The sequence below is a fragment of the Nocardia vinacea genome (genome assembly GCF_035920345.1).
GTDB classification, from domain to species: domain Bacteria; phylum Actinomycetota; class Actinomycetes; order Mycobacteriales; family Mycobacteriaceae; genus Nocardia; species Nocardia vinacea_A.
In genome coordinates, this window is record NZ_CP109149.1 from 7,574,190 (window position 1) to 7,687,822 (window position 113,633).

Sequence of the window (113,633 nt, forward strand, 5' to 3'; positions counted from 1 at the left end):
TGATGTGGGAGTCCTCCGGCGGAAACGCCCTGTTTCTGCGGCATTTGGTGGAGGGTGCGCTGGAGGCGGGCTCGCTGCGGCAGGTGAACGGCGTCTGGCAGCTGCGCGGCCGGGCCGCGGTGACCTCGGAATTGGCTGCGCTACTGGAGGATCGGGTCGAGCAGCTGCCCGAACCGGTGCTGCGGGTGCTCGAACTGCTCACCTTCTGCGAGCCCATCGATCTCGACGTGCTCTCCGAACTGGCGGGCGAGGAGGCCGTGGAGGCCGCCGAGACCCGCGGTCTCATCAGGGTTGTCGAGAACACCCACCAGTTGATCGTGCGCTACAACCATCCGCTGTTCGGTGAGGTCATCCGGCGCAGGCTCGGCATTGCCTCGGCCCGGCGACTGCGCGGTCGGCTGTACTCCTCGCTCAAGGAACGCGCGATCAAATCCGCGCCGGACCGCATCCGGCTGGCCGAATTGGCGTTGGACAGTGATAAATCCGCCGATCTCGAACTCTTCGAGGCGGCTGCCGCCGATGCGATCGGGCTGGCCAATTTGCCGCTCGGTGAGCGTTTCGCCAGGGCCGCGGTGGAACGTCGTGGCGGGGTGGAGGCCGCGGATCTGCTGGCTCGGGCGCTGCTGTGGCAGGGCCATCGCATCGAGGCCGAACGCACCCTCGCCAGCTTCGATCCGGATCAGATGAGCGAGGTGCAACTGGGCCGCTGGGGCAGCACCCGGGTCTCGAATCTGTTCTGGGCCATGGGCGATGCCGAGCGTGCCGACGAGGTGCTCGCGATGCTGCGCGGCAAAGTGCAGCATCCGAAGATCATGGCCACCTTCGACGGTCTGGCCGCGGCGTGCGCGGTTCACGAAAATCTGCTCGAGGAAGCGTTTTCCGGGGCCGAGTCGGTGATGGAGACCGAAGGTGCACCGCCGTGGGCGGTTTGGTGGGCGGCCTTCGGCGGCGGCCTGGCGCTGGCGCTGATGGGTAAGGGTGAGGCGGCGCGGCAGTACGCGGCCCGCGGGCACCAGGTGGAGTCGCATATCGACGGACTCAACCGGTTCATCTCGACCCATGCCGAGGTGCTCGCGCTGATCTGCATCGGTGATCTCGAGGCCGCCCGCCGTCGCGCCTCGGGGTATTTCGGCTACTCGGCACCGGGCCAGTACCTGGCGTGGGGCATGTCGAAGATCTTGCAGGGCACCGTCGACGTGGCGCAGGGCCGCTTCCTGGACGGGATCGAACATCTCGAACAGGCGCTGGCCGCGCTCACCGCCGAGGGTGCCGCCGCTTGGCACATTCCGGCGAGAATCCGTCTGGCCGAGGCATATTCGGCACTCGGGCGGGCTCCGGAGGCAGCCGAATCCATTGCCGAGGCGGCCGCTCGCGGTGGCAGGCACAGCGCGGTCTACGACCCGCAATTGGAGATCGCGCGCGCCTGCGCGGCCGCCGCGGAAGGCACCGTCACCCCCGCCATCCGACTGGCCATGGGCGCCGCCGATTCGGCGGCGCGCGCACATCAGCACGCCATCGAGGCCATGGCACTGCACACGGCCGCCCGCTTCGGCGACCATTCGGTGGCAGGCCGACTCGCCGACCTGGCCGCCCGGGTCGACGGCGCACTGGTGCAGGTCCAGGCCCGCCATGCGGTGGCACTCGCGGCGCACGACGGACCAGGACTCGACGCGGCCGCGGCCGAATTCGAGCGTATCGGCGCCATGCTTTCCGCCGCCGATGCCGCCGCCCAAGCCGCATCCGCCCATGAACGCGCAGGTGACCGCCGCCGCCTCCTCGAATCCGCGGCCACCGCGAACCGTCTCGCCGCGGCCTGCGGTGGTGCCAGCACGCCCGCTTTGCGCCAGGCAGCCCAGCCTTTGCCACTGACCTCCCGGGAACGTGAAATCGCGAATCTCGTCGCGGCAGGCCTGTCCAACCGTCAGATCGCCGATCGCCTCACGGTTTCCGTCCGCACGGTCGAGGGCCACCTCTACCGAGCCTGCATCAAGATGGACGTGACCGACCGCGAGTCGCTCGGGGCGCTGATGCGCGGTGAGTCCTCCGGTGGGGCCAGCTGAGCGCGGCGTTATTCGGTGATGCGCCAGGTGATATCGAAGCGAGCGAGGGCATCGAGGAGTTCTGCGGCGTCGAAGGCTTCGGCTACGGACAATGTGCCGGGCTTGGTTGTTCCTTTCGCCAGGCGGACTGCGATTTCTACTGCTTCCAAAGCTGAATCACGGTAGGAGTCGCCGCCGCTCACCACGCCGCGGGCCGAATGTCCGCTGGTGTCAAAGGCATCCACGACCACGTCGTAGCGGAGGTCGGAGCTCGGCTCGTCGGGGAGCGAGTCGATGATCTCCTCGGTGAAAGAACCGAGTAGGTCGAGGATGGCGGTGTCCAGGACCCCTTCCACATACGACACATCGGTGTGCCTGGGGATCGTGATCACCGGTGGCTGTGGGAATTTCGCAACCGAGGTGGTCGCGGTGTGGCCCGGAAATGTCATCTCGGCGTGACGTGCGCTGGTGCCGGTGCTCAGTTCGCCGTCCTGGAAGTGCCAGCCGCCGCTGCGGAACCAGTCGAGGCTGGCGAAGACCGTCTTCGCGCTGCCTTTGGAACCGTTGCCACCGCTCTTGCTCAGATGGCTGAGCACGATCTCGACCGGTCCGGTCAGTCGGCGCGCGGTCAGGTGGGCGAGCAGATCGCCCGCCACATTGTTGTCGGTGACGCCAGGGACCACCGTCACGCCCGCGGCCTCGGCTTTCGGGCCGTACTCGTCGAAAACCCGCTTTAAGAAAAGCTGTTCGCCGGACAGATCCGTGTAGTGCGCCCCGGCCGCGATGGCCGCCGCCAGCACCGGCTCGCCATTGTGTACATACGCGGACAGGCTGCTGATGACGACGTCCGCGTCGGTGAAGGCGGCGACCAGTGCGTCGTGATCGGTGAGTGCCGCGACCCGGATCTCGGCATCCGGCACCCGGGCTGCCACTGCTGCCGCCTGCATCCGAGATGCACTGCGGCCCACCAGGATCGGGGTGATTCCGCGTCGATGCAATTCGGTGAGTAGGTAGCCGCCGGTGTGGCCGGTGGCGCCGTAGACGGCAATCTTCGTCGTTGTCATGAGTAAGACGTTATAGACAGCTTGTGAGTATATGAATGGCCAATATGCGCAGTCTGATGTCTGAAACGCTCATTAGGAGAGTATGGTGAACAAGTGGACATCCTCAGCGAAACCATCGCCGCCATCCGCACCGGCAATCCGACCTCCGGCCTGTTCATCCGGCACGCACCGTGGGGCCGTGCCTATCCGGTCGTCCCCGGCGCGGGTTTCCATGTGGTGCTGCAGGGTTCGTGCTGGGCGGTGCCGACCGGCGGCGAACCGATAGCTCTCGGTGTCGGCGATGTCCTGTTCATGCCGCGCGGCGCCGACCACGATCTGCTCGACCGGCTCGACAGCCCGGTCACCGAGAAGGCGCAGCCGGGGGAGCCGCGCGAGATCACCGGACCGGGTGCGCGCACCGCCCTGCTGTGCGGCGCATACGAACTCGGCAGGCAGCGCAGCCACCCGCTGCTCGACGAACTCCCCGAATTCATCCATCTCCCAGCACGTCCCGGCCGCCACCCGTCCCTGCGCGCCGCCGTCGATCTGCTCGCCGCCGAGGTCGCCGAACCGAAACAAGGCAGCGATGCCGCCGTCCCCGCCATCCTGGAAACCCTGCTCCTATTCATGCTGCGCGCCTGGTTCGACGAACAGGCCGTCGACGAACCCGCCACCGGTTGGGCGGGAGCCTTCGCCGATCCGGCGGTCGCCGCCGCACTGCGCGCCGTACACGAAGCACCCGCCCGCACCTGGACGGTCCCCGACCTCAGCGATATTGCGGGCGTCTCCCGAGCGACCCTGGCCCGCCGCTTCACCGCCACCGTCGGTGAACCACCCCTGGCCTACGTCACCCGCTGGCGCATGCTCACCGCTGCCCGCCTGCTCCGCGACACCGACAGCCCCCTCGGCGCCATCGCCCGAAAGGTCGGCTACACCTCCGAATTCGCCTTCGCCAAGGCCTTCAAACGCGAATACGGCGAGGCCCCAGGCCAATACCGCCGCGCCGACGACCAGCCACCCCTGATCGCGGTCTGATCAGCCGAGCTTCGGCAATCGGTCAGCTGAACGGCGTCTTCGGGCGGTCCTGGAGTTCGCCGTCGAGGTAGATATCGACCTTCTCGTTGTAGAAGCAGGCCAAGCCCGCGACCTTCTGGCTTTCCGGGAGTGGGGTGCGGTAGCCCCAGACGATGTCCGGGTATTCCTTGCCGTCGATGTGGACGGTCCAGTAGTCGGCGGTGCCCTTGTAGGGGCAGCTGGTGTGGGTCGTCGAGGGCTTCAGTAGGTCTTGGCGGACATCGGTCAGGGGGAGGTAATACCTTGCGGGGAGGCCGGTTTCGAAGAGGATGCGGGGGGAGTGCGAGTCGGCGACGGTGGTGCCGTCGATTTCGACGCGGATATGCCGGGAGCTGGCGAGGATATCGACGCGGGTGTACGGATCGCGCGGGTGGACGTAGACCGGCTCGTCCTCTTCGAACCATTCGTCCATGGCGTTCCAGTCCAGGCGCACCAGCTCGTTCAGTTCGGTGAACGGGGAGTCGTGATAGCGCACCGCGGCTCCGGACGCAGTGGTGCCGTCGACGACCACGTCGTATCCGGTCGCGGTGCCGCGGCTCGGGGATTTCGCGCTGGTGCCGTTCGGCTCGAGTTTCGCATGCAGATCCGCGACGGGCAGATAGTAGGTCGGGTAGTGCGGACTCTCCCAGACCAGGACCGGTCGGGAGGTGTCGGCGACCAACTGGCCGCCGAGGTAGACCCGGACTCGCTTCTGGCTGGTCGCTACCTTGACTCGGCCACGCTTCTCATCGGTCATACTCTCCGACCGTACTCCGGCGGGCGATCCGACCAGTCGAATCGGCTATCGCGACCTGGACAGATGCTGCGGCATCGACTTCTTCAGTGCGTCCAGCAGTTCCTTCATGTCGCTTTCCATGCGGGCCAAACGTTCGATATCGAAACCGGTGAGCCCCGCCGTCATCGCCGCGCCGAAGGCGCCGCGGGCACGCGTCAGGCGAGTGCGTCCGGCCGGGGTGAGTTCGACGACGACGGCCCGGGAATCATCCGGATCCTTGCGTCGGGAGGCGTATCCGTCCGCGACGAGCTTGCCGATCAGCGCCGTTGCCGCCGGCTGTGAACATCGATCGATACGAGCGAATTCGCTGACGCGCACCGCGCCGTGTTCGTCGAGCACCGCTAGTGCGCGCATCACTGCTCGCGGTAGATCGTCGCCGCTGATCACCCCGGCCAGCCGGGTCAGCCGGCCCGCGGTGACGAGGAGGTTGACCACGATGTCATCTGCTGTTGCCGCTCGAGCCTGCTGCACACAATATTATTACATACGCTAACTATGTATGGCCATGGTGTGTACCGGACTTGCACAAACGATAGCGTCCCCTGGGCTGTCAGGTGGGTTGCGTGAGCGGCCTGCGCGGCTGCCCGAACAACTGCGCATCACCATGTGCGCGCTTGAAGAACAAATGCGCGTCATGTTCCCAGGTGATGGCGATGCCACCGTGCAACTGCACCATCTCGGCCACGATGGTCGTGAACGTCTCCGAACAGTGCGTCCGCGCCACCCAGACATCCTCCGCAGCGGAGGGGCTCTGCTCCGCCACCGCGACCGTCGCCGCATAGGACGCGGATTTGGCCGACTCCACCAGCACATACATATCCGCCATGCGGTGCTTGAGCGCCTGGAAGCTGCCGATCGCCCGCCCGAACTGCACCCGGGACTTGGCGTATTCGACCGTCATCTCGAGGCACCGCTCCGCGGCACCGACCTGCTCGGCAGCCACTGCGGCCCAAGCGATTTCGTGTAGCCGGGCGGTGAGCGCCGGATCCGCCGAAGCGAGCCGCCGCGCCGGAACCGCCGCAAATGTGATTTCGGCGAGCTTGCGAGTCGGATCCATGGTCGGGACAGCGCGCCGGGTGACGCCCGCGGCACCCGACTCGACCTCGAACAGTCCGTCAGAAGTCACCACGACAAGAGTGTCGGCATGCAACCCATCGAGCACGTAATGCGCTGTGCCGGAAAGTGTTCCGGCTTCGGAATGCACACCCGGCTCATCCCAGCCGCCGGTGCCCGCCCAGCACACCGCGATCGTGCGGGCGCCTTCGGCGACCTCGGGCAGCAGCCGCTCACACGCCTCGTTGTCACCGGACAACAGCACCGCCTGCGCCCCGAGCACGGCCGAACCCAGCATCGGCACCCCGGCAAGCGTGCGCCCCAATTCGGTTACCACCAACAGGGATTCGACCAAGCTGGCGCCGAAGCCGCCGTATTCCTCCGGAATCGCCAGCGCCGCAACACCGACCTGCTCGCACAGCAGTCGCCACAGCGTCTCGTCATAGCCGAGTTCGGTATCCATTGCCGCCCGCACGGCGGCGGATCCGGCGTGCTTGGTGAGCACCGCCCGGACCGAGGCGATGAATTCCTGATGTTCGGTGCTCGGCCCACCCGTCGCCCGACCACCACCGCCCATCGAATCGCTATGCGATGCAGTCATTTCGCACCTCGCAAGGCTCGTTCCCGAACAGCCTCGTCGCGCAGTGCGCGGGAAATCCGGGAACGATGCAGATCCGGTGTACCCCAGGCGGACCGCAGCGCGGTCACCCTGGTCAACCACAGCGACAGGTCGTACTCGGCGGTGTATCCGATCGCGCCGTGCACCTGCAGCGCCGCGCGGGCCGCCCGATAGGCCGCATCACCGCAGGCGATCACCGCAGCCGAAACGTCCCGCCCGCGTGTGGTTTCACCCATCGTCAATGCCGCCCGATAGAGCAGCGGCTCCGCCAGGTCGAGCCCGATCAGCACATCGGCCAACTTCTGCTTGACGGCCTGGAATTCGCCGATCGGCTTACCGAACTGCTTGCGCTGCTTGGCATATTCGGTGGCCGCGGCCAGCAATGCCCGTCCCGCACCGAGCAATTGCGCCGCATTGGCCAGCGCACCGGAATCGAAGGCGGCCGCAACCGCCTCGAGAACCTGCTCACCTTCGGCGACAACGGCATCGGATTCGACGACGAACAGTCGCCGCGCCGGATCGACCGATCGCACCAGACCCGCGCGATGTCCGGTGCGGAGCTGATTACCGTCGGCGATAAGCACCACATCGGCGGTATCCGCATCCAACGCGACCGTGCCGTGCTCGGCCGACGTGAATGCCAGCGTGCCGAGCGCCGCACCCTCCGCGAACTCGGGCAGCCAGCGTGCGGCCGATGCGGTATCCGGAAGGGCTTGCAGCAGTGCGGGTATCGCGGCCGCCGTCTCGACCAGCGGTCCGGGCACGGCAGCCCGGCCCATCTCCTGGAATGCGACGACAAGATCGATCGGCTCCGCGCCGACACCGCCGTGCTGCTCTTCGACGGCAAGACCGAGCGCACCCGCACCGGCCAGCTGTCGAATAAGCCCGCGCCCGGGCCGGGGATCGCCCGCGGCCCAGTTGCGCACGGCGGCTGGTGTCCGTCCGGCGTCGAGTAGCTTGCGCAGGCTGGTGCCGAAGTCGAGTTGTTCCGGGCTGAGCGCGAATCTCATCGGCTGCTCCCTCTCGGTAGTCCGAGCAGCCGCTCGGCGATGATATTGCGCTGAATCTCATTGGTGCCGGCGTAGATCGGGCCGGACAGCGAGAACAGATAGCCGTCGGTCCACGGCCCGGATCGCTCGGCCGCACCGCCGAGGACCTCCAGCGCGGTCTCGTGCATGGCGATATCCAATTCGGACCAGAACACCTTGGTTATCGAGGATTCCGCGCCCAGCTTGCCGCCCTCGTTCAACCGGGTGACCGTGCCGAAGGTGTGCAGCCGATAGGCCTCGCTGCCGATCCAGGCGTCCACCACCGCATCGCGCTGCGCGGTATTGGTGCGGTCGCCGGTGTCGAGCCAGAGATCGATGAGCCGCTGCGCGGTGGCGCTGAAGCGGCCGGGGGACCGCAGCGACAGTCCGCGCTCATTGCTCGACGTGCTCATCGCGACCCGCCAGCCGTCGCCGGGCTCGCCGATCACATCGCGATCCGGCACAAAGACATCGTCGAGGAAGATCTCCGCGAATCCGGGCTCCCCGTCCAACTGCGGAATCGGCCGCACCGAAACACCATCCGCGGACAGCGGGAACATCACATAGGTGAGTCCCCTGTGCCGCCCCCGGCGGCTGCGGTCAGGCCCGGAGGCGGCAGCCTGCGTAACCACGGAGGGCCCCGCATCCGCCGCATCGGGCACAGCTTCGGGATCGCTGCGGAACAGCCCGAATGCCCAGTCCGCGAACGTTGCTCGCGAACTCCAGGTTTTCTGACCGCTCAATAGCCAGCCGCCGGTGGTGCGTCGCGCGGTCGAGCGGATACCGGCCAGATCGCTGCCCGCCTCCGGCTCGGACCAGGCCTGCGCCCAGATATCGTCACCGCGCGCCATCCGCGGCATGATCCGTTCCAGCTGCTCCGGCGTGCCGTGCTCGAAAAGTGTTGGCGCCAGCAGGAATATGCCGTTCTGACTGACCCGTCCCGGCGCACCCGCGGCGTAGTACTCCTGCTCGAACAGCACCCACTCCAGCAGCGAGGCATCGCGTCCGCCGTACTCCTGCGGCCAGGCGACAACCGACAGCCGCGCCTCGGCGAGTGTGCGCTCCCATTCGCGATGTGCTTCGAACCCGGCCTTGGTATCCATCGAAGGCAGCGGTTTCGCTGGTTTTTTGGCGGCGAGGAATTCGCGGACGTCCCGCTGGAATTCCTGCGTCGCCTGATCGAGATCCAGATCCACTACGTTGTCCCGTTCTGCTCGGACGTCGAGGCCGTCGTCGCGTTGGCCTTCATCGACTTGGCGTTCATACCGCCGAGCGAGTCCGCGCCGACCTCGGCATTGTGCGCATGCGCGAAGTGATGCAGGCCGAATACCGAATCCATGCCCGCCCGCATGCCCATTAGATCCTCGGCCTGGTTGACCGCCTTCTTGGTCAGCGCGAGCCCGAATTGCGGCATGGTGGCGATCTTTTCGGCCAGTTCGAGGGTTTCGGTCTCGAGCTGGTCGCGCGGCACGACGCGATTGACCATGCCCCATTCCTTCGCCTGCGCCGCATCGAAGCGGTCACCGGTGAACAGGAACTCCTTGGCCGCGCGCGGACCCATCACCCACGGATGTGCAAAATACTCCACACCCGGAATGCCCATGCGCACAACGGGATCGGAGAAGAAGGCGTCATCGGAAGCGATGATCAGATCGCAGACCCAGGCCAGCATGAGCCCGCCCGCGATGCAGGCGCCCTGCACCATGGCAATGGTCGGCTTCGGAATTTCCCGCCAGCGTCGGCACATACCGAGGTACACCTCGAGTTCGCGCGCGAAACGCTGGTCACCGCCGACCTTGTCGACGTGATCCCACCAGAGCGCGGCCTTGTTCTGATAGCGCACATGGTGATCACGGCCTGGAGTGCCGATATCGTGCCCGGCGCTGAAGTGTTTTCCATTGCCTGCCAGGACGATTACGCCGACCTCGGGATCCTCGACCGCGCGCTCGAAGGCGGCATCGAGGGCGTAGGTCATCACCGAATTCTGCGCATTGCGGTAGTCGGGCCGGTTGAGCGTCACGATGGCTACCCGCCCGCGTCGTTCATACGTGACGACGTCCGGCTCATAGGGGATCTCGGACATTACGACTTCTCCTCACGTAGTTCACGTTTCAGCACTTTCCCGGCCGCGCTATAGGGCAATTGGTCCCGGAATTCGATGAACCGCGGCACCTTGAAATTCGCCAGCACCGTGCTCGCATGTGCGCGCACCTGCTCCTCGGTCAGCTCCGCGCCGGGCTTGCGCACCACAAATGCCTTGCCCACCTCGCCCATCCGGGTATCCGGCACCCCGATGACCGCGGATTCGGCCACCCCGTCGAGCCGGGCCAGCGCCTGTTCCACCTCCGCCGGATACACATTGAATCCGCCGGAGATGTACATGTCCTTGAGTCGATCGGTGATCTTCAGATAGCCGCGCTCGTCGATCGTGCCGATATCGCCGGTGTGCAGCCAGCCCTCGGTATCGATGGTTTCGGCGGTGCTTTCCGGATCGTTGAGGTAGCCGAGCATGACGTTGGGGCCGCGCAGCAGCACCTCGCCCTGCGGACTCAGCCGCAGTTCGAAATCGGCGATCGGCCGGCCGCAGGTGCCCGCGATGGTCGCGGCATCGTCGTCCGCGCCGCACATGGTGCCGAATCCCGCGGCCTCGGAGAGTCCGTAGCCGGTGATGACGACATCGAAGTCGAGTTCCGAACGCATGCGCTCGACCAGCACCACCGGTACGGTCGCGGCGCCGGTGACGGCGACCCGCAGGGTGCTCAGGTCGAAGTTGTCCCGGTCCGGGAAGTCCAGGATCGTCTGGTAGATGGTCGGCGGTCCAGGCAAAACCGTGACCTTCTCTTCGCCGACCAATCGCATGGTCACCGGCACATCGAAGGTCGCCTGCGGAATGATCGTCGCGCCGGTCACCAGGCACGCGAGAATGCCTGCCTTGTAACCGAAGTTGTGGAAGAACGGACTGACCACCAGGTAGCGATCGGAGCTGTCGAGGGTGGTGCATTCGGCCCAGGCCCGCACCACCGACAGCGCCTGCCGATGCGCGACCAACGTGCCCTTGCTGCGTCCGGTGGTGCCGGAGGTGAACAGGATGTCGGAAATATCCTCGGGGTCGACATCCTCGGCGCGTTCGACGGCGTCGGCCAACGGGACGGATTCGGCTATTTCCGCCAGCTGCGACCAGTTCAGCGCGGTGGGATCGTCGGTATCCGACTCGACCGGAATGACCACCACCGTATCGATATGCAATTCCGTTGCTGCGGCACGCAATTCGGCCAACCGATCACGGCCGAGGAAGGTTCCGGCAATGAACAGCGCCTTGGCTTCGACTCGCTGCAACACATCGGCGGCCTCGTCCGCGACGTAGCGGGTATTCAACGGCACCAAGGCCGCGCCCGCGTAGTGCGCGGCCAGGGCGGCGATCACCCAGTGATAGGTATTCGGCGCCCACATGGCGACCCGATCGCCCGACTGCACGCCACGGGCGATGAGGGCCCGCGCCACCTCCTGCACCGCCGATAGCAACTGCGCCCAGTCCAGCCGCATCTCGCCGTCGCCGAGGGCGGGCGCGGTGCCGAAGGTGCGCGCGGCATCGTGCAGTGCCATGGGTGTCGTTTGTGCAGGGGTTGTCACGGGTGTCCTCACCGTCGGCGGGGTCTTTTGCTGCCTTTGCTCGATAAAAGCGGTCCGCCTCTAACAAAGCAAGTGCTTGGTAGGTTATCCTACCGACGTGGTTGCGATCCAGGCATCAGATTCCGACAAGGGGGGCGGGCCCACGGGGGGCGGGAAAAGCACAACGCAGGGGGGTGGGAACAATACTGCCGCACAGGACGCGCGGTTTTCCGCAGAAGTGCGCGAGTGGTTGGCCGAGAACCTCGATGGCGAGTTCCGCGAGTTGCGTGGACTCGGCGGGCCCGGCCGTGAACACGAGGCCTTCGAGGAACGCCTCGCCTGGGACCGGCATCTGGCCGCCGCCGGATGGACCTGCTTGGGTTGGCCCAAGGAGTGGGGCGGGCGCGAGGCCTCGGTGCGCCAGCAGGTGATCTTCCATGAGGAATACGCCAAAGCTAATGCGCCTGCACGGGTTTCCCACGTCGGTGAGGAACTGCTCGGTCCGACGGTATTGGCCTTCGGCACCCAGGCTCAGAAGGAGCGGTTCCTGCCGGGCGTCCGGAATGTGACCGAGCTGTGGTGCCAGGGCTACTCCGAACCCGGCGCGGGCTCGGATTTGGCGGCCATCACCACCAGCGCCCAGCTCGACGGCGACGAATGGTCGATCAACGGCCAGAAGATCTGGACTTCGCTGGCCCATGTGGCCGACTGGTGCTTCGTCGTCGCGCGCACCGAAAAGGGTTCGACCCGGCACAAGGGCCTTTCCTACCTGCTGGTTCCGATGCATCAGCCCGGTATCGAGGTCCGCCCGATCATCCAGCTGACCGGCACCTCGGAATTCAACGAGGTCTTCTTCGACGATGCCCGCACCGCCGCGGACCTGGTCGTCGGCGAACCCGGTGACGGTTGGCGCATCGCCATGGGCACGCTCACCTTCGAGCGCGGCATCTCCACCCTCGGCCAGCAGATCCGCTTCGCCCGCGAACTGGCCGATATCGAGGCATTGGCCCGCCGCACCGGCGCGGCCGACGACCCGTTGATCGCCGACCGCTTCGATCGGGCATGGGTCGGCCTGCGCGTGCTGCGCGCCCACGCCCTGCGCACCATGCAGGACAGCACCGCAGACGACGGCGGCCAAGCCTCGGTTTCGAAGCTGCTGTGGGCGAACTGGCATCGCGGCCTCGGCGAATTGGCCATGGCCGTGCTCGGCCCCGCCGGTCTGGTGGCCGATGAGCACGATCTCAACGAATGGCAGCGGCTGTATCTGTTCACCCGCGCCGACACGATCTACGGAGGTTCGAACGAAGTGCAGCGCAATATCATCTCCGAGCGCGTGCTCGGCCTGCCGCGGGAGGCTCGCTCATGAGTGGACCGCTTTCTATTGCGCCGCAGCCTATTCCGGGGCACGGCCTGCTGACCGGACGCAATGCCGTCGTCACCGCCGCGGCGGGCACCGGCATCGGCTCCGCCACCGCGCGCAGGCTGCTTGCCGAGGGTGCCGATGTAGTCGTATCCGACTGGCACGAGCGACGTCTCGCCGAAACCGAGGTCGAGCTGAAGGCCGAATTCCCGGAGCGCCGGGTCGCCTCGATCGTGTGCGATGTACAGAGCACCGAACAGGTCAACGAGTTGATCCGCGGCGCCGCAACCGCATTGGGTCGCATCGACATCATGGTCAACAATGCCGGACTCGGCGGCGAGACCCCGGTCGTCGATATGACCGACGAGCAGTGGGATCGAGTCCTGGACATCACCCTCAACGGCACCTTCCGCTGTACCCGTGCCGCCCTCGGCTACTTCCGCGATGCGGGCCACGGCGGCGTCATCGTCAATAACGCCAGCGTGCTCGGCTGGCGCGCGCAATACGGCCAGGCCCACTACGCCGCCGCCAAGGCCGGCGTCATGGCCCTGACCCGCTGCAGTGCCGTTGAAGCCGCCGAACTCGGCGTTCGCATCAATGCCGTCGCCCCGAGCATCGCCAGGCACGCCTTCCTGGACAAGGTCAGTTCGACCGAACTGCTCGACCGCCTCTCCGAGCGCGAAGCCTTCGGCCGCGCCGCCGAACCATGGGAAGTCGCCGCCACGATCGCCATGCTGGCCAGTGACTACACCACCTACCTCACCGGCGAAGTCGTATCGATCAGCAGTCAGCGCGCCTGACCAACGCAACAACGTTCGCGGCCCGTCTCGCGTCCGAGAGGCCGAAGCGCATGTGCCGCAGTCGCGGGACTTGACCATCCGTTGCGTGTGCATAGGTGGCCGAGCGATCCGCTATCGGTGACCGCAACGGCGACTCTTACGAGCGACCCGTTCGCTCGCGTCCGAGTCGTCGAAGCGCGTGTGCCGCACGCGCGCGGCTTGACCATCCGTTGCGTGTGCATTGGGTGCTGAACGATCCGCTATCAGTGACCGCAACCGAGCGAGTCTTACGAGAGACACCAGGGGCCGCGAACACGCAGCGCCGAAGGCGCTGCCATCAGACACCTTCTGATCAGGTAAAAAAGGCCGGGACGCAGGGTGTCCACGTGTGCAATGCTGGGAGTGGTCGAATCCCGCACTCCCCTAAGGGGCGATGGCTATGGGGCAGGATCGCCCACAGGCCCGCGAACAACTGGAACTCGAATTGGTGCGCGAAGTCGTGCTGGCCAGGCGACGGCTGGACAGCATGGTGCTCGCGGCACTCACCCTCGGTGCCGAACTCATGGACCACACGTCCGAGCGCGCGACCGCGGCCCGGGCCGCCCAGATTCTCGAGGAGTATGCGATCGACGAGTCCGAGGTCGCCCGCGATCCGCGCGGTGCGCTGCGCGCTGATATGGCACGCGACTACGAACGTGCCTGCCGCAGCGGGCGCAGTGCCGCATCGCTCGGATCCGAACAGGACCGCAGGCGGCGACGGCAAATGGCACTGTTGTGCGAGGTGCGAGCGGATCTGCTCGACGTCATTCGCAAATGCCGCAAATTCCGCTTCGATCGCGTGGAATTCGCCGACGAGATCGCCCAAGGCCTGTGCGCCGCTACGGACAAGCTGGTGGTCGGCGCGGATATGGATACCTATCGAGCCTGGCAGCGCGGCATGATCCTCAAACTCATCGAGGAGCCGGTTCCATTCGGCCCACCGCGCGTCATGGCCACCGTGGACGCGGGCCCGGATCGCAGTCCGCTGACCGTCGAATGGGACAGCTGTGAGCGCAGACTCGCGCTGGTCGCCCGGATGGCGCGCGCAGGCGTCTCACCGGTCGTGATCTGCGACCGGCTCCTTGCCGACTTGTCGGTGTCGTCACCACTGCGCTATTCGATGCGCTGACCAATCGAGGTACGCCGCTAGCCCAAGCAAATGCTTGGTTGTATTATGGGCCGTGTGACCGCACCAGACGCCTCGAAATCAGCTCGGCGCAATGAATTGCTCGCACTCGCGGCCCAACTGTTCGCCGAGCGTGGACTGCGTGCGACCACCGTGCGGGATATCGCCGATGCGGCCGGGATTCTATCGGGGAGCCTCTATCACCACTTCGATTCCAAGGAGTCGATGGTCGACGAGATTCTGCGCGGCTTTCTCGACGATCTGTTCGGCCGGTATCGGGAGATCGTGGCCTCCGGGCTCAGTTCGCGAGATACCTTGGAAGCCTTGGTGATCGCGTCCTACGAATCCTTCGACCGCTCACACGCCGCGGTGGCGATCTACCAGGCCGAGGCCAAGCGCCTGCGCGATTCGGAGCGGTTCACCTATATCGCGGACTACAACCGCGAATTCCGCGAGCTGTGGCACCGGGTGTTGATCAATGGCGTCGAGGACGGCAGCTTCCGCCCGGAACTCGACGTCGAATTGGCCTACCGGTTCCTCCGGGACACGGTTTGGGTTGCGGTGCGGTGGTACGAGCCCGGCGGCTCGATCACCGTCGAGAACCTCGCCAAGCAGTACCTGACCATCGTGCTCGACGGCCTCACCGTGCCGTAGTTGATCTTGGCGGTCGCGGGGCCCTCCATGGTTACGCAAGCTACCGCCTCCGGGCCCGTCGCTCCCGCCGGGCAACACCAAGTAGGAGTTCCAGATGTCAGCACCATCCGCTCGCCGCCCGTACGCCCCGCTGCGGGATGCCTATGTGATCGACGCGGTGCGCACCCCGGTCGGCAAGCGCAATGGCGCGCTGGCCGCGGTGCATCCGGCCGATCTCGGCGCGGCCGCACTGCGCGGGCTGCTGGACCGCAACCCGATCGATCCGGCGGTGGTCGACGATGTGATCGTCGGCTGCGTCGACAATATCGGCCCGCAGGCGGGCAACATCGGCCGCACCATGTGGCTGGCCGCCGGTTATCCGGAGGAAGTTCCCGGGGTCACCGTCGACCGGCAATGCGGATCTTCCCAGCAGGCCATCAATTTCGGCGCGCAGGCCATCATGAGCGGCACCGCCGAGGTGATCGTCGCGGGCGGCGTGCAGAACATGAGCGCGATCCCGATCTCGGCGGCCATGTTGGCGGGCAAGGAATATGGTTTCGACGCACCGTTCGTCGGTGCGCAGGGCTGGGACCATCGCTATGGCACCGCCGAGGTTTCGCAGTTCAACGGTGCGCAGATGATCGCCGACAAGTGGGATATCAGCCGAGAAGAGATGGAGCGCTGGGCATTGCGCAGCCATGAGCGCGCCCGCGATGCCATCAAGAACGGCCGCTTCGACGGTGAGATCGTGCCCGTCGGTGATTTCTGGATCGACCAGGGACCGCGCGAGACCTCGCTCGAGAAGATGGCGTCGCTGCCCGTGCTCGCCGAGGGCAGCACGCTGACCGCCGCGGTCGCCAGCCAGATCTCCGACGGCGCGAGCGCGACCCTGCTCGCCTCCGAATGGGCTGTCGCGGAATACGGATTGCGCCCGCGCGCCCGCATCCACCATGTGAGCGCCCGTGGCGCCGACCCGATCATGATGCTCTCCGGCCCGATTCCGGCCACCAAGTGGGCGCTGGAGAAGACCGGTCTGACCATCGAGGATATCGATGTCGTCGAGATCAACGAGGCCTTCGCGCCGGTCGTGCTCGCCTGGCTGCGGGAGACCGGCGCCGATCCGGAGAAGGTGAACGTCAACGGCGGCGCGATCGCCCTCGGCCACCCGCTCGGCGCCACCGGCGCAAAGCTTTTCGCCACCCTGCTCAATGAGCTGGAACGCCGCAACGGCCGCTACGGCCTGCTCACCATCTGCGAAGGCGGCGGCACCGCCAACGCAACGATTATCGAGCGCTTGTCCGCCTCCCCGAATATTTAGGCCATACAAGTAAGAGCCGCACGGCTTTTCGACAGGTCCTGCGTCGGATGCCGGGTCGACTGTTGGGCGTGCCCGACGAGTTACCCATGTACCCACGAGACCAGTTGTCGCCGAGAAGTTGAAAGGCCGCTCCGGTCGGCAGGACCGGGGCGGCCTTTCGGTATTTCCGACTTGTACGCCGGTTCGATCAGATCGCGTTGGGCGTTGCCTTGTGGTCCGCGGTAAGCGCGGCGATGGTGTCGATCCGCGCGACGGCATCGGCGACGATGCGGTCGATGAGTTCCTTACAGGTGGGCAGGTCATCGATGATGCCGGTGACCTGTCCAGCGGCGAGCACGCCCGCATGGGTATTGCCCTCGACGAGTCCGGCGCGCAGCAGCATCGGGGTATTGGCAGCCATGACGACCTGAGACCAGCTGAGGTCCTTGGCCTTTCGCATGGCCAGACCGTCGCGGACCATGGTCGACCACTTCATGCCGGTCATACCCTTGAACTTCGCCGCATTGGCGACGGCGGCGGTTAGCCCCCGCCAGCGCCCCGAATGTTCCAGGCGATCAACGAGTTCGGTATTCAGCACACGGTGCGGCATACCGTCGACCTTGAGCGAGACCACGGTGTCCTGCAGTTGCCGCTTCAGGTACTCCTGCTTGACCGCGTCGGGCACGGTGCTCTCCTTGGTCAGCAGGAAACGCGTACCCATCGCGACACCCGCGGCGCCGTAGGCCAATGCGGCCGCCAGACCACGTCCGTCGAAGAATCCGCCCGCCGCGACAACCGGAATATCGACCGCATCCAGCACTGACGGCAGCAGCAGCGTGGTCGCCACCGGACCGGTATGCCCACCGCCCTCGCCGCCCTGCACGATCACCGCATCGGCACCCCAGGACGCGACCTTCACCGCATGCTTGGCCGCGCCGATCGACGGAATCACCACCACACCGGCATCTTTCAGCTTGGCGATGAGTTCCTGCTTCGGTGCCAACGCGAATGACGCGACGGCCACCTGCTCCCGGATCAACAGATCGATCCGTTCGGGCGCATCCGTGGCGTCGGCGCGGATATTCACCCCGAACGGCTTCTTGGTATGTGACTTGGTCTTCGCGATCGCGGCTTCCAATTCGGCGAATGTCATGGTGGCCGAGGCCAGAATCCCGAGTCCACCGGCTTCGGCCGTCGCTGACACCAGGCTCGGCCCGGCCACCCAACCCATGCCGGTCTGCACGATCGGATGTTCGATGCCGACCAACTCGGTCAGCGGTGTCCGCAGCGAGCTCATGACGGCACCTCTGATTCCCGAACCTTCTTGGGATCGAGCACATCCCGGATCAACCGCAGCTCTTCCGAGGTCGGCAGTCGAGTCTGGCCCGCTTCGGCCAGTCCGGCGATCTCGAACGAGGTGTTCTCGGCGACCTCGTCGGCGGTGACGCCCGGATGCAGACTGCGCGCCCGCATCGTGTGGTCGGGTCCCTCGAAATCGAAGACGCCGAGATTGGTGACCACCCGGTGCAGGTGATGGAACCGGTACGCCGGATTGGCCGGATCGACTTTGTCATAGCCGACGCCGGAGACGATATCGACCTGATCGACGAACACCCGACGCGTATGCCGCGAAACCCAGTAGCTGGTCGGATGATTGATGGTGTTGCCCGGCGCACCACGCGAACCGAACATCTGCCGAGTCGGCTGCTGCAACGGACCGAATGCCGACAGATTCTGATTGCCGAACCGATCGAGCTGATTGGCCCCCATCACCACATGGCGCCGACCGGAGGCGACCACATCGAACACCTTGCGGAACGGAATCCATCCCTCGATCGGTGCTTTACCGCCCAGCGGGGGAGTGTCGGCGAAGAAAAGCGCCTCGCCATCGGAGAGCAGCAGATCCGGTTCGGTGGTCAACTTGGCCAGCCGCGCGCCGATGATCGTCATGGGCGACATCGGTGAGGCCATGATTTCCCCTGCGCCGCTGAAGATCTCGGCGCAGGCGATGGCGCAGATCTCGGCCCGCGTAACGGTTTCGGTGGAAGGCCCGCCCGTCACCCGACCATCACCGCTCACGGAATCGCTTCGCGATGCTGTCATTTCTGCGCCTCCTGTGCGAACTCGCGGACGGCGGCCTGATATTCGTCCTCGGAGACCGCCAGATACTTGTCGACGAACTGCTGCCAGGACTCGGGCGTCTTGGCCGACTCCACATAGTGCTTCTGGAACTTCTCGTCGCGGCCGTAGCTGTCGGCGGCCAGGGTGAAGTGCGCGCCGCCGGGTGCCTCGACCACACCGTCGACCATCATCCGGTTGAGCAATAGCGACTGCAGCGGAACGGCTTTCACCAGTTCCTCGGTCTCCACCACCTGCTCCACCGATACGTAGCGACGCTCGGCGGCCAGGCAGTACAGGTCGTCGAAGTACGGATCGACACCGGTGTAGGCGGCATTGCCGTGTTTATCGCCGATATTCAAATGCACGAGCGCCGCATCGAGATTCAGCGCGGGCATCGCGATCAGCGTCTCGGTTCGTCCGTCGCCGTCCGGATACGGCGACGCGACGGTCTTCAGCTCGCCATCCCAGAAATTCACGACATCGGATCCGAGACCGGCGCGGATCGGCAAGAACGGCAGTCGCGCGGCCGCCGCCTCCAGCCCGCATTTCAACATGCCCTCGTCCATCTCCCGTGCCACCAGTGCGCCGGACGTCCGCGCTTTGGCGAACCACGGATCATAGAACGGCGGCGAATCCAGCGAGACGAAGCCGTAGTACGCCTTGCGTACCTTGCCCGCCGAACACAGCAGACCGAGGTCGGGTCCGCCGTAACCGACCACGGTCAGATCGGTGATATCCGAGCGCAGGATGGCCCGCACCAGCGCCATCGGCTTGCGCCGCGAGCCCCAGCCGCCGATGCCGATGGTCATACCGCTGCGCAGCTCGCCGACGACCTCGTCGAGCGACATTCGCTTGTCCCGCATCAGTTTTCCTTGCTCTCTTCCTTACGCGCGGCCAGATCGTCGTCGAACCGTGCACGGATCTCATCCGCGACACCGGCCAGATTCAGTTCGAAGGTGAAGCCCTGTTCGTAGCGGTAGCTGCGGTGCACGTCCTGCACATCGATGCCATTGAGCGCCCGCTTCGCCGCCCGGATCACCCGGCCGTCCTTGGCCGCGATGTTCTTGGCGACCTCCAGTGCGGCGGCATCGAGTTCGGCGCGCGGCACCACCTGGTACACCGAGCCGAAGTGCTGCAACTGCTGTGCGGTGATGGTGCTCGCGGTATAGAAGAGCGCGCGCATCAGATGCTGTGGCACCAGCCGGGACAGGTGAGTGGCCGCACCGAGCGCGCCGCGGTCGACCTCGGGAAGGCCGAAAGTCGCGTCATCCGAGGCGATTACGACATCGGAATTGCCGACCAGGCCGATGCCGCCGCCGAGGCAGAAGCCCTGCACCGCCGCGATGACCGGCACCGGGCAGTCGTAGACGGCCGCGAACGCCTCGAAACAGCCGTGATTCGCGTCGATCAGCGCCTGATGGCCGGGGGAGCGCTGCATCTCCTTGATATCGACCCCGGCATTGAAGCCGCGGTTCTCGGCGCGCAACACCACCACTTTGGTTTCCGGATCGCGACCGGCCGCGCGGATCTCATCCGCCAGCGTGAACCAGCCGTCGGACGGTATGGCGTTGACCGGCGGGTAGTCGACCGTGACCACGGTGATGCCGGTTGATTCGGAGTGACGGTTGATCCCCATCGCATGTCCCATCGTGTGTGCCGAGATGGTCCGAACCTCGGCGCTGATCTTTTCGAGCGACCTGCAAGCAGTCGCTGCTGACCCTTTCGAGCGACCTGCAAGCAGTCGCTGCAGACCCTTTCGAGCGACCTGCAAGCAGTCGCTACGGTCTGGCGAAGCAAGCAGTTGCTTGGTAGGTTAGCACGGTGGCACTCGAAATAGACCTCACCGGCAACGTCGTCCTCGTTACCGGCGGTGTGCGCGGGGTGGGGGCGGGCGTCAGCAGGGCCTTCCTGGCCGCGGGCGCGACCGTGGTGGCCTGCGCGCGACGCCCCGGTGACGAGCCGGTGGAGCATGCGGGCCGGGAGATCGAATACCTGCCCTGTGATGTGCGCGATGCCGATGCCGTGCAGGGTTTGGTCGACGCGATCGTCGCGCGGCACGGCCGCCTCGATCACCTGGTCAACAATGCGGGCGGCGCCCCGTTCGCCCTCGCCGCCGACGCCAGCAAGAACTTCCACAGCAAGATCATCGAATTGAATTTGCTTGCGCCCCTGCTAGTTTCGCAAGCCGCCAATGCGGTGATGCAGCAGCAGCCGGGCGGCGGCTCCATTGTGATGGTGTCCAGTGTGAGCGGGCACCGGCCGTCGCCGGGTACCGCCGCCTACGGCGCGGCCAAGGCGGGCATCGACAGCCTGACCTCCTCGCTCGCCGTCGAATGGGCGCCGAAAGTCCGGGTGAATTCGCTGGTCGTGGGGCCGGTTGTCACCGAACTGAGCGAACTGCACTATGGCGATCAAGACGGTATCGACGCCGTCGGCGCGACCATCCCGCTCGGGCGGATGGCCCGCCCCGAGGACATCGGCCGCTGCGCCGCATTCCTGACCTCATCCCTGGCCGCCTTCGTCAGCGGCGCGACGCTGCTGGTGCACGGCGGCGGTGAGCGTCCGGCATTCCTCGCGGCCTCGAATGCGAAACTCGGCGAGCAGACCGCTCAGGCCTGAACAATCGAATCCGAAACGAAGAGGACACAACAGGTTATGGACACCGAGCAGATCTGCGCGGGGCGCATTGTCATCGTCACCGGCGCCGGCCGCGGTATCGGCCGGGCGCACGCGCTCGCCTTCGCCGCCGCCGGAGCCCGCGTGGTCGTCAATGATCTCGGCTCCGCGTTGAACGGCGCGGCGACCGGTGAGACGCCCGCCGAACAGGTCGTCGCCGAGATCAAGGCGCTCGGCGGCGAGGCCGTGGCCAATGGTGACGACGTCGCGGACTGGGAGGGCGCCCGCAATCTCATCCGCCAGGCCGTCGACACCTTCGGCGGCTTGGATGTGCTGGTCAACAATGCCGGTTTCGTGCGCGACCGCATGTTGGTGAACCTGGGCGAGGACGAGTGGGATGCGGTGATCCGGGTCCACCTCAAGGGCCACTTCGCGACCATGCGCCATGCGATCGAGTACTGGCGCGGTGAGTCCAAGGCGGGTCGCCCGGTCGATGCCCGCATCATCAACACCAGCTCCGGTGCGGGGCTGCAGGGCAGTGTCGGCCAGAGCAATTACGGTGCCGCCAAAGCGGGTATCGCGGGCCTGACCCTCACCGCCTCGGCCGAATTCGCGCGCTACGGCGTCACTGTCAATGCCATTGCCCCCTCTGCCCGCACGCGGATGACCGAAACCGTCTTCGCCGAGACCATGGCGGCCCCCGAGGACGGCTTCGACGCGATGGCTCCCGAGAATGTCTCGCCGATTGTGGTCTGGCTCGGCAGCTCGCAATCCGCGGCCGTCACCGGCCGGATGTTCGAGGTCGAGGGCGGCAAGGTCGCACTCGCCGACGGCTGGCGGCACGGCACCGCCGTGGACCGTGGCGCCCGCTGGAATCCCGCCGAACTCGGCCCGGTGGTCGCCGACCTGATCGCCAAGTCCGCCCCGCCGGAGGCGGTGTACGGCGCCTGAGCGCCGAATAGTTCCGGCAGCGCCGAAAGCTGGGTGATTGCTTCACCCGACAGGGATTGGTACAGCCGTCCGATTTTTATCTTCGGCTCGGTGGTGTCGCGTCGGCGTGTCCCTCGATTCGTGTTCTGGTCGTAGGGATGCGCGGGTGCGGTCCGCGGTGGGTCCATCGCCGGGCGAGCGGACCGACACGGGTTCTACTGCGGGCATGTCCAATTCGCCGCTGCGCGGCATCGACATACGTACTGGTCTGCCCGTTTAGCGCAGGTGCGTGCAGGGGACTAACGCGGAAATGCTTTCGGGATTACAGCCGGACTTCCGAGGGCATCATCTGGGCAGTCGGCCGAGAACGGGCGCACGGCCGGTGGGGCGTGTCGAATGCTGGGCGTGGCCCGAGCCACTGCGCGGATTTGGGCTGAGGTTTACTATGGGCTCCCGTCCGTTGAAGTCCCGGAACTGAAGTGTTGCGACCGGGCAAGAGATCTGCGCTATTTCGATGAGGGGAAGGCTGGCGCTTGGCCGTTGGTCGCACGTCGCGTGTGGTCGCAGTACTTGCGACTGTCGCCGGCTTTGCGCTGCTCGGGGGGGTTTCGGCCGAAGCGCAGCCCGGCGGTGCCTGTGCGCAGTGCACGGACCCGAATAATCCGACGCCGGATTCGAACGGCGATATCTGGATGCCGCTGACGATTCCGGGCCAGTCGAGTGTGAGTTCGCCGGTCGATCCGACCGATGCCGCAGCCGGTGTCAACCCGGCTGCCGGTCCCGGGTCCGCCGCCGGTTCAGCCGCGGTGGGCGCGACGGGTCTGCTCGGCGCACTCCTCGGCGGTGGCTCGGTAGGCGTGGGCACCATTATCGGCACCGGTTCCGCGGGCGTCGGCGCGATCATCGGCACTGGCTCGGTCGGTGCCGCCACCATTCTCGGTACCGGATCCGCCGCCGTCGGTTCCGCGGCCGCCGGTACGGGCTCGGCCGCGCTCGGGACCGGTTCGGCTGTGCTCGGAACCGGTTCTGCCGCAGTCGGTTCAGCCGGTGTCGGCACCGGATCGGCACTGGCGGGCACGGGTTCGGCTGCGGTCGGTTCAGCCGGTGTCGGTTCCGCGGGCGTCGGATCGGCCGCAACCGGTTCTGCCGCTGTGGGTTCGGCCGCCGTCGGTTCCGCGGCGGCCGGCTCTGCCTCGCCACTGCTGCTGCTCCTGATCCCGCTGCCGACGCCGCCCGCGCCCGCGGTGCCACCCGCTCCGATCATCGTTCCGCCTGCACCGCCTGCACCGCCTGCACCGCCTGCACCGCCTGCACCGCCTGCACCGCCCGCATCGGCAGCGCCGCAGATCGAGCCGGTCCCGGTAGCTGCGCCGCCCGCCCCCGCTCCTGAGCAGGCACCGCCGCCTGCCGCGCCTGCCGCACCGCCCGCGGTGTCGGCCAAGCCGAATCCGGACGTCCGGCCGACCAGTGCCGACGACGGCCTGCCGCAGCCCAATGTGCTGGGTGTCGTCGGCGGCCTGATCGCGCTCGCACTGGCCGGAACCGGTTCCGGCGCAGTGAGTTTCCAGAGCGCGTCGGCCGCGCAGGCCCGCATCGATGCCGCTCGTGCCGAATTCTTCGGTCCGAGGACGTAAGGGGGCGTTCGATGAGTGACAGTAGGACCCAAAGCGGACTCCGGGCCTACCGCCGGGTCGCGGCGGCGGTCGACGCGGTATGCGCGGTCGCCGCGGATTCCGATGCGACCACCCTGGATGAGGTTGTCGCCTCCATTGCCAGCGAGCGGCGCCGTGAGATCGAAATCGCCAGCGCCGAACTGGGTCCCGGTGTCTGCGGCCAGCGCCGGTTCTATCCGGACCGCGATGTCATCGTGCTCGCCACGGCACTGCCGAGCCGCGACCACACGCTCGCACACGAATTGGGCCATATCGTCTTCGATCACGAGGGTGCGCCGGCGCCGGAGGTGATGCTGGAGGCCAGCGACGATCTGATCGCCTACATGCTCAGTCAGCGGGCGCATCAGCAGATCGTCGACGACGGCGCGGACGAACTCGCCGAATGGGAGGCCGAAACCTTTGCCGCCATGTTGATGACCCGACTCCGCGTATTCAACAGCCGGGGTGCGGGCGTCTCGGTCCTTCGATTCGATGAGGCGCTGGGATGACCCTCTGGTTGACGGCCATGCTGGTCTGGGTTGCCGCCGGTGCGCGTGTGGGGCGCGTGCTGGTGAAGCCCGCGACGACAGCCCGGGTGGCGATCGTCGTCGCGGTCGCGGCGGTCGCACTCGCGGCCACCGTCGCGGTTCCGGAGATCGCGCTGGCACTGGACAACCTGCTACCGCGCGGCCTGCATTCGGGCATGCTCTCCGACGGCATCGTCGCCTCGGCCTGGATCCTCTTCGCGGCCGCGACCTCAGTGGTCGCCTCGGCCGCGTGGCCGGTCGTCTCCCGCAGCAATCTGCGCCAGATCGCCTTCGTCATCTATGGCGTCGGTGTGCTCGCGGTCGCCGTGAATCTGTTCTGGTCCACCACCTTCGGCTGGATAGTCGTTGCGCTCGGCTGTGTATTCATCGTCGTCACCGGTGTGCGCAATCTGGACTGGACCACCCTCGGTCGTGGTATCGCGATCTACACCGCGGGCGCCGCGGTCGTTGCGGTACTGGCTGTGCTGCAGGTCCGCCGGGCCTGCACCGATGCGCCGGCCGCGCAGGCCGGCGAACCGGACTGGGCCTGGCCGATCTGGGAGGCGGCTGCGCTGCTCATCGCGTTCGGCGCGGTCTGGATCGTGGTGGAGTTGTGGGTGCGTGCACGAATCCTGTTGCGGCAGACCAAGGTTCTGCACCGCATCATGGTCGGCCGGTTTCCGGAGGTGGTCGCCCACGAGCAGACCGGTACCTCGACGCAGCTCAAGGCATCCGATCAGGTCGCGCAGATCATGGACGCGCTGTATCTGCAATCCGGCGGCGGCGTCGAATTGGTCGCCGCGGGTCCGCCACCGCCACTGGTATCGGTGCGTGCGGACCGAGTTGCGCAGTGGGCGCGAAACCCATTGGGCGATGTAGTAGTCGACGCGCGGTGGATTGCTCCGCCCGAGGGCATTAGTCCCCGCGGTTGGATCCAGGCAATCGCGCGGGCCTACGAAGCGGGCGCCGGAGCCGCTGCCCGGAATTGATCGTGTGCCATCAAAACCGATCACTCCGAAGCATTCTGAAGGACTCGCTCCGGGTATTCAATACGGTTGACATAGCAAGGAATCCGGTTGGGCTGATGGCCATGCCGGATTCCATGTGTCTACCGACGTATCCGCACAACTGATTTCGTCACAACCCGGTCACTCCAGGCGCGCGCTTTTATCGCAACCCTGTACTCGTCGCCAAGCCCATAATTCATGGGTTAGGTAAGTCGACAAGCATCCATACCCATGACGCAGTACGGTGCGACCCTGTGGGTCGCACCGTACTGCACTGTGGGAGAACCTATTCGGTACCGTCCGGAGGAATTTCGGGCAGACCTTCGCTTGCCCGCAATTTCTCCGCCATGGAGGTGAGGAGGTTCTGTGATTCTTCGGACAGATCGAACGCCCTACTCGACAACCGGCGCAGCCCGTAGCCCTGCAGCTGGGACAGCAACTCCAGATCGTGATCGATCTTGGCGGCATAGATGTCGTTGAAGAAGTAGTCCGGCTTGACCTTGAAGAACTTGGCCAGTGCAGCCACCGTTTCGTCCGACGGGTTCGTCCGCTGTCCCGACCGCAACTGCGAGAGGTACGGTTTCGAGATCGGATGCCCGGAGGCCGTCAGCGCAGCCGCAACCTCCGCGTTGGTGTGCGGCTTGCGCCCCGGGGGATGCACGGTTTCGAACAGCTTGTTCAGCCGCGCCGCGAAATCAGCCATTGTGAGCCGCCCAATTCCCTTCGCTGTACTAACAGTCGTTATCTCGGATACGTATCATTGATATTAGCGGCTCAGTAACTGAAAACCTACGCCTGATTCAGGATTTCCTTGAAGCTTCTAGGTGCCGCTCCGGTGAAGTCACTGCGACGGTTGCGTTTGCGGGTCACGCCAACGGCTCTTGAGAAGAGGTGGTGTGAACCGGTTCTGGCCCGTCGCGAGGGTCTTCCCCGATAGGTCTATGATAGCGAAAAGATAGCTGATAGGTCATCTACGTGCCTGCGCTGGACTTTGTGTGGCGTACGACACGTTTTGGGCTCATTGGGATGAACGTTCAACTTTGGAGCAGAATTGGTTGAAACTGCTACAACCGCTCGATGATGGTGCCTGTCGCCAATGCGCCGCCTGCACACATGAGCACCATCGCGGTGCTGCCGCCGGAACGCTCCAGTTCGTGCAAAGCCGTTGTGATGAGCCGAGATCCGGTTGAACCGACAGGATGTCCGAGGGCAATCGCGCCACCGTTTACATTTACCCGGTCCATGTCTGGTTTGTGTACAGAAGCCCATGAAAGTGCCACTGCCGCAAAGGCTTCATTGATCTCGAAAAGGTCGATGTCGCCGATATTCATTCCGGAGCGTTCGAGCAGCCGGGTGCACGCCTGCACCGGACCGTCGAGATGGAACTCGGGCTCCGCGCCGACGAGCACCTGGGTCACGATCCGCGCGCGCGGGCGCAAACCCGTTCGCTGCGCGGCCTTTTCGTCCATCAGCAGTACAGCGGCCGCGCCGTCGGAGATCTGCGAGGAGGTGCCCGCGGTGTGGATTCCGCCCTCCAGTACCGGCTTCAGCTTGGCCAGTCCCTCGAGCGAGGAGTCGCGCAGGCCCTGATCCCTTGTCACGTCCAGCTTTTCGCCGGTGAGCTTGCCTTCCTTATCGACGGCGGGCGCCGTCACGGTGAGCACCTCGCGATCGAAGCGTCCCTCGGCCCAGGCCTTGGCGGCCAGCCGCTGCGAGCGGACGCCGAGTTCGTCGAGATCGTCGCGAGTGAAGCCGCGCCGCTTGGCAATACGCTCGGCGGCCTCGAATTGATTCGGCAGATCGATATTCCAGGAGGCCGGGCGCCGCGGGCCCGCGTTTTCGCCGACGTTGGCGCCCAACGGAACTCGGCTCATCGCCTCCACGCCGCAAGCCATGCCGATATCGATGGCGCCGGTCGCGATCAGTCCGGCGATCAGATGGTTCGCCTGCTGCGCCGATCCGCACTGTGCATCGATGGTGGTGGCGCCGACCTGCCACGGCAGTCCGGCGTGCAGCCAGGCGACGCGGGTCACGTTATTGGACTGTTCACCGGCCTGGGTGACGCAGCCGCCGATGACCTGCTCCACCGCTGCGGGATCCAGGTGCGCCTTCTCGAGCAGTCCACGCTGGGCGAGGCCGAGCAGTTCGGCGGCGTGTAGACCGGCGAGCCAGCCGCCGCGCTTGCCGATGGGGGTGCGAGCGGCCTCGACGATGACGGGTGTGCCCATGTCCAACCTTTCCTCTGGGACAGAAACTGAAACGTGTGTTCACGCGCGATACGGCGGAGTCTGTCCTGTTCTTCCCTCATTATGCAGCCTATGCTTCAATGATTGTAGAACGTGTTTCAGTTTGTCGAAGGAGACATCTGGTGGTAGACCAGCGGAATGCCCGGCCGAATCTGCCGGATGGGTTCGATGTCACGGACCCGGACATTTATGCCGAGCGTGTTCCGGTCGAGGAGTACGCCGAACTGCGCCGTACCGCACCGATTTGGTGGAATCCGCAGCCCCCCGAGATCGGCGGCTTCCACGACGAAGGCTTCTGGGTGGTGAGCAAGCATGCCGACGTCAAGGAGGTCTCGCGCCGCAGCGATGTGTTCTCCACCTTCGAGAACACCGCGATCCCGCGCTTCAACGACGACATCACCCGCGAGCAGATCGAACTGCAGCGCTTCGTCCTGTTGAACATGGACGCACCCCAGCACACCAAACTGCGCAAGATCATCTCCCGCGGCTTCACCCCGCGCGTGATCAACAGCCTGCGTGCCGAACTGAAGACCAGGGCCGAGGCCATCGTGAAGGAGGCGGCGGAGAACGGCGCGGGTGACTTCGTCACCCAGGTCGCCTCCGAACTGCCGCTGCAGGCGATCGCCGAGCTGATCGGCATCCCGCAGGAGGACCGCAGGAAGGTCTTCACCTGGTCGAACGATATGACCGGCTATGACGATCCGGAGAGCACGGCCGATCCGGTCGCCGCCTCCGCCGAGGTGCTCGGCTACGCCTATCAAATGGCCGCGGCGCGTAAGGAATGTCCGGCCGAAGATATCGTCACCAAGCTGATCGAGGCGGATGTCGACGGCGACGAACTGACGCCGGAGGAGTTCGGCTTCTTCGTGATCATGCTGGCCGTTGCGGGCAATGAGACCACCCGCAATGCGATCACCCACGGCATGGCGGCCTTCCTGGATCATCCGGATCAGTGGGAGCTGTTCAAGAAGGAGCGTCCGGCCACCGCCGCCGACGAGATCATTCGCTGGGCCACCCCGGTCACCTCATTCCAGCGGACCGCGCTGGAGGACACCGAACTCGGCGGCGTGCAGATCAAGAAGGGCCAGCGGGTGGTCATGCTTTACCGCTCGGCCAACTTCGACGAAGAGGTCTTCGAGAATCCGGAGAAGTTCGACATCACGCGAAAGGACAACCAGCACTTGTCCTTCGGTGGTACCGGCGCGCACTTCTGCATCGGCGCGAATCTGGCGCGGATGGAGGTCGATCTGATCTTCAACGCCATTGCCGACGCCATGCCCGATATCACCAAGCTCGGTGACCCCAAGCGGCTGCGGTCCGGCTGGCTCAACGGGGTCAAGGAATTCCAGGTCGACTACAAGCCCTCGGGCTGCCCGGTCGCGCACTGAATCGCCGGGGATCCAGGCTTGTGTCGGCAGCCTGGATCCCCGGCCTTCGGTGACAGACAAGGGCCCCGCACCGGTTTGCCCAATAGCCGGTGCGGGGCCCCTGTTGTGCTGCCCCCGAGGGGAGAGGCAGCGCGCTCAGGTAATCGGCTTGGCCGTGGCCATTGCGCGGTCGACTTCCCAGAAGGCCCGCAGCGCGGCGATTTTGCCCGATGCGTCGACCTTGTAGGTGAACACGCCCTCGGCATCGATCTGGTGCCCGCCCATCTTGGTGCGGATCAGACCAGTGAAGGCGATCTCGTTACCGCAGGCGAAGGAGTCCGCGAACAGGAACTCGATCGAATCGGTCTTGGCGATCGCCATATCCCAGAAGGCCGCGATGGCATCCTTACCACGATGGCCCTTACCCTCCGGATCGAAACCCGAAGGGCCGATGGGATCTTCGACGATGCCGTCGGTTGCGAACAGATCGACCCAGGCCTGCTTATCCCTGGCCCGCACCGCGGCCTGCGATGCAAGTCCGGCGGTCCTTGCTGGATGTTCGGAAGTACTCATACGCGTGCCTTCGCGACGATGGGGTCCTCGATATTCTTCGCGGCGAACCGGCGCAGCGACTCCTGTTTGGCCGCCAGCTCACCGTCGAAGCCGATGCCATCGGCCAGCCACGGGACCACGATCGCATCGGTCACCCCGGCATCGGCCAGATCCTGATATCCGGAGCGCCCGAACTTGTCGATGCAGACCGCCTGGATCTCGAAAGGCACACTCTCCCGGCCGAATTCGGTGCGCAGTGCACCGAGCTTGCCGATGGTTACGCACAGTTCGTCGTAGGTCATCATCGCTGAGGTCCAGCCGTCGCCGACCTTGGCCGCCCGGCGCAGTGCGGGCGCGGTGTGGCCGCCGATGTAGAACGGCACCGGTTCGCTCGGCGCCGGGCTGATCTGCAGCGGGTCGAAATCGAAGAACTTACCGTGGTACTCGACCATGCCGCCGCCGAGTACCAGCTTGATCACCTCGATCATCTCGTCGACCCGTGCGCCACGGTCGGCGTAAGGCACCCCGCACCATTCGAATTCCTCAGGTGCCCAGCCGATTCCGACGCCGAACCCGAACCGGTTACCGGACAGGTTGGCGACCGAGCCCACCTGGCGCGCAAGCAGCAGCGGATTGCGCGAGCCGAGCTTGAGGACGTTGGTGTAGAAGCGAATTCGGCTGGTCACCGCCGCCATTGCGGTCGCACCGATGAGCGGGTCGACCCAGGGGGTGTCCGGGCCCCAGAAGCGGCTGCCGTCGGCGGTGTAGGGATACTTCGCCGCCGCCGACTTCATATAGAACAGCGAATCGGGTAGGGCGATCGACGAAAACCCGCACTCCTCAGCCGTTTTCGCCAACTCCGGCAGCTGCTCCAGCGGACTCAGCGCGATACCGACAGTGAACTTCAGCGGCGGAGTCATCAGTTCGGCTGCTCCGAGCCGACCACCCACATCGAGAAGTACTGCGACCCACCGCCATACGCATGTCCGAGCGCCTTCTTGGCATTCGCGACCTGGTAGTCCCCGGCCCGGCCCATGACCTGCTTGGCGGCCTCGGCGAATCGGATGAGCCCGGAGGCACCGATCGGGTTCGAGGAAAGCACGCCGCCGGACGGATTGACCGGGAGGGTGCCGCCGATCTCGGTCTCGCCCTTATCGGTGAGCTTCCAACCATCGCCCTGCGGGACGAAGCCCAGGTTCTCCAGCCACATCGGCTCGAACCAGGAGAACGGCACGTAGATCTCGGCGACATCGATTTCGTTGAGCGGGTCGGTAATTCCGGCGGCCTGCCACAGTGCGGCCGCGGCATCCTGTCCGGCCTGTGGATTGACCTGGTCGCGTCCGGCGAAGGTGGTCGGTTCGGTGCGCATGGCGGTGCCGTGCACCCACGCGACCTTCTTACCGGTGGCCTCCACAGCCTTCGCGGCATCCTCGTCGCCGATCACCAGGGCGCACGCACCGTCCGAGGACGGGCAGGTCTCGTCGAATCGGATGGGATCCCACAGCATTTGGGAGGAGAGCACCTTCTCCAGCGTGATGTCGGGCTGGTGCAGATGTGCCAGCGGGTTCTTCGCTCCGTTGCGGCGATCCTTTACCGCGACCATCGCGCCGATATGGCCCGGCGCGTTCGATCGGCGGATGTAGGAACGTACGTGCGGTGCGAAGTAGCCGCCCGCGCCCGCGCCGACCGGCATGGTGAAGGGCACCGGAACCGACAGTGCCCACATGGCATTCGATTCCGACTGCTTCTCCCAGGCAATGGCGAGTACGCGCTTGTGTACTCCGGCCTGTACCAGATTGGCGGCGACGATACCGGTGGAGCCGCCGACGGATCCGGCGGTGTGCACGCGCAACAACGGCTTTCCGGTGGCGCCCAACGCATCCGCCAGATACAGCTCGGGCATCATGACGCCCTCGAAGAAGTCCGGCGCCTTACCGACCACCACCGCATCGATATCGGCGATGGTGAGTCCGGCGTCGACGAGTGCACGATCGATTGCCTCGCGGCACATGCCCGCCATGGACACATCGGTTCGTTTCGTCACGTGATGGGTTTGTCCGGTGCCGAGCACCGCAGCGGGGAAACTCATCGGCTCGCCTCCGAATCCAAAACGGCTACCAAGTTCTGTTGCAGGGCCGGACCGCTGCTGGCATGGGCGAGCGCCCGATTCGCGGTGCCCGCGATAATCGCCTCGGCCGCGAAGCCGATGCGCTCCAGACCCGCCGCGAACATCGGATTGGCGGCGAGTGCGCCGCCCGACGGATTCACCTTGGTCTCGGACCGCAAACCGATGGCCTCGGCGAGAATCAACTGCTGATGGCTGAACTGCGCATGCAGTTCGGCGATATCGAAGCCGCTGGTATCGCCGCCGGTAACCGACTGTGCCGCAGCCGAAGTCGATGGGGATACGGTGAGATCGCGGGCACCGAGATTGGGGGTGTCCACCCGATGCGCCATGCCGGTGATCCAGGCCGGGCGCTCGCACAGTTCGCGCGCCCGGTCGCCGACCGCGAGCACGATGGCGGCCGCGCCGTCGGTGACCGGCGCGACATCGTGCGCGCGCAGCGGATCAGCGACATACGGTGTGGCGAGCAGAGTTTCGATATCGCCGGAATCACCCGCGGCCACCGCCGCCATATCGCGCTCGGTCCAGCGTCCCGCATCCAGTCCGGCCTGCGCCTGCAGACCGGCGATGGACAGTGCGTCCGGCCACAGCGGAGTGACCAGATACGGATCGAGCTGCATGGTCAGAACCTGGCGCAGCGTACCTGCCGAGGACTTGCCGAACCCGTACACCAGCGCCGTCTGCGCCTGGCCTGAGCGGAGTTTCACGAATGCCTCGTAGAGCGCCCACGCGGCGTCCATTTCGACATGCGATTCGTTGATCGGCGGCACCGCACCGATGGCATCGACCGCCGAGATGAACGAGAAGGCGCGGCCGGCAAGGTAATCCGAGGAACCGGAGCACCAGAAGTCGATATCGGACTTGGTAATGCCGAGTCGGGCGTAGAGCTGCTGGAAGATGGGCACCAGCATCTCGACACCATTGGTGGTGCCGAAGGTCTCCGGCACATGCGGTGCGTGCGCGAAGCCCACAACCGCGATGTCGCTAGGGGGACGGTAGCCGTCGGAGCGTGCGGAGGCGGCGGGGTGGGTAGGCAGAGCGTTGTTCGTCAACGTGGCCTCTCAGAGGTGGTGCTTATAGGTCTCGTAGTCGGCATCCGGCTCGCCGGTGGGTCGGAAGTGGTCCACATTGCTGAGCCCGAAGCCCCACTCCTCGCGCGGTTTCCACACCGCCTCCACCCGCATGCCCATCCGCACCTCGTTCGCGTCGCAACCGAGCACCAGGTGCAGCACCGGGATATCCGCGCCGTCGAGCAGCACATATGCCGCCACGTACGGCGGTTTGATCCGCTGGCCCATGAACGGCACATTCACGATGCAGAAGGTGGTGACGATGCCGCGGTCGGGCAGTTCGACGATTTCGTCGGTCGGCCTGCCGTCGGTCGGATTGGCGCCGCGCGGCGGGAAGTACACCTTGCCCGCGGCGTCCGTGCGCCCGCCGAGCAGCTTGCCCTCGGCCAGACCGCGCAGGTAGATGGTCTCCTGCGGCGATGCGCTGTGCATGTAGTGCAGGTCGACCGGGGTAATGAGTACCTCGATCGGCTCGCCGTCCACGCTGGATTCCGCCGGTGCGGTGGACGTCTCGCCCGGTTCGAAGCAGGCGATGTCCTTGATGCTGCCGATGGTCTCGTCGGCCCAGCGTGCGACCACGCGCAATCCGGTGTGGATGTCCTCGGGTGTGGAAACATCGACGGCGTGCAGCAGCGTGGTGTCCGCGCCGTCGAGCTTGATCAGGGCCCAGGCGAACGGGCGGTCGAACGGCTGACCGGGCAGTGGATCGCGCACAAAGGTCCACGACTGGACGGTGCCGGTATCCGCCACATCGACGAATTCGGTAAGCGGTGCGGAGGTGACCGGATCGTATTCCGGCGGCGGCACCAATACCCGCCCGTCCGAGCCGCGCACACCGACGATCCGGCGGGCGCGCAGCTTGGCCAGGAAGGTGCCGATGGTCGGTCCGACCGATCGCGTGTAGTCGAATTGCACCCGAAGGGGTGCACTGAGTACGTCGGGCGCGGCAGTGTTCAATTCCGACCCTCTCTCATCCGCGATTGTCCCGGATGCGGTATTCCCCTGAGTCACGATATCGAGTAGAACAGGTTCTTATTCTGGTGGCAAGAAGTTGGCTGGAAAGAGGTCTCCCATGAAGTTCGGATTGCAACTCGGGTACTGGATGGCGCAGCCGCCACAGAATGCCGGTGAGATGGTGGTCGCCGCCGAGGCGGCCGGTTTCGACGCGGTCTTCGCGGCCGAATCCTGGGGGTCGGATGCCTTCGGACCGCTGATGTGGTGGGGCTCGTCGACGAATCGGGTGCGGCTGGGCACTTCGGTGGTCCAGATGTCTGCGCGCACGCCCGCCGCGACAGCCATGCACGCACTGACGCTGGATCATCTCAGCGGTGGCCGGGCCATCCTCGGGCTCGGTGTTTCGGGGCCGCAGGTGGTGGAGGGCTGGTACGGGCAGCCGTTCGCCAAGCCGTTGCAGCGCACCAGGGAGTACGTCGGCATCATCCGCCGGATTCTGGAGCGGCAGGCGCCGGTCACCAATGACGGGCCGCAGTACCCGCTGCCATACACCGGGCCGGGCGCCACCGGACTAGGGAAGCCGCTCAAGCCGATCGTGCATCCGCTACGAGCGGATTTGCCGATCTGGCTGGGTGCGGAGGGTCCGAAGAATGTGGCGCTGACGGCCGAGATCGCCGACGGCTGGCTGGCGATCTACTACGCACCGCGGCTGGCCGGCATGTACAACGACTGGCTCGACGAGGGCTTCGCCAGGGCGGGCGCACGGCGTTCGCGGGCGGATTTCGAGATCGCCGCGAGCTGTCAGGTGGTGATCACCGACGATCCCAAGAGCGAGTTGGAGCGGATGCGCTGGATCATGGCTCTCTACATCGGCGGCATGGGCGCACCCGAACTGAATTTCCACGCCCAGGTGTACCGGCGGATGGGCTATGAACGCGAGGTCGACGAGATCGGCAGGCTTTTCCAATCCGGGAAGAAGGCCGAGGCCGCCGCCATGGTGCCGGATGAGCTGATTTTGGATACATCGATCATCGGCGACGAGGAGCATGTGCGTAAGCAACTCGGGGTCTGGGAGGCCGCGGGTGTCACCGAGATGCTGGTGTCGGTTCCAGATATCGAGCAATTGCATCGGCTCGCACCCCTTGTACAGATGTAGAACACGTTCTAGATTCGTAGGGGTGACTGATTCACCCACCTCGTCGGCTTCGTCTCCACACCATCCCCCGATGGAGTCAGTAGAAATTCTCGGTCTCTGGAACATCGCGAACGCGGAACCCGATCGGATCGCACTGGTGGATCCGTCCGGCCGCGAGGTGAGCTATCGCGAATTGGCCACGCTCGCGAACCGTTACGGCACCGGCCTACGGGCAGTCGGCCTGCAGCCCGGCGACGTGCTGGTCACCATGGTGCACAACTGCGTCGAGGCGGTCGCCGCGTACTTCGCGGCCTACCAGGCCGGGTTGTACATCGTCGCGGTGAACTGGCATCTGACCGGTCCGGAGGTCGCCTATATCCTCGCCGACAGCGAGGCCAAGGCCTTCATCGCCAGTGATCGGTTCGCCGCCGCCGCGATCGCCGCCGCCGATGAGGCCGGGTTGCCCGCCACCGCGCGTTTCGCGGTCGGCGAGATAGCGGGCTTCAAGTCGGTGTCGTGGCTGGGTGCGGCCGATACCGGTCGGCCCGATAACCGGACCACCGGTGCGCCGATGCTCTACACCTCGGGAACCACGGGGCGGCCCAAGGGCGTTCGGCGCCCGCTCACCGGGACCGACCCGGATGTCGTTCCGGTGTATTCGTCCGCGTTCTTCGGGCTGTTCGGACTGAAGCCCTACGACGAGCACGTGCACATCTGTGGTTCGCCGCTGTACCACACGGCCGTGCTGAACTTCGCCACCATCTCGATCCAGTTGGGGCACAAGCTCGTTCTGATGGATCGCTGGGATGCGGAGGAGATGCTGCGGCTCATCGACAAGCACCGGGTGACCCACAGCCATATGGTTCCGACCCAGTTCCACCGCCTGCTCGCGCTGCCCGCCGACGTACGCGCCAAGTACGACGTTTCTTCATTGCGCAGCATGGTGCACGGTGCGGCGCCGTGCCCGGCCGAGACCAAGCGGCAGATGCTGGAGTGGTGGGGTCCGACGGTCACCGAGTACTACGCGGCCACCGAGGGCGGCGGCACGGTGATCAACGGGACCGAATGGCTGACGAAGCCCGGATCGGTCGGCAAGGCTTGGCCCTGGTCGGTGATCAAGGTGTTGAGCGAGGAAGACGGCTCCGAAGTCCCCACCGGCGAGACCGGTCTGGTCTATATGCGGATGGGCACGTCCAGCTTCGAATACCACCACGCCAAGGAGAAGACCGAAGAGGCAAGGGTCGGTGACCTTTTCACGGTCGGCGATATCGGCCACCTCGACGAGGACGGCTACCTCTACCTGCACGACCGCCGCTCCGATCTGATCCTGTCCGGCGGTGTGAACATCTACCCGGCCGAGATCGAGAATGTGCTGACCACGCACCCGAAGGTCGAGGATGTCGCGGTCTTCGGTCTGCCCCATCCAGATTGGGGCCAGGAGGTCAAGGCTGTCGTCCAGCCGGTCGCCGGTGTCGAGGGCAACGACGAACTGACCGCCGAGCTATTGGCCTACGCCGCAACCCAATTGGCGAAGTACAAGATGCCCCGCTCCATCGACTACCTGGACGAACTGCCCCGCGACCCCAACGGCAAGCTCTACAAGCGCAAGCTCCGCGACCGCTACATCCCGGCGTCGTAGCGCCATCGGACGCAGCGGATTGCTGTCGCACACCGAGTGACGGTCGCGCAGAGGGTATACCTTCTGCGCGACGGTCATTGCCCCTGTCCGTCCCTCCCCGAACCCTGGCGGCCCACCTCACACAGTCGGTTCGCGCAACTCCGGCGCCAAACCGAAAAGCGGGAACAGCTTCTCGGTATCGAGGAAGAAGTTGAGTCCGGCGATCGAGTCGCCGTCGAGTTCCAGCACAGTGATGGACCAGGGCACCCAGACGCCCGGCTCGGTCTCGCTCGGCTTGTAGTGGCCGAACGCGGGCAGCCCGTTGGCGCCTTCCAGCCGGATCATGCGGGAATCGCGGCAGCCCTTGCCGTGGCCGAGCATGAACGCGGCCACATTCTCGGGGCCCGAGACCCACAGTTCGATCGGCGGCATGGACAGTGCCACATCGGTTTTCAGCAGGGTGGTCAGGGTGTCCATATCGTAGGCCTCGAAGGCCTTGACGAAATCGTCGACGAGTTTGCGCTGATCGTCATCGGTTTCGTCATAGGTGTCGGTGGCCGTCGGCTGCACCTTCGACATGGTGGCCCTGGCTCGCTGTAGTGCGCTGTTCACCGAGGCGGGGGACATGGTGAGTGCCTCGGCCGTCTCGCTGGCCGAGAACCGCAGCACCTCGCGCATGATCAGGATGGCGCGCTGGGTCGCGGGTAGATGCTGACAGGCCGCGACGAACGCCAGCCGCAATGTGTCCTTGGCCGAGGCGTGCTCGGCCGGATCCGATCCGAAGGCCAGTGCGTTCGGGATCGGTTCGATCCAGACGTAATCCGGCTGCGGCATCGGCATCGGCGAATCCGGCCGCGCCGGACCGGACAGATCCATCGGCCGGGCCCGGCGCTGCGGGCCGTCGAGCATATCGAGGCAGACATTGGTGGTGATCTTGTACAGCCAGGACCTCAGGCTGGCGCGACCCTCGAACGCGTCGTAGGACTTCCACGCGCGAGTGAAGGTCTCCTGCACCGCGTCCTCCGCTTCGAAGGAGGAGCCGAGCATGCGATAGGCGTAGGCGCACAGTTCCCGCCGATGTCCTTCGAAGGACTCGAGGACATCCGGGGTGAGGCCGACGGAGTCGTTCATGGGTGTCACCCTGCCACAGCCCACCGACACATTCGAGACCCCAATTAGCACAATCGAGCGCCGCTGGACGCAGTCCGTCATCAGTCCCTTGCGCTTCGGCGAGCGAAGGCCATACCGTCGCCTACCTGCGGCTTCAAGATCATGATGGCGGCGAACAGACGTGTCCGGCTACACAGCGCGCGAAACCGATGAGTTTCGCGCGCTCGATCCGTCTCTACATAGAGACCGCCGACGCCGACGTAAGGGATCCCGCATGCCCAGCAAGATGATCTTCATCAACCTTCCCGTCGCGGACCTGGGCCGGTCCAGAAACTTCTACGAGGCGATCGGCTGGAAGGTCAATCAGGACTTCACCGATGAGAATGCCGCGTGCATCGTCATCGACGACAACATCTGCGCCATGCTGCTGACCAAGGACTTCTATTCGAACTTCAGCAAGCGCCCGATCGCCGACACGATCGCGACCAGCGGTGGCGCATACGCGTTATCCCTGGCCAGCGCACAAGAGGTCGACGCACTCACCGATGCCGCCCTGGCCGCAGGTGCCACCGAGGAAATCCACGAGGACCGCCGCGCCCAGGAGGCCCAGGTCGGTATGTTCGGCCGCACTTTTATCGATCCGGACGGCCACCAGTGGGAGCCCTTCTGGATGGACTATCCCGGCAACTGATCCACGCCGACGGCGGTCGAATAGTGGCCCAGCGACCCAGGTACCACCAGTCGACCCGCCTGGGCCCGAACGTAGTTCAGCTGCCGGTGAAGGTGGGCTTGCGCTTCTCGGCGAAGGCCTTCGGGCCCTCTTTGGCATCGGCCGACCGGAAGACCGACATGCCGAGTTCGGCCTCGATCTGGAAGGCGTCCTCTTCCGGCATGGCCTCGGTTTCCCGAATGGTGCGCAGAATCGCCTGCACCGCGAGGGGACCGTTGGCCGCGATCTGCGCGGCGAGTTCGAGGGCCTTGTCCAGTGCGGTGCCGTCCGGGACTACATGCCCGATCAGCCCGATCTCCTTGGCTTCGCCGGCGGTGATGTGCCTGCCGGTCAGCAGAATGTCAGCGGCGACGGTGTAGGGAATCTGGCGGACCAGCCGCACGGCCGAGCCGCCGAGCGGGAACAGACCCCAACGCGCCTCGGATACACCGAATTTCGCGCCTTCGGCGGCCACCCGGATATCGGTGCCCTGCAGGATTTCGGTGCCACCGGCGATGGCCGGACCCTCCACCGCCGCGATCAGCGGTTTGGTGAGTCGACGGCCCTTGAGCAGCGCCTCCAATTTGGTCGGATCGAAGCTGCTCGCGTTGTCGCCGGGGTGCCGCGCGGTCATCGCCTTGAGGTCCATGCCCGCACAGAACGCACCGCCCGCACCGGTCAGGATCGCGACGCGGATATCGGGATCGTTGTCCACCTGGTCCCAGGCGTCGCGCATGATCGCCATCATCTCGGCCGAAAGGGCATTGCGGGCCTCGGGCCGATTCATGGTGACGATGAGTACGTGATCGCGCTTCTCGACGAGGCAATCGGGCATTGCTGATTCTCCTGACTTTCCAGGGGGCGGCGCCGGCCGGGGTGGGCAAATTCGGCCTTGTCAGAAACAGTAACACGTTCTATTTTTAGCTTTGTGAGCTACAACATAGCGGACCTAGTCGAACACGCCATCGATCTGATGCCCGACCGCGTAGCGCTGGCCGACGACGGCCGCGAGGTGACTTACGCGCAGCTGGAGGAGCGGGCCAACAAGCTCGCGAACTACCTGCTGCAACAGGGTGTCCAACCGGGTGACAAAGTGGGCATCTATTCACGGAACACCGTCGAGGCCGTCGAGGCCATGGTCGCGGTCTTCAAGGCGCGCGCCGTGATGATCAACGTGAACTTCCGGTACGTCGAGAACGAGTTGCAGTACATTTTCGACAACTCGGATATGGTCGCGCTGATCCACGAGCGCCGCTACAGCGACCGGGTGGCCGGGGTTCGCCCGAATACGCCCCTGCTGAAGACGGTCATCGTCGTGGACGACGATACGACCGGCACCATTGCGACCGCAGCCGATTCGGTCGAATACGAGACGGTGCTGGCCGAGTCCTCCGGTGAGCGCGACTTCGGCGAGCGCTCGGCCGATGACATCTTCATGCTCTACACCGGCGGCACCACCGGTCTGCCCAAGGGCGTTATGTGGCGGCATGAGGACTGGTGGCGCGTGCTCGGCGGCGGCATCAACTTCCTCACCGGCGAATACGTCGAGGACGAATGGCATCAGGCCAAAACCGGTGCGGGCAATCCGCAGATGGTTCGGTTCCCGATTCCGCCGATGATTCACGGCGGCTCACAGACCGCGACCTTCCACAGCCTGTTCGATGGCGGTAAGGCCGTGATGATTCCGGAGTTCACCGGACACGGCGTGTGGCAGCACATCGATCGGCACAAGATCAACCTCATCTTCATCACCGGTGACGCCATGGCCCGGCCGATGATGGATGCGCTGGCCGAGGGCAATCCGGAAACCGGTGAGCCGTACGATCTTTCGAGCCTGTACCTGATCGCCAGCAGTGCGGCGCTCTTCTCGCCGACGCTCAAGGACCAGTTCCTGGAACGCCTGCCGAACCGGATGATCACCGATTCCATCGGGTCCTCCGAGACCGGCTTCGGCGGTCTCGCCGTTGTCGCCAAGGGCGCAAACCACACCGGCGGCCCGCGGGTGAAGATCGATGCCGCCACCCAGGTGCTCGACGACCAGGGCAATCCGGTGGAACCCGGCTCCGGGCAGGTCGGTTTCCTCGCGCGCAGCGGCCACATTCCGGTCGGCTACTACAAGGACGAGGTCAAGACCAAGGCAACGTTCAAGGAGTTCAACGGAATTCGCTACTCCATCCCCGGCGATTACGCCCGGGTCGAGGAGGACGGCACCGTCACCATGCTCGGGCGCGGTTCGGTGAGCATCAATAGCGGCGGCGAGAAGATCTATCCGGAGGAGGTCGAGGGCGCACTCAAGATCCACCCCGAGATCTTCGACGCACTCGTGGTCGGTGTTCCGGACGAGCGGTGGGGACAGCGGGTGGCCGCGGTCGTGCAGTGTCGCGGCGACAAGCGTCCCACCCTCGACGAACTGCGTCCGGTGCTCACCCAGGAGATCGCGCCCTACAAGCTGCCGCGCAGCGTGTGGTTCGTCGATCAGATCAAGCGCAATCCGGCGGGCAAGCCCGATTACCGTTGGGCCAAGGCGCAAACCGAGGAGCGTCCCGCCGACGAGCACGCCGAGGCGAGCAGCAAGTAAAACGGTAGGTACGACCGATATCGGCAAGGTCTGCCGCGATATTGCGGCCGACCTTGCCTTTTGCGGCTTCGGCGAGTGGAACGCTTGCGATGGGAGATCGAATTGACAACGCCCTATGCGTTTTTCGCGGCAACGGAGGACAGCTTCGAGCCGTTGCCGTTCGCGGCCAGCAGTTGGTCACCGAATATGGTCAATGGTCCGGCGATCTGCGGCCTGCTGGCCAGGGCGTTGGAACAGCAGCACTGTGCACCGGAATTCACACCGGCGCGGCTGACGGTCGACCTGTTCCGCCCTACCTTGGCCAAGCCGGTGACGGTGGTGACCGAGCTGGTACGGGAGGGTCGCCGGATCCGGGTCGCCGATGCCGCACTGATGCAGGACGGTGTGGATGTGGCCCGCGCCAGCGTGGTCTTCCTGAAGCGTTCGCACCAGCCGCCGGGTGAGCTGTGGACGCGCCCGGAATCCCCGCGGCCGCCAGCGGTTCCGATAGCGGACGGCCCGACCGCGCCGATGTGGAACAGCGACGGTACTGCCGATGGCTGGTCGTCGCGGATCGGTGAGCATCAGAACAGCGGGCGCAAACGCATGTGGCAGGCGCCGCTTTCGGTGGTTGAGGGTGAGCCGCCATCGGCCTTCGCCGCGGCCGCGATGATCGGTGAGTCGACGAGCCTCATGACCAACTGGGGGACGGCCGGAATCGGTTTCATCAATGCCGATCTGACGCTCGCGCTGGCCCGGCCCGTCATCGGCTTGGAGATCGGGGTGGAGGCGGACAGTCATATCAGCGCGGACGGAATAGCCGTCGGTAGTGCGACATTGTTCGATCGGGCCGGATCGTTCGGCACGTGTGTGGTAACGGCGTTGTCCAATGCGGACCGGCAGGTCGACTTCGCAAATGGTGATCCGCGTCAGCGGGTCTACGTTCAGTAGGCCACGCGCTAATTGACCACGCAAACCCGTAGGTGCCGGGCAAATCCGCGTGCGACGGCGAATGCCTCCACCCAGGGTGGAGACATTCGGGGGGCGGCGGGTCAGCGGTTGGCGAGTTCGGCGAGGCGAAAGGCCAGCTTGGTGCGGACCGCGGGAATGCGGGTCGCCACCGTCATGACGGTATTGCGGACGATGCGTGCCGGAAGTGGCCGCAGGGTGGCCATCTTCGTCATCCGGTCGGTGAAGGCGACGACGCCGAGAGCCACTGGGCGACGGGTGGTTTCGTAGGTATCGAGCACACTGTCGGGCTCGCCGTCGACGACCCGGACCAGCAGCGGACCGAGGAAGGCCGCATCCTGGATGCCGGTGTTCATACCTTGTCCACCTGCCGGGCTGTGCACATGTGCGGCATCACCGGCCAGCAGCAGGCGGCCCGCGCGGTAGTGATCCGCGACGCGGTGGTGCACCCGGAAGCGCGAGCTCCACAGCACCTCACGGACTTTCACAGTGCCGCCGGGGCCGCGCGTATCCAGGATGGTCTGAATATCCTCGATAGTTGGGTGTTCGGGGGCCTCGTCGACGGTCGCGACGACCCGGTATCGATTCGGATCGGTCTCGTCCGGCAGCGGCGCGACCACTGTTACACCCTCCGGCGAAAGGTGCAGTGCCACTTCGCCACGCGCAATCGGCCAGTCCATTCGGACGTCGGCGAGTACGAAGGATTCCGGGTAGGTGTCGCCGGTGAAGCCGATACCCGCCTGCTCACGGACGACGCTGTGCATACCGTCCGCGCCGACCACATAGTCCGCGCGGATCGTGCCGGTCGCTCCCTCGCCGTCGACGTATTCGACTGTGACGCCGTCATTTTCATCAGCCACCTCGGTGATCCGATACGGCCGGTGCACATCTGCGCCCGCCTTGCGCAGTCGAGCGAGCAGTACGGCCTCGGTGGTGTCCTGTGGAACCATCAGCGTGTACGGGTACTCGGTGGGCAGGCCGCCGAACGGCACTGTGGCCAGTGTGCGGTTGCCGTCCAGCACCCGGAAGGTCGGCACCACGATGCCGCGGTCCACGAGTTCCTCGGCGATGCCCAATTCCTGCAGCACCTCCAGGGTCCTGGCGTGGACGACCGCGGCGCGCGAGGTGTTCGCACCCTCGGCGAGCCGGTCCAGCAGTACGAAGTCGATACCGGCGTCGGCCAGGGTGATCGCGGTGGTCAGTCCGGCCGGACCGGCCCCGACGATGACGACGGAAGTGGTCTCCGGCAGCGGGGTGGTGTTCATCGGAACTCCTAGGTCAACATCTGTAGGCCAACGCTTGTTGGCATAACCGTAGCGCGTGCCGTCTGTAGAAGTCAACAGTTGTTGGCCTACACTTGTTGGCATGAACGTCGAGCCTGTTCAACCACCTGCACGTCGCTCCGATGCCACCCGCGCGGCCATCCTGGCGGCCGCCCGCGCCCGCTTCGCGGCCGAGGGGTTTCGCAAGGCGACCATTCGCGCCATTGCCGCCGATGCCGCGATCGATCCGTCGATGGTGATGCGTTACTTCGGCAGTAAGGACGGACTTTTCGCCGCGGCGGTCGATGTGCACCTCGACCTGCCGGATCTCGCCGCGGCCGATCCAGATGCCCTCGGGGAGTTGCTGGTTCGCCGGTTCCTGGCAATCTGGGAGGATCAGCCCGATAAAAAGGTGCTGGTGATCTTGCTGCGCTCGTCGATCACCGATGAGGGTGTGAGCCAACGCTTTCGGCAGATCTTCGCCGAACAGGTGCTGCCCGCGGTGCTGCGCTTCGGCGATCCGGCCGACGCGCAGCGCCGCGGGGGTCTGATCGTCACCCAGTTGCTGGGACTCGCGTTGTGCCGCTATGTGCTCGAGCTGCCGCCGGTGGTCGGCCTGACGCGCGAGCAGATCATCGCCGATATCGCACCGACCTTGCAGCGCTATCTGATATCGGCGCCGATCAGCGCTTAGACGTGCGCGCCGCCGTCGACGTGAATCGTTGTGCCCGTGATGAATTCACCGTCTTCGGAAGCGACCATCGCGACCACACCGGCGACCATCTCGGGTGAGCCGAGCAGCGGCCCGATGGCCGGAGCCATCTTGCTCATCAGACTCGGATCGATATCCGGTGGCACATCGAGCAGGCTGTAGGTCATGGCCGTCTCGATGCCGCCGGGCGAGACGCAGACTGCGCGCAGATTCCGCTTGCTGTACTCCAGCGCCAGCACCCGCGTGAAGGCCTCCAGTCCGCCCTTGCTCGCCGCGTACGCCGCGCGATACGGCGCGGCATAGGACGCGGCATTCGAGCTGATATTGACCACCACCCCGCGCCCGGACTCCAGTAGTGCGGGCAGGGCGGTCCGGGTCACCAGGAACGTTCCGGTCAGATTGGTGCCGAGGACGGTATTCCACAGCTCGGTGGTGGTCTCGTGGGTATGCGACATGCGCACGATCCCAGCGGCATTCACCAGTACATCCAGGCCAACGGCTATCAGTCCGGGCACCGTCTGCTCGACAGCGGCCTCGTCCGCGATATCGAACGACGCGACGGTGAGCCGGTCGCCCGAGCCCCGATCCATGGCGAGCTGAGCGGTCTTGGCGAGGCCATCGCCGCTTCTGCTCACGCCGATCACCTCCGCTCCCTCCTCGAGCAGTCGCAAGACGATGGCCCGGCCGATGCCGGAACCCGCGCCCGTTACCAGCACTCGGCGTTGCGTGAAACGGTTCATACGCTCTGTACATCCCGCTCGGCCAACAACTGCGCTATCTCGGGCAGCCGGTCGAGATCGACCGGCTCGGCGACCAATTCGACCGGGAAGGGCCGATCTGCGGGCTGTGGCAGGCCGGGACCGAGGATCAGGCCACCACGGATGCCGATGCGATCCATTTCCTGGATCAACGGCTGGTAGCGGGCGGGCAGTAAGTTGTTGTGCAGCACGAAATCCCGGACATCGTCGGCGGATGTCAAACTGCGCTGGCGTACCGGTGAGCAGACCGGGAATTCCGGATCCCGGAAGGTCATATCGTCGACGAAACCGCGCATGAAATCCGCGGCATGCTGCTGCAGCGGCGAATGGAACGCGCCCTTGTACGCGTCCAGTACGAACATTTGACGGGTATCCGAGGACGCCTCGATTTCGGCCAGGATTTCTTGCAGTGCCGTGAGATAACCCGAGATCACGAATGATCGGTGTACGTCATCGATCGGACCGGTGTCGACGGCCAGATGCACACCCGGGCGGCGTGCACCGTAATAGTTCGCCGGATCGTCCTCGATCGGCGTGTACATCAGCCCCATCCCTTGTGCGGCAACACCTTCCGGTAATTCCGGCACAAGTCGACGGTGATGCAGCATGCCGAACAATTCGTGCCGCTCCACGGCTCCGGCCACACATGTGCTGATCAGCGCGCCCAGGCTCAGCCCACCGGCGGCCTCCGGCTCGAAACCGCGTGCCGCTAGGTCCTCGGCGAGACCGAGTGCGAATGCGGCCTGACGCAATGCGCCGAGGCTGTGCCGATCCTCCGGTTCGCTCGCCATTTCCGCGGCGAATTCCCTCGCACGCAGTCGGTCCACCGATAATCCGGTCACCGCGGCGGCTTCTTCGTAGGCGACTGCGATGGACGGGCACCGCTCGCAGAACTCATCGATGACTTCGGCGGTCAGACTGACCTGTCCACCGAACAGAAAAGAAACCCTCATTGCATGTCCTACCCACGCCGGGGCGCACGATGGCGACACCCACTGCGTATCTGTGAATCACGTTCGACCGGAACGGAATTGGCGGCGCCGCCGTATCGAATACATCAAGCAGGCGCCCCTGTGGGCAAGAGTTTTCCCGGACCAGGGATCGGCTACCCCCTGGCCAGTAGTACCCCTGGTCGGTTGTACTACCGGCCGAGTTTCCCGAGGAATTGCAGCATCAGCTGGTCGATTTCACACGCGTGGGTGAGATTCGGTGTGTGCGCGGCGCCCTCGATGGTGTGGAATTCCGCGGGACCACCGAGTCCCTTTGTCAGTAAATCCACGGCGTCATGATCGAAGGCCGGGTCGGAGGCGCCGCGGACCAACAGCGCGGGGCAGGTGATATCGCCGATGAGATCGGAGATGTCGTCCACGTTGATCAGACAGTCGGCCGCCGCGGCGACCCGTTCCCGGTCACCGCTCAACCATTTGGCCAGCCACGGTTGATGATCGGACCGATCACCACCGATGATCAAGCCCGCCACCATCTTCGCGATCACGGTCAGCGGCCCGGTGCCGATCCAGGCATCGGTGACCTGGCGATAGCCGACCCGCTGCACGTCGCTGTAGGCCTGCGCAGAACAGCCGAGCAGGATCAGGCCATCCACTCGCGGTGGGCACAGCAAGGCCATGCGTAGTGCGGTGAACCCACCCTGCCCGACACCGCCGACGACCACCCGGTCGATGCCGAGGTGGTCGACCACCGACCAGGCATCGCGGGCCAGATCCCAGAAACTGTATGCGCCGTCGTCGTGTTCGGTCAGTCCGTGGCCGCGCCCATCGATCGAGATCACGCGATATTTCGGGGCGAGTGCGGCAATCTGGTTCGCGAACATTTCGTGATCCATGAAGAAGGCGTGCCCGAGCACCACCGCGGGCCCGGATCCTCCGCTGTCGACGAAGTGCACTTTCGCGCCGGCGGAGGTTACGAAGGGCATAACCGTGCTCCTGTCAGACTGCGTCCCCCGAAAGAGAGCAGCCTAACAAGAACCGGTTATACCAACGGTTTTCACCACATCACGGGCAACTCCTCGACACCGCCGGTGAAGCTGCTGGTGCGCATCGGCACCGCGGCAGCGTCGACGGCCAGGCGCATGGTCGGGAACCGGGTCACCAATTGGGTGAATACGGTGTGCAATTCGATGCGGGCCAGCGGCGCGCCGATGCAGTGCCGGGCACCGTAGCCGAAGGTCACATGGGAGCCGTCCTTTCGGGTCACGTCGACGCGGTCGGGATCGGTGAAGACCGTCGGATCATGGTTTGCCGCGGTCAGATCCAGCAGGACGAGATCGCCGATGCGAATGTCGTTGCCGTCGATCTCCATATCGGTGCGCGCGTAGCGGGGCATCTGGGTGGCATCCGCCGTCCGAAGTAGTTCTTCGATCGCGGTCGGCACCAGTTCGGGTTCGTCGACCAGGGCCTGCCACTGGTCGAGGTTTTCCAGCAGCCGTTTGGTGCCGACCCCGATCTGGACCACCGTGGTCTCGTGGCCGCCGAACAACAAACCGAGGCCGAGCGTCGCGATGCCCTGATCGGACAGATCATCCCGGGTGCACAGATGCGACAGCACATCATCGGCCTGGTCGTGCCGTTTGCGTTGGACCAATGCCATGAAGTACTCGAACAATCCGGCGACACCCTGCTGCACCTTCGCGGCGTCCTGCTGCTCGCCGAGGGCCTCGGTCCAGGCGCGGAACTGATCGCGGTCGGCGTAGGGCACACCGAGCAGTTCGCAGATGACCAATAGCGGCAGCGGCAGCGCCACAGCGGTGTGCAGGTCGGCGGGGGAGCCCTTCGCGGACATCTCGTCGAACAACTGTGTGGTGAGTTCTTCCACCCTGGGCCGCAAGTCGCGCATTCGCCGCGGGGAGAAGAACGGCACCACCAACTCGCGCAGTCGGGCCTGATCGGCGGGTTCGGTCTCGAAATTGCCGAGCGGGCCGCCGAAGAACATCGAATCCGAAGCCCGCGCAGCCGTTTCCGGCGTTGGATGGGCACGGCCGAGGCGCGGATCGGCGAATAACGTCCGCACCTGCGCGTAGCTGGTGGCCAACCAACCTTCGTGGCCCAGCGCGGTTCGCGTCCGCTGGATGGTTTCACCCGTGACGGGGCAGCCCATGTCCACGGTCACTCCTTACCTAGTTCTCGGTTCGGACTTATTCGGGCAAGCGCACTCGCAGCAGATTGCCGCTGGCGGTGCCGACCACGAATTCCCTTTCGGCGCTGCGTGATACGACGATCGAGGTCATCGGCTCACCGGCCAGGACAGTGCACGTCGAGTGATCCGCCGGATTGATGCGCACGAGTCGGCCCGAGGTGGTGGCGTCGTAGAGCATGCCGTCCGGGCCGATGGCGAGATCGTCGGGCAGCGGTGGCGCGCCGGGTCCGGCGGCCAGATCCGCTACTACGGTGGCGTGCGACGGATCGGCGAGCGGTATGCGCAGGATGCGGCCGTTCGGGCTGAGATACAGCGTGACGTAGAGCGCGTCGCCGTCGACCACGATTCCGTCGGCACCGAAATGCTTTGCCCGGTTGGACCATTCGGCGTCGACTCGGCCATCCGGTCGGATCCGGACAACGCCGGTCGAGGTGTCGGCGACGAAAAGGTTTCCCGCAGTATCGAATGCGGCGCCATTGGCCATACCCAGACCGGAGGCGAAGATCTCGGCCTGTGGCGTCTCGGCTGTGGGATCAATGCGGACAACGCCGCCACCGGTCGAGCCGGGTACCAGATTGGTCGGGAAGTTGCCGTACGTCACGTAGATCAGCTGGTCCGGGCCGAGTTTCACCGCACCGGGATACGCGACAGCGACCCTGGCGGTAACGTGGCCGGACGGGTCATAGCGAACCACTTCGTTGCGTCGCACCCGCGAGACCCACAGGTCACCGCGCGCGTCATAGGCCAAACCTTCGGCCCAGTCCTCATCCCGAACGACAGCGGGCGCCGCAATCGTTGCGGTGGCTGTCCCGCACGAAACCGATTCGGCCGCAGCCGAAACCGGAATCACGCCGACGACCGCGCAGGCTATCGCGGTGCCGACCCCCATCGCGTTCACCATGCGACTGGCAACGAGGTCAGGCCCTTGGTGACAACGTTCTCGCGCACCTTCAACGCATCGGGGTCGACCGCCAGATGCAGTGTCGGGAAGCGGGAGATCAGCTGACCGAAGGCGACCTGCAATTCGATCCGAGCCAGCGGCGCACCGGTGCAGTAATGCAGGCCGTAGCCGAACGCCAGATGCTGCCCCTCCGCGCGGGTCACGTCGAGTTGGCGCGCATTGGTGAAGATCTCCGGATCGTGGTTGGCCGAATCGACGTCCAGCAGCACCAGATCGCCGGTCCGGACGGTAACGCCGTCGATCTCCATATCGGTGCGCGCATAGCGGGCGAAGGCGGTGGAATCGTGTACGCGCAGCAGTTCCTCGATCGCGGCGGGCACCAGCTCCGGCTGGTCGACCAGCTTCTGCCACTGCGCCGGATTCCGCAGCAATTGCACGGTGCACAGGCCGATTTCGACAACAGTGGTCTCATGCCCGGCCAAGAGCAACCCCATGGCCAGCGTCGCGATGGCATCGTCGGCCAGGTCCGGCACCTCGCACAGCTTGGCGATCACGCCCTCGCCCGGTTCCCGGCGCAGCCGTTCGACCAGCGACTTGCAGTAGAGGAACCATTCGGCCCCGGCCTGTCCGGACTTCGCGCCGTCGCTGGTGTCGAACAGCGCCTCGCTCCAGAGCCGGAACTGCGCGCGATCCTCGTAGGGGACACCGAGTAGTTCGCTGATGACCAGCAGCGGCAGCGGTTCGGCGAAGGCCTTGTGTAGGTCGGCGGGCGAACCCTCTTCGGCCATATCGTCGAGCAGTTGCGTGGTGAACGCGGCCACCCGCGGCGTGAGTTCGCGCATCCGCTTGGCCGAGAACAGCGGATTCAACAGTCCGCGCATCCGCGCGTTATCGGCGGGTTCGGTCTCGAAGTTCCCGAAGGGGCGGCCGAAGAACACCGACTCCGACGATCGCGCGGCGGTCTCCGGTGTCGGATGGGAACGGCCGAGACGCACATCGGTGAACAGCTCTTTCACCTTGTGATAGCCGCAGACCTTCCAGGCTTCGTCGCCCGTCGCCGTGTGGACGCGGCTGATCGAGCTGGGTGCGGCGTCGGTGCCGGTGAAGGGGCATGCGAGTTCCGATGAGTCGGTGGTCATGGCTCACTCCTTGCTAACAATCTCTTGTACAAGCAAGCTTAAACATAATTGCTTATACTATTCCACTTGAACAAGGAGGTGATCTCGTGCCCGAAAGCCCAACGCCCGCCGAGACTTCGGCGCAGCCTGTCCGGCGCATGCCGCGTGCCCAGCGGCGCGAGCAGATCCTCGCCGCGGCCACCCGCGCGGTGGCCCGCAACGGATTCACCGGGACGGGCCTGCCCGATATCGCCGCCGAGGCCGGCATTACGCATGTGATCCTCTACCGGCACTTCGCCTCGAAGGCCGATCTGTACCGTGCCGTGCTGGAACGGGCCTACACCAGGCTCGGCGATGCCGTCGGCACCGAAAAGCTGGACGGCACCAGCATTTCCGCGCTGCTGCGGGCGGCCGCCGCCGATCCGGACGCCTTCCGGCTGCTATTCCGGCACGCGGTCCGCGAGCCCGAATTCCGCGACGTCATCGATATGGTCCGCAGCTATTCGACGATGATCGCGCAGCGGTATCTCACCGATGCGGTGCCGGCCGGGCCGTGGCTGGACTGGGCCGCGCAGGTCATCCCCACCTTCATCCTGGATGCGGTGATCGCCTGGCTCGATGCCGGCCAGCCGGATCTCGACGATGCCGCCGAACGGATCAATCGCGCGGCCCGTGCGCTCATCGAGGTCGCCGGCGGCGAATTGGTCCAGAAGGATTGAGCGGCAAGGCATAACGTCATCCATGGGCGGCGACCCGAAGGAGGAACATGGATGAACTACAGGTGCCGACTCTCGCCGAATTCGTGCGAATGCGGCGGCAGCGACCGACCGCGGCGCATCCAGGCGGCCTGAGCCGACAGCAGCTCGCCGAGGCGATCCACTCCAGCGTCGGCTATCTCGCCAAGATCGAGCAGGGCGGTGCGTTCAATCCGAGCCCATCGATTCTCGATGCGCTCGCCGACGTCTTCGCATTGGATCCGGACGAGCGCATCCACCTGTATCACCTTGCGCAGCAGCGATTCAGCGGCGGTCCGCGCCGGCCCGGCCCGGTGCGGCCGCCCGTGCGCAAGACCCTCGACGCCTTGACCCCGCATCTCGCAGCGGCGCTCGACGACGGCTGGCGCGTCATCGACTGCAACGACGCCTTCGACGAAGCTTTTCCCGGTCTGCGACCGAACGGACATGCGCTGCGCTGGATGTTCACCGATCCGCGGGCACGCCTGGTGATCGAGGAATGGGAGCGAGAGGCGGATCTTATGATCGGGCGTCTGCGCGCCTACGCGGGCCGTGCCGGTGGGCGAGCCGATGTCCAGCTGCTACTACGTGAGCTGGGCGCACAGCCCGACTTTCACCGCCTGTGGAATAGCGGCCGGGTGTACATCGGCCGACGCGACCCGACCATTCGGCTTCGAAATCGCAAGACCGGCAAGCCGTTCGAAATCCACGTCCAACGATTCCGCACCACGCTGCCCGAGCCGACCCGACAACTTTTCGTCGGGTTACTCGAGGACGATGAGGTCGGATAACCGCAAAGCATCACCCCCGCAACGGCCCGCCGACCCAGTCGACCACAGCTCGCCGCTGTCCGCGTTCCGCGCAGGCGCCGGGCGAGGCGTTGCCCACGAGTCGGGGCGCCTTGGGTGCGCACGATCCGAAGGGTGCTGCGTCGCTCAGCAATCGGCCCGCCGGTGGCAGGTCCGGCGGGCCGATTCGGGGGTGCGGATACCGACCCTTTCGAGCGAACGGCAAGCAGTCGCCAGCGCTCGGTCAGGCAGGAGTTTCCGCGAGCAGAGAGCCGAGGGCCCGCAGGTGGTCACTCGCCCCGCCCAGTGCGAATTCATTGTGCTTCGCGGCGGTGAAGTAGTTGTGCACGATGTGGTCGCGGTCGATGCCGACGCCGCCGTGCACGTGAACCACGGTGTGCGCCACCCGGTGTCCGGCATCGGCGGCCCAGAACTTGGCCGTGTGTACGGCTTCCGCGCTGGCCAGATCCTCGGAAACCCGCCAGGCGGCCTGGGTGACCGCCAGCCGCAGTCCCTGGACGTCGATGTAGGCGTCGGCGAGGCGCTGCGCGACTGCCTGGAAGCTGCCGACCGCCTTGCCGAATTGCTCACGCTCGCGGGCATATTCGGCGACCAGCTCGAGTGCGCGTTCCAAGGTGCCCAATTGCTGCGCACTCAGGCCGAGCCAGGCACGGGTCAGGATCCAGTCGAGGATCTCCGCGCCGGAGTCCACCGTCGCGACCAATTCGGCCGGGGTGTCATGGAATTCGACGCCGAACTCGGCGCTGAAGTCGACCACACGCTGCGCGGTCACGTTCACGGTCGCATCGGAGGGATCCACCAGGAACAGCGCGGTTGCTCCGGAAACCGTGGCGGGGACCAGGATTCGGGCCGCGCGGTCGGCATAAGGCACCGTGGTCTTCGCGCCGGTGAGCCGCCAAACGCCATCGGCCTCGTGCGCCACCGTGGTCGGCTTGGTCGGCTCCCAGTTGTGCTCCTCGGCGAGCCCGGCGGTGAGGATGATGCTGCCCTCGCCCGCCTGGCGCGCCCAATCCTGTTGGGCGTCCGGGCCGAAACGCGCAAGCGCACCCGCGCCCACCACGATCGACCACAGATACGGGACCGCGGCGACATGCTTGCCCAGCTCGCGCAGCACGGCGCTCTGTTCGAGCGCGCCGAAATCGCCCCCGCCCACCGACTCCGGCAGTGCGGCAGCCAACACGCCGGTCTCGGCGAGCGACTGCCACAGCGGCCCGTCGAAGCGGCCCTCGGCATCGAGTTCGCGGATCCGGTCGGCGGTGACCAACTTGGCGCAGACCTCGGCGGTCAGGCGGGTCAGATCGAGCTGAGCTTCAGTGGGTGTGAAATCCATGGTGTCTACCTGCTTTCTGCGGTGCGAGCGACGGGCCCGGAGGCGGTAGCTTGCGTGACCACGTAGGGCCCCGGGAGCACCGCGATTGAATACAGCTCAGCGCGCCGCGGCGGGTTGCTTCAGTGCGGTCATGGCGATGATGTCGCGCTGGACCTCATTGGTGCCGCCTCCGAAGGTGAGGATCAGTGCGGCGCGGTGGAACCGCTCCAACCGTCCGCGCAGCTCGGCACCGGGCGAATCCTGACGCAGATAGGCCTGTGGCCCGAGGATTTCCATCAGCAGCCGGTAGGCCTCGGTGGACAGTTCGGTGCCGTAGACCTTGCAGGTCGAGGCGTCCCACGGCCGCGGTGCGGCATCGCCGCCCGCATCGGCCCGGCTGGCGATCTCCCAGTTCAGCAGCTTCAGGTATTCGACCTTGGCCTGCACCCTGGCCAGATTGAGCCGCACCCATTCCTGATCGATGACCCGGGAACCGTCACCCGCCTTGGTGTTGCGTGCCCATTCGGTGGTCTGGTTCAGCGCGACCATGAGCGGTCCGGCCGAGGTGAGCGCGACGCGCTCGTGGTTGAGCTGATTGGTGATCAGCGCCCAGCCGCCGTTCTCCTGGCCGACCAGCGAACTGGCCGGCACCCGGACGTCCTGGTAGTAGGTGGCGCTGGTATCCGGTCCGGCCATCGTGTGCACCGGGGTCCAGGAGAAGCCTTCGGCGGTCGTCGGCACGATGAGCATGCTGATGCCCTTGTGCTTCTTGGCAGTCGGATCGGTGCGAACCGCGAGCCAGACATAGTCGGCGTACGCGATCAGGCTGGTCCACATCTTTTGACCGTTGATCACATAGTCGTCGCCGTCGCGCACGGCGGTGGTGCGCAGGCTGGCCAGGTCGGTGCCCGCGCTCGGTTCCGAATAACCGATGGAGAAGTGCAGTTCACCCGCGGCGATCTTGGGCAGGAAGAACTTCTTCTGCTCCTCGCTGCCGTAGTGCATGATCGTCGGCGCCACCGAATTGATGGTGAGGAAGGGCACCGGCGCCCCCGCGATGGCCGCCTCATCGGTGAAGATCAGCTGGTCCATGGTCGGGCGGTCCTGGCCGCCGAACTCCTCGGGCCAGGCCAGGGTGAGCCAGCCGTCGCGGCCCATTTCCTGGACCACCTCGCGGTAGACGTTGCCGTGGCCGTACTCGCCGGTGGTCGCGCTCAGCGCGGCTCGGCGCTCCGGGGTGATCAGCCGCGCGAAGTAGTCGCGCAGCTCCGCGCGGAGCTCTTCCTGCTGCGGCGTGTACGCAATGCGCATGGCAGTACCTCTTGGGGATGGTCAGCCGACGGAGCTTGCGGAGTCGGCGGGGTGGGTAAGTGGAGCGGATGGTCAGCCGACGGAGCTTGCGGAGTCGGCGGGGTGGGTAAGTGGAGCGGATGGTCAGCCGACGGAGCTTGCGGAGTCGGCGGGGTGGGTAAGCAGAGCGTTCGATGTCGGTCAACCGATCATTGCATACGAACTGAAACATGTTCCAGTATTGCTACCGAATCCGCACAATGGCGGTACCCGATATGACCTGGTGTTGTTAGGCTTCGACCAGAGTCGCGTTTAAGGAGTTTCTATGAAGGTCACGGTCGATCTGGATCAATGCGAAGCCAACGGAATCTGTGTCGGAATCGCCCCCGACGTCTTCGAACTCGATGACGAGGACGTGTTGCACATCGTAGAAGCCGACGTACCTGCGGATCGGCTCGCCGATGTCGAGGATGCGGTGGCCCAGTGTCCGAAGGCGGCGCTGAAGTTGCAGTAGCCGATGCTTGCCGTCAGATAGGAACACGTTCTAGAGTCGGCTCCGTGAGTGATGTGGACAACACGGATGTGAGCCTTGCGGGGCGGGTGGCCATCGTTACCGGTGGCGGCGCCGGACTGGGGCGCGCCGAGGCGCTGGCCTTGGCGGGGGCGGGCGCGTCGGTGGTGGTCAACGATCTGACGGAGTCGGATGCGGTGGCCGAAACCCTCGCCGATATCCGTGCGCTCGGCGCCAAGGCCGAGTTCGTCGCGGGCAGCATTGCCGAGCGGGCGACCGCCGATGCGCTCATCAGTACCGCCGAGGAAGCGTTCGGCAGTGTCGACATCGTGGTGAACAATGCGGGCATCACCCGCGACCGCATGCTGTTCAACATGTCCGACGAGGACTTCGATGCGGTGGTCGCGGTGCATCTGCGCGGCCATTTTCTATTGACCCGCAATGCGGGCGCCTACTGGCGGGCCAAGTCCAAGGCGGCGGGCGCGCCGATCTACGGCAGGCTCGTCAACACCTCCTCCGAAGCGGGCCTGCTCGGCCCGGAGGGGCAGGCCAACTACGGTGCGGCCAAGGCCGGTATCACCGCGCTGACGCTCTCCGCCGCACGCGGGCTGTCCCGATTCGGCGTGCGCGCCAATGCCATTGCGCCGCGGGCGCGCACCGCGATGACCGAAGCGGTCTTCAGCGCGGCGCCGGAGGGCGGCATCGATCCGCTCTCGCCGGATCATGTGGCGCGGTTGGTCGCGTATCTCGCTTCGCCCGCCGCCGATGCGGTCAACGGGCAACTGTTCGTGGTGTACGGGCCGATGGTCGCCTTGATGGCCGCGCCGGTCGTAGAAGAGCGTTTCGACGCCGCCGATGATCGCTGGTCGGTAAATGATCTCGCCGCCACGCTCGGTGGTTACTTCGCGCAGCGGCCCGCGGGGCGTACGTTTTCAGCGTCCTCTTTGATCGATCTGGACAACTGACACTGTGATGGCAGGCGCCATCGGAAACCATCTGATCACTGGTCCAGTTGTTGATCACCGATGCGGCGCTTGGTAGACATGGGAGTCAACGGTGTGTGACGCCTCAAAAGGGTTAGGCCACCCTCAAATGACACCTGTTACAAATTCATGGGCCGAATTTGAGAAAAATGGCAGCTCAAATATGCCAAAAAGCTTCCTACAGCAATGTGAACATGTTCTAATCGTTGCGGCGATGTGGCCAGGGCGGGGCATCGTGCGATGAGCAGAATCAGCAGGATGAGCAAGGAGGATCGTGCATGAACGAGGTCCTTGCTGTGCCATTGCGGGCAGTCGGCGGATTCTTCGAACTCGTTGCCGACGTCGCACGGGCCAGCATTCGACGTCCGTTCCAAGGGCGCGAGTTCATTGATCAGGCCTGGTTCATCGCACGCGTTTCGATCATTCCGACACTACTGGTGGCGATTCCGTTCACCGTGCTGGTGAGCTTCACGCTCAACATTCTGCTGCGTGAAATCGGCGCCGCCGATCTCAGCGGCGCCGGTGCGGCATTCGGTGCGGTCACCCAGGTCGGACCGATTGTCACCGTATTGATCGTGGCGGGCGCGGGCGCTACCGCGATCTGCGCGGATCTCGGGGCGCGAACCATTCGCGAAGAGATCGATGCGATGCGCGTCCTCGGTATCGACCCGGTGCAGCGGCTGGTAGTGCCGCGGGTGCTGGCCTCGATGTTCGTGGCATTGATGTTGAACGGCCTGGTGTGCACCATCGGCATCGTCGGCGGGTTCCTGTTCTCGGTGCTGCTGCAGGATGTGAATCCGGGTGCTTTCGTCAATGGCATCACGCTGCTCACCCATCTGCCCGAGCTGGTCATCTCCGAAGTGAAGGCCGGTTTGTTCGGGCTGATCGCCGGACTGGTGGCCTGTTATCTCGGCCTGAATGTCAAAGGTGGTCCCAAGAGTGTCGGTGATGCGGTGAATCAGACCGTTGTCTTCGCCTTTATGGCCCTGTTCGTGGTGAATGTCGTGGTCACCGCCGTCGGTATCAAGTTCGCGGTGCGGTGAGGCGATGGCATTCGTAATCCAATCCCGCTTCCCGCGTACCGTGCGGCGAGTGCGTCGCTTTTCGAACTCGCTCGATTCGCTGGGTAAACATGCGGTGTTCTATGCGCAGACAATCGGTTCCATCCCACGCGCACTGATCTACTATCGCACCGAGACCATTCGTTTGATCGCCGAAATCAGCATGGGCACAGGTGCTTTGGCGGTTATCGGCGGAACGGTGGTCATCGTCGGATTTCTAACGCTGTTCACCGGCGGCACCATCGCGGTACAGGGTTACAGTTCGCTCGGCAATATCGGCGTCGAGGCGCTGACGGGCTTCTTCGCGGCATTCATCAATGTGCGCATCGCGGCGCCGGTGATCTCCGGAATCGGTTTGGCCGCAACCATCGGCGCGGGTTCTACCGCGCAGCTCGGTGCCATGCGGGTGGCCGAGGAGATCGACGCACTGGAGTCCATGGCGATCCGGCCGGTGCCGTATCTGGTCGGCACCCGGGTGCTCGCGGGCATGATCGCGATCGTGCCGCTGTACGCGCTCGCGGTGATCTGCTCGTTCATCGCCAGCCGATTCGCCACCGTGGTCATCTACGGGCAGTCGGCAGGCGTCTACGACCACTACTTCTCCACCTTCCTGATCCCCAGCGACATCCTCTGGTCCTTCGCCCAGGCGATCTTCATGGCCTTGGCGGTCATGATGATTCACACCTACTACGGCTACAACGCCGCGGGCGGACCGGTCGGCGTCGGGATCGCGGTCGGCAATGCGGTGCGGGCCTCGCTGGTCGCGGTGGTCACGGTGACACTGCTGATCTCGCTGGCCATCTACGGCACCTCCGGCAACTTCCATCTCTCCGGGTAGAGCGGTATGGCAACGAAGCAATCGGGAAGCGGCCTCGGCGCGGCACTGCGCGGCGGGCTCGGGCTCAAGCTCGCCGGGCTCGGCATGGTGATCGCGCTGGTCGCGGTCGTGTCCGTCGCGATGGTCATGTTCTTCGGCGGATTCACCAAGACGGTGACCGTCACGGTGGACGCACCGCGCAGCGGCCTGGTGCTCGATCCCGACGCCAAGGTGAAGATCCGCGGTGTGGAGATCGGTCGGGTCTCGGAGATCAAGCAGACCGTCGACGGTGCGAAGCTGACGCTGGCGATGGATCCCGAACTGCTGAAAATGGTTCCGTCCAATGCGACCGTGGATATCAAGTCCACCACGGTATTCGGCGCCAAGTACATCAATTTCACTGCGCCGGAACAGGCTTCGTCGACCCCGCTGAAGCCGGGATCGACCGTGACGGCCGAATCGGTGACCGTCGAATTCAATACGCTGTTCCAGCATCTGACCGATGTGCTGCAGAAGATCGAGCCGGAAAAGCTCAATGCCACACTGTCGGCGCTGGGCACCGCGCTGCAGGGGCGCGGCGAGAAGCTCGGTGATCTGCTCGCCCGCAGCGATGCCTACCTGCGCGATATCAATCCGAGTCTGCCTGCACTGCAAAGGGATCTGGTCTCCTCGACCGGTGTCACCAATCTGTATGCCGACACCGTGCCGGATCTGCTGCGCACCACCGATAACTTGACCGTGACGGCCAGGACACTCGTCGAGGAGCAGGAGAACGTCGATGCGATGCTGGCCAACCTCATCGGACTGGCAGATACCACCGGCTCAGTGCTGCGCGAGAACGAACAACCGCTGGTGACGGCGCTGGATCTGCTGCGTCCGACCACCCAGTTGCTCAACGACTACAAGCCCGCGCTGTACTGCCTGGTCGTCGGCCTGGCCAATGTGCTCCCGATCGGTGAGGACATCTTCGGCGGACGGTTCGACGCGGTGCCGCTCAATGCGAGTTTCATGCCGGGCGCCGATGCCTACCAGTACCCGGAGGATCTGCCGAAGGTGAATGCCACCGGCGGGCCGCACTGTGAGGGTGTGCTGGACCGGGTGCCGGACAGCCACGCGAACTTCGTGGTCACCGATACCTCCGAGGGTCACGTGTGGACGCCGTCGACGACGACACATCTGAACGGGCCCAAGGTGTTCCAGCTGCTGTTCGCCGGATTGCCGGGGGTGGGGCAGCTGTGAAACCACACGCGACAACAGTCAAGCTGACGATCTTTACGCTGGTGATGGCGCTGGTATTGGCCGGACTGGTGGTGGTGTTCAGCCAGATGCGCTTCGCCAGGGAGACCGGCTATCACGCGGTCTTCACCAACTCCTCCGGCATGCTGGACGGTGCGAAGGTGCGAATCGCCGGTGTGCCGGTGGGTTCGGTGACCGGGGTGCATGTCGGCAAGGACAATCTCGCGCACGTCGATTTCGATGTGGAAAGCAGGTACCGGCTCTACACCAGCACCAAGGCGACCATCCGCTACGAAAACCTGGTCGGAGACCGGTATCTCGAACTGCTGGAGGGGCCGGGTACCGCGCAGGTGATATCCAAGGGCAGCACCATCGGCCTTGATCGCACCTCGCCCGCACTAGATCTCGATATGTTGCTCGGCGGCTTCAAACCGCTGCTGCGCGGCCTCGATCCGGCTCAGGTCAATGATCTGACCGAGGCGCTGCTCCAGGTTTTCCAGGGGCAGGGCGGCACGCTCGTCGCGCTGCTGAACAGTTCCGGATCGTTCGCCAAAACCCTCGCCGATCGAGATGCGTTGATCGGCAGTGTGATCGAGAATCTGAAGACCGTGCTCGCCACGATCGATGACCGCGATCAGCAGTTCGCCACCACGCTCGAGGAATTGCAGCGGCTGGTCAGCGGTTTGGCCGCCGATAAGGATCCGATCGGCGCGGCCCTGCCGCGGATCGCCGGTGCGACAGGGGATCTGACCGATCTGCTGCAGCAGGCCCGGCCGGATCTGAAGACCACTATCGAGCAGACCGGCACCGTCGCCGCCACCCTCGACGACGGCTCCGACACCGTCCAGTGGGTGCTGGACCGACTGCCCGAAACCTACAAGAAGCTGGTCCGGATCGGTTCCTACGGGTCGTTCCTGAATATGTACGTGTGCGGCACGAACTTCATTGTCGACGGGCCGGACGGCAAGCCGATGCACATCACCCTGCCCGGTATGCAGACGACGGGAAGGTGTGCGAAGAGCCGATGAAGGAAACCCGATCACGCGCAGTCTCGCTCGGCATCATCGGCATTGTCGTCGCGACCACGGTCTCGCTGTCCGCCCTCCAGGTCGACCGGCTGCCGTTCATCCGCTCCGGTGCGACCTACACCGCGTACTTCGCCGATGCGGGCGGACTGGTTCCCGGTGACAATGTGCAGGTCGCGGGTGTGCGCACGGGACGCGTCGAGCAGGTGAAGCTGGACGGTGCGAAGGTCTACGTCCGATTCACGCTGGACGAGGGAATCGTGCTGGGCAATAAAACGAGCGCCGCCATCAAGACCAATACGGTGCTCGGCCGCAAATCGCTCGAGGTGACCCCGGCGGGCAGCGGTTCGACCCGGACGAACGACACGATTCCGCTGGACCGCACCACCTCGCCGTATTCGCTTACCGACGCGCTCGGCGATCTGACGAATACCGTCAAGGGCCTGGACATGGACCAGGTCAACCGGACGCTGGACGCGCTGTCCACAACCTTCGCTGATACTCCCGCCCCGCTGCGGTCGGCACTCGACGGAGTCACCCAACTCTCGCGCAGCCTGAATACCAGGGACAAGGCGCTGACCGAGTTGCTCGGCCGGGCGCAGAACGTCACGAAGGTGCTCGCCGATCGCAGCAATCAGATCAATGCGCTGCTGGTCGACGGCAACGAGTTGCTCGGCGAATTGGATCGGCGGCGCGGCGCGCTCAGTCAGTTGATCGTGTACATCAACGGGCTGGCCCAACAGCTGACCGGCCTCGTCAACGACAACGAGGCGCAGCTGAAACCCACACTGGACCGGCTGAATTCGGTGCTTGCACTGCTGCAATCCAATAAAGACAACCTGTCGAAGGCGCTGGATGGACTCGGTCCGTTCTCGGCCGCGCTCGGTGAGCAGGTCGGCAGCGGTCCGTACTTCCAGGCGTATGTCTCGAACGCGACCACGCGCGGCCTGCAGATCCTGGTCGACGCGCTGGTCTGGCCGCAGCATGTGCCGGACTCCTTCCGCGCCTATCTGACCGACCCCGCGTTGCCGTCGATCGAGCCCGCGATTCAGGAGCCGCCGCGATGAATGCATTGCGCACTGTTCGTTCGGCACCGCCATGGGTGCGGGTGCTCGCGCTGGTCGTCATCGCCGCGCTGGTGATCGCCGGCGGGTGGTCATTGATATCGCGGATCGGAAAGACCTCGATCACCGCGTATTTCCCGTCCACGACCGGCCTGTACGCCGGTGACGAGGTGCGCGTGCTCGGAGTCAAGGTCGGCCGGATCGACTCCATCGATCCCGGTAAGGACCAGGTCCGGGTCGCGATGACGCTCGATCGTGGCATCGATGTTCCACAGGATGCCAAGGCGGTCATCATTTCGCCGTCGCTGGTGTCGGCGCGATTCATCCAATTGGCCCCGGCCTACACCGGCGGGCCGAAAATGCACGACGGCAGCGTGATTCCGATCGAGCACACCGCGGTTCCGGTCGAATGGGATGACATCAAGGCCGAATTGTCCAAGCTGGCAACGACATTGGGTCCGGTCGGTGACGATAAGCAGGGCTCGTTCGGGCGGTTCGTGAATACCGCCGCCGACAATCTCGGCAACGGCAATGCGGAGGCGTTGCGCGATACCCTGCGCGAGCTGTCGCACACGCTGAGTACGTTGTCGGACGGGCGCACCGATCTGTTCGGCACCATCCGCAATCTGCAGCAGTTCGTGGATGTGCTGTCCAAGAGCAACGATCAGATCGTGCAGTTCGGCGGTCGGCTCGCCTCGGTCTCATCGGTGCTCGCGAATGTTTCCGGTGATCTCGGTGCCGGACTGGACAATCTCGACATCGCCGTCGGTGATGTGCAGCGGTTCATCCAAGAGCGTGGCGGGGCGCTGACCGAGGGTGTGCAGCGGCTGGCCGAGGTCACCCAGATCCTCGCGGATAAGCGGCCCCAGCTCGAGCAGGTATTGCATTCCGGGCCGACGTCGCTGGCGAACTTCTATCAGATCTACGATCCGGCGCAGGGCAGTCTCACCGGTGCAGTCGTCGCGCCGAACTTCGCCAATCCGTTCGCCTTCCTCTGCGGCGCGGTCGAGGCGAACGATGCGAACGGTTCCGATCAGAGCGCCGCCCTGTGCCGCCAGTATCTGGCACCGGTCATCCAGCAGCTCATGATGAATTACCCACCGCTGCTAGCCAATCCGGTCTCCAACCAGACCGCGTTCCCGCACCAGCTCGTCTACAGTCCGCCGAGTCTGGCCGCGCGCGGGCCGAGTGATTCGGTGCCGCAATCGGATCCGGTAGCGGTGCCGAACGGTATTGCCGGGCTGGCCATTCCGGGAGGAGGGCGATGATGCGCATGCGAATGGCCGGTGCGGCAATCGGATTGGCCGTCGTGCTCGGAGTCAGCGGCTGCGAATGGGACGGGCTCAATTCGCTGCCCATGCCCGGTACGGCCGGAAGTGATAACGCCTACGAAGTCAAGATCCAGATGCCCAATGTCACCACGCTGACCCGTAATTCGCCGGTCCGCGTGAACGACGTGACGGTCGGCACGGTGTCGAAGATCGAGGTCGAGGGCTGGCACGCGCTGGTCACCGTCTCGTTGAACAACGATGTGAAGCTGCCCGCCAATGCGACCGCCCGAATCGGGCAGACCAGCCTGCTCGGCAGCAATCATCTAGAGCTCGCCGCGCCGAAAGATGTTCCGGCACAGGGGGAGCTGAAGAACGGCGATCTGATCCCGCTGGACCGGGCCGGTGTCTATCCGACCACCGAGCAGACCTTGTCATCGCTGTCGGTGGTGCTCAACGGCGGCGGCATCAGTCAGCTCGAAACCATTACCCACGAACTCAATGCCGCATTCAACGGTCGCGAGGATGCGATCCGGGATCTGCTGCCGCAGCTGACCGAGCTGACCACCACACTGGATTCCCAAACCAAGGACATCATCGATGCGATGGGTGGACTGGACCGGTTCGCAGGCACGCTGGCCAAGCAGAAGGATCGGGTGGCCGCGGCGATCGAACAGATCCATCCGGCGCTCACCGTGCTCGCCGATCGGCGCGAGGACATCACGCACACCCTTACCGCCCTTGGTGATCTGAGCGATGTGGTGCAGCGGATCATCGCGCAGGGTGGGGACAATCTGAAGGCGAATCTGGCGAATCTGGCACCCGTGCTGGAGACGCTGGCGAGCACCGGGAACAGCCTGGTCGAGGTCTTGAAGCTGATCTTCACCTTCCCGTTCCCGATGAAGAATCTCGATCACGCGGTCAAGGGCGACTACATGAACCTGATCATGACCGTCGATATCACCGGCAAGCGATTGGATTCGAACTTCCTCACCGGCACTCCGCTCGGCGGTCGGTTCGGCGGGGTCGAGGGTGCACTCGGCGGGCTGGCCGGTACGGCGGAGGGCAATAGCAATCCGTCGACGGCACCGCTGCAGTCACCGGGCGCCACTCCGGCTCCGACGCCGAGTATCCCTGGGCTGCCGCCGATTCCGGGTCTGCCCGCGATTCCCGGCCTCACCGTTCCGCCCGCCGGGCAGGAAGGTGCGGGCCGATGAAACTCACGCGATTCGTCCGGATCCAGTTGGCCATCTTCTCGGTGCTGACGGTGATCGGCTTGGTGGTCATGGGCGGTACCTATGTGGGACTGCCCGCCATGTTCGGTATCGGCCGCTATGAGGTGACGGTAAAGCTATTGGCCACCGGCGGGCTGTATCCGACGGCCAATGTCGCCTACCGCGGCACGAATGTCGGCAAGGTGGAAGAGGTTCGGCTCACCCCGACGGGTGTGGACGCGAAGCTGTCTATCAATAGCGATTACAAGATTCCGTCCGATGTCGACGCGTGGGTGCGCAGTGTCTCGGCCATCGGTGAGCAGTACGTCGATCTGGTGCCCGTCGCGAATGTCAAGGGCGGCAACCTTTCCGACGGTTCGGTGATTCAGGTGGATCGCACCAGGCTGCCCGAGGATATCGGCACCGTGCTCGATCGATCCGATCGTCTGCTGTCCAGCATTGCCGATACCAAGCTCCGGCAGGTGATCGACGATGCGTTCAAGGCCTTCAACGGCGCCGGACCGGATCTGCAGAAGTTCATCGATTCCGCGTCGCTGCTGGTGCAGGAGGCTCAGGCGAATGCCGAGCCGACCAAAGATCTGCTGGAAAAGATCGGGCCGCTGCTGGATACGCAGAATCAGTCCGATGCGGCGATCCGGTCGTGGACCCAGGACCTGGCGACGGTCACCGACCAACTGCGCGCCCATGATCCGGCACTGCGGAATGTCATCGAGAAGACGCCCGGCGCGGCACAGCAGGTGAGTTCGCTGTTCCAGGACCTGCGTCCGACCCTGCCGATCCTGCTGTCGAATTTGGTCAGCGTGGGGCAGGTCGCGGTGACCTATCACTCGGGTCTGGAACAGATCCTCGTGATTTATCCGCCGCTGACCGCCGCGTTCCTGACGGTCATCCGCGGCCCCGTCGAATACGGTGCCGTGGTGGACTTCCACCTGGAACTCAACGATCCGCCCGGCTGCACCACCGGCTTCCTCACGCCGGAACAGCGCCGCTCGCCCGCCCAGCTCGACACCCCGGATACGCCGCCCGGGCTCTACTGCAAGGTGGCGCAGAACGCCAAGGAAGCCGTGCGCGGTATCCGCAATACGCCGTGCATGGAAGTGCCGGGTAAGCGGGCGCCATCGCCGGAGCTGTGCCGCGACCCGAACGGCTATGTGCCCGAAGGCAATAACCCGGCGTTCGGACCGCCGCAGCCGGTGACACCGTCGGGTGACCCGATCGGCGATCAGGGCTCCACCCACCCGGCCGCACACAGTACGACATTGGATCCCGGCAGTGGGACGTTCATGGGACCGGACGGACGCACGTACCGTCAGGGGGATATCGGAAAGGACGGATCCGGCACGATACCGTCGAGTTGGCAGGCGATGCTTCAGGAGCAGCAGTAGTGAGAGAGCGCAGCGAACGAACAATGTCACAGCGTGCTTCGCGCATGCCGGAACCGAGCGTCAGCGAGGTGCAGGCATGAGTGAATCCAGTGTGGTCAAGGCCCGGCCCAGGCGACGGGCGGTGCGTTCGGCAGGTCCGCCGCCGGAGGACACCATCCCGCTCGAGACCGAAGGTGTCGAGCTGACCAAGGCCGTCGATGTCACCGTCAAGGTGACGAAGTCGGATTCGGACAGCCCGAGCGACGATGCCGAACCCGTGACCACGCTGGAGATACCCAGCGTCGCGGATGTCGTCGATGACGCTCCGAAGTCCGGCCCGCCGCGCTGGGTGTTCATCGCAGGTGCCGCCGCGGCCGTGGTCGTGGCGATCGCGCTGGTGATCGGCACCGGATTCTTCGCCTCCAACCTGCACACCGCATCCGACCGCGATGCGCGGCGCGCGGACTACGTGCAGACCGCCAAGCAGGCGATTCTCAATCTCACCACCATCAAGGACGACACTGCCAAGGCCGATATCGACCGCGTCCTCGCGGTGGCCTCCGGCGAACTCAAGGCCGAATACTCGCAGCGCAAGGACGCCTACGCGAGCGTGGTCGAACAGGCCAAGGTGAAGGCCACCGGTGAGATCATCGAATCCGCCATCGAGAGCGAGGACGGGGATTCGGCACGCGTGCTGGTCGCCGCCAAACAGACCCTGACCAATGCGGGCATGGCGGATCCGCAGACGCGGTACTACCGATTCCGGGTCACCGTCACCCGCGGCGACAACGGGATCACCGCCTCACAAGTGGAGTTCGTAGCATGAGTACAGCATCGCGTATCGATTCGATGAGGGGTGGGCGCAGGCGTTTGATTCTGGTGGCGTCCGCGGTCGCCCTCGTCATCGTCGCGCTGGCGGCCATCTGCGGCGTCACCGGATACAAGTACTGGAACGACCGCAAGAGCGAACAGGCTCGCACCCAGGCGGTCCCCGCGGCGCAGCGCACCGTCGAGGCGATGTTCACCTACAACTTCAAAACGGTGGACGCCGAATTGCCAAAGGCCGCCGACAATCTCGGCGGCGGCTTCCGCGATGACTACCTGAAACTGATCAAGGAAGCCATCGCCCCCGGCGCCAAGGAAAAAGAACTCAACGTCCAGGCCACCACCCAGGCCACCGGCGTAGTCTCCGCCGAACCCACCCACGCAGTAGTCCTGCTCTACCTGAACCAGGTAAGCACCGGCAAGGACTCCCCCCAAGCGAATATCAGCACCAGCCGAGTCCGGGTAAGCCTCGACAAAGATGACGGCCGCTGGCTCGTCTCGGCGGTGACGCCGATCTAGCCGACGCAGGCGCTGTCACTATCGCCTGAACGCCGCCGCGTGCGGTCCGAACCCGCCCCGGCCCACCGGACGACAACGACGGGAATGGTGAGCTGTGGCTACCGACCCGTGCAGCGGTCGCGGAGCTTCCGGAAGCGCGAGAGTCCGAGCTGGTCCCCCCGCGCAGCCGCCCTTCGTGGTCACTCAGTGATTTTCGCGGGGCAGACGGACGGTGAAGGTGGTGCCTTCACCGTCGGCGCTTTCGACGCTCACTGTGCCGTTGTGTGCGTCGACCAGGGCCTGGACGATGGATAGGCCGAGGCCGGTGCCACCGCTGGCGCGGGTGCGGGAGGTGTCGGTGCGGTAGAAGCGTTCGAAGATCCGCTCGGCCTCCTCGGGCGGCAAGCCCTGACCCGTGTCGGCGACCTCCAGCAGGACCTCGTCGTCGGTGGGGGTCAGCCGGACCTTGACGTCGGCGTCCGGGGGTGTGTGCGTGAGTGCGTTGTTCAGCAGGTTGGCCAGTATCTGACGCAGCCGCGCCTCGTCACCTTTCACTTCCAATGTTCCTGTGCCCGAACGGATTTCCAGTTCGACCGAGCGGCGGGGACCCTCATCGCCATTGGCCGCTGTGACGGCGCGGGCATTATGCACGGCGTCGCTGGCGATGGCGAGCAGGTCGACCGGCCCCAGTTCCAGCGGGCGCTGTGCGTCCAACCGGGCCAGCATCAACAGGTCCTCGACCAACAGCCCCATGCGCTGGGCCTCGTGTTCGATGCGGTCCATGAACATGGCCGGATCCGCGGTCGCGCCTTGTCGATACAGTTCGGCGAAGCCGCTGATGGTGGTGAGCGGGGTGCGCAGTTCATGGCTCGCGTCGGCGACAAAGCGGCGCATCTTCGCCTCGGAGCGCCGGGCCGCCGATTCGGAGGCTTCCGTCGCGGCGAAGGCCCGTTGGATCTGGGCCAGCATGCCATTAAGCGATTGGGACAGCCGATCGACCTCGGTGTTGGTGCCGCGCACTGGAACTCGGCGATGCAGGTCACCAGCGGCGATGGCGGCGGCGGTCTTCTCGACCGCACGCAACGGCCGCAGACTGCGTCGGATCACGAAGTAGGCGAGCACCGCCAGCGCGGCGAGCACCGCAGCACCGACCATGAGCTGCAACATGATCAGTCGATTGACCGTGTCGATGTTCTCGGTGAGCGGTATCGCGACCGTGGTCGTCGTATCGGGTGACACCGCCGTCATGGTCCGCCATTTGACCGTCGAACCGTTCTTGGAGCCGACGGTTACCGGTCTGGTGAGTACCTTGCTGCCCGGCGGATCCGTGGTCGGCCGGATCTCGGGCAGTCGCGGCAGCTCCGGCTCGGCTTCCTCATTGAACGGCCTGGTCTCGAAATAGACGGTGCCGTTGCCGCCCGGGGTCGGCTCGATGTGGACAAAGAAGGTGCTGGACGGATGCGACGGATTCGAAGGAGTCGGCGGCCGCGGCCGCGACCATGCCATCACCGCATCGCGAAGCTGCTGATCGGTGCGGTGCAGCAGCGAATTCTCCAGCGCCGAGGTGACGACCATGCCGGATGCGAACAGTCCGAGCGCGGAAAGCAGCACGAGTGCAAGCACCAGCGTCACCCGCAACGGAATCGCCGAAGAAGCGCGTGCCAGTTTGCGACGGTTCTGTGCGATCCGGGAGATGATCATTTCTCGGACTGGCGCGTCCGATTCGGCGCGCGCATTACGTATCCGACGCCGCGCAGAGTGTGAATCAAGCGCTGATCGCCCGTGTCGACCTTTTTACGCAGATACGAGACATACGTTTCGACCACACCAACCTCGCCCCCGAAGTCATAGCGCCACACATGATCCAAGATGCGCGGCTTGCTCAACACCGTTCCGGCATTGACCATGAAATACCGCAGCAAGGTGAATTCGGTGGGCGACAACGCAACCGGCTCGCCCGCCTTCCATACCTCGTGCGTGTCGTCGTCGAGTTCGATGTCCTCGAACCGGATTCGCGAACTCTCGCGCTGCGGCGCGGCATGACCGAAGCGGCGCAGCACAACTCGCAGCCGGGCCACCACTTCCTCCAGGCTGAACGGTTTGGTGATGTAGTCGTCGGCGCCGAGGGTGAGTCCAGCGACCTTGTCCTGGACGTCGTCGCGTGCGGTCAGGAACAGCACCGGTGCGTCGATGCCGTCGGCGCGCAGTCGGCGCAGCAGCCCGAAGCCGTCCATACCCGGCATCATCACATCGACGATCAGCGCCTGCGGTCGGAAGGTGCGCGCCTTGTCCAGCGCCTGCGCCCCGTCGATAGCAGTATCGACCGCGAACCCCTGATACCGCAGGCTCACCGACAGGAGCTCCACGATCATGGGTTCGTCGTCCACCACCAGCACCCGAGCCTCGGGCGTGGACTCCGCAGGCGCACCACTCATTGCTTCATAGTCCGGCAATCGACTGGGAACTGTCTGCACCTTTGCTGGGTGATTCCTGTGAGTGCTCTGTCTAATGGCCGCGCCTTCGGCGCGGCGTGTTCGCGGCCCCCGGGTGTCTCGCGTCCGAGTCGTCGAGACTCGCGCCTGCGGCGCATGCGCTTCGACGACTCGGACGCGAGACGGGCCGCGAACGGTCGCTCGTAAGACTCGCTCCGTCGTGGTCACTGACGGCACGGTGTCCGGCACCTGATGCGCGCATCAGAGACTCACGCCAGCGGCACACGCGCTCCCACGACCCGGCTGCATTCGATCACCGCACCATCGACACGGACACGAGACAGGCCACAAACAGACGCACGCAAAACTCGCCCCGCCGTAGTTGCGTCAGCGACGGGGAGCTCGCGACTCCGGGTACACATCGTCGTCGGTGAGCAGCGCGCTGCCCGCGACCTGGTCCTGAGCCAGCGCCTCCAGGAACGCCCGCGCCCAGCGGTCCACATCGTGCGCGAGCACCTGACGGCGTAGGGAGCGCATTCGGCGGCGACGCGTGTCGCGGTCGTCCTCCAGTGCGGAGATGACGGCATCCTTCACACTGTTCAGGTCATGCGGATTGCACAGATATGCCTGACGCAATTCGGCTGCGGCACCGGTGAATTCGCTCAACACCAACGCTCCGTTGAGACCACTGTGACTGGCGACGTACTCCTTGGCGACCAGGTTCATTCCGTCACGCAGCGGCGTCACCAGCATGACGTCGGCGGCCACGAAGAAGGCGACGAGTTCGTCGCGCGGGATCGGGCGGTGCAGATAGTGCACGACCGGATAGCCGACCCTGGCGAATTCACCGTTGATCCGGCCGACCTGGCGCTCGATATCGCCGCGCATCTGGATATAGCTCTCCACCCGTTCACGGCTCGGGGTGGCCAGCTGCACCATGACGGTGTCGGCCGGATCCAGCCTGTTCTCCAGCAGCAATTCCTCCAACGCGGCCAGGCGGATATCGATGCCCTTGGTGTAGTCCAAGCGGTCGACGCCGAGCAGGATATTTTTCGGATTGCCGAGTTCGGCACGGATTTTCGCGGCCCGTTCGCGGACCGAGCGGCGGCGCGAATGCTCGTCGAGTTCGGCCGAGGCGATCGAAATCGGGAACGCGCCGACCCGGACCGTGCGGAAGCCGACCTGCACCACGCCGAGCTTGGACCGCACACCGACGGTGCCGCGCGAGGTGGGCTGGCCTGCCAACCTGCGGGCCAGGTAGAGGAAGTTCTGCGCGCCGCCCGGCAGGTGGAAGCCGATGAGGTCGGCGCCGAGCAGACCCTCGATGATTTCGGTTCGCCACGGCATCTGCATGAACAGCTCGACCGGCGGGAACGGAATGTGCAGGAAGAATCCGATGGTGAGATCGGGCCGCAGCATCCGCAGCATCTTCGGCACCAACTGCAGTTGGTAGTCCTGCACCCAAACGGTCGCGCCCTCGGCGGCGACCTTCGCGGTGGCCTCGGCGAAGCGCCGGTTCACTGTGACATAGGCGGCCCACCAGGCCCGGTCGTAGACCGGGCGCACGATCACATCGTGGTACAGCGGCCACAGCGTGCCGTTGGAGAAGCCCTCGTAATACTCGGAGACTTCCTCCGCGGTCAGCGGCACCGGATGCAGTTCGAGGCCGTCCTCGATAATCGGATCGATATCGACATCGGGAACGCCGGCCCACCCGACCCACGCCCCCTTGTTATTGCGGAGCACCGGTTCCAGCGCGGTCACTAGACCGCCCGGACTGCGCTTCCAACGGGTGGAACCGTCGGGCAGTTTCTCCAGGTCGACCGGCAGCCGGTTGGCGACGACGACGAAGCCGGAACCAGCCCCGCTCATCTCGGCCAGGGCGGACGGGACCACCGTGGTGTCGGGTTCGGATGGGGGCTCTAGAAAGGCGTGTTCGGAGTCTTCGGACGGCTGTTGGATCATCTGGTCCACTCACGCATCCTTTGCGCGTCGCTTTTCGGCTTTGAAGTTGTGAATAGTCGACGGCCCCGTTGACGTCGAGGTGGTTACTCGCCCCGAGAGTTAGGCCCGATGCCCAGCATGGACAGCAGCATCCGGCATTCGTCCGCGTCCTCCGCGTAGGCCGCGACAACTCGCTGCGCCTGACGGGCGGTCTCGTCGGCGAGTGGTTCCAGATCGTCGTCCGCGATGTCGTTCGCGCTGCTCTTCGCGGCCATCTCTTGTCCTCCCGGCTCAGTACGCTCGTACGTGCGAATAGTCAATGGTATCTGGCCACCATGGCGGTATGCCGCACCTGGATCCGGGTGACCTCGGACACGTTCGGCGTCATACCCTTCGCCTGCTCGCCGAAAACCGAAGCCCTATACCGTGGGAAAGCAGCACCAACTCCACGAAAGGGTCGATATGCCGCTGGCCACGGTGAACGGAATTTCACTCAACTACCAGGTCAAGGGCGACCGCACCAAGGGCACGGAGGCCAAGGGCGCGGGTCCGCTGGTCGTCATGATCATGGGTACCGGCAGCCCGGGCCGGGTCTGGGAGTTGCATCAGGTCCCGACGCTGGTCAAGGCCGGATATCGGGTCTGCACATTCGACAATCGCGGCATCAAACCGTCCTATGAGGCGGCCGACGGTATGACCATCGATCAGCTGGTCGGCGATACCGCCGGACTCATCGAACTGCTCGATGAGGGTCCCGCACTGGTGGTCGGCACCTCGATGGGCGCGCGGGTGGCGCAGGAACTCGCGCTGGCGCGTCCGGAGCTGGTGCGCAAGGCCGTGTTCATGGCCGGGCACGGTCGTCTCGACCAGTTCCAGAAGACGCTCTCGCTCGGCGAACACGAACTCGACGCCAGCGGGGTCAGCTTGCCCGCGAAGTACGAGGCCGCCGTGACCGCGGTGATGAATATGTCGCCCGCGACCATGGCCGACCCGAACGCCGCCCGCGACTGGCTCGATCTGTTCGAGTTCACCGGTGGTGCGGTGACGCCCGGTATCCGCGCCCAGCGCCGGATGGACCATGATTTCGACCGGGTGCAGGCCTACCGCGGCATCAAGGTGCCGTGCCTGGCCATCGGATTCGCCGACGATCGGATGATTCCGCCGTATCTGTCCAGGGAGGTTGCCGAGGTCATCCCGGGCGCGCGCTACCTGGAAGTTCCTGATGCGGGGCACTACGGCTATCTCGAGCGTCCCGAAGCGGTGAACAAGATCCTGCTCGATTTCTTCGCGGCCTGAGGTAACTGCCTACGCGTAACGTCTGCCTTGCTAGGGTCGACACAACGCTCGGGGAGCTTCCGGCGCTCGAACAGCGTTGGACGAGCCAAGGGCGATCCCGTACATGCGCCAGTATCCAGTGAGGTGAAATTGAGCACCAACCCCTTCGATGACGAAGACGGCCGCTTCTTCGTTCTGGTCAACGATGAGGAACAGCATTCGCTGTGGCCGGCCTTTGCGGAGGTCCCGGCCGGATGGCGAGTCGTTTTCGGCGAGGACAGCCGCGCCGCGTGCGTGGAATACGTCGAGAAGAACTGGACCGATATGCGTCCGAAGAGCCTGCGTGACGCGATGGCCGCCGACGACGCGGCCCGTCAGGGCGCCCAGTCCTGACCCGCGGTATCCGATACTGCGCCGGGCCCACGCTGAACCGTCACTGCGTGACACCGCAAAGCCGGTGTCACGCAGCTGGCGTGCCCGGTTATGATTGGCACCGCTTTTCGAGAAAGACGCCGTCCGCCTCCTTAGCTCAATGGTGGAGCACTCGCCTTAAGAACTGGACGGATATGCGGCCCAAGAGCCTGCGTGACGCGATGGCCGCCGACGACGCGGCGCGGCAGGCCGCCGCCCAGTCCTGACCCGCGGTACCCGACACTGCGCCGATCTCTCACCGAGCTGCAGCAGCGTGGCGCCGTAACCTGGTCACCTTGCTGCAGCGCAGTAGTTCTCGGCCTAGTAAGACTGCCCGTTGGCGTATCTCCCACGCCGGGAGTGTCTACCGTTGCCCCGGTTCCGGCTCTTGTACGTCGGTAGCTGGGAGTCGCAGTTCGGGCAGATGAGCCGCAGGTTCTCCCGTCGATTGTGAGTGGGGTCGCCATCAATGTGGTCAAGGATGAACGCGAGTGGGCGCCCGCGCCATTCGCTCCGAATACCGCATATCGCGCATCTGTGGCTCTGGGCGTCGGTCAGGTAATCACGGAGATAATGCCCTTGGTGGCCGCGTACTCGGGCTTCGCCTGTATGCAACCACCGCTCGGTCAGGGCTTTGCGCTGGGTTGCCTGCTGGCATCCCAGACTGCAGTAGACCAGCTGACTCCGTTTGACCAGCGCAGCGGCGCACCCCTTGCATTGCCTCACGCTGTGGACGCTACCGCTACCCACCGACAATGCCAGAGGATCGTTAAGAGACGCCGCCGGGCACCGGAAACCCGGTGTCGCGCCGTCGGTGCGCCCCGTTATGATGGCAACCGCTTCACCCGCCTCCTTAGCTCAGTGGTAGAGCACCGCTCTTGTAAAGCGAAGGTCGTCAGTTCAATCCTGACAGGGGGCTCCGGTACGGGCGCGTCGCCAACGGCGCGCCCGTTTTCATCTCCCCATCGGCCTCGGCGGCGCACAGTTCGCTGGCGGCGGTCGCGGCACGTTCTTTCCCGCCCTACCCCAGGAGCAGGCGGGTTACTCGCTGCTCGATCTCGTCGACGGACCATCGTTTGGAGGTGGAGGACACCGGCCAGAAGATCACCATGACGACGACGGTCAAGGGCAGTCCGCTCACGACGACATACCCGAGCAAGATCCATCCGCTCATCGAATCTCGGTGTCTACGACGGACTCCGGCTCTACGTCGATCGGCGCGCGCATTGTCGCCGCGATCGCCGAAATCACGTCGGGGTCGGGTTCGGCGAACTCGACTTCCCATCCGTCGTCATCGATCAATGACCATGAGCCATCGTCCCGTTGGAGATAGCAGTAGCCTTTCTCGTCATCCGCCGCTATCGCCAGCTTGCGGAGATCTTCGTCATCGAATCGCATGGGGAGTGCCATCTCCCGCCCCCTTCGGCTGTCAGTGTTGGTGGGCACCCACCGCCGAGGTGCCGATCAGGACTCGGCATCGACCCGGCGGCGGGGCTGAAAAACACGCTAGGCGTGCGACTTTCGGGAACGGACCAGTTCGGTGTCAACAAGCGTCCACAGCGTCTACCAGCGGACTGAGCACGTTAGGCTGGTCTTATGGAACCCGGTGCGCTGATGCGCGCCGCTCGCGAGGCGGCGGGTATCTCGCTGCGCGCGATGGCCGAGCGGAGCTACTACAGCAGGGCATACCTGTCGCTGATCGAGACCGGCCAACGCCCGGTACCTGCCGGTGTCGTCGCTGCCTACGAAAGGGTGCTGGGCGCGGACTTGGAGCGGCTGACGGCGGTGGCGCGAGCACCAGCCAGCGTGGACATCACCGCCTTGTCCGACGTGGCGGTGATGTTGGCGGCTATGCGCCGATTCGAGGACGCGGCAGGGGCTTTGACAGTTCTGCCCGCCGTCCGGGGCATGGCCGAGATGACCGAGACATTCGCCGGTGAGGCGCGTGTGGGATGGAATAGTGCGGCGTCCCTCGCGTCGGAGGTCACGCAGTATCGGGGGTGGCTGGAGCACGCGATCGGAGCTGATGCCGCTGCCCGGCGTAGCCTCGGCACGGCTGTGAGCCTGGCGGAGGAGTCTCGCGACCCGGACCGGCTTGCCCACAGCCTGGGCTTCCTCGGCTACGTGACTATGAGCGTGGGGAATTATGACGAAGTCGTCGCACTGTCGGACGCCGCGCTGGCGGTACGGGACGCGCACCCCGTCATCACGGCCTATGGGCGAATGCGGCGAGCCGAGCTATTGGCCGCGCACGGAGAGAAGGTCGAAGCACAACGTGCGCTGGCTCTGGCCGACGCGGCGGCGGAAGCGGCGGACGGCGCTGAGCCCCCCGCGTCGATGTATTGGTGGAGCACCGGATTCGGGGCTGTGCAGCGTGGCGGTGTGCTGGCGCTGCTGGGGCACACGGCCGAAGCAATCGGGGAGGCGACACACGGGCTGGCAGTGATGCCAGCCGAACATCGCCGGTCCGAATGGTTGGCATCAGCGCTGCGCCGCGTCGATCCAGACATGAGCGCGGGCGATTCGGTGTGACCGCGTCGACCGGCCGCGCCGAATCGCTACGGCGAATATGAACCTGGGCTTGGCCCTGGTAGCCGCCCACAAGCTGGATGAGGCGGCAGACGTCACGCTTACGGCCGTGACTTCCGGCCGACTGGTCCCGTCCAACTATTGGCGCGTCGCCGAGGTGGTCTCCGGAATCGAAGGCCGAGACGCGCCGGATGCGGCGACCGTCCGCGAGGCGTTCCGCGACACCTATACGGTCTAGGTCGACTCACCCGGCGCATCGAAGTGACGCCTGATCAGTCGGGAACGTTGGCTCCGTAGCCCAAGTCGCGCAGGGCGGTCTTGATTTTGGTTTGGGCTTCGTCGAGGGATTCGGGGGTGGGGTGGGGGTTGGCGCCGGAGATGTCGAAGTTGCCCATGGTGAAGGCCGGGAAGACGTGGACGTGCAGGTGGGGGACTTCCAGGCCGGCGATGAGCAGGCCGGCGCGAGGGGCGTCCCAGGCGTGGCGGACCGCCTGGCCGACCTTCTGCGCGACACCGTTGAGCCGCGCGAAGGTGTCGGCGTCGACGTCCTGCCACTGATCGATCTCCTTGCGGGGGACCACCAGCGTGTGCCCTTGCGTCACCGGGGCGATGGTGAGGAATGCGACGAATTCGTCGTCCTCCCAGACGAATCGGCCCGGCAGCTGGCCCTCGATGATCGCGCTGAAAACAGAAGCCATGCACCGCAGGCTACGCCGGGAGCTTCCGATCGGTCGTTCGGGTTTGGTGTCGACACACCGAGGTCGGCGAAGAGGCCCGATATCGGCTCAGACCATGTGCTCAGGCGACGTAGTGCGAAAGGATGCCCTGCACTTCGTAGATGTCGACCTGTCGGTTGAACCGCTTCTGCACCGGTTCGTGGGTGCCGGAGATCCAGATGGAGAGTTCGGCATCCAGGTCGAAGGTGCCCGCGGTCTCCACCGAGAAGTGGGTGATGGCGCGGTAGGGGATGCTGTGATAGCTCACCTTGCGGCCGGTGACACCCTGCTTGTCGACCAGGATGAGACGCTTGTTGGTGAACAGAATCGCATCGCGGACAAGTAGATACGCGGCGTAGACCTGTTCACCGCCGCCCATCAGTCTCGCGTATTCCTCTTGCGCCTTACCGGGATCGATCCGCCCGGCATTGCCCATCAGTCCGTCGATCAGACCCATAGTCAGCACGTCCTTTGCGCGATGGAGGTCGGCTGTCGCGCCCCCTCCCATCAATCATCCACACGACGACCGCTGGGGGCCGAGAACGTGACGACTGATTTCGTGAGTACATGGGTAACTCGTCGGGCACGCCCGAGAGTGGGCCAGCGACTCGACCGCCGGTCCACGGACGAAGTTAAGGTGTACCCAACGACCGGCAAAGTTCCGGGGAGGCGGGGGGCCATTATTGGCGACAACCTAAGCTGTTGCGCGTGCGCGTACTCGTCATCGGTTCTGGAGCCCGTGAACATGCCCTCGTCCTGGCCCTGCGCCGGGACCCCGCGGTGACCGCGCTGTTCGCGGCGCCGGGCAATGCAGGGATCGCCCAGTACGCGCAGGTCAGAGCCGTCGATCAGTCCTCCGCGGAGGCAGTTGTCGCCCTGGCTACCGACTTGGACGCGGACCTGGTGGTGATCGGCCCCGAGGTACCGCTGGTGCTCGGCGTCGCCGATGCGGTCCGGGCCGCGGGCATTGCGTGCTTCGGTCCGTCCGCTGCGGCCGCGCGCATCGAGGGTTCGAAGGCGTTCGCGAAGGACGTCATGACGGCCGCCGGGGTCCGCACCGCGCACAGCGAGATTGTGGACAACCCCGCTGAACTCGATGCCGCGCTCGACCGCTTCGGCCCGACCTGGGTGGTCAAAGACGACGGGCTGGCTGCGGGCAAGGGTGTGGTGGTGACCGCCGACCGGCATGCGGCCCGCGATCACGGTGCCGAACTGCTCGAGCAGGGCCATCCGGTGCTGCTGGAATCCTTCCTGGACGGACCAGAGGTTTCGCTGTTCTGCCTGGTCGACGGCGAGACCGTGGTGCCGCTGCTGCCCGCACAGGATCACAAGCGCGTCGGCGACGGTGACACCGGGCCGAATACCGGAGGTATGGGTGCGTACACGCCGCTGCCGTGGTTGCCGGAGGAGACGGCCACCGCGATCGTCGATGACGTCGTAAAGCCCGTTGCGGCGGAGTTGGTGCGGCGTGGCTGCGGCTTCTCCGGACTGCTCTACGCGGGTCTGGCGATCGGTGCGGACGGACCCGCCGTCGTCGAATTCAATTGTCGCTTCGGCGATCCGGAGACCCAGGCGGTGCTCGCGCTGCTGGAGAGTCCGCTCGGTGAATTGCTGAATGCCACGGCGACCGGCACACTCGCCGAGGTCGCCGCGCCGCGTTGGCGGGATGGTTCGGCCGTCACGGTCGTGATCGCCGCCGAGAACTATCCGGGTCACCCCCGCGTCGGTGATGTGATCACCGGAGCGGGCGAGGGCAATACCGACGACTCGTCCGCCGTGCTGCATGCGGGAACCGCGTTGCGCGAGGACGGGGCCCTGGTCTCCGCGGGCGGTCGTGTACTGAGTGTCGTCGGCATCGGCGCGGATCTGGCCGAGGCGCGCGCACACGCCTATGACCGAATTGCCTCGATCAAGTTGCCGGGCAGCCACTTTCGCACCGATATCGGCCTCGCCGCCGCCGAGGACCGCATCAGTGTTTGATTTGCCGCGCCTGCGGCGCGGCGTGTTCGCGGCCCCTGGTGTCTCGCGTCCGAGCCGTCGAGACTCGCGACTGCGTCGCATGCGCTTCGACGACTCGGACGCGAGACGGGCCGCGAACGTCGCTCGTAAGACTCGCTCCGTGGTGGTCGCGTCGACAGACTCGCTCCGGTCGGAGCTTTCCGTGATCACCCGAACGTGAGCCCGTGCACCGCCAACCACTGCTGCGGGTCGACGTGCTGTCCGTTGACAATCACCTCGAAGTGCAGATGCGGCCCCGTGGAGTCACCGCGGTTACCCATGCGGGCAATCTGCATACCCGCCGGAACACGCTCGCCGACCGAGACGAAGAAGTCGTACATATGGCCGTAGACGGTGATGCTGCCGTCATCGTGCCGGATCCGCACCCATAGTCCGAACCCCTGCGCGGGTCCCGCATCGATGACGGTGCCGCTGGCGACGGCATAGATCGGTGTGCCGATCGGCCCCGCGATATCGATGCCGTTGTGGAAAGTGCCCCAGCGCGAACCGAATCCGGAGGTGAAGGTGCCGCGGGCCGGCAAAACCATGCCGATGATGCCGGGCAGCACCGTACCCGTCGTGACCGGCGCGCTGCCCGCCATCCACGGCTGATACTCACCGGACACGGCCGCGGCCGCCTCGGCCTTGGCGCGTTCCAGCGTTGCGCGGGCCGCCGCCGCGACCACCTCCTGCTCACGGATGCGCTCACCGTTGGCGATGGCATTCAGATAGCGCTTCACCGACGGCGGTGTCGACTGCATCTGCTGTGGATAGGCGAAGGCGACGCGTTGCGCTTCGTTCGGGCCGGGCGTGCGATCGGTGACGCCCCAGGTGGACGCGGAATCAGCGGCCGCGAATACGGCTGTGACGCAGACTCCCGCGATCAGGATCCGGTGCTTGCGCGATAACGCGCGATAGTCGGGTTTGGGCCGGTCCTCCCACAGCGCGTGCAGGTCGGGCGGTGGTTGCCGACGTAGCCAGAGCAGGCCGTCCTTGCACTCGCCGAGCACCTCGCGTGCCCGCCCACGCAACTCGGATTCGCGCCGTTCCCGCAACTTGGCACGCCAATCGGGGGGTATGACACCGATGCCACCCACCCCGGGTACTCGGTCCAGCCGCGCACGGCGAGCCTTGTCAAGCATTAACGCCGACCATAACCCGTGCCGCATGCCGCGCACATGCCGAACCGCACGGTCGGTCGCATTTCGGTACCCGTCGACTTCGACAAAAGCCGAGCATCGGCGCGCACCCGACGTGCGGCACGGTCTACCGTACGTCGAGTGTCCAGAGAATCTCGCCGGTCGACCATTCCACCTTTCTACGTGATGGATGTCTGGAAAGCTGCCGCGGAACGGGCCAGGACGCACGGCGATGTGCTGGTGCTGGCGGCCGGGCAGCCCTCGACGCCCGCACCCGCCCCGGTGCTGCGCGCGACGAAGACGGCAATCGATTCCGAATTGCTCGGTTACACAGAGACATTCGGCATTCTGCCGCTGCGCGAGGCGATCGCCGAACACCACCTCGATACCTACGGATACGCCGTCGAACCCGATGACGTCGTGGTGACGACCGGCTCCTCCGGCGCGTTCACCCTCATCTTCCTGGCCGCATTCGACGCCGGGGACACTGTCGTGGTGGCCAGGCCCGGATATCCGGCCTATCGCAACTCCCTCACCGCGCTGGGTTGTCGCGTCATCGAACTCGATTGTGGTGCGGAGACCCGATTCCAGCCGACGGTCGCCATGCTGGAGGCGCTCCCGGAACCGCCCGCGGGCCTGATCGTGGCCAGTCCGGCCAACCCGACCGGCACCATGATCGATCCGGACGAGCTCGCCGCGCTGGCCCGCTGGTGCGATGCGCACGGCACCCTGCTGATCTCCGACGAGATCTACCACGGCATCACCTACCAGGGCGTCGGCGGCGGTCGGACGTCATCGGCCTGGGAGACCTCGCGCGAATCCGTCGTCATCGGTTCGGTCTCGAAGTACTTCTCGATGACCGGCTGGCGGCTGGGCTGGATGCTGGCGCCGAGCGGATTGCGACCCGCACTGCAGCGGCTCGCGTCCAATATGACCGTGTGTCCGCCCGCGGTCTCGCAGTTCGCGGCGCTGCATGCGTTCGGCGCCGAGGCCAAGGAGGAACTCGACGGTCACGTCCGGCGCTACGCGGTGAATCGGCAACTGCTGCTGGAGGGGCTGCCGAAGCTCGGCATCACCGAGCTGGCCCCGGCCGACGGCGCCTTCTACGCCTACGCCGATATCGGCCATCTCACCGACGATTCCCGGAAGTGGTGCACCGAGGTGCTCGACCACACCGGAGTCGCCTTGGCCCCCGGTATCGACTTCGATACCGCGGCGGGGTACCGGACGGTACGGTTCTCCTTCGCCGGAGCTACTGCGGACATCGAGGCGGCACTCGTTCGGCTGGGTCACTATCTGCGTGGTTGATCATGCTGTCCGACAACGAGTTTGCACAGTTCTGCACCATGAACGTGCAGATGCGGTAAAACAACGATGGCTGGGTTTTCACTCTCTGGGTTTCCTCTGATTTCGCACGGATGAACTGATGATGACTGGCACGATGGCACGGTGATAACCGCGACGACCCCGAAAGGCGAACGGCGTCGCCAGGCTTTGGTAGCGGCCGCCGCCGAGTTGTTACTCGAAGGCGGATTCGATGCGGTGCGGCATCGCTCGGTCGCAACGCGCGCCGACCTTCCGCTGGCGTCGACGACGTACTACTTCGAGTCGCTCGATGATCTGATCGCGCGAGCGGTCGAATTCAGCGGCAATTCGGAGCTGGACGCGATGCGGCGTCGAGTCGGCGAGGTGAGCCACCGCAGACGCGGCGCGGAGGCGACCGTCGACCTGGTGTTGGACCTGCTGGTGGGGTCGGACGGAAACGACGAGGGCGCACGCGGGCAGCTCATCGCGCGCTATGAGCGTTCGGTGGCCTCGGCGCGGCATCCGGAACTGCGGGAAGTGCAGCTCCGACTAAGGGCGCAGCTGGACGAGTTGCTCGCCGATGTGCTGCGCCGCTCCGATCGGGCGGTTCGGGCGGAGCAGATGCGCAGGATGGTCGCGGTGGTCGACGGGGCCGTGGTGGCAGCGCTGAGCGAAATGGACCCGGAGCCAAGGCGAATGGCGCGCGGTGCGTTGCTCGAGGTCATCGATATCGTCGCGCCCGCGACGCCGCAGCAGGTCGACAGGTTCCGGACATTAGACTGACAAGACGTGAGAGAGCGCAGCGAGCGAACCAAAGGCACAGCGCCCCGGCGTACGACGGAGCCGAGCGCTAGCGAGGCGCAGTCGTGAGCCTCGTCCCGAACGTCCTTGCCACCCGATACGCCAGCCCCGAGTTGGTGCATCTCTGGTCGCCCGAGAACAAGATCGTGCTCGAGCGGCGGCTGTGGCTGGAGGTGTTGCGGGCGCAGTCCGAACTCGGCATCGATCTGCCCGCAGGCGTCATCGACGATTACGAGCGGGTCATCGATCAGGTGGATCTCGCCTCGATCGCCGAGCGTGAGCGGGTCACCCGCCACGACGTGAAGGCGCGCATCGAGGAATTCAATGGACTGGCCGGGCACGAGCATGTGCACAAGGGCATGACCAGCCGCGATCTCACCGAGAATGTGGAGCAGCTGCAGATCCGGCTCTCGCTCGTGCATGTGCACGCGCACGGTGTCGCGGTGGCGGCACGGTTGGCCGAGCGCGCCGCCGAGTACCACGCGCTGGTGATGGCGGGTCGTTCGCACAATGTCGCCGCCCAGGCCACCACGCTGGGCAAGCGGTTCGCCTCCGCCGCCGACGAACTGCTGATCGCGCTGACCCGCCTGCGGGAGCTCATCGACCGCTACCCGCTGCGCGGTATCAAGGGCCCGATGGGCACCGCGCAGGACATGCTCGATCTGCTCGGCGGCGATTCGGCCAAGCTTGCGACGCTGGAGCAGCAGGTCGCGCGGCATCTCGGCTTCGCGAATGTGCTGACCAGTGTCGGCCAGGTGTATCCGCGCTCGCTCGATCACGATGTGCTGTCGGCGCTCGTGCAGGTCGGTTCGGGTCCGTCGTCGTTCGCGCACACCATTCGGTTGATGGCGGGCCACGAACTGGTCACCGAGGGCTTCCAGCCCGGCCAGGTCGGCAGTTCCGCCATGCCGCACAAGATGAACACCCGCTCCTGCGAGCGCGTCAACGGGCTGCAGGTGGTGCTGCGCGGTTACGCCTCGATGGCCGCCGAACTCGCTGGCGCGCAATGGAATGAGGGCGATGTCTTCTGCTCGGTGGTGCGCCGTGTCGCGCTGCCGGACGCCTTCTTCGCCATCGACGGCATGATCGAAACCTTCCTCACGGTGCTCACCGAATTCGGCGCCTACCCCGCCGTCATCGCCCGCGAACTCGACCGCTACCTGCCCTTCCTGGCCACCACCCGCATGCTCATCGCGGCCGTGCGCGCCGGGGTGGGCCGCGAAACCGCCCACGAGGTAATCAAGGAACACGCGGTAGCCGTCGCCCTCGCCATGCGCGAACAAGGTCGCGAACCCGACCTGCTGGACCGCCTGGCCGCCGACTCCCGCTTCCCGTTGGACCGCGCCGAATTGGATGCCGCCCTGGCCGACAAGTCCGCCTTCATCGGCGCCGCCGAAGCCCAGGTTTCCGATGTGGTCGCCGCCGTCCAAAAGCTCGTGGACCAATACCCCGACGCCGCTCGCTACACCCCGTCGCCGATCCTCTAACCGACCGGCCATAGTGATCGGCGTGAATCCGTACACGATCTTTGGGGACATTGTGGCTGGGCGGGCCGAGGCCAGCCGGGTGTATGAGGACGATGATGTGGTGGCGTTCATGGATATTCGGCCCATGACGCCGGGGCATTTGCTCGTGGTGCCGAAGGTGGCGGCGCGGAGTCTGGCGGAATTGGATCCGGCGGTCGGGGGGAAGTTGTTCCAGGTGGCGCAGAAATTGGCGGGGGCGCTGCGGGACAGCGAGGTGGGGTGTGATGGAGTTAACTTCTTCTTGGCCGACGGAGTGACCGCGGGTCAGGAAGTATTCCATGTGCACCTGCATGTCATTCCGCGGACGCCGGGTGACGGGTTCGGATTACGTGGGCGGCCGACCAGTCCGCACCGCGCTGATCTGAACTATCTGGCGAGTTCGATCCGCGGCGCACTCGATCGCTGAGCGGTCGCCGGGCCGGGCTGTGACTGCCGGTGCCGGCGTGAATGCTGTTACCTGCCGGAAAGTTTGCCGCGGAAGCGCCGGATCTGGAATCTCTTCTCCAACGTCTCGACGTGAGTTACGTTGAAGGCCATTGTTATGCGGTGATGGAGGTAAGTTCGTGCGGCGAACGAAGATTGCTGTTGCGGTGCTGGCCTTTGCGATCGCGCTGATGGAGCCCATGCTTGTCGAGCCGGCCACGGCATCGGCCGCACAGATCGATCGAATCGATGAACTGAGCTCGACGCGCTCGGCGCTGTTCATCGAATCGCCATCGATGGGACGGATCATCCAAGTCCAGGTTCTGCACCCGGCGGGCGGCGGCTCGCATCCGTCCTTCTACCTGTTGGACGGCCTCGATCCGGGGATCAACCAGAGCACCTGGACCAATGCCACCGACGCCGAATCCTTCTTCCGGAGCAAGAACGTCAATGTGGTGCTGCCGGTCGGCGGCCAGGCCAGCTACTACACCGACTGGCAGCGCGACGATCCCAAATTCGGCCGCTACCAGTGGGAAACCTTCCTGACCGAGGAACTGCCGCCGATCATCGACGCCCGATACGGCAATGGCGTCAATGCCATCGGCGGTCTCTCCATGGGCGGCAATGCGGCCTTCATTCTCGCCGCCCGCCATCCCGAGTTGTACCGGGCGATCGCGGGCTACAGCGCCTGTCCCGACACAACTCTCGCCATGGGGGCGGTGATGTTCTCCATCGCCAACCGCGGCGGCGACCCGGTGAATATGTGGGGCGGTCCCGGCAGCCCAGCCTGGGCCGAACACGATGCGGCGGCGCTCGCGGATCGCTTGCGCGGCAAAACGATCTACCTCTCCACCGGCACCGGCATGCCAGGTCCGCACGAGGCCGAGATCAAACCTCAACTGGGTGAAAACATCGTCCTCGGCGGTCCCGTCGAGGTCGGCGTCAACACCTGCGTCATCTCGTTCGAACAGCGGCTGCGTTCCCTCGGTATTCCCGCCGAGGTCGATTACAGCCCGACCGGAACCCATTCCTGGTCCTACTGGCAGGACACCCTGCACGCCTCCTGGCCGACCATCGGTCCGGCGATCGGAGCCTGAGGTCAGGCTCGCAGTACGCGGACTATGGCGAATACCACGACGATCGCGGCCAGGAAGACCGTGCCGAGGATGACGATGCCCGCGGGAACGCCGAATAGTTCCACGTTCTCGGTTCGGTGGATCGTCTGGTAGACCTCCGCGTCGCTGGAATCGGCCTCGAAGGCGAAGTCGGAGCGGATATCCGCGGGGCTGTCGATCGAAATCCGCAGTTCGGTCAGATAATTGCGGCCATTCGTCGTCACCGGTGCGAGTTCTGGATCCGATGACGCAACCCGGCCCGCGAAATCGACGTGCACACTCTGGGCGGTGGCATCGGGATCGGAGCGTCGCACGCGATGCTCGCTCAGCGCGTAAAGGTGCACGTACTGGGCCTGTTTGGCAGCACTGGACATGCGCATCGGATACACGAACCGATCCGAATCGAAGGTCAGCCGCACCGGATCTATTGCGCCGTCGAGTGGTTGGACGCTGGTGAGGCGCATTGCGACGAAGGACCAGCCCTCGCGCAGATAAGGCTCCAGGGTGGTGACCACCTCGGGGCGCATCTCGTAGCCGTTGTCGCTCAGCCACTTTCGAATGCCGTCCAGGTTGCCGCCGGACAGGGTGGTCGCCTCCAGCGGGCCGAGTTGCACGCGGTCGAGGACGGTCGGGCCGCCACCGGCCGCGGCCATAGCGCCCTCGCTCGCGGTGTCGCCGAAACCGGAGCCGAACCATCGGTGCTGGGTGACGACCTTGGGTGCGGTCAAGTTCGCCAGTTCGGTAAAGGTCGCGGCGGAACCGCTCGCGACGGTCGCCGGTTTCGGCGTCGGCACGATCAGCGCCGCCTGGTCGGTACCGGATTTCAGCGCGAGTCGCATGAGCACCGTCTCCCGCTGACCGTCCCAGCTGACCAGCGCCGTCTCCTCGCGCACCGACGCCAGGTGACCCGGCGGATTGGCGACCCCGCCGCACGCGCATGCGGAAGCCGGTGCGAGCGTGCCGATTCCGGCTGTGGCGAACAGCATTCCGATGACGGCCAGCAGGTGAACAGCGCGCATGACCGCGAGCCTAATGGGCTGCGCGGCCATGCGGCCGGACCATCAGGCGCACCGCGTTTCGCGCAACTCCCAGCTCGGATAGTCGCTGTACCCAGCCGCATCGCGCCCGTACAGCAGATCCTCGCGGATCGAGGCCAGCGGCAGATCGTGGGTAATCCGTGCCACCAGATCGGGATTGGCGATGAAAGCACGCCCGAACGACACCAGATCAGCGAGCCCTTGCTGGAGCACCGCCTCGGCCTCGATCGCACTGGTGGGCTTGCGGTTCTCACCGATATTCGCGATGAGCGTGCCGTGCCAGCGCGGCCGCAGATCGGCCAGGGCCGGATAGTCGTCGTTATCGGTCAGATGCAGGTAGGCCAGGTCGCGGCGATCCAACTCGGCGACCAGCGTGCGGTACAGCGGCGCCGGATCGGCCTCGTACATATTGAACTGCGGGTTGCCCGGCGACAGGCGAATAGCGGTCCGGTGCGATCCGATGGCCGCGACGACCGCGTCGACGATGGCAAGCGGCGCACGCATGCGGTTCTCGATCGAGCCGCCGAATTCATCGGTGCGCAGATTGGTGTTGTCGGCCAGGAACTGGTGCGGCAGATAGCTATTGGCGCCGTGGATCTCGACACCGTCGAAGCCCGCCGCGATCGCATTGGCCGCAGCGGCCGCGAAATGCTCGATTACGGCAGCGATTTCGGCACGGCTGTACGCACCCGGTGTGATCGGATCGGCCTTGGTGCCGTCGAGCAGGTGCGGCTGATCGTCATCCAGCACGGACGACGGTCCGGTAGGCCACGAGCCGTCGACCCGCGCCAGCGGATGTCCCTTGCGACCTCCGTGCATCAGTTGTGCGACGATCCGTCCGCCCGCCGCGTGTACCGCATCGGTGACCCGCCGCCAGGCATCGACATGGCGACCCGTCTGCAGGCCCGGCACCCAGGCCTCGCTCTGGCCGGTGGAATGCGGCCAGATGCCCTCGGTCACGATCAGTCCGGCCGTGGCCCGCTGCGCGTAGTAATCGACCACATCGGCGGTCGGCGAACCGTCCGGATGCGAGCGCAACCGGGTCATCGGTGACATGACGATGCGATTGGGCAGGGCCAGAACGTGGTTGCGATATTCGCTCAATAGCTGCATGAGGGCACCATAAAAGCTGACATTGATGTGAGGTCAAGTAAGCTCGATGCTGGGAGGCGGAACGATATGCGCATCGGCGAGCTGGCCGAGCGGACCGGGGTGAGCGTCCGGTCGCTGCGGTACTACGAGGCCAAGGGCATGCTCGGATCCGAGCGCACCTCCGGTGGTCAGCGCGAATATCCGGAGTCGGCGGTCGCGCGGGTGCTGCGCATACGCGAAATGTTCGCCGCGGGCATCGGCAGCGACACCGTCAGCCAGCTGCTGCCGTGTATCCACGACGAAGACGGCACGCCGAACGAACTGGCGACACCGTTCCTGGTGGACAAGCTGGCCGAGGAGCGCCGCCGCATCGACCAGGCCATGACCGATCTGCACCGGGCGGGCGCGGTACTCGACGAGATCATCCGAGCGGCGGGCGGTGCGCAGCCCGAACAGTAGGGTGGAGCCCATGGCTCTCGACAGTGGAATCGGAACGCTCGCCGGTCCGGGTGATGTAACGGCCCCGGTCGCCAAGACGGTGCGCACCGAGCGGGTGCACCACGGCGACGTCTTCATCGATGAGTACGAATGGCTCCGCGATAAAGAAAGCCCCGAGGTCATCGCCTACCTCGAGGCCGAGAACGCCTACACCGAGGCGCAGACCGCCCATCTCGGCGGACTGCGGAACAGGATCTTCGACGAGATCAAGGCGCGCACCCAGGAGACCGATCTGTCGGTGCCGACCCGGATGGGCGAGTACTGGTACTACTCGCGCAGCTTCGAGGGCAAGCAGTACGGCGTGCACTGCCGCTGTCCGATCGTTGCCCCGGCGGGAGCGACGGGCGCGGAGGAGGCAGCTCGCGTAACCACGGAGCGCCCCGCGAGCGTCGCAATAGATATCGATGCCTGGACCCCGCCGCAACTCGAGGTCGATACCGAGGTTGCCGGGGAGCAGGTGCTGCTCGACAGCAACGAGGTCGCCGAGGGTCACGACTTCTTCGCACTGGGCGCGTTCTCGGTCAGCCATGACGGCAACCTGCTCGCGTACTCGGTCGACACCAGCGGTGACGAGCGCTATCTGCTGCGCTTCAAGGATCTGCGCACCGGCGAGGTGCTCGCCGACGAGATCGCGGGCACCGCACCCGGCGCGACCTGGTCGCTGGACGGCACACACGTCTTCTATCAGACGGTCGACGAATCCTGGCGACCCGACACCGTGTGGCGGCACCGGCTCGGTACGGGCAAGGATGACGACGTCAAGGTCTTCCACGAGCCCGATGAGCGCTACTGGGTGAGCATCGGCGCTACGCGCTCGGAGAAGTACCTGATGATCTGGGTCGGCTCCAAGATCACCACCGAGGGCTGGGTGCTCGAATCCGATAATCCGGAAGGTGATTTCCGGGTCATCATGCCGCGCCGCGATGGCGTCGAGTACTCCGCGGAACATGCGGTGATCGGCGGCGAGGACCGTTTCCTGATTCTGCACAACGATGTCGTGGACGGGGTGAAGGCCGAGAACTTCGTGCTCGCCGAGGCCCCGGTTTCGGATCCGTCGAATATGACGCTGCTGATCGGCCACCGCGACGATGTGCGGCTCGAGGATATCGATCCGTTCGCAAGTCATCTGGTGCTGAGCTATCGGCGCGAAGCCCTTACCCGCGTTGCCATTTGGCCGCTGACCGAATCCGGCTACGGCGCGCGGCGCGAACTCGAATTCGATCTGGAACTCTTCTCTGTCGGTTCCGGCGCCAATCCGGAGTGGGAGCAGCCGACGCTGCGAATCGGGCTGACCTCGTTCATCACGCCGATGCAGGTCTTCGACTATGTGCCCGCCACCGGTGAGCTGCTGCTGCGCAAGGAGCAGCCGGTGCTCGGCGGCTATGACGCGAACGACTATGAGCAGCACCGGGATTGGGCGATCGCCGCAGACGGCACCCGGATTCCGATCTCGCTGGTGCGGAAGAAGGGTCTGCCTGCGGGGCCGAGACCGCTGCTGCTGTACGGATACGGCTCTTATGAGGCCAGTATGGATCCGTCCTTCTCGGTATCGCGGCTTTCGCTGCTCGACCGCGGCATGGTGTTCGCGGTGGCGCATGTGCGCGGCGGCGGTGAAATGGGGCGGCTCTGGTACGAGAACGGCAAGACGCTCACCAAGAAGAACACCTTCACCGATTTCGTCTCCTGCGCAAGGCATCTCATCGATACCGATGTCACCTCGGCGGACCGGATGATTGCCGACGGCGGCAGTGCGGGCGGCCTGCTGGTGGGTGCGGTAGCGAACCTGGCACCCGAGTTGTTCAAGGGCATCCTGGCCAACGTGCCGTTCGTCGACCCGCTCACCTCGATCCTCGACCCGTCGTTGCCGCTCACCGTCATCGAATGGGACGAGTGGGGAAATCCATTGGCGGACAAGGACGTCTACGCCTACATGAAGTCCTACGCGCCCTACGAGAACATCGAAGCCAAGGATTACCCGGCCATTCTGGCCATCACCAGTATCAACGACACCCGCGTGCTCTATGTCGAACCCGCCAAGTGGGTCGCCAAACTGCGCGCGACCAAGACCGGCGACACGCCGCTGCTGCTCAAGACCGAAATGAGCGCGGGCCACGGCGGCGTCAGCGGCCGCTACGAGAAGTGGAAGGAAGTCGCCTTCGAATACGCGTGGGTGCTCGACACCCTCGGCCTGGCCGGCGCGTAGCTTCCGTGAGCGGCCGGTTCAGCCCGGCCGCTCACTCGGCGGGTGCCAATAGTTTGCCGAGCAGCGTTGTGAGCTGCCGGCGCTCGGCGGCGGTCAGCGCTGCGAAGGTCTCGTCGAGGTAGGCCGGAATGGCCGCGTCCGCCTCGTGCAGCCGTTCGCGGCCCGCATCGGTGATGGTCACGGCGTAGGAGCGCCGGTCGCGCGGATTGCGTTCGCGCCGTACGTAATCCGACTTCTCCAGGTCATCGCAGACGCTGACCATGACGCTGCGATCGATCCGCAGTTCCTCGCTCAGCGTCTGCTGCGAGCACGCGCCGACGGCATCGAGCATCTTCAACACCAACTGCTGCCCAACGCCCAAACCCTGTGTCGCGGCGTGTATTTCGCCCGCTCTGGCAACCGCGGTCGATGCGCGGCACAGTGCTATGTCCGGCCGCTCGGCGGCGAGCTGTGGAAAGTAAGTCGGTTTGGTCATGGTGCCTCACTGTCGGTGGCGTCAGCCTAGCATCAATCGTCTGCTGGCCAATCGTTTGACAGCAGATGATTTGTGGCAATACGGTCTGACGGTCTGCATGAATCGGCCCGAGGAGCACCCGATGACAACGCTGGATCTGACCCCGGACGAGTTGCTGTCCACGACCCGTGCCGTGCGCAAACGCCTGGATTTCGACCGTCCGGTGCCGCGTGAGCTGATCGAGGAGTGCATCGATCTCGCAACCCAGGCGCCGACCGGACGCAATCGGCAGCGCTGGCATTTCATCGTCGTCACAGATCGGGCCAAGCGTCGAGTGGTCGGCGATATCTTCCGTCGCGCGCTCACCGTCGGGACCGGGCAGCCGCTGACTGCCGATGACGTGTGGCGCATGAACTATTCACCGCGTTCGACCGAGCGGGTCTTCGACGGTCTGCGCTATCTCGCCGAGAACATCCATCGTGTTCCGGCCATAGTGATCCCGGCCATCGAGGGCCGAACCGATCGCGCCTCCGTCGAGATCCAGTCGGGCGCTTGGGGTTCCATTCTGCCCGCGGTGTGGAGCTTCATGCTCGCCGCTCGCGCCCGCGGACTGGGCACCACCTGGACCAGCGCGCAGGGTCCGCTGGAGCGCGAACTCGCTGCGGCACTCGGTATTCCGTACGACCAGGTGATGCTCGCGGCATTCATTCCGCTGGCCTACACCCTCGGCACCGACTTCAAACCCGCCGTCCAGGTGCCGAGGGCGCAGGTGCTGCACTGGGAGCGCTGGTAAATCAGAGGCCGCAGGTGCGCATGTTCTCCAGGAACGTCGCACGATCGCTGTCGCGGAATTGCTCGATCCCCTGGTACGCGCCGTTCGCATCCATGATCGCGATGTAGGCGTCGGCGATCTGATCCGGAGTCACGTCGGGGGTGCGGCTGCGCACCTGGTTGACGAAACCCTGTGTGGCCGTGCATGTTTCGTCTTGGCTTAAGATCTGCGGGTCGCCCGGATCGGCTAGGGCCGTAGCCGGTGCGATGAGGAGGAGTGGAACTGACAGAGCGCTGAGCAGGGCTGTCTTCACGCCGGAGATCCTAGAGGAGATGTGCCGCGGGTGTGGCGCAGTGTTCGTCGGCGGGTCATCCGCCCTGCACGCTGAGTACATCTGCGGCTGGCACCGTGAGGCCATGAACGCTGAGCTGATCGTGTCGATTTCCGGGATCCGGGACACCACGCGGGACGCGGCTATCGAATTCGCGGCCGAAATGGATCGCCGCGATGTGCGGCTTTCGCTGCTGGTCGCGCCCCGGTTGAAGGGTGGCTACCGGCTGGTGGAAGATCCGGCGACGCAGTCGTGGCTGCGCGGTCGGCGGGCCCGCGGCGATGCGATCGTGCTGCACGGCTACGACCAGGCGGCGACCAAGCGTCGCCGAGCCGAATTCGCCACACTGCCCCGGCACGAGGCGCGTCTGCGGCTGACCGCGGCGGATCGGGTGCTCGAGCAGGTGGAACTGCGCACCCGACTGTTCGCGGCGCCGCGCTGGGATGCCTCGGCGGGCGCCATCGAGGCGCTGCCCGAGGCCGGTTTCCGGCTCGCGCTCGGGCTGACCTCGATTCTCGATCTCGAGCGCAATATCGCCCAGAAGGCGCGCGTCTACGGCATGGGCGAGGGATTCCGTGCCGAGCCCTGGTGGTGTCGCGCGCTGGTGCTCGGTGCGGCCAGGACCGCGCGTCGCGGCGGTGTGCTGCGGCTGGCCGTTTCCGCCGCTCAGCTCGGCCGTTCCGGTCCGCGGCAGGCGATGCTCGACGCGGTCGATCTCGCTTTGTTCCACGGCGCGGCCAGCGACGTGTACCGCTGGGAGCCCTTCGCCGCCGTCAAGGCGGCCTGATCGGGTCCGCCGGAAGCCGTGCAGGGGTGTGGTCGGCACCGCCCGCACGAGGCGCCGCCGCCCGTAATGGCGTGACCGGGCGGCGGCGCGCGGTGTAATCGACTCTCGACCAGCGCTATTCGGCGCTGCGCCGGACTGGTTTCGCCCTTCCGCTCGGTACGGCCGCGGTCGCGTTATGCGTGAATCCGCCCGCTTCCTCCCGGGTGAGCGGTTTGGCTTGTGGATGCTTCTCCAGTTGCGCCATACCGCGCGCGATATCGGCGAGCAGTAGGTCGGCCATATCGATGCTGAACCCGTGCCGGACCAGTGCGCGCATGATCGTCTCGTTCTCGCGGTCGGCGGGCAACGGATACGCGGCGATCAGCCACCCCCTGGTCCGCAGCCGATCCGATAGTTCGTAGAGATTGAATCCGACATCCTCCGTCAGCCGCCACGACACCGCCGCGATGCCCCGATGCGGATTGCCGCCGTGGATCATCTCGAACGGACCCAGTTTCAGCAGGCCATCGGCCAGATGCTGGGCGACGTGGTAGAGCTGGGACTGCAGGCGGGTGTATCCGGTGCGGCCGAGCCGGATGAATTCGTAGTACGAGGTGATCACCTGCCCGCCGGGGCGGGAGAAGTTGAGATTGAAGGTGGCCATGCTGCCGCCGAGGTAATCCACATTGAAGATCAGCTCTTCGGGCAGATCGGCGGCCTCGCGCCAGATCGCCCAGCCCGAGCCGAGCGGCGCGAGCCCGGTCTTGTGGCCGGAGGCATTGATCGATTTGACCCGCGGCAGCCGGAAATCCCAGATCAGATCCGGCGCGGTGAACGGCGCGAGGAATCCGCCGCTGGCGGCGTCGACATGGATGGGGATATCCAGGCCGCTGACCTCCTGCAGCCGGTCCAGCGCCTTGCTTATCCCGGCGACGTCCTCGAACAGGCCGGTGTAGGTCTGCCCGAAGGTCGGCACCACCATGATGGTGTTGGCATCGCAGTAAGCGGATACGTCGTCGGGATGCATGGTCAGCCGGTCCCCGCGCAGCGGAATCTGCCGTATTTCCACATCGAAATAGCGCGCGAACTTTTCCCAGCACACCTGCACCGGGCCGCAGACGAAATTCGGGGTTCCGGTGCCGCCACCCTTGCGCCAGCGGAATTTGGCGGCCAGACCGCCGAGCATCGCGGCCTCACTCGAGCCGGTGGTGGAGGTGCCGTGCGTGCCTGCTGGATCCGGCGCATGCCACAGATCGGCGACCATCCGCACACACCGCCGCTCCAATTCGGCGGTCTGCGGGTATTCGTCCTTGTCGACGATGTTCTTGTCCAGGGCTTCGTTCATCAGCCTGCGCGCCTGATCGTCCACCCAGGTGGTGCAGAACGTCGCCAGATTCATCCGGGAGACGCCGTCGAGCATCAGCTCGTCGTGCACGATCTCGTAGGCGACCTGCGAGAACAACTCGTTGATCGGAAATCCGGCCTTCGGCGCCGACCGGCGCAGGCCCGGCAGGGCGAATAGGTCGTCGGGCTCCAGTCCTTCTGTCATCGAACCGCCTCCGAATATGGATCGCGTGATGTTTGCGAAAACAGTGGCAACCAGCGTCGACGTTTCAGCATGTCACAGCGGCGACCGGATTTTCGGTGTTCCGATCCGGACGACACAGACCGATCGGTCGGCTGATTTCTCCGTATGCACCGAGCGGTTCTGCCAGAGTGGGCGGGCGGCGCGCGGTCGGCCGCTTCCGTGTGCTGGATCGGATCTGAAATGAGGTTTCGCAGATGATCGACGACTCCCGCATCGCGGCGCTGCGCCAGCGGGTGGCCGCGCTGATGCCGCAGGCGAAAACCGATCTCACCCAACTGGTTTCGTTCAAGTCGGTGGCCGATTCGCGACAGTTTCCGCTGGAGGAGTGCGACCGGACCGCGCAGTGGGTGGCCGACGCGTTCGCCGGTGCGGGTCTGACGAAGGTGGGTCTGCACGAAACTCCCGATGGCAGTAAGGCCGTCATCGCCTCGCGTCCCGCACCGAACGGTGCGCCGACGGTATTGCTCTACTCCCACTATGACGTGCAGCCGCCGCTCGACGACGATGCCTGGCGCACCCCGGTCTGGGAGCTGACCGAGAAGGACGGCCGCTGGTACGGGCGCGGCAGCGCGGACTGCAAGGGCAATATCGTGATGCACCTGACCGCGCTGCGGGCCCTCGGCGCGGATCTGCCGCTCGGAGTGACGCTGGTCGCGGAGGGTTCCGAGGAGCAGGGCACCGGCGGACTCGAACAATTCGTCGAGGCCAATCCGGAGCTGTTGCGCGCGGATGCGATTCTGATCGGCGACTGCGGCAACTTCGCGATCGGTGTGCCGACCTTGACCGAAACCCTGCGCGGCAGTGTGAACGTTGTCGTCACCATCGAAACACTCGCCGGGCCAATGCATTCCGGCATGTTCGGCGGTCCCGCACCCGATGCGCTCGCCGCGCTCGTTCACCTGCTCGCCTCCCTGCGCGACGAACACGGCAACACCACGGTGGCCGGACTGCCCAATGATCAGCGCTGGACCGGTGTGCAGTACTCGGAGGACCAATTCCGAGCGGACGCAGGCGTACTCGGCGGCGTCGAACTCATCGGTGACGGCACCGTCGCCGATATGCTCTGGGCGCGACCGGCTTTGACGGTGATCGGCATCGACGCGCCGAAGGTGGTCGGCTCAGCGGTGGCCATCCAGCCCGCCGCGCGAGCCCGGCTCAACCTGCGCATTCCGCCGGGCACCGATCCCGACCAGGCGCTGGAACTGCTGACCGCGCACCTGCGAGCGCATACGCCGTGGCGCGCAAAGATCACCGTGGAAACCGAGTCGACCGGCGCACCGTTCCGATCGGCCAGCGGCGGTCCCGCCCGCACCGCCATGGAGGCCGCGCTCACCGCCTCATACGGCCGCGCGACCACCACACAGGGCCAGGGCGGCTCGATCCCGCTGTGCAACGTCTTCGCAGACACCTACCCGCACGCCGAAATCATGCTGCTAGGCGTCGAAGAACCCAAATGCCTCATCCACGCCCCCAATGAAAGCGTCGACCCCTCCGAAATCGAACACATGGCCCTCGCCGAGGCCCTCTTCCTCAGCACCTACGCCGAACATGTCCGCTGAGAGGGTGTTGGACACCCGATCACCTTGTATCCGTGGCGGATTCCTCTCGCTCGAGTTCAAGGGGTGGATGCACCAGTCCAGGAGTTAGAGGTCGCGCTGGGTCTCGGCGGAGATGACGGTGAATTCTGTGGCGGCGGGGCCCATTTCGGCTAGGCGGCCGAAGTAGATGCCCTGCGCTTCGGGTTGGATGATGCCGAAGTGGATAGGGAAGGCGGTGCGGGGGGCGACCGCGCGCAGGTAGTCGACGGCCTCGCTGATGCGCATCCACGGTGCGGATGCCGGGATGGCGAGGACGCCGACCGGTACCGGTGGCACCCAGAGTGAGTCGCCGGGGTGCACGAGTTGGGCGGGGTCGTCCGGGGTGCCGAGTTGGAAGACGGTGTTGTCGATCACCGGGATCTCGGGGTGGATCACCGCATGCCTGCCGCCGCCTCCGGTGATCTGGAGATCGCCGAGGGTGATCACATTGCCCGCGTGCACCGGCTCCCACGGTTCGCCGCGCTGCTGCGCGGTCTGGGGGTCGCTGAACAGGCGCGCATTCGGGTTGTTGTCGAGTAGCACCTCGATCCGGCTCGGATCGATATGGTCGGGATGCTGGTGGGTGACGGCGATGGCGTCCAGGCCGGTAATGCCCTCGAATCCGTGCGAGAAGGTGCCCGGATCGAACAGCACCTTCTTGCCGTGCAATTCGACGAGGATGCAGGAGTGGCCGAAGTGGGCTATGCGCATGGGGTCATGCTATTTGACTCGACCCCGACCGTAGCTCGGACAAGCTGGACAACTACGCTGCTCAGGTAACCCCAACACCACCTGAGGAGCAACGCGTGGCACGAGTCGTGGTCGAGGTGATGCCGAAGGCCGAGATCCTGGATCCACAGGGTCAGGCCATCGCCGGCGCGCTCCCGCGCCTGGGATTCGCCGGAGTGTCGGATGTGCGGCAGGGCAAGCGATTCGAGCTCGATGTCGACGACAGCGTCAGCGACGCGGAGCTCGAACAGATCGCCGAGGCGCTGCTTGCCAACACCGTGATCGAGGACTGGAAGGTCGTGCGCGTTTCATGACCGCGCGAATCGGGGTCGTTACTTTCCCTGGCACGCTCGATGATGTCGACGCGGCGCGGGCGGTCAAGCTTGCTGGTGCCGAGGCGGTCAGCCTCTGGCATGCCGACGCCGATCTGAAGCAGGTCGACGCGGTGGTGGTACCCGGCGGCTTCTCCTACGGTGACTACCTGCGTGCAGGTGCCATCGCCCGGTTCGCCCCGGTGATGGGTGAGGTCGTCAAGGCCGCGGGTAAGGGTCTGCCGATCCTGGGCATCTGCAACGGTTTCCAGGTGCTGTGCGAGGCGGGTCTGCTGCCCGGCGCGCTGACCCGTAACGAGGGTTTGCACTTCGTCTGCCGTGACGAATGGCTGCGCGTCGAAACCGCGAATACCGCATGGACCTCGCGCTTCGAGCCCGGTGCCCAGATCCTCATCCCGGTCAAGAACGCCGAGGGTCGCTATCAGGCGTCCGAGCGCGTGCTCGACGAACTCGAGGGCGAGGGCCGGGTGGTCTTCCGTTACGCGGGCGACAATCCGAACGGCTCCCAGCGCGAAATCGCGGGCATTTCCTCGGCCGATGGCCGGATCGTCGGCCTGATGCCGCATCCCGAACACGCCACCGAGCCGCTGACCGGCCCGAGCGACGACGGCCTCGGCCTGTTCCTCTCGGTACTCGACACCCTGGTCGCTGTGTAATTTGGCCGCGCCTTCGGCGCGGCGAACGGTCGCTCGTAAGACTCGCTCCGTGTTGGTCACCATGGTAGGTAAGTCGCCTCAAGTGATCCGGGTGATGATGTCGAAATCGACGCCGTCGGCCAGCGCGATATAGCCGTGCTGTTGCGCCTGGTTTCCGATGAATCTTCGGGAACCGCCAGGGGTTTCGAGTTGCACGCCCTGATCGAGGGCCGCGTGCACGTCGGGTACGTCCAGTGAGCCGACCGTCTCGCCGATCGCGCGCAGGGTGTGGATCGCCTCGTAGCTCATATTGCTGAAGCTGGTCAGTGCGGGTGCGAAGGTGCCGTGCAGTCGGCGGTAGCGAGTCAGCCGGGCGCGGCCGTCGTCGCTGCGTGGGTCGACGAAGAAGCTCGATGCCACGTAGAAGTTGTGGTTGGCCTCGGGACCGCCGGTCAGCAGCACATTCTCGTCGGCGGCCGGGCTGATGCGCAGCAGTGTGTCGGCGCGTCCGGTCGCGGCGAACTGCCGATTGAAGCGGGAGACATCCGCGCCGACCATCAGGATGATGACGGCGTCGGCCTGGTCCAATGCGGGATGGTTGAGGAATTCCCCGAAGTCCGGTGCGCCGAGCGGTACGAATCGTTCCAGCACGATGGCGCTCGGATCGGTCAGGCTGCGGCGCACCGCCTTGGCCGATTCGCGCGGCCAGATGTAGTCGTTGCCGATGATCGCCCAGCGGCGCACACCGTGTTCGCGTTCCAGCCAGTGCACGGCGGGCAGGGTCTGGCCTGCCGGATGTTCCCCGAGCATCAGCACTCCGGGTAGCTCATTGGTGAGGCCCTCGTGTCCGGTGGCGAAAAGGTAGGGCACTCGACTGGCATTGGCGCGCGCTACCGCTAGTCGCACCGCCGAGGTGTGCCAGCCGGTGATCGCGTGCACCATTCCGGTGGCGAGCAGCGCTGAAACCTCCTCGGCGACCTCGCGCGGATTCCGGCCACCATCGATATTCGTGGTACGAATTTCACGGCCGAGGAATCCGGCGCCGGCATTGATTTCGTTGACCGCAAGGGAAATCGCGGCATCGCACGATGCCGCGACGATACCGCCCGGTCCCTGCATCGGAACTATGTTCAGTATCTCGATCGTGCCGTCTGGGCTCTCGCCGAACGCTGACATTCGGTACTCTTCTTCTCGTTCGAGCGAAATTCATGGCAGGCAGGAAATAATGACGACCATTGTAAGTGGATATTCCACGCTGCATGGTGCGCTGCGTGCCGCAGAACGGCGTTGGCTGGATCACCTCGACGCCGCCCTGTGCGCCAGGCAACTAACAGCCGATCAATGGTCGATGCTGTCGAATCTGTCCACCGAGTTCGGGATCACCATGAGTGAGCTCGCGGCCAGGTCACAGCTACCGCCGTCATCCGCGACCAGGCATGCCGATGCCCTCGCCGAACGCGGCCTGATCTTCCGGGTGGCCGCCGAGGACGACCGCCGCCGCATCCTGATCGGCCTGAGCAGGCTCGGTTCGGATCTGGTCGACGCGGTAAGCGCCGAGGAGGAGCGCGCCGAGCAGGAGTTGCGTTCGCGCATCGGTGCGCGGCGTTATGCCGAGCTCATGCGTTTGCTCGAACTCGTTTCCGCTGAGTAGTCCATATCGGCAAGGGTAACCTTAATCATCGGATGAATTAATCCGATAAACGTCCCGAACGTTCGGTTCCGAAGGTGTGGGCGCGCGAATTACCATTCCTTGGGTTATGTTCAAAATTGAAGTATTTTGGCGAGCATGCGAGATGCCCCGATATCCGACATCGGCGTTGTGACGACTAGACCGAGTTGTGCACAACCACAACCGTGATTCCCGGCGACGAAACCACGGTCGGCGTTCAACGAGCACGGCGAGATCGTGCAGCCCTACCGCAAGATCGCGCCCGCGGCCGATGCAACAGTGCCAAGGGAATTCGGCTCTCGCTGGTCATCGGAGAGGATGGCGACTGCCCGGAGGTGTGGCGCGATTGTGTGCTGAAGGGCGCGGAACTCGTTGTGCGCAGGTGCGGGCTTTGGTCGAGATCGAGCCGATCGGATCCTGAGGTCTGCTGGAGGTCTGCCTAGGATCGCAGGCATGCCCGTTTCCTCTACCGCTGCCACGGCCGCCGGATTGTGCGCCTTCATCGACGATTCACCGTCGCCGTTCCACGTGTGTGGGACGGTCGCGCGGGAACTGGATGCTCACGGCTTCACCCCGCTCGCGGAGTCGGCGCCGTGGCCATCGGATGGGCCGAGCCGCCATTACGTCGTGCGTGGCGGTTCGCTGGTCGCGTGGGCGACAGCCGATTCCGCCGGTGTGACGCCGTTCCGGGTGGTCGGTGCACATACCGATAGTCCGAACCTGCGGGTGAAGCAGCATGCGGATCTGGCCGCGGTTGGCTGGCAACTGGTCGGACTGGAACCTTACGGCGGTGCCTGGCTGAATTCGTGGCTGGACCGGGAACTCGGCATTTCCGGGCGACTCAGCGTGCGCGACGGAAATGTGGTGCGCAACCAGCTGGTTCGCATCGATGAACCGATTCTGCGGGTGCCGCAGTTGGCCATCCACCTGTCGGAGGACCGCCGGGGTGTCACCCTGGACCCGCAGCGGCACGTCAATGCGATCTGGGGTCTGGGTGCGCAGCCGCGATCGTTCCTCGAATTCGTCGCCGAATATGCCGAGGTCGATCCCCAGGCGGTGCTCGGCTGGGAGCTGATGACCCACGATCTGGCACCGAGCCGGTTGGTGGGCCGCGACCGCGATCTGGTGAGCGCGCCGCGCCTGGACAACCAGGGCACGTGCTACGCCGGATTGAACGCCTTCCTCGCGGCGATCGCGGAACCCGGTGCGGCAATTCCGGTTTTGGCGATGTTCGATCACGAGGAAGTCGGCAGCCAGTCCGATCGGGGCGCGCAGTCCGATCTGCTGCCGACGGTGCTCGAGCGCATCGTGCTCGCACGTGGCGGCGGCCGCGCCGAATACCTGGCCGCGCTGGCCGGATCCGTCTGCGCCTCCGGCGATATGGCGCACGCGACGCATCCCAACTACCCGGACCGGCACGAGCCCGCACACCGCATCGAGGTCAACGGCGGCCCGGTGCTCAAGGTCAACCAGAATCTCCGCTACGCAACGGATGCGGCAGGTGCGGGTGCCTTCGCCCTGGCCTGCGCCCAGGCCGACGTTCCGCTGCAACGCTATGTGCACCGCGCCGATCTCCCCTGCGGCTCCACCATCGGTCCCATGACCGCCGCCCGCACCGGCATGCCCACCGTCGACGTCGGCGCCGCGCAACTCGCAATGCACTCGGCCCGCGAAATCATGGGCGCAGAAGATGTTTCGTCCTACGCCGCCGCACTAGCCGCCTTCCTGACCCCCGCACCCTAGCCCGCCCTCGCCGACGATATGACTACGCTCGGGGGCGCGCATGGCGTTACGCTGCTGCGGGTTTTGTGGTGGTCGGGTGGTAGGTGATTACGGCAACCACGAATACCGCCAGGGTCGTGAGGACGTAACTGCTGCCGATGATCTGTTGCCACCAGGCCCAGCCGAGTTCCAGGTCCTTCGAATGCGGCAGGAGCCATTGGGGGCCGATCATGAACAGGACGGTGCAGGCGGCGACGGTGCCGATGAACCAGCGGTTGCGGGTGCCACGGGCGATGGCGTCGGCGGCGACCAGGATGGCGGGGGCGATCCAAACCCAGTGGTGTGACCAGGAAACTGGCGACACCAGCAACACCGCGGCAGCGTTGACCATCAGTGCGGCAACCTGCTGGCCCGCTTCGAGCAGCCGGCGCATCCATACCGCCGCGAGGGCAATCGCGATGAGCGACAGGGTGATCCAGATCAGGGTGGCCAGGGAATCGGAGACGCCGAGGCGGAAGGCCATGCCCTTGATCGACTGATTGCCCGCGAAATACGGCGGGCCGATGCGGCCGGTATCGGCCAGCGTATGGAACCAGTACTCGGCCGAATCGCTCGGGAACAGTAGGAATCCGAGTCCGACCGCGACGATCGCGGAGACGATCAGCGTGCCCGCCGCCTTCCAATCCCGGCGCAGCAGGAAGTACAGCAGATATCCGGCCGGAATCAATTTCACCGAGACCGCGATGCCGATGAGCATGCCGCGCGGCCAGAACGGTTTGCGGACAAGGCAGTCCATGGCGATCGCGGCCATCAGGACCAGATTGATCTGGCCGAAGCCGAAGGTCGCCCGGATCGGTTCGGACGTCTGCGCCACCGCGACCATACCGATGACCAGCGCCAGCATGGTCCGCCGCTCGAGGCTCGGGCGCAGCCGCGCGAGCACCAACCAGAGTGTGATGCCGAGGCTGAGCACCGAGGTGGCGGTCACCAGCACCTCGGCCAACGGTAACGGCATCAGCGCGAGCGGCGCGAAGAACAGGGCGGCCAGCGGGGGATAGGTGAACGGCAGTCCGATGCCCTCGACCGGGGGCATCGGTCCGTACAACTCGCCGTCGTCGAGCCACACGCGCGCACCGTTGCGATAGACCTGGAGATCGATATATCCGTTCCACCAGTGCACCACCAGCGAGACGATCGCCGACACGGCGAACATCGCCACGGCGATCAGCAGCCAGCGCACCTGCGGGTTCGACAATGAGAATCGCGGCGAGATGTCCGAGTCGGCTTCGAGCCGGATGTCCTGCGTGGTGACGGGCTGCTCGGCCGGATCCGCAACCCCCGATCGATCGTTCACCGCCAAAGAGTAGCGGTTGCGAACTCCCGCGATGTGTGCCGACCCGAGGCATCCGCGCCGGAAAACCGGCGATCCGGACGACCGGTCGATGCGACCGGCCGCCCATCGAGGGCCACGGCTAAACTTCATGGCGAATCCCCAGCTTCGCGCTCCGGCCCGAAAGGACCCTGGTACTCCGTGACTCCGCAGGTCGACACCGTAAGCGCAGCCGCAGCAACTCCCGACGCCCCGCAGCCGTACAAGGAGCTCGGTCTCAAGGACGACGAGTACGCGCGGATCAAGGAAATCCTCGGCCGTCGGCCGACCGATGCCGAACTGGCGATGTATTCGGTGATGTGGAGCGAGCACTGCTCCTACAAGTCCTCGAAGGTGCATCTGCGCTACTTCGGCGAGACCACCACCGACGAGATGAAGTCCGCGATGCTCGCGGGCATCGGTGAGAACGCGGGCGTCGTCGATATCGGCGAGGGCTGGGCGGTCACCTTCAAGGTGGAGAGCCACAACCACCCCTCCTATGTGGAGCCGTATCAGGGTGCGGCCACCGGTGTCGGCGGCATTGTGCGCGACATCATGGCCATGGGTGCGCGGCCCATCGCGGTGATGGATCAGCTGCGCTTCGGTGCGGCGGACGCACCGGATACCCGTCGCGTTGTCGACGGTGTGGTGCGCGGTGTCGGCGGCTACGGCAACTCGCTCGGCCTGCCGAATGTCGGCGGAGAGACCGTCTTCGATGCCTCCTACCAAGGCAATCCGCTGGTCAACGCGCTGTGCGCCGGTGTCATGCGGGTCGAGGATCTGCATCTGGCCTTCGCCTCCGGCGCTGGCAACAAGATCATTCTGTTCGGCGCGCGCACCGGGCTCGACGGCATCGGCGGCGTTTCGGTGCTCGCCTCGGACACCTTCTCCGGTGACGAGTCCGGCACCGGCCGCAAGAAGCTGCCCAGCGTCCAGGTCGGCGACCCGTTCGCCGAGAAGGTGCTCATCGAGTGCTGTCTCGAGCTGTACGCGGCCAAGCTGGTGGTCGGCATCCAGGACCTCGGTGGCGCCGGATTATCCTGTGCCACTTCCGAACTCGCGGCCGCGGGCGACGGCGGCATGCATATCGACCTGACCAAGGTGCCGCTGCGCGCCAAGGGGATGACCCCGGCCGAGGTGCTCTCCAGCGAATCGCAGGAACGCATGTGCGCGGTGGTTACGCCGGAGAATGTGGACGCATTCATGGCCGTCTGCCACAAGTGGGATGTGCTGGCCACGGTCATCGGTGAGGTCACCGAGGGCGACCGGCTGGTGATCAGCTGGCACGGCGAGACCGTTGTCGATGTGCCGCCGCGCACCGTCGCACATCAGGGTCCGGTATACGAACGTCCGGTCCAGCGACCGGACTTCCAGGACGCGCTCATCGCCGACACCCCGGACACGCTGCCTCGGCCGAAGACCCCGGAGGAACTGCGCGCCACCGTATTGCAGATGGTCGCCAGCCCGCAGCTGTGCAGCCGCCGGTGGATCACCGAGCAGTACGACCGCTACGTCCGCGGCAATACCGTGCTCGCCGAACATGCCGACGCGGGTGTCATCCGGATCGACGAGGAGACCGGCCGCGGCATTGCGCTGGCCACCGACGCGTCCGGCCGCTACACCAAGCTCGACCCCTACACCGGCGCACAGCTCGCGCTGGCCGAGGCCTACCGCAATGTGGCCACCACCGGCGCGACGCCGAAGGCCGTCACCAACTGCCTCAACTTCGGTTCTCCGGAGGATCCGGGCGTCATGTGGCAGTTCCAGCAGGCGGTGCGCGGTCTCGCGGACGGCTGTGTGGCCCTCGGCATTCCGGTCACCGGCGGCAATGTCAGCTTCTACAACCAGACCGGTCAGGACGCCATCCTGCCGACCCCGGTGGTCGGCGTGCTCGGCGTCATCGACGATGTGCACCGGCGGATCCCGACCGGACTCGGGCTGGAGCCGGGCGAGACGCTGATCCTGCTCGGCGAGACCGCCGACGAATTCGGCGGCTCGATCTGGTCGCAGGTAACCCACGATCATCTCGGCGGTGTGCCGCCCAAGGTCGACTTCGCCCGCGAGCAGCTGCTCGCGGAGGTGCTGACATCGGGTTCGCGCGACGGCATGATCAGTGCGGCGCACGACCTTTCCGAGGGCGGTCTGATCCAGACGGTGGTCGAGGCCGCGCTGGCCGGCGAAACCGGTTGCCGCATCCTGCTTCCCGAGGGTTCGGATCCGTTCGTGCAGCTGTTCTCCGAATCGGCGGGCCGGGTGCTCGTCGCGGTGCCGCGCTCGGAGGAGACCCGTTTCACCAAGATGTGCACCGCGCGCGAATTGCCGTGGGTGCGCATCGGTGTGGTCGATCAAGGGTCGGATTCCGTCGAGGTGCAGGGCCAGTTCTCGATCACCCTGGACGACCTGCGCGAGGCGCACGAGGGCACGCTGCCGAAGCTGTTCGGGGCCAGTGCCGTTTGAGCGCGCCGGAGGCTGGTGAAGTCTCGGCAGTCCTACGCGGGGCTCGATTTGCGGCGTTCGCTGTCCCGTCCGTGGTTACGCTCCGCTACCGCCTGCGGGGCCTGAGCTCGCGCCGCGACGGCGTCGGCAAGCTTGTCGGCGCCGTCGAGCGTTTCTTCCACCCGAATTACGTCGGCCTCATCGTGGCCACGGTGTTCTTCGGCTGGTCACTGACACCCTCACTGCTGCCACGGGATTGGCTGTTCGAGGGGCTGGTCAGCGGGATCAATGCGGCCATCGGTTACGGCGTCGGCTGTCTGTTCGAATGGGTTTACCGCAAGTGGTTGCGGAAACCGTTGCGCCGCAAGCTCGCTCAGTTGCCGCCTGCGATCACGCGGGTGTGGGCGAAGCGGCCGAAGTGGCTGTCGGGTGCGGTCGAGACCACGATTGTGCTCGCCTGTCTCGGCGTCGCGGTTTTCCTGCTGGTCGAATCGGCCCGCTGGCAGCGCGAAATCACCGCGCTGATGGGCATGGAACCCACGACGACTTCCGGGTTCCTGCGCACCGGCGCAATGAGCGCACTGGTCGGCGCGATCGTCATCGCGGTTTTCCGGATACTGCGGCGGCTCGTGCGTTCGATCGCATTCGAGCTGATCAGGCGCGCCCACTTTCCGCGCCAATTGGCCGTCCCGACCGGAGTGCTTGTCGTGGTCGTCGCGGCGGTGCTGCTGTTCAACGGCGTGCTCACCAAAGTCTTTTTCGACGTGGCGAATTCGGCGTTCAGCGTGCGCAACGGCAACACCTCGCCGAATGCCGTACAGCCACAGTTGCCGGAGCGTTCCGGCAGTCCGAACTCATTGGCCGCCTGGGACACGCTCGGTTCCGAGGGCCGCTGGTTCGTCTCCTTCGTGCCGACTGCCGCCGATATCAGCCAGGTCACCGGAAAGCCCGCGCGCGAACCTATTCGGGTCTACGCCGGATTGGAATCGGCCGACGGGCCGGAGGCGCAGGCCGAATTGGTCGCGGCGGAGTTGGAGCGCACCAAGGCATTCGAGCGCAAGGTGCTGGTCGTCGTGACGACGACGGGCACCGGCTGGGTCGATTCGTCCAGCGCCGAATCCATCGAGCTGATGTACAACGGCGATACCGCGATTGCCGCGACCCAGTACTCCTATCTGCCGAGTGTGCTGTCGTTCCTGTCCGACAAGGACAAGGCCACCCAGATGGGAAAGCTGGTCTTCGACAAGGTTTATGAGCACTGGTCGGCCCGGCCGAAGGAAGCGCGGCCCAAGCTGCTCGTCTACGGCGAGAGCCTGGGATCCCAGGGCTCCGAAGGTGCTTTCACCGGCCTGGCCGACATCCGTTCGAAGACCGACGGCGTGCTGTGGGTCGGACCGCCGAATTCCAACCGGCTGTGGAGTGAATTCACCGCCCGCCGTGATCCGGGCACACCGGAGATCCTGCCGACCTATGCCGACGGACTGGTGGTGCGCTTCTCCGATAGCCGCGCCGACCTGTGGAAGCCTGGGGATAACTGGCTGCCGCCGCGCATCGCCTATCTGCAGCACGCCTCCGATCCCGTGGTCTGGTGGTCGGCGGATCTGCTGTTCAGCGAACCGGATTGGCTGCGCGAACCGCGCGGTCCCGATGTGTCGTCGCGGATGGCGTGGTATCCGATCGTCACGTTCTGGCAGGTCGCCGCGGATCTGCCCAGAGCGCAGAGCGTCAGCGACGGGCATGGGCACAACTACGGCAACCTGGTATTGGATGCGTGGGCCGCGATCGCGCAGCCGCCGGATTGGTCGGCCGATCTGGCGGATCGGATCCGGGATTATCTGGCCATTTCCTCGGCCCGTGAGCACCAGCTGAAATAGAGCACACACACTTGGGCGGGCCCGAACCCCTCGTTGCCCGGACTCGCCCAGGTGCGCGCCATCAGGCGACGGATTTGAACGGATCGTGCTCCGCCATCAGCTTTTCCATCCGCGCCTCGTCCAAGCGGCGGCTGATGGTCGCCGATTCCTGTTGGTCGCGAACGACCTTCGCCAGGGTGAAGGCGCTCGACACCAGGAACAGTACGGACATGCCGAGGAAGCCGCGCTGTGCGATATCGAGTGGCAGGTAGAAGATGCCGACGCCGGTTCCGAAGAAGCTGACGCCGAACGCGATCGCGGCTTGCGCGAGGAAGGCCGAAGAGGTTTTCGGGCGGGCGTTGGGATTGCTCATGCCTGCGCCTCGCTGACGCTCGGCTCCGGCATGCGCAAGGCGCGCCGGCACATTATTCGTTCGCTTCGCTCACTCATGGATATGAAGTCTGCTGATTCGGCGCGCTGCGCAACCGCGTACAACTACTCGAGCGCGTTGGGTAGTTGCCGGACCACACGGTAGTGACACTGCCGCTGGATGATTCGCGAATCGTGTCGGTCGAGTCGGCCGGGCGGCCCTGTGATCTGCGCCCGCAATATCGCATGGTGCTCCAGGCAACACCCCGTTGATCCGCGCGCACCCGCATACTGTTCGAGTGATGATCGCTACGGACCTGTCGACGCCCGTGCCTGATCCCTACCGCCACGATCCGGGCATCGCGCCGTCCCGCTGACCGATGCTCGAAACCACGACCACCCTGACGAAGCTGCGTGCGCGCGGCGTCGTGGTCGTGCGGCGTGCCGAGGACATCATCGATCTGAATTATGTCGGGCTGGTCTTCGCGACGATCTTCTTCGCACTCTCGGTGACGCCGTCGCTGGTACCGCGCGACTGGCTGTTCCAGGGCCTGATCAGCGGCATCAATGCCGCGCTCGGCTACGGCCTCGGCTGCCTGTTGGAGTGGCTGTTCCGGCTCTGGGTCCGGCCGCGGCTGGCCAAGCTGCTGCGCGACCGGATTTCGCCGCCGACCTGGGTGCGCTATGCGGTGAAGTCCGCGATCCTGCTCACCGCCGCCGTCACCGCGGCCTTCATGCTGGTGCAGTCGGCCCGCTGGCAGCGCGAGATCACCGCGCTGATGGGCATGGAGGGCACCACTACCCCCGCGTATCTGCGCACGGGATTGCTCAGTATCGCGGTGGGGACCGGGGTGGTCGCGGTGTATCGAACGCTGCGCGAGATCATTCGATTCCTGGCCCGCCAGCTCAATCGCTGGGTGCGGGTGCCGCGCGAGCTGGCGCCATCGGCCGGATTCCTGGTTCTGGTGGTGCTGACCGTCACGCTGTTCAACGGCGTCGCTTCGCGCGCCTTCTTCGCGGTGGCCAACTCCGCGTTCAGTGTGCAGAACGATCACACTTCGCCGAATGCCGTCCAGCCGGTGCAGCCCGAGCGGTCGGGCAGTCCGGCCTCGCTGGCGAAATGGGATTCGCTCGGATTCGAGGGCCGCTGGTTCGTCTCGCACGGTCCCTCCGCGGCCCGGATCACCTCGATCACCGGAAAGCCCGCGCGCGAGCCGATCCGGGCCTATGTGGGTCTGGAGTCTGCGCAGAGCGGTGCGGCGCGGGCCGAGCTCGCGGTCTCCGAACTGGAGCGCACCGGCGCCTTCGACCGGAAGGTGCTGGTGGTGGTCACCACGACCGGCACCGGATGGGTGAATTCCATGGCGGCCGGCGCCATCGAGTACATGTACGGCGGCGATTCCGCCACCGTGGCCTCGCAGTATTCGTATCTGCCCAGCGGGCTGTCCTTCCTCGCGGACCGCGGCAAGGCATCGGATGCGGGCAAGCAGCTGTTCGACGCGGTGTACCAGCATTGGTCGGCGCGGCCGGAGGGGGCGCGGCCGAAGCTGCTCGTGTACGGCGAGAGTCTGGGCTCACAAGGCTCGGAGGCGGCCTTCGACGGACTCGCCGATCTGCGCTCCAAGGTCGACGGTGCGCTGTGGGTCGGGCCGCCGAATTCGAATCGACTGTGGGAGCAGTTCGTTTCGCGACGCGATCCCGGATCGCGCGAGGTCGAACCGGTGTACGCCGACGGTCTGGTGGTCCGATTCGCCTCCGACAGTGCCGATCTCGCGCGTCCGACCACCGAATGGCGGGCCCCGCGCATCGCCTATCTGCAGCACGCCTCCGACCCGATCGTCTGGTGGTCCTCGGATCTGATCTTCTCCCAACCGGATTGGCTCTCCGAACCGCGCGGCTCCGATGTGTCATCGCAGATGCGCTGGTGGCCGTTCGTCACGTTCTGGCAGGTCACGTGTGACCTGTCCAATGCGCAGGGCGTCGCCGACGGGCACGGGCACCGGTACGGCAGTCTGGTATTGGACGGCTGGATCGCCGTCGCGGCACCGCCGTATTGGACCGTGGAACAGTCCGACAAGATCCGGGCCGAGATCGAGGCCGCCGAGGACTACGAGCGTGAGATCAAATGACGGTTATCGGGCGCGTTGCGAAAACCGCTGTCGCCGTTGGTGTTCCATTGGCATGGAGCAATTGGCTGTTGCCGCGCTCGAAGCTGGATCTGCGCGGCCGCACCGCAGCCAATGCCGGATTCGCGACTGGTTACGCACTGGCATTTCGCGGCCGACCGAACTGGTTGTCCGTGCGTGGGCTCGGTTACGGACTCGCCTCGGCGAGCGTGATCGCCGCCGGTTATGGTGCGGCTGTTGCTATTCCGGCGCTGCGTGATCGTCTCGGTGGGTTCGCAGACCGGGCTCCGGACGTCCCGCTCGGTGAGTGGGTCGGGGTACATATCCCGATCGGCACCGTCTACAGCGAGGAACTCATCTTCCGTGCAACACTGAATCCATTGCTGGACAACGGGTTCGGGTCACGCGGCGGTGCGTTGGCCGGAGCGATGGCCTTCGGCCTCTGGCACATCCATCCCGCCCGCGCCGCAGGCGACAACGTTCCCGCAACGATTGCCGCGACCGCAGCCGGTGGCCTCGTGTTCGACTTGCTGCGCCGCCGCACGGACAGTGCCATCGCCCCCGCGCTGCTGCACTTCGCCCTGAACGTCGGTGGTGCACTCGCGCCGCACCTCGCCGCGGCTCGTTCGCCGAGCAGCTGACCGGCTGCAGCCGCTGCCACGTAGCGGCTCCCAGCTTGTGGCCGAACCACCCATGCCGGCGCCAACGAGTCCGGACAGGCATAACTGACTGTTACGACCGAACTTATTGCCGCCATTGACAATTGAAGGGCGTTATATCAGCATGGCTGCGGTACTCAGTGCTCGGGACACACTCACACAGGCGCGAGGTTTTCGTCAGCTACGGCAAAGGAGACCAGGCAAATCATGGGGGACGACCAGCACGACGAGGACTCTCCGAACTCGAGCCGACCCCAGCAGGAAGTTCCCCCTGAGCGGCGCAGCTGGGTCAGTCGCCACCCCGTTCTCGCTGCGATGCTCTTGCCGGTCATTCCCGGTTTGATCGTCGGCTTGATCATCCTCGTACCGGACAAGGCCTTCGATGCCAAGCAGGACGGAATCTCCTCCGCACAGTCCCCAACACCGGCCCAGCAGGCATCCCGGACCGAGCCCGCCGACCGACCGACCACTGTCTCCGCGCCAGCTACTTCCCCGACATCGACCTCGTCGGAGGACGTTCGGTGGTCCGGCACGGTCAACCTGACCTACCTCGACCTGGACTCCGTCCCGCCCAGGGTGGTATCCGGGAACAATGGCGCCAGCACGTGGGCCAGCTACAACTACTCTTCGTCCAAGAAATTCTCCGAAGCCACGCTCTACGGTCTGCGAGGCGACTTCCTTACCGTGGAGCCCACCATCGCGTCCTGGACCAATCCGACCAAGCCGACCCGGCAACAGTGCGCGGACCTCATCGTCACCCAGGGCGTCGAATCCCTACCCATCAGCAAGAACAGCAGCTACTGCGTCAAGACCGCGGCCAATCGCGTCGCCTTCATTACCGAACTTTCGCTCAGCGACGCCATCCACGCCTACACGGCAGTGGTGACCGTCTGGTCCGCCACCCGCTGATGGGCCTCGCCCACACGCCTTCACGACGAGCGTGCAAAACGGAGACTTCAACCGGCCCGAAGCGTAGACACCATCCGCTGAGCGACCGACCCACACTCGTCTAGCAGCAGCGCATTCTCGCCCGGCGGGAATCCCCCGGATTCGGGCAAGAGCACGGGCGCTGAGGCCAGTCGCCTCCCAGTATTCTCGGCATCGTGGCAGGACGAGCAAGGGTGGATCCAACGGAACTACGCGCGGCGGTCGCGGCGGTCAGTGCCTGGCTGCGCGACGATTCGACGCCCGCACCCGCCCGGCCCGAACTCGCCGCCGCGGTCCGCACCACCGTTCGCACCCTCGCCGCCGCCGCACCCGGCCACTCCGTCGAGGTTCGCGTCCCACCTTTCGTGGCCGTGCAGTGCATCGAGGGCCCACGGCACACCAGGGGCACGCCGCCGAATGTCGTCGAAACCGACCCGCGCACTTGGCTTTTGCTTGCCACCGGCCTCCTCGAATTCGACGTTGCGGTGGCATCGGGCGCGGTCAGCGCTTCCGGCGGCCGAGCTGGCGAAGTGGCCCACTGGCTGCCCGTCACGCGTGCCACCGCAGACTGACGATCGTCCACGCCAGTCGCACCGTCCACGTGCGGGCACCTCGGGTTTCGCCATCCGTCCACGGCGCCACACGGAGTGCGGTCTACTTGAATGCTGAAGTGGCACACCGACGAGCAGCTTTTAGCGCGAGTTAATGTCGGGACAGTAAAGGGCGCGGGTGGCGCCCAGCGAAGGCAGGCAAGAAACGACGAAACCCCCAGAGTCTCCGGGGGTTTCAATGGCAGGGCTACGGCCGATCGAACTCGCCGTGGTTGGCACCGGCGAGGAAGGCGTCCCATTCGGCCGGGGTGAAGATCAGCGCGGGACCTGAGCGGTCTTTGGAGTCGCGTACGCCGATCATGCCTCCGTCGAGGTGTGCGACCTCAACGCAATGCTCACCCCCGCCGCTGCGGCTGCTCTTGAACCAGCGTGCCCCGGACAGATCAACGTTTTTCACGTTTCGAACTCCTTCGCTACCTGCCTCAGCAGCCGCTTGCTGTCTGCTTCGGACAATGCTACCCGGCCGATCGTTTCGTGCGTCTCCAGATATCGAGCCACGATGTTCGCGCGGTCGTAGTACAGCCGAGACCCGTAGGTCTCCACGTAAACCGTGGTCGGCTCTACAGGCTGTTCAGTGTTCGGGTCGGCGGGGAAGTGCAGGATCACGTACGGTCCGGTTGGGATGCCGAGCGGGAGGCCCGCCGAGTACGGAACGATCCGAACTCGGACGTTCGGCGGAGTGTCCGCCAGTTTGCGGAGCTGTGCGGCCATGACCCTTTTCCCGCCCACGATGCGCCGAAGGACGGACTCGTCCAGCAGAAGATCCACTTCCACGGGGGACATCCCGCGCGTGAGGGCGGCTTGCCGCCGCATCCGTACCTGGATTCGCTGGTCCAGCTCCATCGGCGTGTCGGACTCGAAGAACAACCGGTCCAGTGCCCGCGCGTAGTCGGCTGTCTGCACGATCCCCGGAACCACTTCGGCCAGATACATGATCACCTTGGCTGCTGCGGACTCCAGGCTCAGATATGTTCCGAAGTCCTCCGGAATCAGGTCTTCGTAGCGCTGCCACCAGCATGAGTCATCAACGGGTCTGGTTCGTTCGTCTGCTTGTGCGGCAAGGGCTTTGAGAGCCTTCATGCGGTTGGTCGCACTGTAGATCTTGCACAGGGCTTCGATGTCGAGTTGGCGGATCCGGGGGCTCTCGCCTTTCTCCAGCCGCTGCAACGTTCCGGCCCCGCGCTCGATCAGACGTGCCGCGTCGGCTATGGACAGACCTGCCCCATGCCGAAGCTCGCGCAGCTCGCGTCCGAGCTGACGGCGCGGGATTGTGGTCGGGTTCTTGCCTGTCATTAGCGTTGCTCCCGAATCTTTGGATGGCATGCGCCTGGTTGATGGGTGTACGAATCGGAGTTGCCTGGATCAAGCTGTGCATCGTGTTCGGATGTCTTGCTGGACAAACGGATGAATCTGCCTGGACGGTCCATTTATGCTGTGAAACCGCGATTCCTGGTGATTTCCTGAATGCGCACCTGGTGAACGGAAATCCGCACGAACCCCCAACGCTCTCCCGGCTCAAGGGTACTGCGGGACACCGGGAAACGGCACCGACCGCCGCTTCCTCCAGTGGCCGACCCCCTGCGGCCCGTCACCAGGTGCACCAACCGAACCGAGGGAAGTGCCGAGGTGGACCCCCTTCTCGATCACCGCGCAACCGAGATCGATAGCAGCACACACGCTCACACGATCATGCAAGACCACAAGGAGTGCCCGACAACCGTTTGCGCGGCCAAGCTTCAGGCCAAGCTCTACCTGGTGCATCACGGCCTTCTGCAGCCTCGAACCAACCCCCGCAACCGCTTCGGATTCTGATCGTGGAGATCGCAGAGCAGGCGCAGGTCGAAGCGGCAGTGATCCGCGAAGTCATCGACGCGGTGGACAAGCGGATCTTCGCGATGGCGGGCAAACGGAAACTCACCGTGTCCAAAGCCCGCATCTATGCTGCGGTTATTTATGAAGTCCTGGCCAGTGCCCGCGAGAACTCTATTGGCTCAATGTGTCTGCTCGACGCGCCCCTGCTGGACTCCATCCTGGACAGCGACGAGGACGAGGGAACCAATGTCTTCGATCGAATCCTGGAAGTCGTCATCACTAGTTGAAAGACTTCCTTCCCGCCCGAGTGTCCCCCACAGGGGTAAGAGGATGCCTGGGACAGCCATTGTCCCAACAGGTTTCGGAGCCGAGCATCCTCGCTGTGCCCCCATAATTCCTAAGGTTGGCGTGAATCCCATTGAGGGATACGAGGATTAAGGGAAGACGGTGTCGGCGGCCTGGGTCAGGCGGTCCAGCAGCGCGGTCCTGATGGCCGGGCGGGAACCGAAGACCAGCGTGAAGGTCGCCTCGCGTAGTGAGCGCTCGGCGACGTTGCCCCGCGTGACGGCCGCGCTACCGGTGGCCGTCGCCAGCGCCGACGCCGTGCGGACCGCGAGTTCGGACGCGCGGGCGCGAGCCAGGTAGACATCCGACTGGCCGGTGAGCGCATCGTCGAGTTCGGTTCGGATGCGGGCGGCTTCGGCGGCCAAAGGTGTGGTGTCGATGCCGAGCTGGGTGAGTTCGCCGAGGCAGCGCCGCACGATGCCGAGAGCGAGTGCGCCGTTGCGCCAGGCGGCCAGAATGAAGGAGGCGTTGAAGCTGCGCAGCGAAATCCGGTTGTCCACAGCGGAATCGGGCACCTGGACGCCGTCGAAGGTGAGCGTCACGGTCTTGCTCGCGTCGGCGGCGATGAGCGGGAGCGGGGTGGCATGTACCGCGGGGCTCGGTTCGGCGGGCACCAGCACGCTGATCAGCGATCCCTCGTCGTCCGCATCGCGCGCCATCACGCCGAGAATGTCCACCAGACCCCACCCGGTGACGAACGGCGCGGTGCCGTCGAGGACATACCCACCGTCGACGCGGCGCGCGATCAAGCCGGGTTGGTCGTTCGCGCCTGCGTAGCTCACACCCGCGCGTACCCGTCCGTGCCGCAGATCCTCGGTAAGTCGTTCGCGCAGTTCGATATTCGGTGAGGTGGCGATCCGTCGCGCGACCCCGAGATGCTGCGCCCAGACGAAGGTGGTCGTCAGACATCCGGCGACCAGGATCTCACCGGCCTGGGTGAACGTAGCGATATCCATATCGTCGGCCATCGTCGCGCCGTAGAACCCGTACTCGGCGAGCAGGTCGAAATGGGTGCCGGGAATTTCGCCGGTGCGGTCGACCGCGTCGGCCTGTGGTGCGAATATCTCATCGGCCAGATAGCGCGCGTGTTCGATCCACGAATTCACACGACCCATCTTGGTGCATGCCGCGAATCCGGTCGCAGTCGCCATGAGGCTCGCCTCAGCCGCGGGACAGATCGCGCCGATGTAGGCCCTTGTAGTCGTAGTACCGGGTGATGACGGTGCCGAGCACCAGCCCGATCGAGAGCCCGAGCACCGCCATCCACACCCCGCGGGACAACCCCGCCGGGAAGTTCGCGTCGAAGTAGAGAATTGCGCGCACACCGACGAACACCTGGTGCATCGGCTCGAATTTCGCCAGCCAGCCCAGATATTTCGGCGTCGCCTCGATCGGCACGGTGCCGCCCGAGGAGGGCAGCCCGAGAATGATGAACAGGATCAGGTTGATCAGCAAACCCGCCGAACCGACCGCTGCGAGGATGGACAACCCGGTGATCCCGACCGCCATGATGGCCAGCGCGCTATAGAGAAACAGCGTGAGCGGATGGTCGATCGGCATATCGAGCAGCCCGGCCACACCGAGGAATACGCCCGCGACGATATTCGCGGTGATCACCATCACACCCCATTTGATCAGCAGCGTATTGAACCGCGAGATCGGAGTGGCCGGAAAATGCACGTACCACGGCCCGTATTCGGTGGGCACGAATCCGAGTGCGGCATCGATCATGGTGTGGATGGTCATCGAGCCGACCAGTCCGGCGAGCAGAAGTAGCAGCGCGTAGAAGAACGCCGTCAAACCCTGTCCGGTGCCGGACGGCAGCGGACGGAACGGCGAGATGACGATATGCACCGGATCCGCGAGCGCCACCCGCGTCGCACCTGTCAACTCGGGCGCGGCCCCGCCGCTCGGCGGCGTCAACTGCGCATTCACCTGATCGGTCAGCTTCTTACCGACCTGCTCGTTCACCTGGGCCAGCGCCTGGGTGCCGATGGTCGTGACGATATTGGTGACGAACGCACCACTGCGCGGATTTGTCTGCAGGGTCAACGTCGGGCGCTGGATATCACCGGGCACCACACTGCCCACGCCGAGAATGCCGAGGCGCTTGCTGAAATCGCTGGGAATAAGGATCGTGCCGTACACCGCACCGGACTGCATCTTCAGCTCGGCGTCGTTGATACCGAGCACCTGCAGATCGACCTTGTCCGCCGGAATGCCGTGGCGCAGCGCATCGGTGATCTGTGTGCCGAAATTCACCTGCTGCCCGCCGACCGTATCGCCGACATCCTGGTTCACCAATGCGATCGGGAAGTCGTGCAGGTTCTGCTCCGGATCGACGACATAATCCAGATACATCGTGCCGAGCAGCGCCATGAACAGCGTCAGTACCGCGATCGGGACCAGCCACATGCGCGCGGTCAACCGTGTAT

Annotated in this window: 112 protein-coding genes, 1 tRNA gene and 1 pseudogene (1 of these 114 only partly in view); 61 read left to right on the top strand and 53 right to left on the bottom strand. The window is 65.4% G+C overall.

The window, feature by feature from the left end; all coding sequences use genetic code 11:
* Positions 1-2,060: the 3' portion of a LuxR C-terminal-related transcriptional regulator gene (locus OIE68_RS34440; protein WP_327095131.1), read on the top strand. 550 nt of this gene lie to the left of the window's left edge; the window shows 2,060 of its 2,610 coding nt (coding positions 551-2,610); its start codon lies beyond the left edge, outside the window; its stop codon occupies positions 2,058-2,060.
* 8 nt (positions 2,061-2,068) lie between these two features.
* Here the strand turns inward: OIE68_RS34440 and OIE68_RS34445 are convergent, their stop codons facing one another.
* Positions 2,069-3,103: a saccharopine dehydrogenase NADP-binding domain-containing protein gene (locus OIE68_RS34445; RefSeq protein ID WP_327095132.1), complete on the bottom strand. Its 1,035-nt coding sequence runs from the start codon at positions 3,101-3,103 to the stop codon at positions 2,069-2,071.
* A gap of 93 nt (positions 3,104-3,196) precedes the next feature.
* Here OIE68_RS34445 and OIE68_RS34450 point away from each other — a divergent pair, with 93 nt between their 5' ends.
* A complete protein-coding gene (locus tag OIE68_RS34450; RefSeq protein WP_327095133.1) occupies positions 3,197-4,117 on the top strand; it encodes an AraC family transcriptional regulator in 921 nt (306 codons plus the stop codon).
* Positions 4,118-4,139: 22 nt separating this feature from the next.
* Here the strand turns inward: OIE68_RS34450 and OIE68_RS34455 are convergent, their stop codons facing one another.
* From OIE68_RS34455 to OIE68_RS34485, 7 genes are all read right to left on the bottom strand, one after another.
* Positions 4,140-4,892: a DUF427 domain-containing protein gene (locus tag OIE68_RS34455; protein ID WP_327095134.1), complete on the bottom strand. Its 753-nt coding sequence runs from the start codon at positions 4,890-4,892 to the stop codon at positions 4,140-4,142.
* Between the two features lie 45 nt (positions 4,893-4,937).
* Positions 4,938-5,402, bottom strand: coding sequence for a MarR family winged helix-turn-helix transcriptional regulator (locus OIE68_RS34460; protein WP_327095135.1), 465 nt, complete (start codon positions 5,400-5,402; stop codon positions 4,938-4,940).
* Between the two features lie 79 nt (positions 5,403-5,481).
* Positions 5,482-6,561, bottom strand: a complete 1,080-nt coding sequence (locus OIE68_RS34465; RefSeq protein WP_327101928.1) for an acyl-CoA dehydrogenase family protein — start codon at positions 6,559-6,561, stop codon at positions 5,482-5,484.
* A 20-nt stretch (positions 6,562-6,581) separates the two neighbouring features.
* The gene (locus tag OIE68_RS34470) at positions 6,582-7,613 is read right to left on the bottom strand and encodes an acyl-CoA dehydrogenase family protein (RefSeq protein WP_327095136.1); all 1,032 of its coding nucleotides are present in this window, start codon (positions 7,611-7,613) and stop codon (positions 6,582-6,584) included.
* Positions 7,610-8,827, bottom strand: coding sequence for an acyl-CoA dehydrogenase family protein (locus OIE68_RS34475; RefSeq protein ID WP_327095137.1), 1,218 nt, complete (start codon positions 8,825-8,827; stop codon positions 7,610-7,612). The genes OIE68_RS34470 and OIE68_RS34475 overlap by 4 nt, the downstream gene beginning before the upstream one ends.
* Positions 8,827-9,714 carry an enoyl-CoA hydratase gene (locus OIE68_RS34480; protein WP_327095138.1) on the bottom strand — a complete coding sequence of 296 codons (888 nt, stop codon included), beginning with the start codon at positions 9,712-9,714 and terminating at the stop codon, positions 8,827-8,829. The genes OIE68_RS34475 and OIE68_RS34480 overlap by 1 nt, the downstream gene beginning before the upstream one ends.
* Positions 9,714-11,261 carry a FadD3 family acyl-CoA ligase gene (locus OIE68_RS34485; RefSeq protein ID WP_327095139.1) on the bottom strand — a complete coding sequence of 516 codons (1,548 nt, stop codon included), beginning with the start codon at positions 11,259-11,261 and terminating at the stop codon, positions 9,714-9,716. The genes OIE68_RS34480 and OIE68_RS34485 overlap by 1 nt, the downstream gene beginning before the upstream one ends.
* 97 nt (positions 11,262-11,358) lie before the next feature.
* On the opposite strand from OIE68_RS34485, the gene OIE68_RS34490 reads away from it, so the two are divergent.
* From OIE68_RS34490 to OIE68_RS34510, 5 genes are all read left to right on the top strand, one after another.
* Complete coding sequence (locus OIE68_RS34490) at positions 11,359-12,606, top strand: acyl-CoA dehydrogenase family protein (protein WP_419150606.1); 1,248 nt, start codon at positions 11,359-11,361, stop codon at positions 12,604-12,606.
* Positions 12,603-13,400, top strand: coding sequence for an SDR family oxidoreductase (locus OIE68_RS34495; protein ID WP_040696844.1), 798 nt, complete (start codon positions 12,603-12,605; stop codon positions 13,398-13,400). The genes OIE68_RS34490 and OIE68_RS34495 overlap by 4 nt, the downstream gene beginning before the upstream one ends.
* A gap of 418 nt (positions 13,401-13,818) precedes the next feature.
* Positions 13,819-14,547, top strand: a complete 729-nt coding sequence (locus OIE68_RS34500; RefSeq protein ID WP_327095140.1) for a hypothetical protein — start codon at positions 13,819-13,821, stop codon at positions 14,545-14,547.
* A 45-nt stretch (positions 14,548-14,592) separates the two neighbouring features.
* On the top strand, positions 14,593-15,198 hold the full coding sequence (locus tag OIE68_RS34505; protein WP_327095141.1) for a TetR/AcrR family transcriptional regulator: 606 nt from the start codon (positions 14,593-14,595) through the stop codon (positions 15,196-15,198).
* 94 nt (positions 15,199-15,292) lie between these two features.
* Positions 15,293-16,495 carry an acetyl-CoA C-acetyltransferase gene (locus tag OIE68_RS34510; protein ID WP_419150607.1) on the top strand — a complete coding sequence of 401 codons (1,203 nt, stop codon included), beginning with the start codon at positions 15,293-15,295 and terminating at the stop codon, positions 16,493-16,495.
* Between the two features lie 187 nt (positions 16,496-16,682).
* On the opposite strand, the gene OIE68_RS34515 is transcribed toward OIE68_RS34510, so the two are convergent.
* From OIE68_RS34515 to OIE68_RS34530, 4 genes are read right to left on the bottom strand one after another with little or no spacing between them, the layout of a single operon-like run.
* Complete coding sequence (locus OIE68_RS34515) at positions 16,683-17,771, bottom strand: NAD(P)H-dependent flavin oxidoreductase (protein WP_327095142.1); 1,089 nt, start codon at positions 17,769-17,771, stop codon at positions 16,683-16,685.
* Positions 17,768-18,577 (bottom strand): CoA-transferase, encoded by an 810-nt coding sequence (locus OIE68_RS34520; protein ID WP_327095143.1) that lies wholly within the window; start codon positions 18,575-18,577, stop codon positions 17,768-17,770. Before OIE68_RS34520 ends, OIE68_RS34515 begins: the two co-directional genes overlap by 4 nt.
* A complete protein-coding gene (locus tag OIE68_RS34525) occupies positions 18,574-19,458 on the bottom strand; it encodes a CoA transferase subunit A (protein ID WP_327095144.1) in 885 nt (294 codons plus the stop codon). Before OIE68_RS34525 ends, OIE68_RS34520 begins: the two co-directional genes overlap by 4 nt.
* A complete protein-coding gene (locus tag OIE68_RS34530) occupies positions 19,458-20,231 on the bottom strand; it encodes an enoyl-CoA hydratase family protein (protein WP_327095145.1) in 774 nt (257 codons plus the stop codon). The genes OIE68_RS34525 and OIE68_RS34530 overlap by 1 nt, the downstream gene beginning before the upstream one ends.
* A 185-nt stretch (positions 20,232-20,416) precedes the next feature.
* Between OIE68_RS34530 and OIE68_RS34535 the strand changes: the two genes are divergently transcribed.
* The 5 genes from OIE68_RS34535 to OIE68_RS34555 all read left to right on the top strand — a co-directional run bounded on the left by OIE68_RS34535 (position 20,417) and on the right by OIE68_RS34555 (position 25,309).
* Positions 20,417-21,214 (top strand): SDR family oxidoreductase, encoded by a 798-nt coding sequence (locus OIE68_RS34535; RefSeq protein ID WP_327095146.1) that lies wholly within the window; start codon positions 20,417-20,419, stop codon positions 21,212-21,214.
* Positions 21,215-21,250: 36 nt separating this feature from the next.
* The gene (locus OIE68_RS34540) at positions 21,251-22,162 is read left to right on the top strand and encodes an SDR family oxidoreductase (protein WP_327095147.1); all 912 of its coding nucleotides are present in this window, start codon (positions 21,251-21,253) and stop codon (positions 22,160-22,162) included.
* 536 nt (positions 22,163-22,698) lie between these two features.
* Positions 22,699-23,775 carry a hypothetical protein gene (locus OIE68_RS34545; protein WP_327095148.1) on the top strand — a complete coding sequence of 359 codons (1,077 nt, stop codon included), beginning with the start codon at positions 22,699-22,701 and terminating at the stop codon, positions 23,773-23,775.
* Between the two features lie 11 nt (positions 23,776-23,786).
* Positions 23,787-24,302, top strand: a complete 516-nt coding sequence (locus OIE68_RS34550; RefSeq protein ID WP_327095149.1) for an ImmA/IrrE family metallo-endopeptidase — start codon at positions 23,787-23,789, stop codon at positions 24,300-24,302.
* Positions 24,299-25,309 carry a hypothetical protein gene (locus tag OIE68_RS34555; protein ID WP_327095150.1) on the top strand — a complete coding sequence of 337 codons (1,011 nt, stop codon included), beginning with the start codon at positions 24,299-24,301 and terminating at the stop codon, positions 25,307-25,309. Before OIE68_RS34550 ends, OIE68_RS34555 begins: the two co-directional genes overlap by 4 nt.
* 304 nt (positions 25,310-25,613) lie before the next feature.
* Here the strand turns inward: OIE68_RS34555 and OIE68_RS34560 are convergent, their stop codons facing one another.
* On the bottom strand, positions 25,614-26,030 hold the full coding sequence (locus tag OIE68_RS34560; protein WP_011207048.1) for a helix-turn-helix domain-containing protein: 417 nt from the start codon (positions 26,028-26,030) through the stop codon (positions 25,614-25,616).
* Between the two features lie 361 nt (positions 26,031-26,391).
* A complete protein-coding gene (locus OIE68_RS34565; RefSeq protein ID WP_327095151.1) occupies positions 26,392-27,555 on the bottom strand; it encodes a steroid 3-ketoacyl-CoA thiolase in 1,164 nt (387 codons plus the stop codon).
* A 98-nt stretch (positions 27,556-27,653) separates the two neighbouring features.
* Between OIE68_RS34565 and OIE68_RS34570 the strand changes: the two genes are divergently transcribed.
* Positions 27,654-28,961 (top strand): cytochrome P450, encoded by a 1,308-nt coding sequence (locus OIE68_RS34570; RefSeq protein ID WP_327095152.1) that lies wholly within the window; start codon positions 27,654-27,656, stop codon positions 28,959-28,961.
* A 135-nt stretch (positions 28,962-29,096) separates the two neighbouring features.
* Here the strand turns inward: OIE68_RS34570 and OIE68_RS34575 are convergent, their stop codons facing one another.
* From OIE68_RS34575 to OIE68_RS34595, 5 genes are read right to left on the bottom strand one after another with little or no spacing between them, the layout of a single operon-like run.
* Positions 29,097-29,513 (bottom strand): nuclear transport factor 2 family protein, encoded by a 417-nt coding sequence (locus tag OIE68_RS34575; protein WP_327095153.1) that lies wholly within the window; start codon positions 29,511-29,513, stop codon positions 29,097-29,099.
* The gene (locus OIE68_RS34580; RefSeq protein ID WP_327101931.1) at positions 29,510-30,400 is read right to left on the bottom strand and encodes a TIGR03619 family F420-dependent LLM class oxidoreductase; all 891 of its coding nucleotides are present in this window, start codon (positions 30,398-30,400) and stop codon (positions 29,510-29,512) included. Before OIE68_RS34580 ends, OIE68_RS34575 begins: the two co-directional genes overlap by 4 nt.
* 11 nt (positions 30,401-30,411) lie before the next feature.
* Positions 30,412-31,581, bottom strand: a complete 1,170-nt coding sequence (locus OIE68_RS34585; protein ID WP_327095154.1) for a thiolase domain-containing protein — start codon at positions 31,579-31,581, stop codon at positions 30,412-30,414.
* Positions 31,578-32,654 carry a thiolase domain-containing protein gene (locus OIE68_RS34590; RefSeq protein ID WP_327101932.1) on the bottom strand — a complete coding sequence of 359 codons (1,077 nt, stop codon included), beginning with the start codon at positions 32,652-32,654 and terminating at the stop codon, positions 31,578-31,580. The genes OIE68_RS34585 and OIE68_RS34590 overlap by 4 nt, the downstream gene beginning before the upstream one ends.
* A gap of 24 nt (positions 32,655-32,678) precedes the next feature.
* Positions 32,679-33,644: a Zn-ribbon domain-containing OB-fold protein gene (locus OIE68_RS34595; protein WP_327095155.1), complete on the bottom strand. Its 966-nt coding sequence runs from the start codon at positions 33,642-33,644 to the stop codon at positions 32,679-32,681.
* A 115-nt stretch (positions 33,645-33,759) separates the two neighbouring features.
* On the opposite strand from OIE68_RS34595, the gene OIE68_RS34600 reads away from it, so the two are divergent.
* Both OIE68_RS34600 and OIE68_RS34605 read left to right on the top strand, forming a co-directional pair.
* Positions 33,760-34,797, top strand: a complete 1,038-nt coding sequence (locus OIE68_RS34600) for an LLM class F420-dependent oxidoreductase (protein WP_327095156.1) — start codon at positions 33,760-33,762, stop codon at positions 34,795-34,797.
* 70 nt (positions 34,798-34,867) lie between these two features.
* On the top strand, positions 34,868-36,415 hold the full coding sequence (locus OIE68_RS34605) for an acyl-CoA synthetase (protein WP_327095157.1): 1,548 nt from the start codon (positions 34,868-34,870) through the stop codon (positions 36,413-36,415).
* A 117-nt stretch (positions 36,416-36,532) separates the two neighbouring features.
* Here the strand turns inward: OIE68_RS34605 and OIE68_RS34610 are convergent, their stop codons facing one another.
* Positions 36,533-37,525: a sigma-70 family RNA polymerase sigma factor gene (locus tag OIE68_RS34610; RefSeq protein WP_327095158.1), complete on the bottom strand. Its 993-nt coding sequence runs from the start codon at positions 37,523-37,525 to the stop codon at positions 36,533-36,535.
* Positions 37,526-37,778: 253 nt separating this feature from the next.
* On the opposite strand from OIE68_RS34610, the gene OIE68_RS34615 reads away from it, so the two are divergent.
* Positions 37,779-38,195: a VOC family protein gene (locus OIE68_RS34615; protein WP_040686303.1), complete on the top strand. Its 417-nt coding sequence runs from the start codon at positions 37,779-37,781 to the stop codon at positions 38,193-38,195.
* A gap of 76 nt (positions 38,196-38,271) precedes the next feature.
* Here OIE68_RS34615 and OIE68_RS34620 read toward each other — a convergent pair whose 3' ends face one another.
* Positions 38,272-39,048, bottom strand: a complete 777-nt coding sequence (locus tag OIE68_RS34620) for a crotonase/enoyl-CoA hydratase family protein (protein WP_327095159.1) — start codon at positions 39,046-39,048, stop codon at positions 38,272-38,274.
* A gap of 93 nt (positions 39,049-39,141) precedes the next feature.
* On the opposite strand from OIE68_RS34620, the gene OIE68_RS34625 reads away from it, so the two are divergent.
* Both OIE68_RS34625 and OIE68_RS34630 read left to right on the top strand, forming a co-directional pair.
* Positions 39,142-40,791 carry an acyl-CoA synthetase gene (locus OIE68_RS34625; RefSeq protein ID WP_327095160.1) on the top strand — a complete coding sequence of 550 codons (1,650 nt, stop codon included), beginning with the start codon at positions 39,142-39,144 and terminating at the stop codon, positions 40,789-40,791.
* A 102-nt stretch (positions 40,792-40,893) separates the two neighbouring features.
* On the top strand, positions 40,894-41,721 hold the full coding sequence (locus OIE68_RS34630; RefSeq protein ID WP_327095161.1) for a thioesterase family protein: 828 nt from the start codon (positions 40,894-40,896) through the stop codon (positions 41,719-41,721).
* Positions 41,722-41,822: 101 nt separating this feature from the next.
* Here OIE68_RS34630 and OIE68_RS34635 read toward each other — a convergent pair whose 3' ends face one another.
* Positions 41,823-43,004, bottom strand: a complete 1,182-nt coding sequence (locus OIE68_RS34635) for an FAD-dependent oxidoreductase (protein ID WP_327095162.1) — start codon at positions 43,002-43,004, stop codon at positions 41,823-41,825.
* A gap of 100 nt (positions 43,005-43,104) precedes the next feature.
* Between OIE68_RS34635 and OIE68_RS34640 the strand changes: the two genes are divergently transcribed.
* Complete coding sequence (locus OIE68_RS34640) at positions 43,105-43,695, top strand: TetR family transcriptional regulator (protein ID WP_327095163.1); 591 nt, start codon at positions 43,105-43,107, stop codon at positions 43,693-43,695.
* Here the strand turns inward: OIE68_RS34640 and OIE68_RS34645 are convergent.
* The 6 genes from OIE68_RS34645 to OIE68_RS34670 form a co-directional block, all read right to left on the bottom strand.
* Complete coding sequence (locus tag OIE68_RS34645) at positions 43,692-44,453, bottom strand: SDR family NAD(P)-dependent oxidoreductase (RefSeq protein ID WP_327095164.1); 762 nt, start codon at positions 44,451-44,453, stop codon at positions 43,692-43,694. The genes OIE68_RS34640 and OIE68_RS34645 overlap by 4 nt on opposite strands.
* The gene (locus OIE68_RS34650; RefSeq protein WP_327095165.1) at positions 44,450-45,424 is read right to left on the bottom strand and encodes a hypothetical protein; all 975 of its coding nucleotides are present in this window, start codon (positions 45,422-45,424) and stop codon (positions 44,450-44,452) included. Before OIE68_RS34650 ends, OIE68_RS34645 begins: the two co-directional genes overlap by 4 nt.
* A gap of 188 nt (positions 45,425-45,612) precedes the next feature.
* The gene (locus OIE68_RS34655; protein WP_327095166.1) at positions 45,613-46,404 is read right to left on the bottom strand and encodes an alpha/beta hydrolase; all 792 of its coding nucleotides are present in this window, start codon (positions 46,402-46,404) and stop codon (positions 45,613-45,615) included.
* Between the two features lie 71 nt (positions 46,405-46,475).
* Positions 46,476-47,585 carry a cytochrome P450 gene (locus OIE68_RS34660; protein WP_327101933.1) on the bottom strand — a complete coding sequence of 370 codons (1,110 nt, stop codon included), beginning with the start codon at positions 47,583-47,585 and terminating at the stop codon, positions 46,476-46,478.
* Positions 47,586-47,622: 37 nt separating this feature from the next.
* Complete coding sequence (locus OIE68_RS34665) at positions 47,623-48,513, bottom strand: hypothetical protein (RefSeq protein WP_327095167.1); 891 nt, start codon at positions 48,511-48,513, stop codon at positions 47,623-47,625.
* 5 nt (positions 48,514-48,518) lie between these two features.
* Positions 48,519-49,664: a cytochrome P450 gene (locus tag OIE68_RS34670; RefSeq protein WP_327095168.1), complete on the bottom strand. Its 1,146-nt coding sequence runs from the start codon at positions 49,662-49,664 to the stop codon at positions 48,519-48,521.
* Between the two features lie 86 nt (positions 49,665-49,750).
* On the opposite strand from OIE68_RS34670, the gene OIE68_RS34675 reads away from it, so the two are divergent.
* Positions 49,751-50,362: a TetR/AcrR family transcriptional regulator gene (locus tag OIE68_RS34675; protein ID WP_327095169.1), complete on the top strand. Its 612-nt coding sequence runs from the start codon at positions 49,751-49,753 to the stop codon at positions 50,360-50,362.
* A gap of 47 nt (positions 50,363-50,409) precedes the next feature.
* Complete coding sequence (locus OIE68_RS34680) at positions 50,410-51,168, top strand: helix-turn-helix transcriptional regulator (protein WP_327095170.1); 759 nt, start codon at positions 50,410-50,412, stop codon at positions 51,166-51,168.
* A gap of 241 nt (positions 51,169-51,409) precedes the next feature.
* On the opposite strand, the gene OIE68_RS34685 is transcribed toward OIE68_RS34680, so the two are convergent.
* Both OIE68_RS34685 and OIE68_RS34690 read right to left on the bottom strand, forming a co-directional pair.
* Entirely contained in the window at positions 51,410-52,516 is a 1,107-nt protein-coding gene (locus tag OIE68_RS34685; RefSeq protein ID WP_327095171.1) for an acyl-CoA dehydrogenase family protein, read from the bottom strand.
* A gap of 96 nt (positions 52,517-52,612) precedes the next feature.
* Positions 52,613-53,806 carry an acyl-CoA dehydrogenase family protein gene (locus OIE68_RS34690; RefSeq protein WP_327095172.1) on the bottom strand — a complete coding sequence of 398 codons (1,194 nt, stop codon included), beginning with the start codon at positions 53,804-53,806 and terminating at the stop codon, positions 52,613-52,615.
* Between the two features lie 304 nt (positions 53,807-54,110).
* Here OIE68_RS34690 and OIE68_RS34695 point away from each other — a divergent pair, with 304 nt between their 5' ends.
* The 12 genes from OIE68_RS34695 (at position 54,111) to OIE68_RS34750 (ending at position 65,693) form a co-directional block, all read left to right on the top strand.
* On the top strand, positions 54,111-54,299 hold the full coding sequence (locus OIE68_RS34695) for a ferredoxin (protein ID WP_063046666.1): 189 nt from the start codon (positions 54,111-54,113) through the stop codon (positions 54,297-54,299).
* 44 nt (positions 54,300-54,343) lie between these two features.
* Complete coding sequence (locus tag OIE68_RS34700) at positions 54,344-55,261, top strand: 3-oxoacyl-ACP reductase (protein WP_327095173.1); 918 nt, start codon at positions 54,344-54,346, stop codon at positions 55,259-55,261.
* Positions 55,262-55,557: 296 nt separating this feature from the next.
* Entirely contained in the window at positions 55,558-56,322 is a 765-nt protein-coding gene (locus OIE68_RS34705; protein ID WP_327095174.1) for an ABC transporter permease, read from the top strand.
* A 4-nt stretch (positions 56,323-56,326) separates the two neighbouring features.
* Positions 56,327-57,178: an MlaE family ABC transporter permease gene (locus OIE68_RS34710; RefSeq protein ID WP_040686323.1), complete on the top strand. Its 852-nt coding sequence runs from the start codon at positions 56,327-56,329 to the stop codon at positions 57,176-57,178.
* 6 nt (positions 57,179-57,184) lie between these two features.
* On the top strand, positions 57,185-58,396 hold the full coding sequence (locus OIE68_RS34715; protein ID WP_327095175.1) for an MCE family protein: 1,212 nt from the start codon (positions 57,185-57,187) through the stop codon (positions 58,394-58,396).
* The gene (locus tag OIE68_RS34720; protein WP_327095176.1) at positions 58,393-59,421 is read left to right on the top strand and encodes an MCE family protein; all 1,029 of its coding nucleotides are present in this window, start codon (positions 58,393-58,395) and stop codon (positions 59,419-59,421) included. The genes OIE68_RS34715 and OIE68_RS34720 overlap by 4 nt, the downstream gene beginning before the upstream one ends.
* Complete coding sequence (locus OIE68_RS34725; protein WP_327095177.1) at positions 59,418-60,485, top strand: MCE family protein; 1,068 nt, start codon at positions 59,418-59,420, stop codon at positions 60,483-60,485. The genes OIE68_RS34720 and OIE68_RS34725 overlap by 4 nt, the downstream gene beginning before the upstream one ends.
* Positions 60,482-61,750, top strand: coding sequence for an MCE family protein (locus OIE68_RS34730; protein WP_327095178.1), 1,269 nt, complete (start codon positions 60,482-60,484; stop codon positions 61,748-61,750). Before OIE68_RS34725 ends, OIE68_RS34730 begins: the two co-directional genes overlap by 4 nt.
* The gene (locus tag OIE68_RS34735; protein ID WP_419150608.1) at positions 61,747-62,967 is read left to right on the top strand and encodes an MCE family protein; all 1,221 of its coding nucleotides are present in this window, start codon (positions 61,747-61,749) and stop codon (positions 62,965-62,967) included. Before OIE68_RS34730 ends, OIE68_RS34735 begins: the two co-directional genes overlap by 4 nt.
* Positions 62,964-64,370 (top strand): MlaD family protein, encoded by a 1,407-nt coding sequence (locus tag OIE68_RS34740; protein WP_327095180.1) that lies wholly within the window; start codon positions 62,964-62,966, stop codon positions 64,368-64,370. The genes OIE68_RS34735 and OIE68_RS34740 overlap by 4 nt, the downstream gene beginning before the upstream one ends.
* Positions 64,371-64,446: 76 nt before the next feature.
* On the top strand, positions 64,447-65,175 hold the full coding sequence (locus OIE68_RS34745; RefSeq protein WP_327095181.1) for a hypothetical protein: 729 nt from the start codon (positions 64,447-64,449) through the stop codon (positions 65,173-65,175).
* A complete protein-coding gene (locus OIE68_RS34750; protein ID WP_327095183.1) occupies positions 65,172-65,693 on the top strand; it encodes a h domain protein in 522 nt (173 codons plus the stop codon). The genes OIE68_RS34745 and OIE68_RS34750 overlap by 4 nt, the downstream gene beginning before the upstream one ends.
* 183 nt (positions 65,694-65,876) lie before the next feature.
* Here the strand turns inward: OIE68_RS34750 and OIE68_RS34755 are convergent, their stop codons facing one another.
* The 4 genes from OIE68_RS34755 to OIE68_RS34770 form a co-directional block, all read right to left on the bottom strand.
* Positions 65,877-67,373, bottom strand: coding sequence for a HAMP domain-containing sensor histidine kinase (locus OIE68_RS34755; RefSeq protein WP_327095185.1), 1,497 nt, complete (start codon positions 67,371-67,373; stop codon positions 65,877-65,879).
* On the bottom strand, positions 67,370-68,107 hold the full coding sequence (locus tag OIE68_RS34760) for a response regulator transcription factor (protein WP_040686331.1): 738 nt from the start codon (positions 68,105-68,107) through the stop codon (positions 67,370-67,372). Before OIE68_RS34760 ends, OIE68_RS34755 begins: the two co-directional genes overlap by 4 nt.
* A 384-nt stretch (positions 68,108-68,491) precedes the next feature.
* Positions 68,492-70,069 (bottom strand): alpha,alpha-trehalose-phosphate synthase (UDP-forming), encoded by a 1,578-nt coding sequence (locus OIE68_RS34765; protein WP_419150831.1) that lies wholly within the window; start codon positions 70,067-70,069, stop codon positions 68,492-68,494.
* A gap of 83 nt (positions 70,070-70,152) precedes the next feature.
* Entirely contained in the window at positions 70,153-70,323 is a 171-nt protein-coding gene (locus OIE68_RS34770) for a hypothetical protein (RefSeq protein WP_169338030.1), read from the bottom strand.
* Positions 70,324-70,510: 187 nt separating this feature from the next.
* On the opposite strand from OIE68_RS34770, the gene OIE68_RS34775 reads away from it, so the two are divergent.
* The 3 genes and pseudogenes from OIE68_RS34775 to OIE68_RS34785 all read left to right on the top strand — a co-directional run.
* Entirely contained in the window at positions 70,511-71,344 is an 834-nt protein-coding gene (locus OIE68_RS34775; RefSeq protein ID WP_327101935.1) for an alpha/beta hydrolase, read from the top strand.
* A gap of 129 nt (positions 71,345-71,473) precedes the next feature.
* The gene (locus tag OIE68_RS34780; RefSeq protein ID WP_011207082.1) at positions 71,474-71,716 is read left to right on the top strand and encodes an MbtH family protein; all 243 of its coding nucleotides are present in this window, start codon (positions 71,474-71,476) and stop codon (positions 71,714-71,716) included.
* A 158-nt stretch (positions 71,717-71,874) separates the two neighbouring features.
* Positions 71,875-71,961, top strand: a pseudogene (locus tag OIE68_RS34785) (MbtH family protein); the annotation flags it as partial.
* Between the two features lie 94 nt (positions 71,962-72,055).
* Here OIE68_RS34785 and OIE68_RS34790 read toward each other — a convergent pair.
* Positions 72,056-72,460, bottom strand: coding sequence for an HNH endonuclease (locus OIE68_RS34790; protein ID WP_327095186.1), 405 nt, complete (start codon positions 72,458-72,460; stop codon positions 72,056-72,058).
* A gap of 121 nt (positions 72,461-72,581) precedes the next feature.
* Here OIE68_RS34790 and OIE68_RS34795 point away from each other — a divergent pair.
* Positions 72,582-72,653 (top strand) — tRNA-Thr (locus OIE68_RS34795).
* A 102-nt stretch (positions 72,654-72,755) separates the two neighbouring features.
* On the opposite strand, the gene OIE68_RS34800 is transcribed toward OIE68_RS34795, so the two are convergent.
* Positions 72,756-72,908, bottom strand: a complete 153-nt coding sequence (locus tag OIE68_RS34800) for a hypothetical protein (RefSeq protein ID WP_327095187.1) — start codon at positions 72,906-72,908, stop codon at positions 72,756-72,758.
* Positions 72,905-73,144, bottom strand: coding sequence for a hypothetical protein (locus tag OIE68_RS34805; protein ID WP_327095188.1), 240 nt, complete (start codon positions 73,142-73,144; stop codon positions 72,905-72,907). The genes OIE68_RS34800 and OIE68_RS34805 overlap by 4 nt, the downstream gene beginning before the upstream one ends.
* A gap of 186 nt (positions 73,145-73,330) precedes the next feature.
* Between OIE68_RS34805 and OIE68_RS34810 the strand changes: the two genes are divergently transcribed.
* Complete coding sequence (locus tag OIE68_RS34810) at positions 73,331-74,266, top strand: helix-turn-helix transcriptional regulator (protein WP_327095189.1); 936 nt, start codon at positions 73,331-73,333, stop codon at positions 74,264-74,266.
* A 37-nt stretch (positions 74,267-74,303) separates the two neighbouring features.
* Entirely contained in the window at positions 74,304-74,501 is a 198-nt protein-coding gene (locus OIE68_RS34815; protein ID WP_327095190.1) for a hypothetical protein, read from the top strand.
* A gap of 34 nt (positions 74,502-74,535) precedes the next feature.
* Here OIE68_RS34815 and OIE68_RS34820 read toward each other — a convergent pair whose 3' ends face one another.
* Positions 74,536-74,961 carry an HIT family protein gene (locus OIE68_RS34820; protein WP_327095191.1) on the bottom strand — a complete coding sequence of 142 codons (426 nt, stop codon included), beginning with the start codon at positions 74,959-74,961 and terminating at the stop codon, positions 74,536-74,538.
* 100 nt (positions 74,962-75,061) lie between these two features.
* On the bottom strand, positions 75,062-75,436 hold the full coding sequence (locus OIE68_RS34825; protein WP_327095192.1) for a PH domain-containing protein: 375 nt from the start codon (positions 75,434-75,436) through the stop codon (positions 75,062-75,064).
* Positions 75,437-75,687: 251 nt separating this feature from the next.
* Between OIE68_RS34825 and purD the strand changes: the two genes are divergently transcribed.
* The gene (gene purD, locus OIE68_RS34830; protein WP_327095193.1) at positions 75,688-76,959 is read left to right on the top strand and encodes a phosphoribosylamine--glycine ligase; all 1,272 of its coding nucleotides are present in this window, start codon (positions 75,688-75,690) and stop codon (positions 76,957-76,959) included.
* Positions 76,960-77,144: 185 nt separating this feature from the next.
* On the opposite strand, the gene OIE68_RS34835 is transcribed toward purD, so the two are convergent.
* On the bottom strand, positions 77,145-78,119 hold the full coding sequence (locus OIE68_RS34835; RefSeq protein ID WP_327095194.1) for a M23 family metallopeptidase: 975 nt from the start codon (positions 78,117-78,119) through the stop codon (positions 77,145-77,147).
* Between the two features lie 138 nt (positions 78,120-78,257).
* Between OIE68_RS34835 and OIE68_RS34840 the strand changes: the two genes are divergently transcribed.
* From OIE68_RS34840 to OIE68_RS34860, 5 genes are all read left to right on the top strand, one after another.
* The gene (locus tag OIE68_RS34840) at positions 78,258-79,424 is read left to right on the top strand and encodes a pyridoxal phosphate-dependent aminotransferase (protein ID WP_327095195.1); all 1,167 of its coding nucleotides are present in this window, start codon (positions 78,258-78,260) and stop codon (positions 79,422-79,424) included.
* 141 nt (positions 79,425-79,565) lie between these two features.
* Positions 79,566-80,204 (top strand): TetR family transcriptional regulator, encoded by a 639-nt coding sequence (locus OIE68_RS34845; RefSeq protein ID WP_327095196.1) that lies wholly within the window; start codon positions 79,566-79,568, stop codon positions 80,202-80,204.
* 83 nt (positions 80,205-80,287) lie between these two features.
* Positions 80,288-81,709 carry an adenylosuccinate lyase gene (purB, locus tag OIE68_RS34850; protein WP_327095197.1) on the top strand — a complete coding sequence of 474 codons (1,422 nt, stop codon included), beginning with the start codon at positions 80,288-80,290 and terminating at the stop codon, positions 81,707-81,709.
* Between the two features lie 22 nt (positions 81,710-81,731).
* Positions 81,732-82,154 (top strand): HIT family protein, encoded by a 423-nt coding sequence (locus OIE68_RS34855; protein WP_327095198.1) that lies wholly within the window; start codon positions 81,732-81,734, stop codon positions 82,152-82,154.
* Between the two features lie 157 nt (positions 82,155-82,311).
* On the top strand, positions 82,312-83,268 hold the full coding sequence (locus tag OIE68_RS34860; RefSeq protein ID WP_327095199.1) for an alpha/beta hydrolase family protein: 957 nt from the start codon (positions 82,312-82,314) through the stop codon (positions 83,266-83,268).
* A 2-nt stretch (positions 83,269-83,270) separates the two neighbouring features.
* Here OIE68_RS34860 and OIE68_RS34865 read toward each other — a convergent pair whose 3' ends face one another.
* Both OIE68_RS34865 and OIE68_RS34870 read right to left on the bottom strand, forming a co-directional pair.
* On the bottom strand, positions 83,271-84,305 hold the full coding sequence (locus tag OIE68_RS34865; protein WP_327095200.1) for a DUF2330 domain-containing protein: 1,035 nt from the start codon (positions 84,303-84,305) through the stop codon (positions 83,271-83,273).
* A 42-nt stretch (positions 84,306-84,347) separates the two neighbouring features.
* Complete coding sequence (locus tag OIE68_RS34870; RefSeq protein WP_327095201.1) at positions 84,348-85,436, bottom strand: alkene reductase; 1,089 nt, start codon at positions 85,434-85,436, stop codon at positions 84,348-84,350.
* A 66-nt stretch (positions 85,437-85,502) separates the two neighbouring features.
* Between OIE68_RS34870 and OIE68_RS34875 the strand changes: the two genes are divergently transcribed.
* A complete protein-coding gene (locus OIE68_RS34875) occupies positions 85,503-85,874 on the top strand; it encodes a MerR family transcriptional regulator (protein ID WP_327095202.1) in 372 nt (123 codons plus the stop codon).
* A gap of 10 nt (positions 85,875-85,884) precedes the next feature.
* Entirely contained in the window at positions 85,885-88,116 is a 2,232-nt protein-coding gene (locus OIE68_RS34880; protein WP_327095203.1) for a S9 family peptidase, read from the top strand.
* A 31-nt stretch (positions 88,117-88,147) separates the two neighbouring features.
* Here the strand turns inward: OIE68_RS34880 and OIE68_RS34885 are convergent, their stop codons facing one another.
* Positions 88,148-88,591: a MarR family winged helix-turn-helix transcriptional regulator gene (locus tag OIE68_RS34885; RefSeq protein ID WP_327095204.1), complete on the bottom strand. Its 444-nt coding sequence runs from the start codon at positions 88,589-88,591 to the stop codon at positions 88,148-88,150.
* 121 nt (positions 88,592-88,712) lie between these two features.
* On the opposite strand from OIE68_RS34885, the gene OIE68_RS34890 reads away from it, so the two are divergent.
* A complete protein-coding gene (locus OIE68_RS34890) occupies positions 88,713-89,363 on the top strand; it encodes a nitroreductase family protein (RefSeq protein WP_327095205.1) in 651 nt (216 codons plus the stop codon).
* A gap of 1 nt (position 89,364) precedes the next feature.
* On the opposite strand, the gene OIE68_RS34895 is transcribed toward OIE68_RS34890, so the two are convergent.
* Entirely contained in the window at positions 89,365-89,655 is a 291-nt protein-coding gene (locus tag OIE68_RS34895) for a hypothetical protein (RefSeq protein ID WP_327095206.1), read from the bottom strand.
* Between the two features lie 103 nt (positions 89,656-89,758).
* On the opposite strand from OIE68_RS34895, the gene OIE68_RS34900 reads away from it, so the two are divergent.
* Positions 89,759-90,460 (top strand): DUF2334 domain-containing protein, encoded by a 702-nt coding sequence (locus tag OIE68_RS34900; RefSeq protein WP_327095207.1) that lies wholly within the window; start codon positions 89,759-89,761, stop codon positions 90,458-90,460.
* A gap of 115 nt (positions 90,461-90,575) precedes the next feature.
* Here the strand turns inward: OIE68_RS34900 and OIE68_RS34905 are convergent, their stop codons facing one another.
* Positions 90,576-91,988: a glutamate decarboxylase gene (locus OIE68_RS34905; RefSeq protein ID WP_327095208.1), complete on the bottom strand. Its 1,413-nt coding sequence runs from the start codon at positions 91,986-91,988 to the stop codon at positions 90,576-90,578.
* A 233-nt stretch (positions 91,989-92,221) separates the two neighbouring features.
* Between OIE68_RS34905 and OIE68_RS34910 the strand changes: the two genes are divergently transcribed.
* A complete protein-coding gene (locus OIE68_RS34910; protein ID WP_327095209.1) occupies positions 92,222-93,586 on the top strand; it encodes a dipeptidase in 1,365 nt (454 codons plus the stop codon).
* Between the two features lie 84 nt (positions 93,587-93,670).
* On the opposite strand, the gene OIE68_RS34915 is transcribed toward OIE68_RS34910, so the two are convergent.
* A complete protein-coding gene (locus OIE68_RS34915) occupies positions 93,671-94,315 on the bottom strand; it encodes an MBL fold metallo-hydrolase (protein ID WP_327095210.1) in 645 nt (214 codons plus the stop codon).
* Between the two features lie 95 nt (positions 94,316-94,410).
* Here OIE68_RS34915 and purS point away from each other — a divergent pair, with 95 nt between their 5' ends.
* Entirely contained in the window at positions 94,411-94,647 is a 237-nt protein-coding gene (purS, locus tag OIE68_RS34920; protein ID WP_062988386.1) for a phosphoribosylformylglycinamidine synthase subunit PurS, read from the top strand.
* Positions 94,644-95,321 (top strand): phosphoribosylformylglycinamidine synthase subunit PurQ, encoded by a 678-nt coding sequence (gene purQ, locus OIE68_RS34925; RefSeq protein ID WP_327095211.1) that lies wholly within the window; start codon positions 94,644-94,646, stop codon positions 95,319-95,321. The genes purS and purQ overlap by 4 nt, the downstream gene beginning before the upstream one ends.
* A 78-nt stretch (positions 95,322-95,399) precedes the next feature.
* Here purQ and OIE68_RS34930 read toward each other — a convergent pair whose 3' ends face one another.
* Positions 95,400-96,476 (bottom strand): substrate-binding domain-containing protein, encoded by a 1,077-nt coding sequence (locus OIE68_RS34930; protein ID WP_327095212.1) that lies wholly within the window; start codon positions 96,474-96,476, stop codon positions 95,400-95,402.
* A 49-nt stretch (positions 96,477-96,525) separates the two neighbouring features.
* On the opposite strand from OIE68_RS34930, the gene OIE68_RS34935 reads away from it, so the two are divergent.
* Positions 96,526-96,951, top strand: coding sequence for a MarR family winged helix-turn-helix transcriptional regulator (locus OIE68_RS34935; protein ID WP_327095213.1), 426 nt, complete (start codon positions 96,526-96,528; stop codon positions 96,949-96,951).
* Between the two features lie 471 nt (positions 96,952-97,422).
* Complete coding sequence (locus tag OIE68_RS34940) at positions 97,423-98,712, top strand: M18 family aminopeptidase (protein ID WP_327095214.1); 1,290 nt, start codon at positions 97,423-97,425, stop codon at positions 98,710-98,712.
* Between the two features lie 46 nt (positions 98,713-98,758).
* Here the strand turns inward: OIE68_RS34940 and OIE68_RS34945 are convergent, their stop codons facing one another.
* A complete protein-coding gene (locus tag OIE68_RS34945; protein WP_327095215.1) occupies positions 98,759-100,045 on the bottom strand; it encodes a glycosyltransferase 87 family protein in 1,287 nt (428 codons plus the stop codon).
* 177 nt (positions 100,046-100,222) lie between these two features.
* Between OIE68_RS34945 and purL the strand changes: the two genes are divergently transcribed.
* Entirely contained in the window at positions 100,223-102,517 is a 2,295-nt protein-coding gene (gene purL, locus OIE68_RS34950) for a phosphoribosylformylglycinamidine synthase subunit PurL (RefSeq protein ID WP_327095216.1), read from the top strand.
* 71 nt (positions 102,518-102,588) lie between these two features.
* On the top strand, positions 102,589-104,370 hold the full coding sequence (locus OIE68_RS34955; RefSeq protein WP_327095217.1) for an alpha/beta hydrolase: 1,782 nt from the start codon (positions 102,589-102,591) through the stop codon (positions 104,368-104,370).
* Positions 104,371-104,431: 61 nt separating this feature from the next.
* Here OIE68_RS34955 and OIE68_RS34960 read toward each other — a convergent pair whose 3' ends face one another.
* Positions 104,432-104,722 (bottom strand): YiaA/YiaB family inner membrane protein, encoded by a 291-nt coding sequence (locus OIE68_RS34960; RefSeq protein WP_327095218.1) that lies wholly within the window; start codon positions 104,720-104,722, stop codon positions 104,432-104,434.
* Positions 104,723-105,098: 376 nt separating this feature from the next.
* On the opposite strand from OIE68_RS34960, the gene OIE68_RS34965 reads away from it, so the two are divergent.
* From OIE68_RS34965 to OIE68_RS34980, 4 genes are all read left to right on the top strand, one after another.
* Positions 105,099-106,847, top strand: a complete 1,749-nt coding sequence (locus OIE68_RS34965) for an alpha/beta hydrolase (RefSeq protein ID WP_327095219.1) — start codon at positions 105,099-105,101, stop codon at positions 106,845-106,847.
* A complete protein-coding gene (locus tag OIE68_RS34970; protein ID WP_327095220.1) occupies positions 106,844-107,485 on the top strand; it encodes a CPBP family intramembrane glutamic endopeptidase in 642 nt (213 codons plus the stop codon). The genes OIE68_RS34965 and OIE68_RS34970 overlap by 4 nt, the downstream gene beginning before the upstream one ends.
* Positions 107,486-107,710: 225 nt before the next feature.
* Entirely contained in the window at positions 107,711-108,412 is a 702-nt protein-coding gene (locus OIE68_RS34975) for a hypothetical protein (protein WP_327095221.1), read from the top strand.
* Positions 108,413-108,606: 194 nt separating this feature from the next.
* Positions 108,607-109,002 (top strand): sterol carrier family protein, encoded by a 396-nt coding sequence (locus OIE68_RS34980; RefSeq protein WP_327095222.1) that lies wholly within the window; start codon positions 108,607-108,609, stop codon positions 109,000-109,002.
* A gap of 226 nt (positions 109,003-109,228) precedes the next feature.
* On the opposite strand, the gene OIE68_RS34985 is transcribed toward OIE68_RS34980, so the two are convergent.
* A complete protein-coding gene (locus tag OIE68_RS34985; protein ID WP_327095223.1) occupies positions 109,229-109,438 on the bottom strand; it encodes a DUF397 domain-containing protein in 210 nt (69 codons plus the stop codon).
* Positions 109,435-110,334 carry a helix-turn-helix transcriptional regulator gene (locus tag OIE68_RS34990; protein ID WP_327095224.1) on the bottom strand — a complete coding sequence of 300 codons (900 nt, stop codon included), beginning with the start codon at positions 110,332-110,334 and terminating at the stop codon, positions 109,435-109,437. Before OIE68_RS34990 ends, OIE68_RS34985 begins: the two co-directional genes overlap by 4 nt.
* A gap of 521 nt (positions 110,335-110,855) precedes the next feature.
* Here OIE68_RS34990 and OIE68_RS34995 point away from each other — a divergent pair.
* A complete protein-coding gene (locus tag OIE68_RS34995; RefSeq protein WP_327095225.1) occupies positions 110,856-111,140 on the top strand; it encodes a hypothetical protein in 285 nt (94 codons plus the stop codon).
* 147 nt (positions 111,141-111,287) lie between these two features.
* Here OIE68_RS34995 and OIE68_RS35000 read toward each other — a convergent pair whose 3' ends face one another.
* The gene (locus OIE68_RS35000; protein ID WP_327095226.1) at positions 111,288-112,349 is read right to left on the bottom strand and encodes an acyl-CoA dehydrogenase family protein; all 1,062 of its coding nucleotides are present in this window, start codon (positions 112,347-112,349) and stop codon (positions 111,288-111,290) included.
* A 10-nt stretch (positions 112,350-112,359) separates the two neighbouring features.
* A complete protein-coding gene (locus tag OIE68_RS35005) occupies positions 112,360-113,613 on the bottom strand; it encodes an ABC transporter permease (protein ID WP_327101936.1) in 1,254 nt (417 codons plus the stop codon).
* Positions 113,614-113,633: the final 20 nt, after the last annotated feature.

Bases quoted from the DNA above. Each gene is read 5' to 3' on its own strand.
- OIE68_RS34445 (WP_327095132.1), bottom strand. From the start codon at position 3,103: ATGACAACGACGAAGATTGCCGTCTACGGCGCCACCGGCCACACCGGC.
- OIE68_RS34455 (WP_327095134.1), bottom strand. From the start codon at position 4,892: ATGACCGATGAGAAGCGTGGCCGAGTCAAGGTAGCGACCAGCCAGAAG.
- OIE68_RS34465 (WP_327101928.1), bottom strand. From the start codon at position 6,561: ATGGGCGGTGGTGGTCGGGCGACGGGTGGGCCGAGCACCGAACATCAG.
- OIE68_RS34470 (WP_327095136.1), bottom strand. From the start codon at position 7,613: ATGAGATTCGCGCTCAGCCCGGAACAACTCGACTTCGGCACCAGCCTG.
- OIE68_RS34480 (WP_327095138.1), bottom strand. From the start codon at position 9,714: ATGTCCGAGATCCCCTATGAGCCGGACGTCGTCACGTATGAACGACGC.
- OIE68_RS34495 (WP_040696844.1), top strand. From the start codon at position 12,603: ATGAGTGGACCGCTTTCTATTGCGCCGCAGCCTATTCCGGGGCACGGC.
- OIE68_RS34500 (WP_327095140.1), top strand. From the start codon at position 13,819: ATGGGGCAGGATCGCCCACAGGCCCGCGAACAACTGGAACTCGAATTG.
- OIE68_RS34505 (WP_327095141.1), top strand. From the start codon at position 14,593: ATGGGCCGTGTGACCGCACCAGACGCCTCGAAATCAGCTCGGCGCAAT.
- OIE68_RS34510 (WP_419150607.1), top strand. From the start codon at position 15,293: ATGTCAGCACCATCCGCTCGCCGCCCGTACGCCCCGCTGCGGGATGCC.
- OIE68_RS34515 (WP_327095142.1), bottom strand. From the start codon at position 17,771: ATGAGCTCGCTGCGGACACCGCTGACCGAGTTGGTCGGCATCGAACAT.
- OIE68_RS34520 (WP_327095143.1), bottom strand. From the start codon at position 18,577: ATGACAGCATCGCGAAGCGATTCCGTGAGCGGTGATGGTCGGGTGACG.
- OIE68_RS34525 (WP_327095144.1), bottom strand. From the start codon at position 19,458: ATGCGGGACAAGCGAATGTCGCTCGACGAGGTCGTCGGCGAGCTGCGC.
- OIE68_RS34530 (WP_327095145.1), bottom strand. From the start codon at position 20,231: ATGGGGATCAACCGTCACTCCGAATCAACCGGCATCACCGTGGTCACG.
- OIE68_RS34540 (WP_327095147.1), top strand. From the start codon at position 21,251: ATGGACACCGAGCAGATCTGCGCGGGGCGCATTGTCATCGTCACCGGC.
- OIE68_RS34550 (WP_327095149.1), top strand. From the start codon at position 23,787: ATGAGTGACAGTAGGACCCAAAGCGGACTCCGGGCCTACCGCCGGGTC.
- OIE68_RS34555 (WP_327095150.1), top strand. From the start codon at position 24,299: ATGACCCTCTGGTTGACGGCCATGCTGGTCTGGGTTGCCGCCGGTGCG.
- OIE68_RS34560 (WP_011207048.1), bottom strand. From the start codon at position 26,030: ATGGCTGATTTCGCGGCGCGGCTGAACAAGCTGTTCGAAACCGTGCAT.
- OIE68_RS34565 (WP_327095151.1), bottom strand. From the start codon at position 27,555: ATGGGCACACCCGTCATCGTCGAGGCCGCTCGCACCCCCATCGGCAAG.
- OIE68_RS34570 (WP_327095152.1), top strand. From the start codon at position 27,654: ATGATTGTAGAACGTGTTTCAGTTTGTCGAAGGAGACATCTGGTGGTA.
- OIE68_RS34575 (WP_327095153.1), bottom strand. From the start codon at position 29,513: ATGAGTACTTCCGAACATCCAGCAAGGACCGCCGGACTTGCATCGCAG.
- OIE68_RS34585 (WP_327095154.1), bottom strand. From the start codon at position 31,581: ATGAGTTTCCCCGCTGCGGTGCTCGGCACCGGACAAACCCATCACGTG.
- OIE68_RS34600 (WP_327095156.1), top strand. From the start codon at position 33,760: ATGAAGTTCGGATTGCAACTCGGGTACTGGATGGCGCAGCCGCCACAG.
- OIE68_RS34605 (WP_327095157.1), top strand. From the start codon at position 34,868: ATGGAGTCAGTAGAAATTCTCGGTCTCTGGAACATCGCGAACGCGGAA.
- OIE68_RS34610 (WP_327095158.1), bottom strand. From the start codon at position 37,525: ATGAACGACTCCGTCGGCCTCACCCCGGATGTCCTCGAGTCCTTCGAA.
- OIE68_RS34615 (WP_040686303.1), top strand. From the start codon at position 37,779: ATGCCCAGCAAGATGATCTTCATCAACCTTCCCGTCGCGGACCTGGGC.
- OIE68_RS34620 (WP_327095159.1), bottom strand. From the start codon at position 39,048: ATGCCCGATTGCCTCGTCGAGAAGCGCGATCACGTACTCATCGTCACC.
- OIE68_RS34635 (WP_327095162.1), bottom strand. From the start codon at position 43,004: ATGAACACCACCCCGCTGCCGGAGACCACTTCCGTCGTCATCGTCGGG.
- OIE68_RS34640 (WP_327095163.1), top strand. From the start codon at position 43,105: ATGAACGTCGAGCCTGTTCAACCACCTGCACGTCGCTCCGATGCCACC.
- OIE68_RS34645 (WP_327095164.1), bottom strand. From the start codon at position 44,453: ATGAACCGTTTCACGCAACGCCGAGTGCTGGTAACGGGCGCGGGTTCC.
- OIE68_RS34650 (WP_327095165.1), bottom strand. From the start codon at position 45,424: ATGAGGGTTTCTTTTCTGTTCGGTGGACAGGTCAGTCTGACCGCCGAA.
- OIE68_RS34655 (WP_327095166.1), bottom strand. From the start codon at position 46,404: ATGCCCTTCGTAACCTCCGCCGGCGCGAAAGTGCACTTCGTCGACAGC.
- OIE68_RS34660 (WP_327101933.1), bottom strand. From the start codon at position 47,585: ATGGGCTGCCCCGTCACGGGTGAAACCATCCAGCGGACGCGAACCGCG.
- OIE68_RS34665 (WP_327095167.1), bottom strand. From the start codon at position 48,513: ATGGGGGTCGGCACCGCGATAGCCTGCGCGGTCGTCGGCGTGATTCCG.
- OIE68_RS34670 (WP_327095168.1), bottom strand. From the start codon at position 49,664: ATGACCACCGACTCATCGGAACTCGCATGCCCCTTCACCGGCACCGAC.
- OIE68_RS34680 (WP_327095170.1), top strand. From the start codon at position 50,410: ATGGATGAACTACAGGTGCCGACTCTCGCCGAATTCGTGCGAATGCGG.
- OIE68_RS34685 (WP_327095171.1), bottom strand. From the start codon at position 52,516: ATGGATTTCACACCCACTGAAGCTCAGCTCGATCTGACCCGCCTGACC.
- OIE68_RS34690 (WP_327095172.1), bottom strand. From the start codon at position 53,806: ATGCGCATTGCGTACACGCCGCAGCAGGAAGAGCTCCGCGCGGAGCTG.
- OIE68_RS34695 (WP_063046666.1), top strand. From the start codon at position 54,111: ATGAAGGTCACGGTCGATCTGGATCAATGCGAAGCCAACGGAATCTGT.
- OIE68_RS34705 (WP_327095174.1), top strand. From the start codon at position 55,558: ATGAACGAGGTCCTTGCTGTGCCATTGCGGGCAGTCGGCGGATTCTTC.
- OIE68_RS34710 (WP_040686323.1), top strand. From the start codon at position 56,327: ATGGCATTCGTAATCCAATCCCGCTTCCCGCGTACCGTGCGGCGAGTG.
- OIE68_RS34715 (WP_327095175.1), top strand. From the start codon at position 57,185: ATGGCAACGAAGCAATCGGGAAGCGGCCTCGGCGCGGCACTGCGCGGC.
- OIE68_RS34725 (WP_327095177.1), top strand. From the start codon at position 59,418: ATGAAGGAAACCCGATCACGCGCAGTCTCGCTCGGCATCATCGGCATT.
- OIE68_RS34730 (WP_327095178.1), top strand. From the start codon at position 60,482: ATGAATGCATTGCGCACTGTTCGTTCGGCACCGCCATGGGTGCGGGTG.
- OIE68_RS34735 (WP_419150608.1), top strand. From the start codon at position 61,747: ATGATGCGCATGCGAATGGCCGGTGCGGCAATCGGATTGGCCGTCGTG.
- OIE68_RS34740 (WP_327095180.1), top strand. From the start codon at position 62,964: ATGAAACTCACGCGATTCGTCCGGATCCAGTTGGCCATCTTCTCGGTG.
- OIE68_RS34745 (WP_327095181.1), top strand. From the start codon at position 64,447: ATGAGTGAATCCAGTGTGGTCAAGGCCCGGCCCAGGCGACGGGCGGTG.
- OIE68_RS34750 (WP_327095183.1), top strand. From the start codon at position 65,172: ATGAGTACAGCATCGCGTATCGATTCGATGAGGGGTGGGCGCAGGCGT.
- OIE68_RS34755 (WP_327095185.1), bottom strand. From the start codon at position 67,373: ATGATCATCTCCCGGATCGCACAGAACCGTCGCAAACTGGCACGCGCT.
- OIE68_RS34760 (WP_040686331.1), bottom strand. From the start codon at position 68,107: ATGAGTGGTGCGCCTGCGGAGTCCACGCCCGAGGCTCGGGTGCTGGTG.
- OIE68_RS34765 (WP_419150831.1), bottom strand. From the start codon at position 70,069: ATGATCCAACAGCCGTCCGAAGACTCCGAACACGCCTTTCTAGAGCCC.
- OIE68_RS34770 (WP_169338030.1), bottom strand. From the start codon at position 70,323: ATGGCCGCGAAGAGCAGCGCGAACGACATCGCGGACGACGATCTGGAA.
- OIE68_RS34775 (WP_327101935.1), top strand. From the start codon at position 70,511: ATGCCGCTGGCCACGGTGAACGGAATTTCACTCAACTACCAGGTCAAG.
- OIE68_RS34800 (WP_327095187.1), bottom strand. From the start codon at position 72,908: ATGAGCGGATGGATCTTGCTCGGGTATGTCGTCGTGAGCGGACTGCCC.
- OIE68_RS34805 (WP_327095188.1), bottom strand. From the start codon at position 73,144: ATGGCACTCCCCATGCGATTCGATGACGAAGATCTCCGCAAGCTGGCG.
- OIE68_RS34810 (WP_327095189.1), top strand. From the start codon at position 73,331: ATGGAACCCGGTGCGCTGATGCGCGCCGCTCGCGAGGCGGCGGGTATC.
- OIE68_RS34815 (WP_327095190.1), top strand. From the start codon at position 74,304: ATGAACCTGGGCTTGGCCCTGGTAGCCGCCCACAAGCTGGATGAGGCG.
- OIE68_RS34820 (WP_327095191.1), bottom strand. From the start codon at position 74,961: ATGGCTTCTGTTTTCAGCGCGATCATCGAGGGCCAGCTGCCGGGCCGA.
- OIE68_RS34825 (WP_327095192.1), bottom strand. From the start codon at position 75,436: ATGGGTCTGATCGACGGACTGATGGGCAATGCCGGGCGGATCGATCCC.
- OIE68_RS34835 (WP_327095194.1), bottom strand. From the start codon at position 78,119: ATGCTTGACAAGGCTCGCCGTGCGCGGCTGGACCGAGTACCCGGGGTG.
- OIE68_RS34865 (WP_327095200.1), bottom strand. From the start codon at position 84,305: ATGCGCGCTGTTCACCTGCTGGCCGTCATCGGAATGCTGTTCGCCACA.
- OIE68_RS34870 (WP_327095201.1), bottom strand. From the start codon at position 85,436: ATGCAGCTATTGAGCGAATATCGCAACCACGTTCTGGCCCTGCCCAAT.
- OIE68_RS34875 (WP_327095202.1), top strand. From the start codon at position 85,503: ATGCGCATCGGCGAGCTGGCCGAGCGGACCGGGGTGAGCGTCCGGTCG.
- OIE68_RS34880 (WP_327095203.1), top strand. From the start codon at position 85,885: ATGGCTCTCGACAGTGGAATCGGAACGCTCGCCGGTCCGGGTGATGTA.
- OIE68_RS34885 (WP_327095204.1), bottom strand. From the start codon at position 88,591: ATGACCAAACCGACTTACTTTCCACAGCTCGCCGCCGAGCGGCCGGAC.
- OIE68_RS34890 (WP_327095205.1), top strand. From the start codon at position 88,713: ATGACAACGCTGGATCTGACCCCGGACGAGTTGCTGTCCACGACCCGT.
- OIE68_RS34900 (WP_327095207.1), top strand. From the start codon at position 89,759: ATGAACGCTGAGCTGATCGTGTCGATTTCCGGGATCCGGGACACCACG.
- OIE68_RS34905 (WP_327095208.1), bottom strand. From the start codon at position 91,988: ATGACAGAAGGACTGGAGCCCGACGACCTATTCGCCCTGCCGGGCCTG.
- OIE68_RS34910 (WP_327095209.1), top strand. From the start codon at position 92,222: ATGATCGACGACTCCCGCATCGCGGCGCTGCGCCAGCGGGTGGCCGCG.
- OIE68_RS34915 (WP_327095210.1), bottom strand. From the start codon at position 94,315: ATGCGCATAGCCCACTTCGGCCACTCCTGCATCCTCGTCGAATTGCAC.
- purQ (WP_327095211.1), top strand. From the start codon at position 94,644: ATGACCGCGCGAATCGGGGTCGTTACTTTCCCTGGCACGCTCGATGAT.
- OIE68_RS34930 (WP_327095212.1), bottom strand. From the start codon at position 96,476: ATGTCAGCGTTCGGCGAGAGCCCAGACGGCACGATCGAGATACTGAAC.
- OIE68_RS34935 (WP_327095213.1), top strand. From the start codon at position 96,526: ATGACGACCATTGTAAGTGGATATTCCACGCTGCATGGTGCGCTGCGT.
- OIE68_RS34940 (WP_327095214.1), top strand. From the start codon at position 97,423: ATGCCCGTTTCCTCTACCGCTGCCACGGCCGCCGGATTGTGCGCCTTC.
- OIE68_RS34960 (WP_327095218.1), bottom strand. From the start codon at position 104,722: ATGAGCAATCCCAACGCCCGCCCGAAAACCTCTTCGGCCTTCCTCGCG.
- OIE68_RS34965 (WP_327095219.1), top strand. From the start codon at position 105,099: ATGCTCGAAACCACGACCACCCTGACGAAGCTGCGTGCGCGCGGCGTC.
- OIE68_RS34970 (WP_327095220.1), top strand. From the start codon at position 106,844: ATGACGGTTATCGGGCGCGTTGCGAAAACCGCTGTCGCCGTTGGTGTT.
- OIE68_RS34975 (WP_327095221.1), top strand. From the start codon at position 107,711: ATGGGGGACGACCAGCACGACGAGGACTCTCCGAACTCGAGCCGACCC.
- OIE68_RS34990 (WP_327095224.1), bottom strand. From the start codon at position 110,334: ATGACAGGCAAGAACCCGACCACAATCCCGCGCCGTCAGCTCGGACGC.
- OIE68_RS35000 (WP_327095226.1), bottom strand. From the start codon at position 112,349: ATGGCGACTGCGACCGGATTCGCGGCATGCACCAAGATGGGTCGTGTG.
- OIE68_RS35005 (WP_327101936.1), bottom strand. From the start codon at position 113,613: ATGTGGCTGGTCCCGATCGCGGTACTGACGCTGTTCATGGCGCTGCTC.